Annotated in this window: 101 protein-coding genes, 7 pseudogenes, 2 CRISPR repeat arrays and 2 riboswitches (1 of these 112 cut by a window edge); of the genes and pseudogenes, 61 read left to right on the top strand and 47 right to left on the bottom strand. The window is 67.4% G+C overall.

The window, feature by feature from the left end:
* Both nifJ and BS74_RS05715 read left to right on the top strand, forming a co-directional pair.
* A protein-coding gene (gene nifJ, locus BS74_RS05720; RefSeq protein WP_038056851.1) for a pyruvate:ferredoxin (flavodoxin) oxidoreductase crosses the window boundary here: on the top strand, nucleotides 1-1,554 show its 3' portion. The gene continues 1,950 nt to the left of window position 1, outside the view; the window shows 1,554 of its 3,504 coding nt (coding positions 1,951-3,504); its start codon lies off the left edge, out of view; the stop codon is at nucleotides 1,552-1,554.
* Between the two features lie 33 nt (nucleotides 1,555-1,587).
* Nucleotides 1,588-2,586, top strand: coding sequence for a dihydroorotate dehydrogenase-like protein (locus BS74_RS05715; protein WP_038056850.1), 999 nt, complete (start codon nucleotides 1,588-1,590; stop codon nucleotides 2,584-2,586).
* Here BS74_RS05715 and BS74_RS13130 read toward each other — a convergent pair.
* A pseudogene (locus tag BS74_RS13130) lies at nucleotides 2,552-2,799 on the bottom strand (hypothetical protein). The gene BS74_RS05715 and the pseudogene BS74_RS13130 overlap by 35 nt on opposite strands.
* A 32-nt stretch (nucleotides 2,800-2,831) precedes the next feature.
* Here BS74_RS13130 and polX point away from each other — a divergent pair.
* A complete protein-coding gene (gene polX / locus BS74_RS05710) occupies nucleotides 2,832-4,559 on the top strand; it encodes a DNA polymerase/3'-5' exonuclease PolX (RefSeq protein ID WP_038056847.1) in 1,728 nt (575 codons plus the stop codon).
* Here polX and BS74_RS05705 read toward each other — a convergent pair.
* Both BS74_RS05705 and BS74_RS05700 read right to left on the bottom strand, forming a co-directional pair.
* Nucleotides 4,537-5,208 (bottom strand): type-5 uracil-DNA glycosylase, encoded by a 672-nt coding sequence (locus tag BS74_RS05705; protein WP_038056845.1) that lies wholly within the window; start codon nucleotides 5,206-5,208, stop codon nucleotides 4,537-4,539. The genes polX and BS74_RS05705 overlap by 23 nt on opposite strands.
* A gap of 171 nt (nucleotides 5,209-5,379) precedes the next feature.
* Nucleotides 5,380-6,945 (bottom strand): acyl-CoA carboxylase subunit beta, encoded by a 1,566-nt coding sequence (locus tag BS74_RS05700; RefSeq protein ID WP_038056842.1) that lies wholly within the window; start codon nucleotides 6,943-6,945, stop codon nucleotides 5,380-5,382.
* A 73-nt stretch (nucleotides 6,946-7,018) separates the two neighbouring features.
* Here BS74_RS05700 and BS74_RS05695 point away from each other — a divergent pair, with 73 nt between their 5' ends.
* Nucleotides 7,019-7,426 carry a hypothetical protein gene (locus BS74_RS05695; RefSeq protein ID WP_038058922.1) on the top strand — a complete coding sequence of 136 codons (408 nt, stop codon included), beginning with the start codon at nucleotides 7,019-7,021 and terminating at the stop codon, nucleotides 7,424-7,426.
* 64 nt (nucleotides 7,427-7,490) lie between these two features.
* Here the strand turns inward: BS74_RS05695 and BS74_RS05690 are convergent, their stop codons facing one another.
* From BS74_RS05690 to BS74_RS05680, 3 genes are read right to left on the bottom strand one after another with little or no spacing between them, the layout of a single operon-like run.
* On the bottom strand, nucleotides 7,491-8,432 hold the full coding sequence (locus BS74_RS05690; protein ID WP_038056840.1) for an electron transfer flavoprotein subunit alpha/FixB family protein: 942 nt from the start codon (nucleotides 8,430-8,432) through the stop codon (nucleotides 7,491-7,493).
* A 10-nt stretch (nucleotides 8,433-8,442) separates the two neighbouring features.
* A complete protein-coding gene (locus BS74_RS05685; protein ID WP_038056837.1) occupies nucleotides 8,443-9,186 on the bottom strand; it encodes an electron transfer flavoprotein subunit beta/FixA family protein in 744 nt (247 codons plus the stop codon).
* Nucleotides 9,187-9,196: 10 nt separating this feature from the next.
* The gene (locus BS74_RS05680; protein WP_038056835.1) at nucleotides 9,197-10,342 is read right to left on the bottom strand and encodes an acyl-CoA dehydrogenase family protein; all 1,146 of its coding nucleotides are present in this window, start codon (nucleotides 10,340-10,342) and stop codon (nucleotides 9,197-9,199) included.
* Nucleotides 10,343-10,444: 102 nt separating this feature from the next.
* On the opposite strand from BS74_RS05680, the gene BS74_RS05675 reads away from it, so the two are divergent.
* From BS74_RS05675 to BS74_RS05665, 3 genes are all read left to right on the top strand, one after another.
* Entirely contained in the window at nucleotides 10,445-13,384 is a 2,940-nt protein-coding gene (locus BS74_RS05675; RefSeq protein ID WP_038056833.1) for an ATP-binding protein, read from the top strand.
* On the top strand, nucleotides 13,362-13,724 hold the full coding sequence (locus tag BS74_RS05670) for a response regulator transcription factor (protein ID WP_038056831.1): 363 nt from the start codon (nucleotides 13,362-13,364) through the stop codon (nucleotides 13,722-13,724). Before BS74_RS05675 ends, BS74_RS05670 begins: the two co-directional genes overlap by 23 nt.
* Nucleotides 13,725-13,788: 64 nt before the next feature.
* Nucleotides 13,789-14,865, top strand: coding sequence for a TRAP transporter substrate-binding protein (locus BS74_RS05665; RefSeq protein WP_038056827.1), 1,077 nt, complete (start codon nucleotides 13,789-13,791; stop codon nucleotides 14,863-14,865).
* An 8-nt stretch (nucleotides 14,866-14,873) separates the two neighbouring features.
* Here the strand turns inward: BS74_RS05665 and fdhF are convergent, their stop codons facing one another.
* From fdhF to BS74_RS05640, 5 genes are read right to left on the bottom strand one after another with little or no spacing between them, the layout of a single operon-like run.
* A complete protein-coding gene (fdhF, locus tag BS74_RS05660) occupies nucleotides 14,874-16,913 on the bottom strand; it encodes a formate dehydrogenase subunit alpha (protein ID WP_038056825.1) in 2,040 nt (679 codons plus the stop codon).
* 1 nt (nucleotide 16,914) lies between these two features.
* On the bottom strand, nucleotides 16,915-17,517 hold the full coding sequence (locus BS74_RS05655; RefSeq protein ID WP_038056823.1) for a 2Fe-2S iron-sulfur cluster-binding protein: 603 nt from the start codon (nucleotides 17,515-17,517) through the stop codon (nucleotides 16,915-16,917).
* On the bottom strand, nucleotides 17,507-18,979 hold the full coding sequence (locus tag BS74_RS05650; RefSeq protein ID WP_038056821.1) for an NADH-ubiquinone oxidoreductase-F iron-sulfur binding region domain-containing protein: 1,473 nt from the start codon (nucleotides 18,977-18,979) through the stop codon (nucleotides 17,507-17,509). Before BS74_RS05650 ends, BS74_RS05655 begins: the two co-directional genes overlap by 11 nt.
* A 37-nt stretch (nucleotides 18,980-19,016) precedes the next feature.
* Nucleotides 19,017-20,060: a galactokinase gene (gene galK, locus BS74_RS05645; protein ID WP_038056819.1), complete on the bottom strand. Its 1,044-nt coding sequence runs from the start codon at nucleotides 20,058-20,060 to the stop codon at nucleotides 19,017-19,019.
* A gap of 7 nt (nucleotides 20,061-20,067) precedes the next feature.
* Nucleotides 20,068-20,922 (bottom strand): metal ABC transporter substrate-binding protein, encoded by an 855-nt coding sequence (locus BS74_RS05640; protein ID WP_038056817.1) that lies wholly within the window; start codon nucleotides 20,920-20,922, stop codon nucleotides 20,068-20,070.
* A gap of 89 nt (nucleotides 20,923-21,011) precedes the next feature.
* Between BS74_RS05640 and BS74_RS05635 the strand changes: the two genes are divergently transcribed.
* The 3 genes from BS74_RS05635 to BS74_RS05625 are packed head-to-tail and all read left to right on the top strand — an operon-like array spanning nucleotide 21,012 to nucleotide 25,779.
* On the top strand, nucleotides 21,012-22,334 hold the full coding sequence (locus tag BS74_RS05635; RefSeq protein WP_038056815.1) for an aminotransferase class III-fold pyridoxal phosphate-dependent enzyme: 1,323 nt from the start codon (nucleotides 21,012-21,014) through the stop codon (nucleotides 22,332-22,334).
* Nucleotides 22,335-22,343: 9 nt separating this feature from the next.
* Complete coding sequence (locus tag BS74_RS05630) at nucleotides 22,344-24,014, top strand: ABC-ATPase domain-containing protein (protein ID WP_038056813.1); 1,671 nt, start codon at nucleotides 22,344-22,346, stop codon at nucleotides 24,012-24,014.
* A gap of 52 nt (nucleotides 24,015-24,066) precedes the next feature.
* Nucleotides 24,067-25,779, top strand: a complete 1,713-nt coding sequence (locus tag BS74_RS05625; protein ID WP_038056808.1) for an aldehyde ferredoxin oxidoreductase C-terminal domain-containing protein — start codon at nucleotides 24,067-24,069, stop codon at nucleotides 25,777-25,779.
* Here BS74_RS05625 and BS74_RS05620 read toward each other — a convergent pair.
* On the bottom strand, nucleotides 25,752-27,299 hold the full coding sequence (locus tag BS74_RS05620) for an acyl-CoA dehydrogenase family protein (RefSeq protein WP_038056806.1): 1,548 nt from the start codon (nucleotides 27,297-27,299) through the stop codon (nucleotides 25,752-25,754). The genes BS74_RS05625 and BS74_RS05620 overlap by 28 nt on opposite strands.
* Nucleotides 27,300-27,590: 291 nt before the next feature.
* Between BS74_RS05620 and BS74_RS05615 the strand changes: the two genes are divergently transcribed.
* A complete protein-coding gene (locus BS74_RS05615; RefSeq protein ID WP_038056804.1) occupies nucleotides 27,591-29,135 on the top strand; it encodes a 5-oxoprolinase subunit B/C family protein in 1,545 nt (514 codons plus the stop codon).
* Between the two features lie 14 nt (nucleotides 29,136-29,149).
* On the opposite strand, the gene BS74_RS05610 is transcribed toward BS74_RS05615, so the two are convergent.
* Nucleotides 29,150-30,352, bottom strand: a complete 1,203-nt coding sequence (locus BS74_RS05610) for a thiolase family protein (protein WP_038056802.1) — start codon at nucleotides 30,350-30,352, stop codon at nucleotides 29,150-29,152.
* A 105-nt stretch (nucleotides 30,353-30,457) separates the two neighbouring features.
* A complete protein-coding gene (locus BS74_RS05605; protein ID WP_038056800.1) occupies nucleotides 30,458-32,446 on the bottom strand; it encodes a thioredoxin domain-containing protein in 1,989 nt (662 codons plus the stop codon).
* Between the two features lie 72 nt (nucleotides 32,447-32,518).
* Here BS74_RS05605 and nadC point away from each other — a divergent pair, with 72 nt between their 5' ends.
* From nadC to bfr, 5 genes are read left to right on the top strand one after another with little or no spacing between them, the layout of a single operon-like run.
* On the top strand, nucleotides 32,519-33,346 hold the full coding sequence (nadC, locus tag BS74_RS05600) for a carboxylating nicotinate-nucleotide diphosphorylase (protein WP_185747703.1): 828 nt from the start codon (nucleotides 32,519-32,521) through the stop codon (nucleotides 33,344-33,346).
* Between the two features lie 4 nt (nucleotides 33,347-33,350).
* Entirely contained in the window at nucleotides 33,351-33,695 is a 345-nt protein-coding gene (locus BS74_RS12410; RefSeq protein WP_245606083.1) for a ribbon-helix-helix protein, CopG family, read from the top strand.
* A gap of 3 nt (nucleotides 33,696-33,698) precedes the next feature.
* Entirely contained in the window at nucleotides 33,699-34,622 is a 924-nt protein-coding gene (gene nadA / locus BS74_RS05585; RefSeq protein WP_038056798.1) for a quinolinate synthase NadA, read from the top strand.
* A gap of 16 nt (nucleotides 34,623-34,638) precedes the next feature.
* Nucleotides 34,639-36,129: an L-aspartate oxidase gene (gene nadB, locus BS74_RS05580; protein ID WP_038056796.1), complete on the top strand. Its 1,491-nt coding sequence runs from the start codon at nucleotides 34,639-34,641 to the stop codon at nucleotides 36,127-36,129.
* 18 nt (nucleotides 36,130-36,147) lie between these two features.
* A complete protein-coding gene (bfr, locus tag BS74_RS05575) occupies nucleotides 36,148-36,624 on the top strand; it encodes a bacterioferritin (protein WP_038056794.1) in 477 nt (158 codons plus the stop codon).
* A gap of 4 nt (nucleotides 36,625-36,628) precedes the next feature.
* On the opposite strand, the gene BS74_RS05570 is transcribed toward bfr, so the two are convergent.
* From BS74_RS05570 to BS74_RS05540, 7 genes and pseudogenes are all read right to left on the bottom strand, one after another.
* Complete coding sequence (locus tag BS74_RS05570; protein WP_038056792.1) at nucleotides 36,629-36,952, bottom strand: winged helix-turn-helix transcriptional regulator; 324 nt, start codon at nucleotides 36,950-36,952, stop codon at nucleotides 36,629-36,631.
* 41 nt (nucleotides 36,953-36,993) lie between these two features.
* Nucleotides 36,994-38,996, bottom strand: a pseudogene (gene paaZ, locus BS74_RS05565) (phenylacetic acid degradation bifunctional protein PaaZ).
* 66 nt (nucleotides 38,997-39,062) lie between these two features.
* Entirely contained in the window at nucleotides 39,063-39,518 is a 456-nt protein-coding gene (paaD, locus tag BS74_RS05560; protein WP_038056790.1) for a 1,2-phenylacetyl-CoA epoxidase subunit PaaD, read from the bottom strand.
* Entirely contained in the window at nucleotides 39,512-40,270 is a 759-nt protein-coding gene (gene paaC / locus BS74_RS05555) for a 1,2-phenylacetyl-CoA epoxidase subunit PaaC (protein ID WP_038056788.1), read from the bottom strand. The genes paaD and paaC overlap by 7 nt, the downstream gene beginning before the upstream one ends.
* Nucleotides 40,263-40,784: a phenylacetic acid degradation protein gene (locus BS74_RS05550; protein ID WP_038056786.1), complete on the bottom strand. Its 522-nt coding sequence runs from the start codon at nucleotides 40,782-40,784 to the stop codon at nucleotides 40,263-40,265. The genes paaC and BS74_RS05550 overlap by 8 nt, the downstream gene beginning before the upstream one ends.
* A gap of 10 nt (nucleotides 40,785-40,794) precedes the next feature.
* Entirely contained in the window at nucleotides 40,795-41,766 is a 972-nt protein-coding gene (gene paaA, locus BS74_RS05545) for a 1,2-phenylacetyl-CoA epoxidase subunit PaaA (protein WP_038056783.1), read from the bottom strand.
* A complete protein-coding gene (locus BS74_RS05540) occupies nucleotides 41,759-42,346 on the bottom strand; it encodes a TetR/AcrR family transcriptional regulator (RefSeq protein ID WP_038056781.1) in 588 nt (195 codons plus the stop codon). Before BS74_RS05540 ends, paaA begins: the two co-directional genes overlap by 8 nt.
* 103 nt (nucleotides 42,347-42,449) lie before the next feature.
* Here BS74_RS05540 and BS74_RS05535 point away from each other — a divergent pair, with 103 nt between their 5' ends.
* Both BS74_RS05535 and BS74_RS05530 read left to right on the top strand, forming a co-directional pair.
* A complete protein-coding gene (locus BS74_RS05535; RefSeq protein ID WP_038056779.1) occupies nucleotides 42,450-42,692 on the top strand; it encodes an AbrB/MazE/SpoVT family DNA-binding domain-containing protein in 243 nt (80 codons plus the stop codon).
* Nucleotides 42,674-43,093: a type II toxin-antitoxin system VapC family toxin gene (locus BS74_RS05530; protein ID WP_038056777.1), complete on the top strand. Its 420-nt coding sequence runs from the start codon at nucleotides 42,674-42,676 to the stop codon at nucleotides 43,091-43,093. The genes BS74_RS05535 and BS74_RS05530 overlap by 19 nt, the downstream gene beginning before the upstream one ends.
* Before the next feature lie 9 nt (nucleotides 43,094-43,102).
* On the opposite strand, the gene BS74_RS05525 is transcribed toward BS74_RS05530, so the two are convergent.
* Nucleotides 43,103-44,044 (bottom strand): tyrosine-type recombinase/integrase, encoded by a 942-nt coding sequence (locus BS74_RS05525; protein WP_038056775.1) that lies wholly within the window; start codon nucleotides 44,042-44,044, stop codon nucleotides 43,103-43,105.
* 292 nt (nucleotides 44,045-44,336) lie between these two features.
* Nucleotides 44,337-44,819, bottom strand: coding sequence for a hypothetical protein (locus BS74_RS05520; RefSeq protein ID WP_038056772.1), 483 nt, complete (start codon nucleotides 44,817-44,819; stop codon nucleotides 44,337-44,339).
* A 159-nt stretch (nucleotides 44,820-44,978) separates the two neighbouring features.
* Between BS74_RS05520 and BS74_RS13125 the strand changes: the two are divergent.
* Nucleotides 44,979-45,314, top strand: a pseudogene (locus BS74_RS13125) (transposase); the annotation flags it as partial.
* 306 nt (nucleotides 45,315-45,620) lie between these two features.
* On the opposite strand, the gene BS74_RS05510 reads toward BS74_RS13125, so the two are convergent.
* The 4 genes and pseudogenes from BS74_RS05510 to BS74_RS12405 form a co-directional block, all read right to left on the bottom strand.
* The gene (locus BS74_RS05510) at nucleotides 45,621-46,223 is read right to left on the bottom strand and encodes a hypothetical protein (protein WP_038056770.1); all 603 of its coding nucleotides are present in this window, start codon (nucleotides 46,221-46,223) and stop codon (nucleotides 45,621-45,623) included.
* Between the two features lie 70 nt (nucleotides 46,224-46,293).
* Nucleotides 46,294-47,880 carry a gamma-glutamyltransferase family protein gene (locus BS74_RS05505; protein ID WP_038056768.1) on the bottom strand — a complete coding sequence of 529 codons (1,587 nt, stop codon included), beginning with the start codon at nucleotides 47,878-47,880 and terminating at the stop codon, nucleotides 46,294-46,296.
* Between the two features lie 96 nt (nucleotides 47,881-47,976).
* Nucleotides 47,977-49,068 (bottom strand): fructose-1,6-bisphosphate aldolase/phosphatase, encoded by a 1,092-nt coding sequence (fbp, locus tag BS74_RS05500; RefSeq protein WP_038056765.1) that lies wholly within the window; start codon nucleotides 49,066-49,068, stop codon nucleotides 47,977-47,979.
* A 119-nt stretch (nucleotides 49,069-49,187) separates the two neighbouring features.
* Nucleotides 49,188-49,755, bottom strand: a pseudogene (locus BS74_RS12405) (transposase); the annotation flags it as partial.
* Between the two features lie 387 nt (nucleotides 49,756-50,142).
* On the opposite strand from BS74_RS12405, the gene BS74_RS05485 reads away from it, so the two are divergent.
* The 6 genes from BS74_RS05485 (at nucleotide 50,143) to BS74_RS05460 (ending at nucleotide 55,138) form a co-directional block, all read left to right on the top strand.
* A complete protein-coding gene (locus tag BS74_RS05485; protein WP_038056760.1) occupies nucleotides 50,143-50,718 on the top strand; it encodes a TetR/AcrR family transcriptional regulator in 576 nt (191 codons plus the stop codon).
* Nucleotides 50,705-51,847 (top strand): acyl-CoA dehydrogenase family protein, encoded by a 1,143-nt coding sequence (locus tag BS74_RS05480; RefSeq protein WP_038056758.1) that lies wholly within the window; start codon nucleotides 50,705-50,707, stop codon nucleotides 51,845-51,847. Before BS74_RS05485 ends, BS74_RS05480 begins: the two co-directional genes overlap by 14 nt.
* 13 nt (nucleotides 51,848-51,860) lie before the next feature.
* Nucleotides 51,861-52,310 carry a MaoC family dehydratase gene (locus tag BS74_RS05475; protein ID WP_038056756.1) on the top strand — a complete coding sequence of 150 codons (450 nt, stop codon included), beginning with the start codon at nucleotides 51,861-51,863 and terminating at the stop codon, nucleotides 52,308-52,310.
* Nucleotides 52,311-52,315: 5 nt separating this feature from the next.
* Nucleotides 52,316-52,672: a PaaI family thioesterase gene (locus tag BS74_RS05470; RefSeq protein ID WP_038056754.1), complete on the top strand. Its 357-nt coding sequence runs from the start codon at nucleotides 52,316-52,318 to the stop codon at nucleotides 52,670-52,672.
* Between the two features lie 100 nt (nucleotides 52,673-52,772).
* Nucleotides 52,773-54,380, top strand: coding sequence for a long-chain fatty acid--CoA ligase (locus BS74_RS05465; protein WP_038056752.1), 1,608 nt, complete (start codon nucleotides 52,773-52,775; stop codon nucleotides 54,378-54,380).
* Entirely contained in the window at nucleotides 54,380-55,138 is a 759-nt protein-coding gene (locus tag BS74_RS05460; protein ID WP_038056750.1) for an SDR family oxidoreductase, read from the top strand. The genes BS74_RS05465 and BS74_RS05460 overlap by 1 nt, the downstream gene beginning before the upstream one ends.
* Before the next feature lie 23 nt (nucleotides 55,139-55,161).
* Here BS74_RS05460 and BS74_RS05455 read toward each other — a convergent pair.
* Both BS74_RS05455 and thiD read right to left on the bottom strand, forming a co-directional pair.
* Nucleotides 55,162-55,677 (bottom strand): annotated as a pseudogene (locus BS74_RS05455) (alkaline phosphatase); the annotation flags it as partial.
* Nucleotide 55,678: 1 nt separating this feature from the next.
* Nucleotides 55,679-56,455, bottom strand: a complete 777-nt coding sequence (gene thiD / locus BS74_RS05450; RefSeq protein ID WP_038056749.1) for a bifunctional hydroxymethylpyrimidine kinase/phosphomethylpyrimidine kinase — start codon at nucleotides 56,453-56,455, stop codon at nucleotides 55,679-55,681.
* Nucleotides 56,456-56,480: 25 nt separating this feature from the next.
* Between thiD and BS74_RS05445 the strand changes: the two genes are divergently transcribed.
* Nucleotides 56,481-56,702, top strand: coding sequence for a hypothetical protein (locus BS74_RS05445; RefSeq protein WP_038056747.1), 222 nt, complete (start codon nucleotides 56,481-56,483; stop codon nucleotides 56,700-56,702).
* A complete protein-coding gene (locus BS74_RS05440; RefSeq protein WP_038056745.1) occupies nucleotides 56,695-57,081 on the top strand; it encodes a type II toxin-antitoxin system death-on-curing family toxin in 387 nt (128 codons plus the stop codon). Before BS74_RS05445 ends, BS74_RS05440 begins: the two co-directional genes overlap by 8 nt.
* Here BS74_RS05440 and thiC read toward each other — a convergent pair.
* The 7 genes and pseudogenes from thiC to BS74_RS05405 form a co-directional block, all read right to left on the bottom strand.
* The gene (thiC, locus tag BS74_RS05435) at nucleotides 57,078-58,409 is read right to left on the bottom strand and encodes a phosphomethylpyrimidine synthase ThiC (protein WP_038056744.1); all 1,332 of its coding nucleotides are present in this window, start codon (nucleotides 58,407-58,409) and stop codon (nucleotides 57,078-57,080) included. The genes BS74_RS05440 and thiC overlap by 4 nt on opposite strands.
* A pseudogene (locus BS74_RS05430) lies at nucleotides 58,406-59,358 on the bottom strand (NAD(P)/FAD-dependent oxidoreductase). Before BS74_RS05430 ends, thiC begins: the two are co-directional and overlap by 4 nt.
* Nucleotides 59,355-60,140, bottom strand: coding sequence for a thiazole synthase (locus BS74_RS05425; RefSeq protein WP_038056743.1), 786 nt, complete (start codon nucleotides 60,138-60,140; stop codon nucleotides 59,355-59,357). The pseudogene BS74_RS05430 and the gene BS74_RS05425 overlap by 4 nt, the downstream one beginning before the upstream one ends.
* Nucleotides 60,141-60,335, bottom strand: a complete 195-nt coding sequence (gene thiS / locus BS74_RS05420) for a sulfur carrier protein ThiS (protein WP_038056741.1) — start codon at nucleotides 60,333-60,335, stop codon at nucleotides 60,141-60,143.
* A complete protein-coding gene (gene thiE / locus BS74_RS05415; RefSeq protein ID WP_038056739.1) occupies nucleotides 60,322-60,942 on the bottom strand; it encodes a thiamine phosphate synthase in 621 nt (206 codons plus the stop codon). Before thiE ends, thiS begins: the two co-directional genes overlap by 14 nt.
* Nucleotides 60,943-61,011: 69 nt before the next feature.
* Nucleotides 61,012-61,121, bottom strand: a riboswitch (TPP riboswitch).
* Nucleotides 61,122-61,279: 158 nt separating this feature from the next.
* Complete coding sequence (locus tag BS74_RS05410; protein WP_185747702.1) at nucleotides 61,280-62,596, bottom strand: cobyrinic acid a,c-diamide synthase CobB; 1,317 nt, start codon at nucleotides 62,594-62,596, stop codon at nucleotides 61,280-61,282.
* Nucleotides 62,597-62,600: 4 nt separating this feature from the next.
* Nucleotides 62,601-63,197, bottom strand: coding sequence for a protoglobin domain-containing protein (locus tag BS74_RS05405; protein ID WP_038058906.1), 597 nt, complete (start codon nucleotides 63,195-63,197; stop codon nucleotides 62,601-62,603).
* Between the two features lie 254 nt (nucleotides 63,198-63,451).
* A riboswitch (cobalamin riboswitch) is annotated at nucleotides 63,452-63,604 on the top strand.
* 169 nt (nucleotides 63,605-63,773) lie between these two features.
* On the opposite strand from BS74_RS05405, the gene BS74_RS05400 reads away from it, so the two are divergent.
* The 11 genes and pseudogenes from BS74_RS05400 (at nucleotide 63,774) to sat (ending at nucleotide 74,540) form a co-directional block, all read left to right on the top strand.
* Complete coding sequence (locus BS74_RS05400; RefSeq protein WP_038056738.1) at nucleotides 63,774-64,148, top strand: acyl-CoA thioesterase; 375 nt, start codon at nucleotides 63,774-63,776, stop codon at nucleotides 64,146-64,148.
* A complete protein-coding gene (locus BS74_RS05395; RefSeq protein WP_038056734.1) occupies nucleotides 64,148-65,116 on the top strand; it encodes a ribonucleotide-diphosphate reductase subunit beta in 969 nt (322 codons plus the stop codon). Before BS74_RS05400 ends, BS74_RS05395 begins: the two co-directional genes overlap by 1 nt.
* Before the next feature lie 12 nt (nucleotides 65,117-65,128).
* Nucleotides 65,129-66,799, top strand: coding sequence for a ribonucleoside-diphosphate reductase subunit alpha (locus tag BS74_RS05390; RefSeq protein ID WP_038056732.1), 1,671 nt, complete (start codon nucleotides 65,129-65,131; stop codon nucleotides 66,797-66,799).
* A gap of 195 nt (nucleotides 66,800-66,994) precedes the next feature.
* Nucleotides 66,995-67,888: pseudogene (locus BS74_RS12395) on the top strand (transposase); the annotation flags it as partial.
* A 330-nt stretch (nucleotides 67,889-68,218) separates the two neighbouring features.
* Nucleotides 68,219-69,949 (top strand): nitrite/sulfite reductase, encoded by a 1,731-nt coding sequence (locus BS74_RS12390; protein WP_038058903.1) that lies wholly within the window; start codon nucleotides 68,219-68,221, stop codon nucleotides 69,947-69,949.
* A gap of 12 nt (nucleotides 69,950-69,961) precedes the next feature.
* Complete coding sequence (locus tag BS74_RS05380; protein ID WP_038056731.1) at nucleotides 69,962-70,720, top strand: uroporphyrinogen-III synthase; 759 nt, start codon at nucleotides 69,962-69,964, stop codon at nucleotides 70,718-70,720.
* Nucleotides 70,717-71,376 (top strand): precorrin-2 dehydrogenase/sirohydrochlorin ferrochelatase family protein, encoded by a 660-nt coding sequence (locus tag BS74_RS05375; protein ID WP_038056729.1) that lies wholly within the window; start codon nucleotides 70,717-70,719, stop codon nucleotides 71,374-71,376. The genes BS74_RS05380 and BS74_RS05375 overlap by 4 nt, the downstream gene beginning before the upstream one ends.
* On the top strand, nucleotides 71,364-72,032 hold the full coding sequence (locus BS74_RS05370; protein ID WP_038056727.1) for a phosphoadenylyl-sulfate reductase: 669 nt from the start codon (nucleotides 71,364-71,366) through the stop codon (nucleotides 72,030-72,032). Before BS74_RS05375 ends, BS74_RS05370 begins: the two co-directional genes overlap by 13 nt.
* Complete coding sequence (locus tag BS74_RS05365; RefSeq protein ID WP_038056726.1) at nucleotides 72,033-72,773, top strand: sulfite exporter TauE/SafE family protein; 741 nt, start codon at nucleotides 72,033-72,035, stop codon at nucleotides 72,771-72,773. It abuts the gene before it with no gap.
* Nucleotides 72,766-73,494, top strand: a complete 729-nt coding sequence (gene cobA / locus BS74_RS05360) for a uroporphyrinogen-III C-methyltransferase (protein WP_038056724.1) — start codon at nucleotides 72,766-72,768, stop codon at nucleotides 73,492-73,494. Before BS74_RS05365 ends, cobA begins: the two co-directional genes overlap by 8 nt.
* Nucleotides 73,491-74,540, top strand: coding sequence for a sulfate adenylyltransferase (gene sat, locus BS74_RS05355; RefSeq protein WP_038056723.1), 1,050 nt, complete (start codon nucleotides 73,491-73,493; stop codon nucleotides 74,538-74,540). Before cobA ends, sat begins: the two co-directional genes overlap by 4 nt.
* A 136-nt stretch (nucleotides 74,541-74,676) precedes the next feature.
* On the opposite strand, the gene BS74_RS05350 is transcribed toward sat, so the two are convergent.
* Nucleotides 74,677-75,990 carry a pyruvate kinase gene (locus BS74_RS05350; RefSeq protein WP_081914562.1) on the bottom strand — a complete coding sequence of 438 codons (1,314 nt, stop codon included), beginning with the start codon at nucleotides 75,988-75,990 and terminating at the stop codon, nucleotides 74,677-74,679.
* 83 nt (nucleotides 75,991-76,073) lie between these two features.
* On the opposite strand from BS74_RS05350, the gene surE reads away from it, so the two are divergent.
* Together surE and BS74_RS05340 are read left to right on the top strand one after the other, a co-directional pair.
* Nucleotides 76,074-76,808, top strand: coding sequence for a 5'/3'-nucleotidase SurE (surE, locus tag BS74_RS05345; RefSeq protein WP_038056721.1), 735 nt, complete (start codon nucleotides 76,074-76,076; stop codon nucleotides 76,806-76,808).
* On the top strand, nucleotides 76,801-77,517 hold the full coding sequence (locus BS74_RS05340) for a glycosyltransferase family 2 protein (RefSeq protein ID WP_038056719.1): 717 nt from the start codon (nucleotides 76,801-76,803) through the stop codon (nucleotides 77,515-77,517). The genes surE and BS74_RS05340 overlap by 8 nt, the downstream gene beginning before the upstream one ends.
* Nucleotides 77,518-77,599: 82 nt before the next feature.
* Here the strand turns inward: BS74_RS05340 and BS74_RS05335 are convergent, their stop codons facing one another.
* From BS74_RS05335 to cas6, 6 genes are all read right to left on the bottom strand, one after another.
* On the bottom strand, nucleotides 77,600-78,316 hold the full coding sequence (locus tag BS74_RS05335) for a CHAD domain-containing protein (protein WP_038056717.1): 717 nt from the start codon (nucleotides 78,314-78,316) through the stop codon (nucleotides 77,600-77,602).
* Nucleotides 78,313-78,810 (bottom strand): SixA phosphatase family protein, encoded by a 498-nt coding sequence (locus BS74_RS05330; protein ID WP_038056715.1) that lies wholly within the window; start codon nucleotides 78,808-78,810, stop codon nucleotides 78,313-78,315. The genes BS74_RS05335 and BS74_RS05330 overlap by 4 nt, the downstream gene beginning before the upstream one ends.
* A 59-nt stretch (nucleotides 78,811-78,869) precedes the next feature.
* Nucleotides 78,870-79,139 (bottom strand): CRISPR-associated endonuclease Cas2, encoded by a 270-nt coding sequence (cas2, locus tag BS74_RS05325; RefSeq protein WP_038056713.1) that lies wholly within the window; start codon nucleotides 79,137-79,139, stop codon nucleotides 78,870-78,872.
* A 30-nt stretch (nucleotides 79,140-79,169) separates the two neighbouring features.
* A CRISPR array of direct repeats spans nucleotides 79,170-79,884; the repeat unit is 36 nt; unit sequence GTCGCAATCCCCTTACGGGGAAGCATCTCGTGCAAC.
* A 372-nt stretch (nucleotides 79,885-80,256) separates the two neighbouring features.
* Nucleotides 80,257-80,433 (bottom strand): hypothetical protein, encoded by a 177-nt coding sequence (locus BS74_RS11895; RefSeq protein WP_185747700.1) that lies wholly within the window; start codon nucleotides 80,431-80,433, stop codon nucleotides 80,257-80,259.
* Nucleotides 80,434-81,639: a TIGR02710 family CRISPR-associated CARF protein gene (locus BS74_RS05320; protein ID WP_038056710.1), complete on the bottom strand. Its 1,206-nt coding sequence runs from the start codon at nucleotides 81,637-81,639 to the stop codon at nucleotides 80,434-80,436.
* A gap of 7 nt (nucleotides 81,640-81,646) precedes the next feature.
* Nucleotides 81,647-82,384 (bottom strand): CRISPR-associated endoribonuclease Cas6, encoded by a 738-nt coding sequence (gene cas6, locus BS74_RS05315; protein WP_038056708.1) that lies wholly within the window; start codon nucleotides 82,382-82,384, stop codon nucleotides 81,647-81,649.
* A 104-nt stretch (nucleotides 82,385-82,488) separates the two neighbouring features.
* Between cas6 and cas10 the strand changes: the two genes are divergently transcribed.
* The 6 genes from cas10 to BS74_RS05285 are packed head-to-tail and all read left to right on the top strand — an operon-like array spanning nucleotide 82,489 to nucleotide 89,259.
* Nucleotides 82,489-84,918 (top strand): type III-A CRISPR-associated protein Cas10/Csm1, encoded by a 2,430-nt coding sequence (gene cas10 / locus BS74_RS05310; RefSeq protein ID WP_038056706.1) that lies wholly within the window; start codon nucleotides 82,489-82,491, stop codon nucleotides 84,916-84,918.
* Nucleotides 84,918-85,322 (top strand): type III-A CRISPR-associated protein Csm2, encoded by a 405-nt coding sequence (gene csm2 / locus BS74_RS05305; RefSeq protein WP_038056705.1) that lies wholly within the window; start codon nucleotides 84,918-84,920, stop codon nucleotides 85,320-85,322. Before cas10 ends, csm2 begins: the two co-directional genes overlap by 1 nt.
* Before the next feature lie 10 nt (nucleotides 85,323-85,332).
* Complete coding sequence (csm3, locus tag BS74_RS05300) at nucleotides 85,333-86,064, top strand: type III-A CRISPR-associated RAMP protein Csm3 (protein WP_038058899.1); 732 nt, start codon at nucleotides 85,333-85,335, stop codon at nucleotides 86,062-86,064.
* Nucleotides 86,065-86,068: 4 nt separating this feature from the next.
* Nucleotides 86,069-86,947: a type III-A CRISPR-associated RAMP protein Csm4 gene (gene csm4, locus BS74_RS05295; protein WP_038056697.1), complete on the top strand. Its 879-nt coding sequence runs from the start codon at nucleotides 86,069-86,071 to the stop codon at nucleotides 86,945-86,947.
* Complete coding sequence (gene csm5, locus BS74_RS05290; RefSeq protein ID WP_038056695.1) at nucleotides 86,944-88,074, top strand: type III-A CRISPR-associated RAMP protein Csm5; 1,131 nt, start codon at nucleotides 86,944-86,946, stop codon at nucleotides 88,072-88,074. Before csm4 ends, csm5 begins: the two co-directional genes overlap by 4 nt.
* A 12-nt stretch (nucleotides 88,075-88,086) precedes the next feature.
* A complete protein-coding gene (locus BS74_RS05285) occupies nucleotides 88,087-89,259 on the top strand; it encodes a TM1812 family CRISPR-associated protein (protein ID WP_038056693.1) in 1,173 nt (390 codons plus the stop codon).
* A gap of 325 nt (nucleotides 89,260-89,584) precedes the next feature.
* On the opposite strand, the gene BS74_RS05280 is transcribed toward BS74_RS05285, so the two are convergent.
* Entirely contained in the window at nucleotides 89,585-90,010 is a 426-nt protein-coding gene (locus BS74_RS05280) for a type II toxin-antitoxin system VapC family toxin (protein WP_081914561.1), read from the bottom strand.
* Nucleotides 90,007-90,273: a type II toxin-antitoxin system Phd/YefM family antitoxin gene (locus BS74_RS05275; protein ID WP_038056690.1), complete on the bottom strand. Its 267-nt coding sequence runs from the start codon at nucleotides 90,271-90,273 to the stop codon at nucleotides 90,007-90,009. The genes BS74_RS05280 and BS74_RS05275 overlap by 4 nt, the downstream gene beginning before the upstream one ends.
* A 146-nt stretch (nucleotides 90,274-90,419) precedes the next feature.
* Between BS74_RS05275 and BS74_RS05270 the strand changes: the two genes are divergently transcribed.
* From BS74_RS05270 to BS74_RS05220, 11 genes are all read left to right on the top strand, one after another.
* Complete coding sequence (locus tag BS74_RS05270) at nucleotides 90,420-91,106, top strand: gamma-glutamyl-gamma-aminobutyrate hydrolase family protein (RefSeq protein ID WP_038056688.1); 687 nt, start codon at nucleotides 90,420-90,422, stop codon at nucleotides 91,104-91,106.
* A 189-nt stretch (nucleotides 91,107-91,295) separates the two neighbouring features.
* A complete protein-coding gene (locus BS74_RS11480; RefSeq protein ID WP_185747699.1) occupies nucleotides 91,296-91,850 on the top strand; it encodes a hypothetical protein in 555 nt (184 codons plus the stop codon).
* 55 nt (nucleotides 91,851-91,905) lie between these two features.
* Entirely contained in the window at nucleotides 91,906-92,577 is a 672-nt protein-coding gene (locus BS74_RS05260; protein ID WP_038056686.1) for a response regulator transcription factor, read from the top strand.
* Nucleotides 92,574-93,677: a HAMP domain-containing sensor histidine kinase gene (locus tag BS74_RS05255; protein ID WP_051946757.1), complete on the top strand. Its 1,104-nt coding sequence runs from the start codon at nucleotides 92,574-92,576 to the stop codon at nucleotides 93,675-93,677. Before BS74_RS05260 ends, BS74_RS05255 begins: the two co-directional genes overlap by 4 nt.
* Before the next feature lie 22 nt (nucleotides 93,678-93,699).
* A complete protein-coding gene (locus tag BS74_RS05250; RefSeq protein WP_038056684.1) occupies nucleotides 93,700-95,112 on the top strand; it encodes a DUF5666 domain-containing protein in 1,413 nt (470 codons plus the stop codon).
* A 95-nt stretch (nucleotides 95,113-95,207) separates the two neighbouring features.
* Nucleotides 95,208-95,723, top strand: a complete 516-nt coding sequence (locus BS74_RS05245; RefSeq protein WP_038056682.1) for a YceI family protein — start codon at nucleotides 95,208-95,210, stop codon at nucleotides 95,721-95,723.
* A complete protein-coding gene (locus BS74_RS05240) occupies nucleotides 95,720-96,511 on the top strand; it encodes a cytochrome c3 family protein (protein ID WP_038056680.1) in 792 nt (263 codons plus the stop codon). The genes BS74_RS05245 and BS74_RS05240 overlap by 4 nt, the downstream gene beginning before the upstream one ends.
* Before the next feature lie 11 nt (nucleotides 96,512-96,522).
* Nucleotides 96,523-96,963 carry a hypothetical protein gene (locus BS74_RS05235; protein ID WP_038056678.1) on the top strand — a complete coding sequence of 147 codons (441 nt, stop codon included), beginning with the start codon at nucleotides 96,523-96,525 and terminating at the stop codon, nucleotides 96,961-96,963.
* Nucleotides 96,960-97,616: a response regulator transcription factor gene (locus BS74_RS05230; RefSeq protein ID WP_038056675.1), complete on the top strand. Its 657-nt coding sequence runs from the start codon at nucleotides 96,960-96,962 to the stop codon at nucleotides 97,614-97,616. Before BS74_RS05235 ends, BS74_RS05230 begins: the two co-directional genes overlap by 4 nt.
* Nucleotides 97,613-98,914, top strand: a complete 1,302-nt coding sequence (locus BS74_RS05225) for a HAMP domain-containing sensor histidine kinase (RefSeq protein WP_038056673.1) — start codon at nucleotides 97,613-97,615, stop codon at nucleotides 98,912-98,914. Before BS74_RS05230 ends, BS74_RS05225 begins: the two co-directional genes overlap by 4 nt.
* Nucleotides 98,889-99,458: a hypothetical protein gene (locus BS74_RS05220; RefSeq protein WP_038056671.1), complete on the top strand. Its 570-nt coding sequence runs from the start codon at nucleotides 98,889-98,891 to the stop codon at nucleotides 99,456-99,458. The genes BS74_RS05225 and BS74_RS05220 overlap by 26 nt, the downstream gene beginning before the upstream one ends.
* A gap of 526 nt (nucleotides 99,459-99,984) precedes the next feature.
* Here BS74_RS05220 and BS74_RS05215 read toward each other — a convergent pair.
* Entirely contained in the window at nucleotides 99,985-100,467 is a 483-nt protein-coding gene (locus BS74_RS05215) for an RES family NAD+ phosphorylase (protein WP_081914560.1), read from the bottom strand.
* A gap of 3 nt (nucleotides 100,468-100,470) precedes the next feature.
* Complete coding sequence (locus tag BS74_RS05210; RefSeq protein ID WP_051946754.1) at nucleotides 100,471-100,848, bottom strand: antitoxin Xre/MbcA/ParS toxin-binding domain-containing protein; 378 nt, start codon at nucleotides 100,846-100,848, stop codon at nucleotides 100,471-100,473.
* Between the two features lie 331 nt (nucleotides 100,849-101,179).
* Between BS74_RS05210 and BS74_RS05205 the strand changes: the two genes are divergently transcribed.
* The 4 genes from BS74_RS05205 (at nucleotide 101,180) to BS74_RS05190 (ending at nucleotide 109,148) form a co-directional block, all read left to right on the top strand.
* Complete coding sequence (locus tag BS74_RS05205) at nucleotides 101,180-106,183, top strand: RecQ family ATP-dependent DNA helicase (protein WP_038056669.1); 5,004 nt, start codon at nucleotides 101,180-101,182, stop codon at nucleotides 106,181-106,183.
* 505 nt (nucleotides 106,184-106,688) lie between these two features.
* Complete coding sequence (locus BS74_RS12385; protein WP_245606081.1) at nucleotides 106,689-107,120, top strand: hypothetical protein; 432 nt, start codon at nucleotides 106,689-106,691, stop codon at nucleotides 107,118-107,120.
* Between the two features lie 92 nt (nucleotides 107,121-107,212).
* Nucleotides 107,213-107,587, top strand: coding sequence for a hypothetical protein (locus BS74_RS05195; RefSeq protein WP_245606080.1), 375 nt, complete (start codon nucleotides 107,213-107,215; stop codon nucleotides 107,585-107,587).
* Complete coding sequence (locus BS74_RS05190; protein WP_038056667.1) at nucleotides 107,580-109,148, top strand: hypothetical protein; 1,569 nt, start codon at nucleotides 107,580-107,582, stop codon at nucleotides 109,146-109,148. The genes BS74_RS05195 and BS74_RS05190 overlap by 8 nt, the downstream gene beginning before the upstream one ends.
* 201 nt (nucleotides 109,149-109,349) lie before the next feature.
* A CRISPR array of direct repeats spans nucleotides 109,350-109,762; the repeat unit is 36 nt; unit sequence GTCGCAATCCCCTTACGGGGAAGCATCTCGTGCAAC.
* Nucleotides 109,763-110,323: the final 561 nt, after the last annotated feature.

Genomic DNA, 110,323 nt, shown 5'->3' with positions numbered 1-110,323 from the left:
TTGCCGGTTTCCGCCTTTCCCCCGGATGGCACCTACCCCACGGGGACGGCCCGGTACGAGAAGCGGGGCATTGCCGAGTTCATCCCCACCTGGGACCCCCAGGTGTGCGTGCAGTGCGGCAAGTGCGTCTTAGTCTGCCCCCATGCGGTGATCCGCGCCAAGGTGGTGCCGGAGGCGGCCTTGGCCGAGGCCCCCGAGGGTTTTCCCCACCGCAAGGCCATGTGGAAGGAGCTTGCCGGCGAGTTTGTCTTGGCCATCAGCCCAGACGACTGCACGGGGTGCTCCCTTTGCGTGGAGGTCTGCCCCGCCAAGGACAAGCAAAACCCCAGCCGCAAGGCGCTCAACATGGCCCCGCGCCTCGAGGTGCGGGAGGCCATGAACCGCCACTGGGATTTCTTCCTCTCGCTACCCGAAACCCCGAGGGCGGGGCTTAAGCTGCATGCGGTCAAGGACGTGCAGCTTCTGGAGCCCCTCTTTGAGTTCCCGGGCGCCTGCGCGGGGTGTGGGGAAACGCCTTACCTGAGGCTCCTCTCCCAGCTCTTCGGGGACCGCCTCATCGTGGCCAACGCCACCGGGTGTAGCTCCATCTACGGGGGGAACCTTCCCACCACCCCTTGGAGCAAAAACCGGGAGGGCCGGGGCCCGGCCTGGGCCAACTCCCTCTTTGAGGACAACGCGGAGTTTGGCCTGGGGATGCGCCTGGCCTTGGACAAAAAGGCGGAGTATGCCCGGGAGCTGGTGAGGGACTTCCGGCAGGTCCTGGGTGAGGAGCTGGTGGAGAGGCTACTGGCGCAAGCGGGCCTCGAGGGGGTGGAGGCCAGGCGCCAGGATGTGGCGATGCTTCGGGAAAAGCTGAGGGGCCTGGACGATCCTAAGGCCAAGGACCTCTTGGCGGTGGCGGAGGCCCTGATCCCCCATTCCGTGTGGATTGTGGGCGGGGATGGCTGGGCCTACGACATCGGTTACGGGGGGCTGGACCACGTGCTGGCCAGCGGGGCCAACGTGAAGGTCCTGGTTCTGGACACCGAGGTCTACTCCAACACCGGGGGGCAGGCCTCCAAGGCCACGGGGCTAGGGGCGGTGGCCAAGTTCGCTGCGGCGGGCAAGCCCACCCCCAAGAAGGACCTGGCCTTCATGGCCATGAGCTATGGGCACGTGTACGTGGCCCAGATCGCCATGGGGGCAAGCGATGCCCACACCCTGCGGGCCTTTTTGGAGGCCGAGGCCCACCGGGGTCCGGCCCTCCTCATCGCCTACAGCCACTGCATCGCCCACGGCATCGACATGGCCAAGGGCATGGAGCACCAGCGGCTGGCGGAGCGCACGGGGTACTGGCCCCTCTTCCGCTACATTCCGGGCCAAGGCCTCATCCTGGATTCCAAACCCCCCACGCTGCCGCTTAGGGAATACCTCTTTGCGGAAAACCGCTACCGGCTCCTCCTCCAGACCCACCCCGAGGGGGCCGAGGCCTTCTTAAGGCTGGCGGAGGAGGCGGTGCGGGAAAGGTGGGAAAGGCTCTCCCGCATGGCCCAAAGGGAAAGCGTGCCCAGCTAGGGGATGGGCCTTCCCGTTAGGAAAGGAGGAGCTATGGACCTCAGCACCACCTACCTGGGTTTGAAGTTGGAGCACCCCTTGGTGGCTTCGGCCTCGCCCCTCACGGAGAGGCTGGACGGGTTCCTCCGCCTGGAGGATGGGGGTGCGGCGGCCATCGTGATGCATTCCCTCTTTGAGGAGCAGGTGACCCTCGAGGAGGAAATGCTGGACCATTACCTCCACTACGGCCACGAGAGCTACGCCGAGGCCCTTTCCTACTTTCCCCGGGCCCACGAGTACCGCCTCACCCCCGAGCGCCACCTGGATCTCCTCGCCCGGGCCAAGGAGCGGGTGGCCATCCCCATCATCGCCAGCCTGAACGGCATCAGCCGGGGGGGATGGGTGGAGTACGCCAGGCTCCTGGAGGAGGCCGGCGCGGACGCCATTGAGCTCAACCTCTACTACATCCCCACGGACCCCAACCTCTCCGGGGCGGAGGTGGAGGCCATGTGCCTGGACACCATCCGCGCCGTGGTGGAAAGCGTGCGGGTCCCGGTGGCGGTGAAGGTGGGGCACGCCTTCACCGCCTTCGCCCACTTTGCCAAGAGGGTGGAGGCCACGGGGGCCCGGGCCCTGGTCCTTTTCAACCGCTTCTACCAGCCCGACTTGGACCTGGAAACCCTTTCCGTGGTGCCCACCTTAAGCCTTTCCCGTCCCTACGAGGCCCTTTTGCGCATCCACTGGATCGCCCTCCTCTACGGGAGGGTTGGCCTGGAGCTGGCCTTGACGGGGGGCGTGCACTCGGGGAAGGAGGCGGTGAAGGGGCTTTTGGCCGGGGCCCAGGTGGTGATGATGACCTCGGCCGTCTTGGAAAAGGGGCCCGGGCACTTTCGCACCGTGCTGGAGGAGCTCAAGGCCTTTATGGAGGAAAAGGAATACGGGAGCGTGGAGGAGATGCGGGGGGTGATGAGCTACCTGAAGGTGGCGGAACCCGCTGCCCTGGAAAGGGCCAACTACCTTAAGGTTCTGGGCTCGTATCGCCTTCTTCCCTAAGGGCGTACAAGCCCTTTCCCAAGGCCACCACCGGGCTTCTGGACCAGCGGGCCAGGGCGGAAAGCGGATCTTGGCGATCTTCTCCGGTTCCTTCACCTCGGCCCAGAGCCCCGATTCCTTGAGGCGGCGGCCCACCTCGGTGTAGTGGAGGGGCCGGCCCTCCTGTTTCAGCATCTCCAGCACCGCCTTGCGGAACCGGTCCGGTGGGGGCATGGGTAGCCCCAGTATACCCGTATAGTGAGGGCATGAGGAACCAGGAGCTGGCCCGCCTCTTGGAGGAGATCGGGCTCATGAGCGAGTTTCTGGGGGACAACCCCTTCCGGGTGCGGGCCTATTACCAGGCGGCCCGAACCCTCCAAGACCTGGACACCCCCATTGAGGAGGTGGCCAAGGGGGGAAAGGAGGCCCTCATGGCCCTTCCCGGCATCGGGCCGGACCTGGCGGAGAAGGTCTTGGAGTTCCTGAAGACGGGCAGGATCATTAAGCACGGGGAGCTGGCCGCCAAGGTCCCCCGGGGGATCCTGGAGGTGATGGCGGTGCCCGGGGTGGGGCCCAAGACCGCCCGGCAGCTTTATGACCAGCTGGGCATTGATTCCCTGGAAAAACTAAAGGAAGCCCTGGATCGGGGAGACCTGCTTCGCCTTAAGGGCTTTGGTCCCAAAAAGGCGGAAAGGATCCGGGAGGGGCTGGCCTTGGTGCAGGTGGCGGGTAAGCGCAGGCCCTTGGGGGCGGTGCTCTCCCTGGCGCGGAACCTCCTGGCCGCCATCCGCGCCCTGCCCGGGGTGGAGAGGGCGGAGCTGTGCGGGTCCGCCCGCAGGTACAAGGACACCGTGGGGGACCTGGACTACCTGGTGGCGAGCGCGAGGAGCGAGGAGGTGGTGAAGGCCTTCGTGAAGCTTCCCCATGTGAGGGAGGTTTACGCCCAGGGCAAGGAGCGGGCCACCGTGTTCCTTAAAAATGGCCTCCAGGTGGACCTCCGGGTGGTGCCGCCCGAGAGCTATGGGGCTGGGCTCCAGTACCTCACGGGGAGCAAGGAGCACTCCATCAAGCTCCGGGCCCTTGCCCAGGAGAAGGGGCTAAAGCTTTCCGAGTACGGGGTCTTCCGCGGGGAAAAGCGCCTGGCGGGGGAGACGGAGGAAGGGGTGTACGAGGCCTTGGGCCTGCCCTTCATCCCCCCACCCCTCCGGGAGGACCACGGGGAGGTGGAGGCGGCCCTCGAGGGGAGGTTGCCGAGGCTTCTGGAGCTTTCGGAGATCCAGGGGGATCTGCAGGTGCACTCCACCTACTCCGACGGGCAGAACAGCCTGGAGGAACTCTGGGAGGCGGCCAAGGCCTTGGGCTACCAGTACCTGGGGGTCACCGACCACTCCCCAGCGGTGCGGGTGGCGGGGGGGCCTTCCCCGGAGGAGGCCCTGAGGCGCATTGAGGCCATCCGCCGCTTCAACGAGAGCCACGGCCCCCCCTACCTCCTGGCGGGGGCGGAGGTGGACATCAGGCCCGACGGCTCCCTGGACTACCCCGACTGGGTGTTGCGGGAGCTGGATTTGGTCCTGGTGTCCATCCACTCCCAGTTCAAGCTCCCCAAGGCCGACCAGACCCGGCGCATCCTAAGGGCCCTGGAAAACCCCTTCGTCCACATCCTGGCCCACCCCACGGCCCGGCTCCTGGGTCGGCGGGCCCCCATCGAGGCCGACTGGGAGGCCATCTTGCGAAAGGCCAAGGAGAGGGGGGTGGCGGTGGAGATCGACGGCTACTACGACCGCATGGACCTCCCCGACGACCTGGCCCGGATGGGCTACGGGATGGGGCTTTGGATCAGCCTCTCCACCGACGCCCACCAGGTGGAGCACCTGCGCTTCATGGAGCTGGCGGTGGGCACGGCGCAAAGGGCCTGGATTGGACCCGAAAGGGTGCTGAACACCCTCTCCTACGAGGACCTCATGGCCCGGCTCAAAGCCCGGCGAGGGTTTTAGCCCTTAGCAAAACTTCCAGGAACATTTCCCGGGTGAGCCGCCCCGTCTGGGTGTTCTGCCGGGACACGTGGTAGCTGGCCAAAAGGTGCCGCCCTCCGGGCAAGGGGTAGTGGGCCCCGTGGAAGAAGGGATGGGCGCTCTTTTTCAGGCGGAAGTGGTCCAGGAGGGCCTCGAGGGCCACCCGGCCCAGGGCCAGGTAGACCCTGGCTTCCCGGAGGAGCCCAAGCTCCACCCGGGTCCAGGCGCCACAGGCCAGGAGCTCCTCCCGGGTGGGTTTGTTCTCCGGCGGGGCGCAGCGCACCGCGGCGGTGAGGTAGACGCCAAAGAGCCTGAGGTCGTCCCCAGGCTCACTGGTGGGCTTGCTGGCGAGCCCCGCCTCGTGGAGGAGGGGATAGAGGAAGGCCCCGGAGGCGTCCCCGGTGAAGGGGCGGCCCGTGCGGTTGGAACCGTGGGCCCCGGGGGCGAGGCCGAAGAGGACGAGCCGCGCCCCGGGGTCTCCGAAGCCGGGGACCGGCTTGGCCCAGTAGTCCCACTCCCGGTAGGCCCGGCGCCTCCTTTGCCCCACCTCCTCCCGCCAGGCCACCAGCCGGGGGCAGAGGCGGCAGGCGGTGAGCTCCTTATGGAAGGTATCCCAGGAGAAGGTGTCCATCGGCCTATAAGCATAACCCCCGCCCGAAGGCGGGGGTTATGGGGAGGCCATGAGGCCTACTCGCTACAGTGTCCGGGTCCGATCAGGCCCTCGTTGTACTGGCCCAGGAGGCCGGCGTTAGTTATTCCCTAGCTATTGCAACCCCCACGCATGGGGTTTAACCCCTGGAGCCTAAAGAGGGATGTTGTCGTGCTTCTTGAAGGGCCGCTCCTCCTTTTTGTTCCAGAGCATCCTTAGGTGCTGGTAGAGGAGGCGCCGGGTGTGGGCGGGGTCGATCACGTCGTCGATGTAGCCCCGGCCCGCCGCCACCCAAGGGTTGTCAAAGGCCCGGCGGTACTCCTCGATCTTGCGGCGGCGGGTCTCCTCGGGGTTGGGGGAGGATTGGATCTCCTTGCGGTAGATGATGTTGGCCGCCCCTTCGGCCCCCATCACCGCCACCGCCGCCGTGGGCCAGGCCAGGACCACGTCCGCCCCCATGTCCTTGGAGTTCATGGCCAGGTAGGCCCCCCCGTAGGCCTTGCGGGCGATGAGGGTGATCTTGGGCACCGTGGCCTCGGCGTAGGCGAAGAGCATCTTGGCCCCGTGGCGGATGATCCCCCCGTGCTCCTGGGCCACCCCGGGCAGGAAGCCGGTTACGTCCACCAGGGTGAGGATGGGGATGTTGAAGGCGTCCATGGTGCGGATGAACCGGGCGGCCTTGTCGGAGGCGTTGATGTCCAGGGCCCCGGCCATGAAGCGGGGGTTGTTGGCCACTACCCCCACGGGGTAACCGCCGAGCCGGCCTAAACCCACGATGATGTTCCGGGCGAAGCCGGGCTGGATCTCCAAGAATTCCCCGTCATCCAGGAGGGTTTTGATCACCTGGTGCATGTTGTAAGGCCGCTTGGCGTCCGGATGGACGATCTCCAGGAGCTCCGGGGTGGGGCGGTGGGGGTCGTCCTGGGGCTCCACCACCGGGGGCTTCTCCCGGCTGTTTTGGGGAAGGTAGGAAAGGAGCTTTTTGATGAGGTCCAGCACCTCCTGGTCGTTTTGGCCCTCCAGGTGGGCCACCCCGCTCCTTTCCATGTGCACGTCCGCCCCCCCCAGCTCCTCAAAGCTCACCTCCTCCCGGGTGACGCTCTTGATCACCTCGGGGCCGGTGATGAACATGTAGCTGGTGCCGCGGCTCATGAGGATGAAATCGGTCATGGCGGGGCTGTAGACGGCTCCCCCGGCGCAAGGCCCCAGAATGGCGGAGATCTGGGGCACCACCCCGGAGTAGATGGCGTTGCGGTAGAAGACCTCCCCGTAGCCGGAGAGGCTGTCCACCCCTTCCTGGATGCGGGCGCCGGCGGAGTCGTTGAGGCCGATGATGGGCGCGCCCACCTTGGCCGCCAGGTCCATGAGGCTGGCGATCTTGCGCCCGTGCATCTTGCCCAAGGACCCTCCCAAGACGGTGAAGTCCTGGCTGAAGACGAAGACCAGGCGGCCCCCGATGGTGCCGTAGCCGGTCACCACCCCGTCCGCCGGGGCCTCGAGGCCCTCCATGAGCCCGGTTTCCAGGTGCTCGGCGAAGGGCATGAGCTCCACGAAGCTTCCTGGGTCCAGGAGGTATTCTATTCGCTCGCGGGCGGTGAGCTTACCCTGCTGGTGCTGTTTGCGGATGCGCTCTTCACCCCCGCCAAGGAAGACCTTTTTTCGCCTTTCCTCCAGCTCGGCCAGTAGCTCGTCCAGGATGAGCTTGGCGTTATCGGCCATACTGGCTGCATGATATACTAAGAAGCCGGGTTTGCTGCCAAAGTACGGGGGCCCGGCAAGGGAGGTGCTAAGGATGAAGCGCTGGTTAGGCCTGGTCTTGTTGCTGGTGGCGGTTCTCCTTCTGGCCTGGGCTGGGTACCAGGGCTATGCCCGCCTCCTGGTCCTCGAGGGCCAGGTGGCCGCCTTGGAAACCCGGGTCCAGGCCCAGGAGGAGGTCCTCAAGGCCTTGGCGGAGCGGGTGGGCAAGCTGGAGGGTGAGGTCTTTAAGGCTCCGGCTCCCCCTCTTTCCCTGCCCGAGGTGCCCGCTACCCCTGGCGCCCCCACTTGGCCCTATGTGGTGGGCGTGGTGGTGGCCGCGGTCCTCCTTTTCTTCCTGTTGCAGCTTTTCAGGGGTAACCGGGAGAAGGGGGTTCAGGAGGTGTCCCAGGAGAACCCAGAGGTCTCCCGCATGGAAGACGAAGGGGCTCCCCCTCTTAGGTAAGCCAGGTAGGCCAAACCTTGGACGGGCAGGGATGTCCCTGCCCGTCCCTTTGGTGTGGCTTGGCCTAGTCCTTCAGTTTCTTCACCGCATGGATCAGGGCGGGAAGCACCTGGTGCACATCCCCCACGATGCCGTAGTCCGCATGCTTGAAGATGGGGGCCTCGGGGTCCTTGTTCACCGCCACGATGTACTTGCTCTTGTTCATCCCCGCCAGGTGCTGCACCGCCCCAGAAACCCCCAGGGCGATGTAGAGGGAGGGTTGCACGGTCTTTCCGGTCTGGCCCACCTGTTCGCTGTAGGGCCGCCAGCCGGCATCCACCACCGCCCGGGTGGCCCCCACGGCCCCGCCCAGGAGGGCGGCCAGCTCCTCCACCTTTTGGAAGGCCTCCGGACTCCCCAGGCCGCGGCCGCCCGTGACCACCACGTCCGCCTCGGTGAGGGAGACGCCCTTTTTCTCCTCCTGCACCCTCTCCAGCACCTCCACCGTGGCCACGGGGGGCAGGCTCAGGGCCACCACCTCGCCCTGAGCGCCCAGGGGTTCGGCCAAGGGGGTGGTGTTGGGCTTTACCGTGAGCACCACGGGGAGGGCGCTTCGCACCTTCTGCGTCACCCGGTTCAGGTAGGCGTAGCGGGTGGCGTAGACCTGGCCCCCTTCCGCCCAGGAGTCCAGGGTGTCCTCCAGTAGCCCCGCCTTCAAGGCGTAGGCCACCCGGCCCAAATAGGTGCGGCTTTGCCGGGAGGAGGGGGCCACGATGGCCTTCACCCCCGCCTTGGCGGCCTCCAGGATGCCCGCCGCCCACTTCTCCGCGGTGTAGGGGCCGAGCTCGGCCACGTAAAGGGTCTCCACGTGGCCTCGGGCCTCCTCCACAGGGGCTTGGCCCTCAGCCAAAAGCACCCCGGCAACCCGTTCCCCTAGGGCCTCCGCCAGCCTTCGGGCCCGGGTGAGGGCCTCGAGGCTCGCCTTCCTCAACCTGCTTCCATCGTGGTCCAAAACCACCAGGATCATGGTCGCCTCCTCAAATCACCTTGGCTTCCTCGTGCAAAAGCCGCACCAGCTCCTCGGCCGCGGCCACGGGATCCTTGCCATCCAGAACCTTCTGAAGCCGGGTTTTCTCCTGGATGCTCTCCTGCAGGATCTCCACCCGGCTTCCGCCGCCAAAGGGGACCTTTTTGATCTCCTTCTTCTTGGCCTTCATGATGCCGGGCAGGGTGGGGTAGCGGGGCTCGTTCAAGCCCTGTTGCGTGGTGAAGACCGCAGGAAGCCGCACCCGGACCCACTCGGCCCCCTCGTCCAGGTCGTGCTTGGCCTTGGCGGTTTCCCCTTCCAGCTCGAGGGCGGTGGTCCAGGCCACCACCGGGACGCCCAGGGCCTCCGCCAGGGCCCCGCCCAGGGCCTGGCTATCCCAGTCCGCCTGCTGCCCCCCCGTCAGGATAAGGGTGGGGGACTCCTCCTTCAGGATGGGGGCCAGGGCCTCGGCCACGGTCACGGGATCCGCATAGCCCTCGTAAACCACGTGGATGCCCCGATCCATCCCCATGGCCAAGGCGGTGCGGATGGCCTCCTCGGTGCGCTCCGGGCCGAAGCCCACCACCACTGCCTCCCCCCCGTGCTTCTCCTTGAGGCGAAGGGCCTCCTCCACCCCGTACTCGTCCATCTGGTCTAGGATCAGGGTGGCCCCGGAAAGGTCCACCCGGTCCCCTTGGATCCTAAGCCTGCTTTCCCCGTCCGGTACCTGCCTGATGACCGCTATGAACTTCATCCCCTACCTCCTATTCCGCCAGGATGTGCCTGGCGATGATGAGCCTCTGGATCTCGTTGGTGCCCTCGTAGATCTGGTTGAGCTTCACGTCCCGCAGCAGTTTCTCCACCGGGAACTCCCGCACGTAGCCATAACCCCCGTGGATCTGGATGGCCTGGTTGGCGGCCTCAAAGGCGATCTCCGAGGCGTAGGCCTTGGCGATGGCGCTGGCGTGGGCGTGGGGAAGGCCCTGGTCCGCCAGCCAGGCGGCGTAGTAGGTGTACATGCGGGCGGTTTCAATGCCGATGAGCATATCCGCCAGCTTGAACTGGATGGCCTGGAAGTTCGCGATGGGCTGGCCGAAGGCTTCCCGCTCCTTGGCGTACTTCTTGGCCTCGTCCAGGGCCCGCCGGGCCACCCCCACGCTGCCCGCCGCCACGGGGATGCGGGTTTTGTTAAGGGTGTTCATGGCGATCTTGAACCCCTCGCCCTCCTCCCCGAGGCGGTTTTCCACGGGCACCTTCACGTTCTCAAACACCAGCTCATAGGTCCCCGAGGCCCTTTGCCCCATCTTTCCGTGGATCTTCACGGCGCTAAAGCCCGGGGTGCCCTTCTCCACCACCAGGGCCACCACCCCCTTGTGGCGGAGCTCGGGGTTCAGGGTGGCGAAGACCACCACCCATTCCGCCTCCCCGCCGTTGGAGATCCACATCTTCGTGCCGTTCAGCAGGTAATGGTCCCCTTGGCGCACCGCCCGGGTCTTGAGGGCGGCGGCGTCGGAGCCGTTGCCGGGCTCGCTGAGGGCAAAGGCCGCCAGGGCGGGCTTGTGCGTGAGGGGGGTAAGGAAGCGGCGCTTTTGTTCCTCGGTCCCCGCCAGGAGCACGGGGGTGATGCCCAGGTCGCTGGCCATGGGGATGGTGTAGATACCCATGCAGGCGTAGGCCAGCTCCTCCCCCACGATGACCTCGTCCAGCATTTTGAGGCCCATCCCCCCGTATTCCTCGGGGATGATGGCGTTCAGGAGGCCTACCTCGTGGAGTTTTTCAATGATGGGCCAGGGCACCTCTTCCTTCTCGTCGTATTCCTGGGCCACGGGCAGGATCACCTCTTTGGCGAACCGCCGGGCCAGGGCCTGGAGCTGGCGTTGTTCCTCGGTGAGGCTGAAGTCTATGGGCATGGCTTTCCTCCCCCTAGGGGCCAGGGGCCCTACTCTTTGACCCAGTCTAAGATTTTGCCTAACCCCTTGCAACCCCGCTCCCCATGCTACCATTGGAAGCAGATGCGATCTGTGGGTCAGTGGGAGATTCTTGGGCGATTCCAGCGGGCGCTGCTAAAGGATTTGGAGCCCATTCAGATTTTGCGCAACCTCCTGGAGGTGGCCACGGAGGAAGGGGTGGAACGGGCGGCCCTGTTCCTCTACCACAAGGGCACCCGGGAACTGGTGGGGGAGGTGGCCTCGGGCCGAGGGCGGCACTACACGGTTTCCTCCATCGCCCTGCCCCTCCACGCCAGGGGGCCTGTGCAGGAGGCTTTTTTCGCCGAGGGCCCCGTAAAGGTGGGGGAGGAGTGGCTGTTGCCCGTGGTGGGGGAGGAGACCTCGTACTGCTGGGCGGACCCCGAATCCCGGTGCACGGAGCGCCCCCGGGCGAGCCGGGAAACCCGGGCCCTGGTCTGCCCCAGTTGCCCCCGGTTTGCCCCTAAGGGGGTGCTCAGCCTGGAAGGGGTTCCCCAGGCCCTAAGGCCCCTTCTTCCCCTTCTCGCCCAGCTCACCGCCCTGGCCCTGAAAAACGGCGAGCTTTGGGCGGAGCGCAACCGGGCCTTTGCCCAGCTGTTCCGCCACGTGGAGGCGCTTTCCCACGTGACCGCCCTGGCCAGGGAGGTGGGGCGGGTCCTCGAGCCCAATGCGGTGCTGGAAACCCTGGCCCGCTCCCTCTCGGAGCGGTTTGGCTTTTTCCGGGTGACGGTGGCCTTGATCAAGGGGGAGGGCTCGGGTCGCCTTGGTGCCTACCTGGAGGGGTACCTGACCCTCAAGGGGGAAGCCCTTTACTGGACGGAAGGGCGTAGCCGCATCCACCTTCCCCTCGGGGCCTCCTCCGATCCCTTGGCCCGGGCGGTGCGGGAGGGAAGGACCCTCTTGGTGGATAGGCACCAGCTTCCTCCCCACGTGGCCCCGGAGGTGGGGGCCCGGGTGGCCTTCGTGCCCATCCTGGCGGAGGGTGAGCCCTTGGGGGCGGTGGCCGTGGACCACGGGCCCGGGGGGCCCGCGGTGAGCGAGGAGGAGGTGCGCTATGTGGAGCTCCTTGCGGGGGTGGCAGGGGTGGCCCTCAGGAACTCCCAGCTTTACCGGGAAAAGACGCAGCTCTCCCTGGCCCTGGCCGCGGAAAGGAAGCGGCTTTCGGAGATTTTGGAGGAGCTTCCCGATGGGGTGGTGGTGCTCTTTGGGGAGCAGGGTTACGCCAACAGCCGGGCGCGGGAGGCCTTGGGTCTGAGGCGGGAGATGGCCCTGGAGGACCTGCCCGCAAGCCTGGGGCCTGCCCTGGAAGGGGGGCGGGTGGAGGTTAGCCTGGGCGGGGCCACCTACAGCGTCCGGGGCAAACAGGTGGAGGGGATGCGCATCCTGGTCCTCCACGACATCACCGAGCGCACCCGCATGGAGCGGGCCCTCCGGGACCAGGTGGCCTTCACCCAGGCCCTGGTGGACCTGGCCCAGGAGGCCCTGCGGGAGCGGGACCTCGCCGCCTTGGGCCGCGGGGTGGTGGAGCGCCTGAGGGGCCTCTTTGCCGCGGATGAGGGGCTCTTTTTCCTCGAGGTGGAGGGGGTGCCCAGGGTGCTCTACGCCACCTGCCCCCTTCCCGAGGGCCCCCCTCAGCCCAACCTTCTGCGGAGGGCCCTGGACCGGGTGGCGGTTGGGCAGGAGGGAGGGTTTGCCCCCTTGGGGGCCGAAACCCTCGGCCCGGAGGACTGCGCCCTGGCCGAGGCCCTGGGGCTCAAAAGCGCCCTGGTGGTGCCCTTTGGGGCAGGGGAGGCGCGGGGTGCGGTGCTGGTGGGCTACCGGAAGGAGCGGCGCTTTTCCGAAAGGCTTCTTGCCCGGCTGGCCCAGGTGGGGACCCTCTTGGCCCTCTCGGTGCAGAAGGCCCGCTTCCTGGAGCTTCTGGAGCTGGAGGAGGAGCGCCTCAAGGCTCTTTTGGAGCATTCCCAGGATGTCATCTACGTTCTTGACGGGGAGGGGATGATCCGCTTTGTGAGCGCCAGCGTACGCCACGTGCTGGGCTACGATCCCGAGGGGTATAAGCGGGCAAGGGTTAACGGTCTGGAGTTCGTCCATCCCGATGACCGCCCCGTGGCGGAGGCCTTATTCCGGGAGCTTCTTTCCTCCCCCTCGGAGGTGCGCACGGGCGAGTTTCGCGTCCTCCATGCGGACGGCACCCCCATCCCCATGGAGGCCTGGGGGCAAAACCTCCTGGAGGACCCCCGGGTGCGGGGGGTGGTGGTGGACCTTCACGACCTCAGGCCCCGGTTGGAGGCGGAGCGGCTTAAGGGGGAGTTCATCGCCGCGGTGAGCCATGAGCTCAGGACCCCTCTGGCGGTGATCATGGGCCTGGCGGAGCTCCTGCGGGAGGAGGGCCTTTCCGAAACCGCCCGGGAATCCGTGGACCTGATCCTAGAGAGTTCCTTTCGCCTCAAGACCATGGTGGACAACCTCCTGGACACCAGCCGCCTCGAGGCGGGGCGGTTTGAGGTTTCCAAAAGGCCGGTCAACCTGAAGCCCCTCTTGCTGGACCTGGCCCGAAGCTTCCAGGGGGTGGCCCGGCTTTCCGGGGTGGCTTTTGAGGTGGAGGTGGCGGACCTGCCCCTTCTGGAAGCCGACCCTGACCGCGTGCTCCAGGTGGTGGGGAATCTGCTCTCCAATGCCTTCAAGTTCACCCCGCCAGGGGGAAGGGTACGCCTTCGGGCCTGGGAGGAGGCGGGAAGCGTGAGGGTGGAGGTGGAGGACACCGGCCCGGGCATTCCCAAGGAGGAGCTTCCCAGGCTTTTCCAGCGCTACGCCAGGGCCAAGAACGCCAGCGCCCGGGGGGTGTCGGGCACGGGGCTTGGCCTTTTCATCTCCAAGCACATCGTGGAGGCCCACGGGGGCCGGATTGAGGTGGAAAGCGAGGAGGGGAAGGGAAGCCTCTTTAGGGTTATCCTGCCTGTGTATGGCCCGCATCCTTCTGGTTGAGGACGAGCCCTTGGTGGCCCACCTGGTGCGCCGGATCCTGGAGCGGGCGGGGCACCAGGTGGACTGGGCCGCTTCCGGCCAGGCGGCCTTGGAGAGGCTATCCGAGCCCTACGACCTTTTGGTGTGCGATCTGGTGATGCCGGGGGTTTCGGGCCTGGAGGTGATCCAAAAGGTACGGGCGCTTGGCCTTTCCAGCCCCATTCTGGCCCTTTCCGCCAGCGTTTCCGAAAGAAGCCGGCAGGAGGCCTTGGAGGCGGGGGCGCAGGCCTTTTTGGGCAAGCCCTTTGAGTCCCAGGCGCTTCTGGCCCAGGTGGAGGCGCTTTTAGCGGCGAGGGGTTAAGCCTTGCGCATGCCCTTTCCCGGCCACCCCCTCCTGTATACTGGTCCACCGAAAGGAGGCAGGGATGAGGCGGCGGCAGTTCCTTCTAAAGGCAGGGGTGGGCCTGGCGGCAAGCCTTTCCTTTAGGGCCTTCGCCCAGGCCACCCCCCAGGTGCGCTGGCGGCTTGTCTCCAGCTACCCCAGGAGCCTGGATACCCTCTACGGGGGCGCCGAGGACCTGGCCAAGCGGGTGGCGGAGCTCACCGGGGAGCGCTTTCAGATCCGGGTCTACCAGGCGGGGGAGATCGTGCCCGGGGGCCAGGTGCTGGATGCGGTCCAGCAGGGGACCGTGGAGGCGGGCCACACCTACGGCCCCTTCTACGTGGGAAAGAACCCGACCCTGGCCTTTGACGGGGGCGTGCCCTTCGGCATGACCTACCGGCAACACAACGCCTGGATGCGCCATGGCGGGGGCTTGGAGCTCCTGCGCCAGGTCTATGCCGACTTTGGCGTGCTCCAGTTCCCCGGGGGCAACACCGGGGCCCAGATGGGGGGATGGTTCCGCAAGGAGATCCGGACCTTGGCCGACCTCAAGGGCCTGCGCATGCGCATTCCTGGCCTTGGCGGCCTGGTGATAGGGCGGCTTGGGGTGGTGCCCCAGACCCTGGCCGCGGGGGACATCTACCCGGCCCTGGAGCGGGGCACCATAGACGCCACCGAGTTTTCCGGCCCCTATGACGACGAGAAGCTGGGCTTTTACAAGGTGGCCCGCTACTACTACTACCCCTCCTTCTGGGAGCCCAGCGCCCAGCTCTCCTTCCTGGTTTCCCAAAGGGAGTGGCAACGGCTTCCCAAGGAGTTCCAGGAGGCCTTCCAGGTGGCGGCCGCGGAGGTCAACCTCACCATGATGGCCAAGTACGACGCCCAGAACCCCCCGGCCCTGAACCGCCTCCTCAAGGCGGGGGTGCGCCTGCGCCGCTGGCCCGCGGAGATCATGAAGAAGGCCCTCGAGGAGGCCCGGGCCCTCTACGAGGAGCAGGCAGCCAAGGACGCCACCTACCGCAAGGTGTACGCCGCCTACTGGGCCTTCCGCAACGAGCAGTACCGCTGGTTCTCCGTGGCGGAGCTGGGCTACGAAAGCTTCGCCTTCCCCACCGTCTAGGGGGCTTGTCAGTCCAGTTTCTCCAGGCGTACCGCCGCCACCTTGTACTCGGGGATGCGGCTTATGGGGTCCAGGGCGTCTTGGGTGAGGCGGTTGGCGGGGGCCTCGGCGAAGTGGAAGGGGGCGTAGACCACCCCTTCGGGGGTGCGGTCCGTGACCCAGGCCCGGGCCCGGATCCGGCCCCGGCGGCTCACCACCTGGATGGGCTCCCCGTCCCCGATCCCTAACCTTTGGGCGTCCTTCGGGTTCACCTCCACCTTGAGCTCCGGGTAGGCCTCCTGGAGCCGGCTGTTGCGGCTTAGGGTGCCCCCGTGCCAGTGGTAGAGCACCCGGCCGGTGGAGAGGACCAGGGGGTACTCCTCCGAGGGGGTTTCCGCCGGCGGGGTGAAGTGGACTGGGATAAAGCGGGCCTTCCCCGAGGGGGTGTTGAAGCGCTGGCGGAAAAGCACCGCCTCGCCGGGGTGGTCCTCCTGGGGGCAGGGCCAACGCACGCCTTGCTCCTCCAGGCGCCGATAGGTGATCCCGCCCATCATTTCCGGAACCGCCCGGCGGATCTCCTCCCAGATGGCCTCGGGGCCCGGGTGGAGGGTCCAGGGGCGGCCCAGGGCCTGGGCCAGGCGTTTTCCCAGTTCCCGGGTGATCCACCAGTCGGGACGGGCCTCGCCTGGGGGGTCCAGGATTTTTCGCACCCGCTGGACCCGGCGGTCGGTGTTGGTGAAGGTGCCGTCCTTTTCCAGGAAGCTGGCCGCGGGCAGGACCACGTGGGCGAAGGGGGTGGTCTCGTTTTCCAGGATGTCCTGGACGATGAGGAAGGGAAGGGCTTCCAGCTTGGCCTTCAGGTGGTCCTGGTAAGGCTCGCTGGTCACCGGGTCCTCCCCGATGAGGTAGAGGGCTTCCACCTCGGGGATGGCGGCAAACACCTCGGTCATGCGCAGGCCGGGCTCGGGGTTTAGGCTCACCCCCCAGAGGGCTTCAAAGCGCCGCCTGGCCGTTACATCCGACACCTTCAGGTACCCCGGGAAGACGTCGGGCAGGCCCCCCATGTCCCCCGCCCCCTGCACGTTGTTCTGGCCCCGCAAGGGGTTTAGGCCCGCCCCTTCCCGGCCCACCTTGCCCGTGAGGAGGGCCAGGTTCACCAGGGCCTGGACGGTGGCCGTTCCCTTGGTGTGCTGGGTGAGGCCCATGGCCCAGTAGGCCCCAGCCCTTTCCGTGGTGGCGTAGAGCCTCGCGGCCAGGGCGATCTTCTCCTTTTCCACCCCCGTGAGGCGCTCGGCCTCCTCGAGGGTATAGGGGTCCAGGGAGGCCTGCCACTCGGCAAAGCCCTCCGTGCGCTCCTTGACGTATTCCTGGTCCCAAAGGCCCTCCTCCAGGATGTACCGGGCCATGGCGTTGAAGAGGAAGAGGTCCGTGCCTGGGCGGGGGCGGAGCCAAAGGGTGGCCGCCTCGGCCATGCCCGTGTACCGGGGGTCCACCACGAGGAGCCTTGCCCCCTGCCGGACCCTTTTCTTGATCATGGCCCCGATCACCGGGTGGGTTTCCGTGGTGTTGGAGCCCACCACCAGGAAGAGATCGGTTTTCCAGATGTCCTCTATGGGGTTGGTCATGCTGGCCCCGCCCAGGGAGCGGGAAAGGGCGGCGGTGGAGGAGGAGTGGCAGAGGCGGGAGCAGTGGTCCACGTGGTTGGTCCCAAGAAGGGCCCGGGCCAGCTTCTGGGCCAGGTAGACCTCCTCGTTGGTGGTCTTGGCGGAGGGGAAGACGGCCAGGGCCTTGGGACCCTTTCGCTGGAGGACTTCCAGAAGCTTTCGGGCCGCATGGTCCAGGGCTTCCTCCCAGCTCACCCGGCGGAAGGGCTCTTGGCGGCTTTCCCGCACCATGGGGTAGAGGAGGCGCTTTTTGGAGAAGGGGAAGTCCAGGCCAAAGCGGCCCTTCACGCAGAGGGCCCCGTGGTTGGGGGGGATCTCGGCGCCCCGCACCTCCACGATGCGGCCCTCCCTCAGCCTGGGTTCCACCTGGCAGCCCACGCCGCAATAGGGACAGGTGGTGCGCACGCTACACCTCCATGCTCAGGGGCCTGAGGGCCCCCGTGGGGCATACCTGGATGCAGTTGCCGCAGAAGACGCAGGGGGTTTCGGGAAGGGGCCGGTCCAGGGGGGTGGTGGGGTGGGCCAGCAGGCCCCGGTCCTCGAGGGTCAAGGCGTAGACCCCCATGATCCCATCCCCACAGGCGTCCACGCAACGGCGGCAGTTCACGCATTTGGCGTAGTCCCGGAGGAAGAAGGGGTTGTCCCGGATGGGCTCCCGTTCCTTTCGGGTCAGGCCGAGGCCTCCCCAGCGCTGGGGTTGGCCCTGGTGGGCCTCTAGGAGCTCTAGGAGGGAGGGGGCCTGGCTCAGGTCTGTGGCCAGGGCCAGCCACTCCAGGAGGGTCCGGCGGAGGGCTCGGAGGCCCTCCGTGTCCGTCCTCACCTCCATGCCCTCCTGGGCCTCGGTGGCGCAGGCGGGCACGAGGCGCCCCCCCACCTCCACCAGGCAGAGCCGGCAGAGGCCCTTGGTCTCGGTGTGGGGATGGTGGCAGAGGGTGGGAACCTCCACCAGATCCAGCAGCAGGGTGCCCTCCTGGGCCTCCCGTTCCTGTCCGTTCACCTTAAGCCGCACCCTCCACCTCCAGTAGGCTTTGGTAGGCCCAATAGGCGGACTGCCCCAGCCCGCAAAGGCTTCCCCTTAGGGTTTGGCCCAGGTGCTGGACCAGGCTCCTGTCCCGCTCCCGCCTCCTCACCATTTCCACCTGCACCGCCGTGCCCAGGGGGCAGGGGAAGCACTTGCCGCAGGACTCCTCCCGGAAAAACTCGGTGAGGCCCAGGAGGACTTCCCATAGGTCCACCCCCTTGCCGAAGGCCACGATGGCGCCAGCCCCCAGGGGGAGTCTATCCCTATAGCGCAAGGGGAAGGAGAGGTCGCGGGTGAACACCCCCGCGGCCCCGCCCAGGAGCACGGCCCTGAGTTCCCCTGGCTCGCCTCCCGCCTTGCGCAGGGCGTCCTCCAGGGGCGTGCCCAGGGGGAGCTCATAGAGGCCAGGCCTTTCCACGTCCCCGCTTATGGAGAAAAGCTTGGGCTCCCGGGCCCGCCAGGCCCCGGGGCCTTCCCGCAGGAGGAGGGGGAGGCTCGCCAGGGTCTCCACGTTCTGCACCAGGGTTGGCCTTCCCCAAAGGCCCTTCTCCACGGGGAAAGGGGGCTTGAGGCGGGGTTCGGCCCTTTTCCCCTCCATGGATTCCAAAAGGGCGGTTTCCTCGCCGCAGATGTAAAGGCCCCCGCTGCGGAAGACCTCGGTGGGGACGGGAAGGCGACCGGCTTCCTCCAGCTCGGCGATGGCCTTTTCCAGGCCCCGCATGGCGGCCTCAAACTCGTCCCGCACGTACAGGAAGATCCGGCTGGCCCCTATGGCCAAGGCGGCCAGAAGGGCCCCCTCCAGGACCAGGAAGGGATGGTGCTCCAGGAGGAAGCGGTCCTTGAAGTTGCCGGGTTCCGACTCGTCGGCGTTCACCACCAGGTACCTGGGGGGTTCTCCCTGGGCCACGGCCCGCATCTTGATGTGGGTGGGGAAGGCGGCCCCGCCCCGGCCCAATAGCCCTGCCTCCTCCACCGCCTGGATCAGCCCATCCGGGGACAGCCTGCCCTTTAGGAGGCCTTCCAGCCCCGCAAGCCCCCCCATCCTTTGGTATGCCTCCAGGTCCAGGATGGGTTCGGGGGGAAGAAGCCTTTCCCCGTGGCCCAGGGAAAAGGGGAGGCGGAAGCGGTGGAAGGGCACCAGGCTCCCCCCGTGTTCCACGTGGCGCTCCCCTCCCTCCAGGCGCACGTACACGGGGGAGAGGGCCTCGAGGCCCAAGGGGGGATGGGTCCCGTCGGCCTCCTCCAGGAGGCGGGCGAATCCCCGGGCCCGGGCCACGGGATCGTCCACCAGAAGCCTCCCCTGGGGCAGGCCCCGGTACCGGGGGTAGTAGCGCACCACCCCCCAGGCCTGGGCCAGGGGCACCCCGGCAAGCCGGGCGGCCTCCGCCACCTTTTCCTCGTTTAGGGGAAGGCGGGCGTCCAGGAGGGGGAGGAGGCTTGGCTTTTCCATACCCCTAGCTTACCCCGAGGCGGGAGGGCTACCCCCTTCAGAGGAGGCGGAGCTGGGGGAAGCGGGCAAGGAGGGCCTTTTGGAACTCCTCCCTAAGGCCTTCGGGCACCAGGGCCACCACCGCCCCGCCGAACCCCGCCCCCGTGAGCTTGGCCCCGTAGGCCCCGGCCCTAAGGGCTTCCTCCACCAGGGCATCCAGCTCCGGCAGGCTCACCTCGTAGTCTTGGGAAAGGGAGCGGTGGCTTTGCACCATGAGCTCGCCGAAGGCCTTGGCGTCCCCTCTTCGGAGCGCCTCTACCCCCCTTAGCACCCGGAGGTTTTCCCCCACGATGTGCCGGGCCCTTTTGTCCAAGGGGGAGGGCAGGCTCTCCACCAGGCAAAGGTCCCCGAGGTCGCGAAGGCTTCGTACCCCAAGCCGCCTGGCCGCCTCCTCCGCCTCCCCCCGCCTTTGGTTGTACCCGGCCTCGGCCAGGCGCCGGCCTAGCCCCAAATCCAGCACCACCACCCTCGCCCCTGGGGGCAGGGGCAGGCTCTCGTGCTCCAGGGTGCGGGTGTCCAGGAAGAGGGCCTTGCCCACCTCGCCCAGGCTGGCGGCCATCTGGTCCATGATGCCGCAGCGCACCCCCACGTACCCCACCTCAGCCCGCTGGCCCAAAACCGCGATCTCCTTGTCGGAAAGGGGCAGCCGGTAAAGGGTGCGCAGGGCCTTGAGCGCCGCCACCTCGAGGGCCGCCGAGCTGGAAAGCCCGGCCCCCATGGGTATCCTGCTCCGCACGTAAAACCGGGCCCCATGGACCCTATACCCCACCTCCCGCAAGGCCCAGACCACCCCGAGGAGGTAGTCCAGGAAATCCCCCTGGGGGGGGCTTTCCAGGGGGCGGGCCCTAAGCTCCTTGAGCTCCTCGCTGTAGGCCTCCACCCGCCCCTCGGCCTTGGCCGCCTCCACCTGGGTGAAGTAGGGGAGAGGGGTGGGGAGGACGTAGCCCTCCTGGTAATCCGTGTGTTCCCCAAGCAGGTTCACCCGGCCCGGGGCCTGGGCGCTGGCCTCGGGGAGGGTGCCGAAGACTTCCCTGAATCCCATGCCCCCATTATGGGCATAAGGCCTTGCGGTTGTGGTCCAAAAGGGCCAGGTAATGCGGCACCTTGCGGTCCAGGGTGTCCGTGTAGAGCACGGCGATGCGGGCGCCCAAGGCTTCGGCCAGGGCTCGGAGGGCCGTGCCCTGGAACTGGGGCTCGGCCAGGACCAGCTTCACCCCTTCCCGGCGTGCCCGCTCCAGGAGCGAGAGGAAGGCCCGGCTCCCCGCCTCCTGCACCCCGGAGGCGGTGAGGCTTCCCACCACCTGGAGGCCATAGCGGCGGGCAAAGTAGGCGAAGGCATCGTGCTGGGTCACCACCTTGAGGCCCTTCAGGTTGCAAGCCTGGAAGGCTTTGTCCCGCTTTTCCACCTCCGCTTTAAAGCGCTGGAGGTTGGCCTGGTAAAGGGCCTGCCCTTTGGGGTCCAGCCGGGAGAGTTCCTGAGCGATCCTTTCGGCATAGCGCACGGCGTAGGTGGGGTCCAGCCACAGGTGGGGGTTGCAAGGGCCATGGGCGTGGGCTTCCTCCTGCTCCCCAGGGTGCTTTTCCTCGCAGAGGAGCCCGGGCTGGCCTTCCCCTAGCTTCACCACCCGGGCCCCCGGGGGGAGGAGGTTTTGCAACCTGGGCAAAAAGGGCTCGAGGCCAAGCCCATTGGCGAAGAGAAGCCGGCTTTTGGCCAGGGCCTTGGCGGTGCTGGGGGTGGGTTCAAAGGTGTGGGGGTCTGCCCCCGGGGGGACCACGCTTTCCACGCTGACCCGGTTGCCTCCCACTTCCCGCACCAGGTCGGCCAGGATGGGGGTGGTGGCCGCCACGGGGACTTGCGCCAAGGCGGGGCTAAAGACCAGGAGCCAAAGGGATAGCCGCAGCATATGGGTAATGATAGTCCATTATCACTATGCGCGCAAGCCCCCTTAAACCGCGCCCCGGCTTATGGCGGCCGGGGTATACTCGGGGCACCATGGACCTTAGAAGCCTCCACAAAAAGCACGTCCTCACGCCTTGGGTAGCCCAGGCTTCCCTGAACCCGCCCCTGGTGGTGCGGGGGGAAGGGGTTTGGCTTTACGACCAGGAGGGGCGGCGCTACCTGGACCTGTCCAGCGGCCTCGTGGCCCTGAACCTGGGCCATGGCCACCCCAGGTTGGTGCGGGCCATCGCCGAGCAGGCGGCCACCTTGGCCTATGCGGCCCCAAGCCTCTTCCACGATAAAAGGGCCCTTCTCGCCAAGGCGCTTTCCGACTTGGCTCCTTGGCCGGAAGGCGCCCGGGTGTTCTTTACCCCCTCCGGCACCGAGGCCAACGAGGATGCCCTAAAGTTCGTGCGCCACCTTACGGGCCGCTTCAAGGTCCTGGCCGCTTACCGCTCCTTCCACGGGGCCACCCATGCCTCCGCCAGCCTCACCGGGGAAAACCGCCGCTGGCCTGCGGAGCCGGGGACCGCACCGGGGGTGGTTCACTTCTTCGCCCCGTATCCCTACCGGAGCCCCTTTTTTACGGACGATCCCCAGGAGGAGGCCGCCCGGGCCCTGGAGCACCTGGAAAGGGTCCTCCTCCACGAGGACCCCAAGCGGGTGGCGGCCATCTTCCTGGAGCCGGTGGTGGGCTCCAACGGGGTGATCGTGTACCCGGAGGGGTACCTGGAGGGGGTGCGGGCCCTTTGCGACCGGCACGGGATCCTCCTGGTCTTTGACGAGGTGATGACCGGGTTTGGCCGCGTGGGGGCTGCCTTCGCCGCGGAGCGCTTCGGGGTGGTTCCCGACCTCATCACCTTCGCCAAGGGGGTGACCTCGGCCTACGTGCCCTTGGGAGGGGTGCTTTTGCGGGAGAGCCTGGCCCGCTACTTTGACGAACACCCCTTGCCCACCGGCCACACGTATTCGGGCCACCCCCTGGCGGTGGCGGCGGGGCTGGCCGCCCTTCAGGCCTACCAAGAGGAGGGGGTCTTTGCCCGCGTCCGCGCCTTGGAGGGGTTTTTCCGGGAGGCCCTTCAGTCCTTGGCGGCCCAGCATCCCCTGGTGGGGGAGGTGCGGGGGCTTGGGGCCTTCTACGCCTTGGAGCTGGTGCGGGACCGAGAGAGCAAGGAGCCCCTTTCCCCCTGGCATGCGCCCTTCAGCCCTCCCATGCAGGCCCTCCTCCAGGGGCTTTGGCAAGAGGGGGTCTACCTCCTGGCCAAGCACAATGTCCTCCTGGTGGCCCCACCTCTCACCATCAAGGAGGAGGAGTTCCTGGAGGGTCTGGACCGGCTTTCCCGGGCGCTTAGACGGGTGGAGGTGGAGGTCTTGTAGCCTAGAGGGGTGCGGCGCCTAGAGGAGCTTTTCCCCTTTCTGGCCTCTTTGGAGGGGAAGCCATACCCTTTTTACAAGGATCTAAAGGGCACCTGGCGAGGGGATGGCTTTGACCTCCGCTTCGTCCACGTCCAGGGCGACCCCTTCGCCTCCCCCAGCGTGGTGGAGGTGCGCTATCCGGCCGCGGCCGCGGCGCGGCTTCGGGTCTTCTCCCACCCCCTGGGAAAGGCGGCGGTGGAGGACTTTTTGCTGCGGGCCCTCAAGGCCCGTTTCCGCCATCTGCCCCAGGTGGGGGGTAGCGGCCACTCGGGTAGGGTCTTGGTGGAGGTGGAAAGCCCCAAGGTCTTGCGGCGGGCCGGGGCCCACCTCTCGCCCCAGGGCCTTTACCTCCGTTTCCGGGTGGGTCTGCCGGCCTCGGGCCGGAGGATCCTGGGCAAGGAGGCGGCGAGGCTTTTCCGGGCCATGGCGGAAGCGCTGAGGGGCTTCCTGGGGGAGCTGGAGGAGAGGGCGCTCCTCGCCCACGTCCACCAGGCGGAGGATTTCGCCCACATCCAGGAAGGCCTTTCCCAAAGGGGTTTGGTGGCCTTCGTGGGGGATGGGGCCATCCTTCCCCGGGAGAGCGGGGTGAGCCAAAGGCCCCTGAAGGGGGCGGTGCCCTTCCAGAGCCCCCCTTCCTTGCGGGTAGCCTTCCGGGTGCCCCATGCGGGCGAGGTCTTGGGCATGGGCATCCCCCAGGGGCTCACCCTCATCACCGGGGGAGGGTTCCATGGGAAGACCACCCTCCTCGAGGCCCTGGTGCACGGGGTCTACCCCCACATCCCGGGGGATGGGCGGGAGTGGGTGGTGACCCATGCCCTGGCCCAGAGGGTCCAGTCCGAGGATGGCCGAAGCGTGAAGGGGGTGGACCTCAGGCCCTTCGTGCACGACCTTCCCCTGGGCCAGGACACCTCCTTCTTCTCCACGGAGGACGCCTCGGGCTCCACCAGCCTGGCCGCCGCCATCCTGGAGGCCCTGGAGCTGGGCGCCCGGGTGCTTCTCCTGGACGAGGACACCTCCGCCACCAACCTCCTGGTGCGGGACGCCCGCATGCAGGCCCTGGTGCGGCGGGAAACCCTTACCCCTCTTTTGGACCGGGTGGGGGATTTCCGGGCCAAGGGGGTGAGCCTCCTTCTGGTGGTGGGCGGGGTGGGGGATTACCTGGACCTGGCGGACACCGTCTTGCTCCTGGAGGAGTACCGGCCAAGGGAGGTGACCCTGGAGGCCAAAACCATCGCCCAAGCCCACCCTACAGGCCGCCTCTTCGGCGAACCCCGGTATCCCCTTGCCGTGGCTTCCCGGGCCCCCCTGCCCGAAAGCTTTGATCCCCGGCGGGGCCGGAAGGCCCGGGTGAAGGGCCGGGGGCTCAGAGAGCTGGTTTACGGGGAGGAGGTGGTGGACCTTTCCGCCTTGGACCTGTTTGAAAACGCTCAGGTGCGGGCCCTGGGGGCCTGGTTCCAGAGGCTTTGGCGGCTGGCGGATGGCCGGCTTTCTCTAAGGGCCCTGGTGGAAACCGCCTTGGAGGGGGTGGAGGACCTCTTCGCCCTCGAGGAGGCCCCCGAGGTGGCGGAGGTGCGCTCCTTGGAACTGGGGGCGGCGGTGAACCGGCTCCGGGGCCTGGAGGTGAGGCGGGTGGGGGACTGAACCTTTTCTCCTGGGCCTCGGGATTATCCTGGGGGTCAAGGGGTGGTGGACGGTGTGGCGGTCTTTGAGGCTTGACCTGGCGGCGCAAGAGGCCTATTGGCAAGCGGTGCCCCCGGAGGAGGTGGTGCGGGGCGGGCGTTACCGCACCGCAAGCCTCCTTTTGGAGCGGGAGGCTTGGCGCTTTGACCCGCTTTCCCCGGAAAACCCCCTGGTCTTCGCCATCGGCCCCTTGGCGGGTACCGGGTTTTCCAACGCCAACCGCACCAGCGTGGGCACGCGAAGCCCCTTGACCTTGGGCATCAAGGAGGCCAATGGGGGCGGCACCTTCGGCTACGCCTTGGGGCAGATGAGGCTGGCCTACCTGGTCCTCGAGGGGGCAAGCCCGGACTGGGTGGTCTTGCGCATCACCCGGGAGGGCCAGGTCTTCTTTGACCCGGCAAGGGACCTCTTGGGCCTGGGGAACTTTGAGGCCGCCCGGAGGCTTTTCGCCGCTTACGGCCGGAAGATCGCCTTCGCCCTCCTGGGCCCCGTGGGGGAGTACTTGGGCCTCCTTTCCGGCATCGCCTTTTCCGACATTGACGGCCGTCCCTCCCGCTTGGCCGCCCGTGGGGGCGTGGGGGCGGTGATGGGGAGCAAGCGGGTGAAGGCCATCGTGGTGGAGGTGCCGGGGAAGGCGGAGGTCTGGGACAAGCCCAAGGTGGTGGAGAGCATCCGCCGCTATGCGGGGCTTCTTCGGCAAGACCCCCTGGTCATGCAGTTTTACAACGCCATCGGGACCATGGGCATGGCCGATTTCCAAAACGCCTTCGGCGGGCTTCCCGTGCGGAACTTCCGCGAAGGGAGGCTTGCCCCTCCGGAGGCCTTCCGCATGGGGGGGCAGTACATCGCCCCCCTCAACAAGGCCCGGGGTGGGAAGCACACCCACGCCTGCATGCCGGGGTGCGTGATCCAGTGCTCCAACGTCATCGTGGACGAAAGGGGAGAGGAGGTGGTTTCCCCCCTGGAGTACGAGACCATCGGCCTTTTGGGCACCAACTGCGGCCTCAGCGATCCCGATGAACTTGCCCGCTTGAACCGGTTGGCCAACGACCTGGGGGTGGACACCATAGAGACCGGGGCCACCTTGGCCCTCCTGATGGAGAAGGGGGAGGCCCCTTGGGGGGATTACGCCTTCATGGAGGCCAAGCTCAAGGCCCTCTACGCCCCGGGCGAGGAGGCCCGCTTCCTGGCCCAGGGTACGGCCCGGGTGGGGGAGGCCTTGGGCCTACGGCGGGTGCCCGTGATCAAGCGCCAGGCCATCAGCGCCTACGACCCACGGGTGGTGGAGGCCACGGGCATCACCATGATGGTCACCGCCCAAGGGGCAGACCACACCGCGGGGAACGCCCCAAGGCTGGAAACCCGGGCCATGCCCGTGGCGGAGATCCTCGAGGCCAGCTACCAGGCCCAGGTGAACGCCGCCGCCAACGACAGCCTGGGCCTTTGCGTCTTCGGGGGGAGCGTCACCAACAAGCAGGCGGCCTTCGTGGCCGAGAGCGTGAACGCCGCCTTGGGCACCCGCCTCACCCCCGCCTTCTGGCAGGAGCTGGGGGAGGGCGTCCTTCGCCTGGAGCACCGGTTCAACCACCTGGCGGGCTTCACCCACGAGGAGGACCGCCTGCCCAGCTTTTTCTACGAGGAGCCCCTGCCCCCCAAGGGCTACACCGCCCGCTTCCGTCCCGAGGACCTCCTTCCCCTTTACGAGAGGCTCCACCAGGGATCGTAAAGCTCCGGACGCCGGGCGGAAGGGGGCAGGGCCTCCCCCTCCAAGAAGGCCCGGGCGTAGAGGCGGGATAGCTCAGGGAAGGGCTCCGCCTCCACCCGCTCCAGGGCGTAAAGGGCGGCGGCGTCCGCCAGGCGCCTCAGGGCCTCCTTGGCGTACCAGGGGCCTTCCTCCGCCAGGCGCTTCAGGGCCCTTTCCGCGTGGGCCAGGGCCTCGGGGCTTTCCTTGAGGAGCTCCAGGAAGGGCAGGTGGGCCTGCTTCTTGGCGATGGCCTCGGCCATGTCCAGGGCCTGGATGTTGGCGGGGCCCTCCCAGATGGGGGTGATGAGGGCCTCCCGGTGCCAGCGGGCCACCCCGTACTCCTCCAGGAACCCCAGGCCCCCGAAGAGCTCCATGGCCAGCTGGGTGGCGGCGCTGGCGTGTTCCGCGGTGCGCCCCTTGGCCAGGTGGGAAAGGAGGCGGGCCAGGTGGTAGGCGGGGGAGTAAGGGGGGCGCTCCTCCCAGACCCGGTCGAAGGCGGCCACCGCCAAAAAGGCCAGGGCCGTGCCCCCCACCTGCCGCAGGCGCAGGGTCAGGAGGTCGTGCTGGACCAGGTCGTGGTCCAGGAGGCGCTTGCCAAAGGCGGTGCGGCGACGGACGCGGAAGAGGGCCTCGAGGTGGGCCTTCTTGGCGATGCCCATGGCGGCCGCCGCGTTGGCCAGCCGGCTCACCGTGAGGTTCTCCAGGGTGTAGTAGATGCCTTCCTCCAGCCGGCCGATGGGGTAGGCCAGGCTTCCTTCCAGCTCCACCTCCCCCGAGGGCACGGCCCGGGTGGCCAGCTTCTCCTTGAAGCGGCGCACGGTGAAGTTGAGCCGCCCCTCCACCTCCCGGGGCAGGAGGAAGAGGCCGAGCCCCTTGGGGCCAGGGGGAGCCCCTTCCGGCCTTGCGGTGACCAGGGCATAGTCCGCCAGGCCCGCCCCGGAGGCGAAGTACTTGTCCCCCTGGTACAGGCGGTAGGCGGCTCCTTCCCGCCGGGCCAGGGTGCGGTTGGCCCCTAGGTCGCTTCCCCCCTGGATCTCCGTCATCCAGGTGGCGCCGAAGGCCTGCCCGTAAAGGAGCTCCCGCTTCACCCCCTCGTGTTCCGGGGCGTATTTGTGAAGGGCGTAGGCCACCTGGTGGGTGATGGTGAGGATGCAGTAAAGCCCGCCGTCCGCCAGCAGGTAGCCGAAGGCGTAGTGGAGGGGCCAGCCCCGGCCCTCGTAGGCGGGGCGGATCATGGGGCGGAGGCTCTCCAAAAGCCTCTTCTGCGCTGGGGAGAGGAGGGCCCGGTCGATGCGGTTGCCGTCCAGGTCGTGCATCTGCAGGCGGGGGTGGGCGTCTTGGTCCACGTGGTGGGCCACCTCCAAGACCTCCTCCCCCACCAGCTTGCCGAAGGCGGAAAGCTCCTCCTGGGGGAGGCCGGGGGCAAAGGTGTCCAGGATCGCTTTCAGATCGGGGTCTAGGACGTAGTGATCCTCGCCCTGGCTATAAAAGCGGCTTCTCATCTGGACCTCCACCACGAGGCTACCCCCGGAGGCGCTTGGGGGTCAAGGTGGCATGGTTGGCCATCCCATGGCGTGGTGATCCCCCGGGGTCCTGATGGTCCATACCTTCCTGCCTAAGGCCCTGGGGGCCAACCCCGGGGGTTTCCCCCGGATATTGGGTTCAGGCCCTATGGGGCCAGGAAGTGGCTCAGTTGGAGGCCCTGAAGGCCGAGCCGGTGGTCCGGGCCGGAGCCTCCCCGGGGGCATCTTGCGGGCTTTGGAGCGCATCTTCTCTTCCGCTAGAGTGAGGGGGTGGAGGGGTTTTACCTGGTCTTCGGGGAGGGGCTTTCCGAGGAGGCCAACCGGCGGGCCCAGGCCCTGGCCCGGGCCCTTCTGAAGGCCCCTCCCAAGGGGCTCTTGGAGGCGGTGCCCGCCTACGGCACCCTCTACCTGGAGTACGATCCCCGCCACCTTTCCCGGGGGCATCTATTCCGCCTTTTGCGCCTGCCCGAGGAGGGTGGGGAAGGGGAACGGGTGGTGGAGGTGCCCCTTCGCTACGACGGGGAGGACCTGCCCGTGGTGGCGGCCCGCACCGGCCTTCCCCTCGAGGCGGTGAAGCGCCGCCACCAGGCCCCCCTCTATCGGGTCTACGCCCTGGGCTTCACCCCTGGCTTCCCCTTCATGGCCCCAGTGGACGAGGCCCTGCGCCTCCCCCGAAGGCCCCACCCCAGGCCCCGGGTGCCGGCCCATGCGGTGGCCATGGCGGGGCCCCAGACGGGCATCTACCCCCTACCCTCCCCCGGGGGCTGGCACCTTTTGGGCACCGCCCTGGTGGCGGTCTACGACCCCCACCGGGAGGAGCCCTTTTTCCTGAGGCCGGGGGACCGGGTGCGTTTCCGGGAGGCGGAGGGGCCCACGCCGCCCGAGCCCCCTCCCCTGGACCTTTTTCCCCTGGAGCCCAGGCACCCGGCCTTCCGCGTGGAGGCCCCGGGCCTCTTGGACCTGGTGGTGGACGGGGGGAGGTTCTTGGCGGGGCATCTGGGGATGGCCCGCTCCGGCCCCTTAGACCCCTATTCCGCCGCCCTGGCCAACCGGCTCGTGGGCAACCCTCCGGGGGCGGCCCTTTTGGAGATCGCCTACCGGGGGCCGGTCCTCACCGCCCTTAGGGATCTGGTGGTGGGCTTGGCGGGGTACGGCCTTGTGGCCCTTCTGGATGGGGAGGAGATCGCCCCAGGCCAGAGCTTTCTGTGGCCCAGGGGCAAGACCCTTTCCTTCCGGCCTCGAGGCCGGGGGGTGAGGGTTTACCTGGCGGTGGCGGGGGGCCTCGAGGTGCGGCGCTTTTTGGGCTCCGCCTCCCCGGACCTAAGGGGAAGGATCGGCCGCCCCTTGGCGGCGGGGGACGTGCTGGGGCTAAAGGAAGAGAAGGCGGTGCGGCCGGGAAGGGCCTTCCCCCAGAGGCCCCTGCCAGAGACCTTTCGCCTGCGCCTGCGGGCTGGGCCCGAGTTCACCGAGGAGGCCTGGGCCGCCTTCCTGTCCGGGTCTTTCCGCGTGGTGCGGGCCGACCGGATGGGGCTTGAGCTTTCGGGGCCGGAGGTTCCCGGCGGGGAGGGGCTTTCCGAGGCCACGCCCTTAGGGGGCATCCAGGTGCCTCCCTCGGGCCGCCCCTTGGTTCTCCTGGCGGACAAGGGAAGCCTTGGGGGTTACGCCAAGCCCGTGCGGGTGGAGCCCCGGGATCTGTGGTGCCTGGGGCAGGTGGCACCTGGGGCAGAGCTGAGATTCACAAGCAGCTATAATCGTGAAAGTCCTCACTTACGTGCAAACCTGCTCCCCTGGGACGCCATAGGGGAGAGCCCCTAGCCCCCCATCCCCAACTAAAGCCTCTCCACCACCGCGGCGATGCCCTGCCCCACGCCGATGCACATGGTGGCCAGGCCAAACTGCACGTTCCGCCGCCTCATCTCGTGGACCAGGGTGGTGAGGATCCGGGCGCCGGAGGCCCCCAGGGGGTGGCCCAGGGCGATGGCCCCGCCGTTGGGGTTCAGGCGGGGGTCCTCCATGTCCAAGCCCCACTCCCGGAGGACCGCCAGGCTTTGGGCGGCAAAGGCCTCGTTGAGCTCAATGAGGCCGATCTCCCCCAAGGTGAGCCCCGCCCGCGCCAAGGCCTTCTTGGTGGCGGGAACCGGCCCGATGCCCATGATCCTGGGGGGCACCCCGGCCACGGCCAGGGCCCGGATGCGGGCCAGGGGCCTTAGGCCGTGGGCCTTGGCGTAGCTGTCGGAAACCAGAAGCACCGCCGCCGCCCCGTCGTTTAGGGGGCTGGAGTTCCCCGCGGTCACCGTCCCCCCTTCCCGGAAGACGGGCCTGAGCTGGGCCAGCCTTTCCAGGGAGGTGTCCCTCCTCGGCCCCTCGTCCACCTCCACCAGGGCTTCCTCCTTGCCCCGCCTCACGGGCACGGGGACCACCTCCTCCTGGAAGCGGCCCTCGTCCCAGGCCCGGATGGCCTTCTGGTGGGAGAGGAGGGCGAAGCGGTCCTGCTCCTCCCTGGGGATCCGGTACATCTCCGCCAGGTTCTCCGCGGTTTCCCCCATGCTCTCCGTGCCGTAGAGGGCCTGCATCCTGGGGTTGACCAGGCGCCAGCCCAGGGTGGTGTCGTACATGACCTGGTTGCCGGTGGGGAAGGGCCTCTCCGCCTTGGGCACCACGAAGGGGGCCCGGGACATGGACTCCACCCCGGCGCCGATGTAGACCTGGCCTTCCCCCGCCCAAATGGCGCGGGCCGCCTGGGCCACGGCCTCCAGGCCGGAGCCGCAGAGGCGGTTCACCGTACAGCCCGCCACCTCCACGGGAAAGCCCGCCAGGAGGAGGGCCATGCGGGCCACGTTGCGGTTGTCCTCCCCCGCTTGGTTGGCGCAACCCGCGTAGACATCCTCCACCTCCTCCTTGGGGACCCCAGTGCGCTCCATGAGGGCGGCGAGGGTATGGGCCAGGAGGTCGTCGGGGCGCACGGAGGCCAGGGCTCCCCCGTGCTTGCCGATGGGGGTTCTTAGGGCTTGGACGATCCAGGCTTCGGGCATGGGGCCTCCTTACCGAATGGTCGGTAACAGCTTAAGGGGGTCGGGGGTGGATGTCAACGCCGAGTGGGTGAGAGGTAGCGCACGAGCCTATGGCATCGTGAAAGATTACACAAGATTTGCTCCCCGGTAAACCTCCCGGATCTCCCCCCGCAAGGCCTCCACATCCCCCACGGGCATGCGGCAACTCCCCTCCCGGCAGAGGTAGGCCCTTCCGGGCTCCCGTCCCGCAAGCCCCGGAAGGGCATCGGCAGGGCCCGCGACCAGTTGGGTAAGGGGAAGGTAGAGCCCCTTCGCCTCCTCCCAAAGGGAAGAGGGCAGGGGAAGGGCGAGGGCGGTGCCCTCCTCCAGCAGGCGGTGGACCAGGAGGAAGCCGGGCAGGGCCTGGGGGTGGCGCCCAAGCCACAGGGCCATGCCCTCCATAAGCGCCTGGGCCCGTTTCCGGTAGTCCCCTCCAAAGGCGGCGTCAAGGCGCCAAAAAGCTTCCGCCAGGGCGCTTGCGCCGGAGGGAACGGTGGTCTCCTCCACCTCCTTGGCAGGTAGAGGTAGGGGCTTTGCGCCAGTTGGGCTACCCTCGAGGCCCCCTCCCCGGAAAACCTCCCAAGCCGCCTCCGCCAAGGACCTTGCCCGCTCCAGATAGGGCCACTCCCCCGTGGCGGCGTAAAGCTCCAGCAGGGCCAAGGCGGTGAAGCTCTGGTCCTGGAGAAAGGCTTCCTCCCCCAAGGCCCCCGCGCGCCAGGTGTGGCGGACCAGGCCGTCCCTGCCCATGGTTCTGAGGAGGAAGCGGACCCCCTTGTGGGCGGCCGCCAGGTAGCCCTGGTGCCCAAGGAGCCTCCCCGCCTCCGCCAGGGCCCGCACCGCCAAGGCGGACCCATCCGCCAACACCTTGTCGTCCAGGTCGGGGGGAGTCCGGCGGCGCCGCCGGGCCAGGAGGCGGGAGCGCACCCCCGCCCGCCATGGGGCAAAGGCCTCCCCCAGCTCCTTCCGGAGCTCCTCCTCGCCCCAGGCGGTGAGCACCCTCCTCCCCCCTTCCCCCACCAGGGGGGCGGTCTCCAGGCGGAAGTACCGGCGGGCCAAGGGGAAGTCCTCACCCAGGGCCTCCTCCAACTCCTCCGCGCCCCAGGTGTAGTAGCGCCCTTCCTCCCCCTCGCTTTCGGCGCTTAAGGCGGTGTAAAAACCCCCCTCGCGCCCCTGCATGCCACGAAGCCAGTCCAGGGTCTCTTGGGCCACCCGCAGGAAGAGCTCCTCCCCGAAGACCCGGTAGGCCCCCAGGTACACCCGGGCGAGAAGGGCGTTGTCGTAGAGCATCTTCTCAAAATGGGGAAGGTACCAAAACCGGTCCACGGCGTAACGGTGAAACCCCCCGCCCACCTGGTCGTAGATCCCGCCTAGGGCCATGGCCCTTAGGGTTTTCTTGAGGATCCTCCCTGCCTCCCCTTCCCCCCGCCAGGCCAGGGCCAGGAGGTAAAGGAGCAGGTTGCCTTGGGGAAACTTGGGCGCGGGGAGAAACCCGCCCCACTCCGGGTCAAAGGAGCGGGCCAGATGCCGCAAGGCCTTTTCCTCCGCGTCCTGGGGCACGGGTCCAGGAGGGGGGGTTAGGCTCCGCCAAAGGGCCTCGGAGAGCCCTTCCGCCTCCTTAAGGAGGGCCTCCCGCTCCTCCCGCCAGGCCTGGGCCACCGCCAGGAGGACCCGTTTAAAGGAGGGGAGGTGGGCGCGGTCCTCCTTGGGGAAGTACGTGCCCCCAAAGAAGGGTTTGCCCTCCGGGGTGAGAAATAGGCTCATGGGCCAGCCCCCCTGTCCGGTGAGGCTCACCAGGGCCCGCATGTAGGCGGTGTCCACATCGGGCCTTTCCTCCCGGTCCACCTTCACCGGGACGAAGTGGGCGTTGAGCAGGGATGCGGTCTCGGGGTCCTGGAAGGACTCCCGGTGCATCACGTGGCACCAGTGGCAGGCGCTGTAGCCCACGGAGAGGAAGATGGGCTTATCCTCCCGCCTCGCCACCGCAAAGGCTTCCTCCCCAAAGGGGTACCAGTCCACGGGATCCTCCGCATGCTGGAGGAGGTACGGGCTTCGGGAACCCGAGAGGCGGTTGGCCATGGCCTTAGCCTAGACCTGGAGGCGGTTCGGTGGGTACCCGAACCCCACAAAGTCTTTTTTACAATGGGGGCCATGGTGCCCTTGGACACCCTAAAGGCCTGGCTCCTCGAGGACCTGGGCCACGGGGACCTCACCACGCGCCTCACGGTTCCTGAGGATCTGGTGGGCCAGGCGGTTATCCTGGCCAAGGAGAGGGGGGTCATGGCCGGGCTTCCCGTGGCCCGGGAGGTGTTCGCCCTGGCGGACGCCCGCATCACCTTCACCCCCTTGGTGGAGGAGGGGATGAGGGTGGAGCCCGGGCAAGAGGTGGCCCGCCTCGAGGGGCCCCTAAGGGGCATCCTGGCGGGGGAGAGGCTTGCCCTCAACCTCCTCCAGCGCCTATCCGGCATCGCCACCCTCACCCGGGCCTACGTGGAGGCCCTAAAGGGGACCAAGACCCAGGTGCTGGACACCCGCAAGACCACCCCGGGCCTTAGGGCCTTGGAGAAGTACGCGGTGCGGGTGGGCGGCGGCAGGAACCACCGCTTTGGCCTCTTTGACGGGATCCTCCTCAAGGAGAACCACATCCGGGCGGCGGGGGGCGTGGCCGAGGCGGTGCGCCGGGCCAAGGCCGGGGCGCCCCACCACCTGAAGGTGGAGGTGGAGGTGACGAACCTGGCGGAGCTGGCGGAGGCTTTGGAGGCGGGGGCGGACCTGATCCTCCTGGACAACTTCCCCCTCGAGGACCTCCGCGAGGCGGTGCGCCGCGTGGGGGGACGGGTGCCCCTGGAGGCGAGCGGCAACATGACCCTTGAGCGCGCCCGAAAGGCGGCGGAGGCCGGGGTGGACTACGTGAGCGTGGGGGCCCTCACCCACTCCGCCAAGGCCCTGGACCTCTCCCTCCTGGTGGTGAAGCCATGAGGGCATGCTGCGCTACCATGAAGGCATGGTGCGGACCCAGGTGCAGCTTCCCGAGGAGCAGGCCCAGCGCCTAAGGGCCCTGGCCCAGGAGGAAGGGGTATCCCTGGCGGAGCTGGTGCGCCGGGCGGCTGGTGACCCAGGGCTATGGGGTGGTGGAGAGCGTGGCCTTGGTCCAGACTCGAGGCGGTGCGCGCCTGCGGTCCTGACCGCCCTTTCGGCCTCCGGGCGGAGGGAGATTAGCCTGGTGGACTGGACCAGCTTTTTCTTCATGCAACGAAGGGGCTTGCGGAAGGCTTTGGCCTTTGACGAAGGCTTTTGGGAACAGGGCTTCAGCCCGGTGGACGTTTAGACCATGGAAAAGGAACGCCTTACCCAAGAGGTGCTCCGCCTGAAGGCGGAGCGGCAGGCGGTGATCCTGGCCCATTCCTACCAGCTTCCCGAGGTGCAGGAGGTGGCGGATTTCGTGGGGGACTCCCTGGGCCTCGCCCGGGAGGCCCAGAGAACCCGGGCGAAGGTGATCGTCTTCGCTGGGGTGCACTTCATGGCGGAGACCGCCGCCATCCTCAACCCCGACAAGACCGTGCTCCTGCCAGACCTGGAGGCGGGCTGCTCCCTGGCGGACAGCATCCGCCCCGAGGACGTGCGGGCCTGGAAGGAGGCCCACCCCGAGGGGATCGTGGTGGCCTACGTGAACACCAAGGCGGAGGTGAAGGCCCTGGCGGACGTGTGCGTCACCAGCGCCAACGCGGTGGAGGTGGTCTCCCGCCTCCCCCAGGACCGGCCCATCTTCTTCGTTCCGGACATGTTCCTGGGGGCCCACGTGGCCCGGGTCACGGGCAGGCGGATGGACCTCTTCCCGGGGGAGTGCCACGTGCACGCGGGCATCCGGGAGGAGCACCTAAAGGCCCTCCTGGAGGCGCACCCGGGGGCGGAGTTCCTGATCCACCCCGAGTGCGGCTGCGGCTCAAGCTGCCTCTACCTGAAGCCCGACGCCAAGATGCTCTCCACGGAGGGCATGGTGCGCCACGCCAAACGCTCGGAGGCCCAGGAGTTCGTGGTGGCCACGGAGGTGGGGATCCTCCACCGCCTCAAGAAGGAGGCCCCGGGGAAGACCTTCATCCCGGTGAAGCCCGAGGCGGTGTGCGAGTACATGAAAAGGATCACCCTGGAAAAGGTCTACCTCTCCCTGAAGGAGATGCGCCACGAGGTGCGCGTGCCCGAGGAGGTGGCCCAGCGAGCCCGGCGGGCCCTCGAGGCCATGGTGGCCGTGGGCTAAGGCCTAGGCTTTGGCCATGCGCACCCAGACCGTGGACCTCCTGATCCTGGGGGCGGGGGTGGCGGGGGTGTACGCCGCCCTAGCCGCGGAGGCCGAGGGGGCCAGGGTGCTCCTCCTCAGCAAGGACCCCCTGCCCTCCGGCGCCACCTCCTGGGCCCAGGGCGGGGTGGCCTTCCCCTTGGGCGAGGAGGACCTGGAGGCCCACCTCCAGGACACCCTGAGGGCCGGGCGGGGCCTGGTGGAGGAAGGGGTGGCCCGCTCCCTCCTGGAGGAGGCGCCCAAGCACCTAAAGCGCCTCCTCGCCTGGGGGCTTCCCTTCCACCCCGAGCCCACCCGGGAGGGCGGGCACTCCCGGGCCCGGGTGCGCCACCTGGGCGGGGACAGGAGCGGCCTCTTCCTCCTCCAGGGGCTCCTTGCCCGCCTTAGGAGCCCGGTGCTGGAGAGGCACCTGGCGGCAAGCCTCCTGGTGGCGGGAAACCGGGTGGCCGGGGCCTGGGTCCTGGGCCCCGAGGGCCCCCTGGAGGTGCGGGCGGGGGCGGTGCTCCTGGCCACCGGGGGGCTTGGGCAGCTTTTCCCCGTGACCACCAACCCCCCTGGGGCCACGGGGGACGGCATGGCCCTGGCCCACCGGGCGGGGGCGGTCCTCCGGGACCTGGAGTTCGTCCAGTTCCACCCCACGGCCCTTCCGGACGGTTCCCTGGTGAGCGAGGCCTGCCGGGGCGAGGGGGCCCTTTTGCTGAATGCCCTGGGGGAGCGCTTCATGCCCCGCTACGACCCCCTAGGGGAGCTGGCCCCCCGGGACGTGGTGGCCCGGGCGGTCTTCCGGGAGAGGGAGCGCACGGGCGGGGTCTTCCTGGACCTAAGGCCCATCCCCCAGCTGGAGGAGCGCTTTCCCACGGTGGTGGCCTCGGCCCGGGCCTTGGGCTTGGAACCCCTTAGGGAACCCATCCCCGTGGCCCCCGCCGCCCACTACGCCATGGGCGGGGTGAAGACGGACCCCTGGGGCTTCACCGGGGTTCCGGGGCTCTACGCGGCGGGGGAGGTGGCCTCCACCGGCTTCCACGGGGCGAACCGCCTGGCCTCCAACAGCCTCCTGGAGGGCCTGGTCATGGGGGAGCGGGCCGCCCGGGCGGCGCTGGCTGACCTGGCCTTCCCCAAGGCCCTCGAGGCCCTTCCGGCCCTCACCCTGGACCCCCGCCACCTCCCTGAGCTCCGGAGGCGGATGGGCGCCGGGGCTGGAGTGGTTCGCCGGAGGGAGGGCCTGGAGGAGGCCCTGGCCTTCGCCGAGGGGCTTCCCCTGGAGGAAGGCCCCCCGGACCTGGCCGCAAGGCCCCACCTGGAGGCGGGGAACCTGGCCCTTTTGGCCCGCCTTCTCCTCCGCATGGCCCTCCTCAGGGAGGAAAGCCGCGGGGCCCACTTCCGGGAGGACTTCCCCCAGGAGGCCCAGGAGGCCTACCACCTGGAGGCCCAGGGCCTCACCCTGCGCCGGGTGCCCCTGGGGGTATAATGGCCCTGGAGGTTCCCTATGAAAGGGCATCCGGACGTGATCCAAAGCCTTCAGGAAAGGCTTTCCGAGGAGCTCGCCGCCATCTTGCAGTACATGGTGCACGCGGAGATGGCGGAGAACTGGGGCTTTAGGGCCCTGGCCCGCCACCTCAAGGCCCACGCCATCACCGAGATGCGCCATGCGGAGCGGCACATTGAGCGCATCCTCTTCCTGGAGGGCTTCCCCGAGGTGAGCCGCATCGGGGAGATCAGGATCGGCAAGAACGTGGAGGAGATCCTCTTCAAGGACTATGAGGGGGAACTCCAAGCGGTGCGGGGCTACAACGAGACCATGAACCTGGCCCAGTCCTTGGGGGATAACGGCACCCGGGACCTGGTGGCAGAGATCCTCAAGGACGAGGAGGCCCACGTGGACTGGCTGGAAACCCAGCGGGAACTCCTCCACCAGATGGGCCTACAGAACTACCTGCAGTACCTGGCGGGGGAGGCCGGGTAGGGCCCTAGCCCACGGGGGCCTTGAGGTGCTTGCGCGCCCAGCGGTCGACGGCGGCGATCACCGCCTCCAGCTCCCGGCCGGCCTCGGTGAGGCTGTACCGGGTGCGGGGGGGCATGAAGGACTCCACCCTCTTCTCCACCACCCCCAGGTTCACCAGGTGTTCCAGGCGCTGGGATAGGGTGGCGGGGTTCACCCCCCCGATGGCCCGGGAGAGCTCGTTGAACCCCTTGGGGCCTTCCAGGAGGGCCCTGATGATGTGCAGGGTCCACTTTTCCTGGAGGAGGTTGAGGGCCTCGTAGACCGGGCAGAAGGCCTCCGGCTCGGCCATACCCCCATGGTAGCACAGGGGAAGCCGGCTTCGGCTTCCCCTTAGGCTTGGCCTTCCTGGGGCCTCCGCGCCACCAGGGTGAGGACGGTATAGCTGGCCACGGTCTTGCCCTCCTGGTTCACCACCTCCACCGCCCACTCCACCACCCCGGTCCTCTCGTCCCGGGGCCGCTTGGCCTTCACGGTGAGCCGGGCCTGCAGGGTGTCGCCGATGCCCACGGGCTCGGTGAAGCGAAGGCCCTCGAGGCCGTAGTTGGCCAGGACCGGGCCTGGGGCCGGGTCCACGAAGAGGCCCGCGGCGGCGGCGAGGACGAAGTAGCCGTGGGCCACCCGCTTTCCGAAAAGGCTCTCCCTGGCGGCCAACTCGTCGGTGTGGGCGTAGAAGTGGTCCCAGGAGAGGTGGGCGAAGAGGGCGATGTCCGCCTCGGTGACGGTGCGGCGGTGGGTGAGGAGGGTTTCCCCGATCTCCAGCGCCTCGTAGGGCTTGCGGAAGGGGTGCACCTGGGCGGGGCGCTCCGCCCCCTTGGCGTACTCCCCGGTGAGGGCCTGGAGGGTCTCGGGGTCGGCCTGGAGGGCCAGGCGGGCCAGGTGGCGCCGCACGGAGAAAAGCCCCCCCAGCTCCTCCCCGCCCCCCGCCCGCCCCGGCCCCCGTGGAGGAGGCGGGGCAAGGGGGAGCCGTGGCCCGTGGAGCTATGGGCGTCCCTGCGGTTCAGGATGTGGAGCCGGCCCACCTCCCCGGAAAGCCCCAGGAGGTAGAAGCGGGCCTCCTCGGGGTCGGGGGTGGCCAGGGTGGCCGCCAGCATCCCCCCGGCCCGCCGCACCAGATCCAGGGCCTCCTCCCGGCTTCCGTAGGGGAAGAAGGTGGCCACGGGGCCAAAGGGCTCCACCCGGTGGAGGGCCTCCCCCAAGGGGTCCTCCGCCAGGAGCAGGGTGGGGGGAAAGAAGGCCCCGTCCCGCCTTCCCGGGTGCTGCCAGTAGACCCGGGCCCCTCCCGCCAGGAGGGTTTCCACGGCCCTTTCCACTTCCTCCCTCTGCTCCAGGGAGGCCAGGGGGCCTAGGCTTACCCCCTCCTCCCTGGGGTCCCCCAGCCGGAGGTCCTCCAGGTGCTTGCGGGTGGCCGCCAGGAGGGCCTCGAGGCGGTCCCTGGGGGCGAAGACCCGGCGGATGGCGGTGCAGCGCTGCCCCGTTTTGATGGTAAGCTCCTGGGCGATCTCCTGGGCAAGCCGCAAAAGCTCCTCCTCCCCCGCCGCCTCCCCCAGGAGGGCGGCATTCAGGGAGTCGGTTTCGGCGTTGAAGAGGGCCCCCCGTTCCAGGAAGGCCGGGTGGCGGCGGAGGCGGTCGGCGGTGGCCTTGGAGCCCGTGAAGTAGACGCTGTCCCTATGGTCCAGGGCCTCCAGGGCCTCCCCCAGGCCCCCCGCCACGAACTGGAGGCTTCCCTCGGGCAAAAGCCCGGACTCCAGCATGAGCCGCACCAACCCCTCGGCCACGTGGGCGGTGGGGGTGGCGGCCTTGGCCAGGGTGGGCACCCCCGCCAAGAAGGCGGGGGCGAACTTCTCCAGCAGGCCCCAGACGGGGAAGTTGAAGGCGTTGATCTGCACCGTGATCCCCCCCTTGGGGCCCAGAAGATGCCTTCCCTGGAAGGAGTAGTCCTTGCTCAGGGGGAGGTTTTCCTCCTCGGGGAGGAGGTTGCCCTCGGGAAGCTGCCGGGCCAGGGAGCTGTAGGCGAAGAGGACCCCGATCCCCCCGTCCACGTCGTACCAGGCGTCTTGCCGGGTCCCGCCGGTGGTGGCGTAGAGGCAGTAAAGCTCCTCCTTGCGCTCAGATAGGTACTGCGCCAGGCCCCTAAGCCGCCTTCCCCGCTCCCTGAAGTCCAGGGCCAAAAGGGCCTTCCCCCCCACCTCCCGGCCCCAGGCCACGGCCTCCCGCAGGGGCAAGCCCTCGGAGGTGACGAAACCCAGCACCTCCCCCGTGGCGGCATCCCGCACCGCCACGCCCTCGCCCATGCCCTCGCGCCACTCTCCCAATAGGTAGCTCTTGATCTTCATCAGCCTTCCCTCCCGTAGCGGCGTTTCGGGCCCCGGTCCCTCCGGGGCCCTTCCCCAGGGCTTGGCCTAGACCGCCTTGAAGGCCTCAAACACCTCCCCGCAGGCCTGGCACTGGTAGAGGGACTTGCACAAGGTGGCCCCGAAGGCGTTTTTCAGGGCCACCTCCTGGCTCCCGCACCGGGGGCAGGGGGGGTCCCCGCTCGCCATGGGGAGAGGCAGGGGTGGGGCGATGCCGTAGGCGCGCAGCTTCTCCTTGGCCTCCGCCGCCATGGCCTCCGTGGTCCAGGGGGTGCGGGCCTCCACCACCTCCACCGCCTTGGCCCCCGCGGCCTCCAGGGCCTTTTGGATCTCCTCCCGGATGAGGCGCAGGGCGGGGCAGCCCGAGAAGGTGGGGCGGAAGGTGACCCGTACCCTTTCCCCCTCCTCCTCCACGGAGAGGACCATGCCCATCTCCACGATGTCCAGCACCGGGATCTCCGGGTCCTTAACCCCCCTTAGGGCTTCCCAGTACCGCTCTACCATGCCTTGGCCTCCGGGTCCCAGCGGGCCACGGACTGCATCTCCGCCAGGAGGGACCAGAGGTATTCCGTGTGCTCCTGGCGGCTTTTGGGCACGTACCCCCCCTTGGGGGGCGTGAGCCCGGAGCGCTCCAGATGGGCGGTTACCTCCTCCAGGTAGGGCCCCTCGAGGGCCTTCGGGGCCGGCACCACCCCCGCCTCCACCAGGGCCTCCTCCTCGGGGAGGGGCTGGAAGAGCTGGCGGGCGTAGGGGAAGAGGGTCTCCAGGGCCGCCTGCGCCCGGCGGTGGCTCTCCTCGGTTCCCTGGCCCAGGCGCTCCACCCAGAGGGCGCTGTGCCTGAGGTGGAACCGCTCCTCCTTGAGGATGCGGGCCGCGGCCTCGGCCAGGGGGGGATAGGCGCTTTGGGTGGCCTCCTTGAGCCAGAGGTTCTCGTAGGCGTCAAAGAGGTACTGCCGCACCATGGTGAAGGCCCAGTCCCCCTTGGGAAGCTCCACCAGAACGGCGTTTTGGAACTCAAGGGGGTCGCGGAAGTAGACCAGGCGGTCGGGATCCGCGCCGTCCAGCTCCTGCCGAAGCTCCAGCCAGATCTTGGCGTGGCCCAGCTCGTCCTGGGCCAGGTTGGCGATGGCGATGTCCTCCTCGAGGATGGGGGCGTGCCCCACCCACTCGGAAAGCCGCTGGGCCAGGATCACCTCGTCGTCGGCCAAGGCGGTGAGCCGGGCCACCAGGGCGTCCTTAAGGTAGGCCTCAAGCATCCTCCACCCCCTTGGCGGTGATGAGCCCGTAGTAGCTCTGCAGGCGGTAGGTCTTCTCCTTGGCCGGGGCGAACCAGCTTTCCACCACCTCCTCCGTGGACTCGGTGCCCACCACCAGCCGCTCGGGCACCGCCCAGAAGGCTACCCCTTGCCCCTGGAGGAGGGCTTGGGCGATGGCGTCCGCCGGGCCCTTGGCCAGGAACCGGCCCAGGAGGTCCCCGTAGACCATGCTCCGGCGGTGGCTCCGTTTGGCGAAGACCCAGTAGGCCTCCTCGGGTCCCTCCTCGGGGCTCAGCCCCCCGGGGTCCTTGAGGGCCTCCTGGGTGATGTGGAAGAAGGCCTCCGCCGGGGCCACGAAGAGGGCGTAGGCGGCGGGGCGGCGGACGAAGACGTGCCGGGCTACGAGGAGGGCGTGCTCGGGGTCTGCGGCGTGCACCGAGCCCACCATTTGCACGGGGGACCTGGGGGTGTCCTGCTTCATCACCTCATACCGGGGCCATTCGGTTCCCCACATGGCCTACCTCCTAATCCGCGGCCTGGGCCAGGCGGCGCCTTCCGTGGGCCTCCAGGGCTTCCCGCACCCAGCGCCCTTCCTCGTGGGCCCTCCGCCGGGCCTCGAGGCGGTGCCGGTTCATGGGGCCTTCGCCCTGGATCACCTTCCAGAACTCGTCCCAGGGGATGGGGCCGTGGATCCAGTTGCCCGTCTTCTCGTCGTAGCGGAGGTCGGGGTCTGGAGGGATGAGGCCCGCGTCTAAAAGCTCCGGCACGTGCTCGTTTAAAAACTCTTGGCGCACCTGGTCGTTGGTCTTGGTCTTGATGCCCCAGCGGAGGAGAAGGGGGGTGTGGGGGGAGTCGGTGTCGTGGGGGCCGGCCATCATCAGGGTGGGCCACCACCAACGGTTCAGGGCGTCTTGCACCATCTGGCGTTGCTTCCTGGAGCCCTTGGCGTAGAGGAGGACCGCCTCCTTGCCCTGCTTGTGGTGGAAGGTCTCCTCGGCGCAGATGCGCACCATGGCCCTGGAGTAGGGCCCGTAGGAGCACTGGGCCAGCATGGTCTGGTTCTTGATGGCCATCCCGTCCACCAGCCAGCCGATGATGCCCACGTCCGCCCAGGTGAGGGTGGGGTAGTTGAAGATGTTGGAGTACTTGGCCCGCCCCGAGAGGAGGGCCTCCACCATCTCCTCCCGGGTCACCCCTAAGGTCTCGGCGGCGTGGTAGAGGTACTGGCCGTGGCCCGCCTCGTCCTGGACCTTGGCCAGCAGGATGAGCTTCCGCCTGATGGAGGGGGCCCGGGGGATCCAGGCCCCTTCGGGCAGCATGCCCACCCACTCGCTATGGGCGTGCTGGGAGATCATCCGGATGAGCTGGCGCCGGTACTCGGCGGGCATCCAGTCCCCGGGCTCGAGCTTCTCGCCCCGGGCGATGCGGGCCTCAAACTCCGCAAGCCTTTCCCCGTAGTCGGGGTCCTCAGGGTAGCCGATCCTAAGCCTAACCATTGCCGCCTCCTTCCTCCTCTTTGGCCTCCACGCCGAGCGCCCTCAGGATGAGGGTGGCGTAGGCTTCCGAAAGTTCTTCCAGGGAAAGGGGCCCATCCGCCCGGTACCACTGGTAGGTCCAGTTCAGGGCGGAAAGGACGAAGAGGGTGGCCAGGCGCAGGTTTTCCACGCGGAAGACCCCTTGTTCCATCCCTTCTTGGATCACCGCCTGCACCCCCTCCTCGTAGCGGCGCCTCAGGGCCTTGGCCTCCTCCAGAAGGGGAGGGGAGAGGTGTTTCCACTCGTGGAAGAAGACCGTGGCCCGGGGGAGCTCCTGGGCGATGACCTCCAGGTGGCCCCGCACCAGGCCCTTCAGCTTGGACACGGGATCGCCCTCCAGTCCCTCCAGGACCCCAAGGAAGCGCTTGGCCGCCTGCCGCACCACCTCCAGGAGGAGCTCCTCCTTGGAGGCGATGTGGGCGTAGAGGCTTCCCCCCTGGAGGTTAAGGTGCTTGGCCAGCTCCCGCATGCTGGTGGCGTGGTAGCCCCGCTGGCTGAAGAGGTGGCCAGCCACGGTGAGGATCTGTTCCCGGCGCTCCATGGCTAACGGTCGTTTGTTAGTCTAGCACACCTTGGGGGAAGGGACAAGTGTCCCGGGTTACCTTATGGCTTGGGTATGGTCCTCGGGGTAAACTAAACATGTCATGGTAAAGAGCAAAATCAGCAGTAAAGGACAGATCACCCTGCCAAAGCGGGTGCGGGAAGCCCTGGGGGTGGGCCCAGGGGATGAGGTGGCCTTTGAGGTAAGGGAGGGAGAGGTGGTGCTACGGCTGCGCAAACGGGTTTCCCTGCGGGACCTCTTGGGGCGCTTCCGGGGCCGGGTGGCCTACCCTGGGGAGGAAGGGGAGCGGAAGGCGCGGGAGGAGGCGTGGGCGCAGGAGCCGTGAAGCGTTACTGGGTGGACACGAGCCTTATTTTGCGGCTCCTCACCGGGGAACCCCCGGAGCTGGCGGAGAGGGCCTTGCAGGTTTTCGCTGGGGCCGAGGGGGGAGGCTACCGCCTAAGGGTGCACCCCCTGGTGGTGGCGGAGGCCTTTTACACCTTGGTTTCCTTCTATCGGGTGCCGAAGGAGGAGGCGGCTCGGGCGCTTGGGGAGCTTCTGGAAAGGGACGGGGTGGAGGTGGAGGAGGCGGAGGTGTGCCGCTTGGCCCTCGAGGAGGCGGGGCGCGGCCCCTTGAGCTTCGTGGACGCCTTTCTGCTTCACCGGGCGCGCCTAGGGGGCCTGGCCACCTTGGACCGGGCCCTGGCCCGTAGGGCGCGGGAGGTGCTGCCCCAGGAGCCCTCCTGAGGGGCCGCGTCAGAGCTCGGGGAGCCTCGAGGCCGCCTCCTTGAGCCTTTCCCGGGAGGCGTGCAGGTAGATCTGGGTGGTGGCGATGGACTCGTGGCCGAGAAGGTCCTTCACCGCGTCCAGTTCCACGCCCCTTTCCACCAGCAGGGTGGCGTAGGCATGCCGGAGCTTATGGGGGGTAAAGCGGCGGGGGTCCAGGCCCGCCCTGAGGGCCGCCTCCCGGAACTGGGCCTCCACGTAGCGGGCGGAAGGTACCCGCCCCTTCCGCTTCCCCTGGGAGAAAGTGAAAATCGGCACATTGCCCTGGGGCGGCCCCAGCTCCTGCAGGGCCTCCCGGGCCGTCTTGGAAAGGGGCACCAGGCGCTCCTTGTTGCCCTTGCCCACCACCCGCACCGCCACGGGAACCCCTTTTTCCAGGACCAGGTTGCGGCCCTTTAGGGAGAGGGCCTCGGAGATGCGTAGGCCGGTGCCGTACAGGAAGCGGGCCAAGGCGGCGAGGAGCCTGGCTTCCTTGGCCTCCTGAAAAGCCTCGAGGAAGCGCCTGAGTTCCTCGGGGCTTGGGTGCAAGGGCAGTCGGCGCCCCGCCTTGGGCCGGCCGATGCCCTCCGTGGGGTCCGGCACCGGCTCGCCCCGCACCTGGGCCAGGTAGCGGTAGTAGCTCCTGAGGGCCGCCAGGAAGCCTTGCACCCGCCTGGGTGCCCAGCGCTCCTGGAGCAGGAGGGTTCGCACCGCCTCGGGGCCTGGGGGAAGGGCTTGGGCCTCGAGGAAGCGGAACCAGAAGGCCAGGTCCTGCAGGTACCGGCGCACCCCCCGGGGGGAGTAGCCCCGCTCCAGGAGCAGGTACTCCGCGTAGGGGGCTAGCTCTGCAAGGGCCTTATCGGGCTTTCTAATGCCGAGGGTTTTCCAAACAACGGGCTGGGGGTGGTCTGCGGCCATGGGGGCATTATACATGCGCGAAATGTACCTTTCGCGAACACACACGCATCGGCTGGAAAGCCCCTAGGCCCCCGAGGCCTCCGCCGGCAGGGGAAGCCCGGTGCCTAGGGCCTGGGCGTAGAGCACCAGGGGGTCCAGGTCTAGCCCCCCGGGCCAGACCGGGGCCCCGAGACCCCCTCCTTCCCGTCCGAGAAGCGAAGCCGGAGCTTGAGGCCCTCCAGGGGCCTGGCCTCCACCACCTCCGCCGTAGGGAGAGCGGAGCTGGGCACCCTGTCAGAACCACCGCCTCGGAGCTGAAGGCCTTTATTCATTCGAGGTACGCCCAGTACCAGCGCAGGTACCCGGGCTGGCCGACGTCCTCCACCACCACGAGGACGGGGATCTTATCTTTGACGACGAAGTAGTCCCGTGGCGGCCAGCGGGGGCCGGGGGTGGTCAGGTGGCGGCCCTCCCCGGCGTTGCAGTAGAAGGTCAGGTCGTACTTCTCTGCGCTGTCGCCCATGTAGAAAGGTAGCCCCGTGACGGGCCCAATATCAGCCGGAAAAGGAATGATCTCCCCCGGTCCCGGGGGCGTGGGAGGGGAGGTGGTGGGCTTCAGGGGCAGGCTGTAGAACCTTGGGTTGTTGGTGCTCACCGCTCCCGCTCCTCCGGGGCAGAGGCTGGGATTCTGGGGGTAGTACAACACGGGAAGCTCTGTGGGATAACCAGGATAATCAAAGACCAATTTACCACAGGCCGAAAACAGCACCGCCAGCGACACCAGCAGGCCAAGGCCGACGAGCTTACGCATCCTTCACCACCCCCTATCGGCTGATGCGCCACACCCCGTTGGAGAAATCGTAGTAGTCGCCGAGGAAAATTTCAACGGGACCAGAAGGAAGAGAGGAAAAACCCTCCTTCCCGTTGTCCACCGCGGCGAAGTTGGCGGACCAGTCCCAGTACTCCACCACCCGGTAGCGGTGCCCGGGAAACCTGGGCCAGGGGGCTTCTGGAGGGGCTGGAGCACGTTCTGGGGGACCGAGGCTTTCGCTGGGTGGAGGGCGTTCTCACCCCACCTTATCGCCTGCGGGGGGGACAGGTGGTGGAGACGGGATGGCGGAAGTGGATGGGGAGGGTGAGAAACTGGATCGAGACGCGTTTCAGTGTGATGGTGCGTTCCCTGGGGCTTGGGCGGGTTGAGGCTCGCTCTTACTGGGGGCTCGTGGCGAGGGTGAACCTCGTCCTCTTAGCCCACAACCTCATCCGGAGTCGGGTTCTCCTGAAGATGGCAGGGGTGGAGCTTTGAAGTAGCAAACGAAGGAATCTCTTTTGGTTGAGCAATAGGTGTATCAATGCCGAAGGGTATTTCCGAGATAATCCCGTCATCGATCCTCAAACGGAACTGGGCATACCAGAGAGTAACCGACTCTGGGTAGTCCAGGAAGAGGCTGAGCCGGTGAAAGGGCGCAGCAATGTAAAGGCTTATGACATCCTGGGGGGTATAAAGAAGAAGGGAGTTCTCATGAGCGAAAACTAGGTTGCTGGTCCGGGCACACCGGTCCGCTTCCGGGGTGTAAAAGGGACGGGTGGGGTTTGCAGTGTGGGGAGGGTCTTAACCAATGACATCCCGGTTCAGCACGGCGTAGCGCCCGTACTGCCAACACTCGAAGGACCTTTCGGCGTCCTCCCGGGCAAAGGGGCGGAGGCCCGCCCATGCCCGCCAGCGGTTCATGACCTCCAGGGGAGGTTCGTCCTGGGACTGGCGGATCCTGAGGTACACAGGGAAGGTCCACTCCTTCCCCGCCCCATCCACCGCCACCACCTCCCACTTGAAGGGCCCCTGGGGTAGGGCATCCCCGCTCACGGTGAAGGTGAAGGTGGCCTGGGGCTCGGTGGCGGAGAGGACGAAGCGCTCCCGGGTGTGCTCCACCCCGGGGTAGCGGCTGGCATCCCAGCCGGGGCAGGAGGCGGTGCCCTTGGCGCAGGGGTCCGCCAGGCGCAGGAAGACCTCCGCCCCCTCTGCTCCCTGGGCCAGGCGGACGGCCACCTGCCGGGAGTCCCCGGGGAGGGCCTCGAGGAGAACCCCCGCCCCCTGGACCTCCACGGGGGGCTTGGGAACCTGGAAGAGGCTCTGGCAGGCCGAAAGGAGAAGGGCCAGGGTGAGGAAGCCTAAGGGGCCCAAACGCTGGAAGGAAAACATGGTCTTCCTTTCCATGGAACCATTATCCCCTCCCCGCGCGAAAAGGGGAAGCCATCCCTGGGAGGGGATGGGGCTTAAACCCCCTTCACCAGACCAAAGCCAACCCCTCCGCCCTTGGATCCGAGCCCGCCACCAGCACCTCCCCATGCCGCAGCACCACCTGTCCCCGCCCAAAAAGGCCGTACTCCGCCTCGTAGCGCACCCGGTGCCCCAGGTCCTTGAGGAGGAGGGCCGTGGCCGGGGGGATGCCCGGTTCCAGGAGCACCTCGTCCCCTCCCCTACCCGGCACCACCTGCCACCTCGGCCGGTCCAGGGCCGCCTGGGGGTTTAGGCGGAAGTCCGTGAGCGCCAGCACCACCTGCACATGCCCCTGGGGCTGCATGTAGCCCCCCATCACCCCAAAAGGCCCCAAGGGCTTCCCCTCCCGGGTGAGGAAGCCCGGGATGATGGTGTGGTAAGGCCGCTTGCCTGGCCCCACCCGGTTGGGGTGGCCCTCCTCGAGGGAGAAGCCCAGGCCCCGGTTGTGCAGGGCGATGCCCGTCCCGGGGACGAGGATCCCGGACCCAAACCCCTGGTAGTTGGACTGGATCAGGGAGACCATGACCTCCCCGTCCGCCGCCGCCAGGTACACCGTCCCCTCGGGCCGGAACCCCGGAAGGGCTTGGGGCAGGGCCCTCTCGCCGATGAGCTGCCGGCGCTGGGCCACGTACCCGGGGGCGAGGAGGGCCTGGGAAGGCACCTCCAGCCACCGGGGGTCGGCCACGTGGCGAAAGGCGTCCGCCAGGGCCAGGCGCATGGCCTCAATCTGCAGGTGGTAGCTGAAGGCGTCCTCCGGCTTCAGGTCAAAACCCTCCAAAATGGCCAGGGCCAAGAGGGCGGCGATGCCCTGGCCGTTGGGGGGAAGCTCGTGCACCGTAAGCCCTTTGTAGGTGTAGGCCAGGGGCTCCACCCACTCGGGGCGGTGGGCCGCCAGGTCCTCCAAGGCCAGGAGCCCCCCGGTGGCCTCGCTGAACTGGGCCACGGCCTCCGCCAGAAAGCCGCGGTAAAGGCTCTCCCCGTAGCTCTCGGCGAGCTCCCTCAGGGTCTTGGCGTGCCAGGGGCTTGCCCACACCTCCCCTGCCCCAGGCGCCCGGCCCCCGGGGAAGAAGACCTCCTTGAAAGCCTGGAACTCGGGGCCCTCGAGGGGGAGGTAGATCCCCTCCGCCCGCCGCCAGGCCCGGGCCGTTTCCGGCCCCACGGGAAACCCCTCCTCCGCGTAGCGGATGGCCGGGGCCAGCACCTCGGCAAAGGGCAACCGGCCCCAGCGCTGGTGGAGGGCCTGCCAGCCCGAGACCGCCCCCGGCACGGTCACCGGAAGCCAGCCTCGAGCCGGCATCCCCTCCTCCGGCACCCTTTCCGGGGTAAGGGCCATGGGGCTCCTCCCGGAGGCGTTCAGGCCGTGGAGCTTTCCATCCCACACCTGGGCGAAGAGGTCCCCGCCAAGCCCGTTGGAGGTGGGTTCCACCACCGTGAGGCAGGCGGCCATGGCGATGGCCGCATCCACAGCGCTTCCCCCCTTAAGGAGCATCTCCATCCCCGCCAGGGCCGCTAAGGGTTGGCTGGTGGCCACCGCCCCCCGCCGGCCCATGACCACGTGCCGGCGGGAGGGGTGGGGGTAGTGGGTGAGGTCCATGGGGTTTACTGTACAGCGGTCTTAGGCCTGCGGGCTCATGGTTATGTGCTGACTTTCACGATTACACTGCTTGTGCTTTTTGTCTTCCCTTCGCCCCTACGAAAACTCCCGCTCCAACTCCCTAAGCCGCTCGGCGATCCCCGTGTACTCCAGCTCCTCCATGGGCAGCATGGCGGGGCCGTAGAAGCCCTGGCGGCGCATCTCCTGGGCCTTCTCCACCACCCTGGCCCGCACCGCATCCCAGACGGGGTCCGCAAAGAGATCCACGGGCTCGGAGAGCCTCCCCTCCCTGAGGGAAAAGGCAAGCCCGCACACCATGGGCACGCAGAAGAAGCTGGAGGCGGGGGTGTTGGCCCTGACCGGCATCAGGGGCAGGTGATGGCTTCCCCGGGTGTCCCCCGCCACAAAGGGGGCCAGGGCAAAGGGGGGGCCGAACTCCTCCGTGGCGGGGAAGATCTTCTGGGTGCGAACAATGGCCACGGGATCGTCCTTGCCCACGTAGCGCCCGGCGATGTTGCGCAAGCGGGTGGTGCTCACCACCGCGGCGATCTCCCCATAGCGCCGGGACCAGATGGACTCTATCCCAAAGCGGTGGGAATCCCGGAGCAAGGCCGCGATGTCGTAGAGCCTTTCCGGGGCCTCCAGCTCAATGTAGCTATCCCTCTCCGTCTGGGCCAGGTCCATGATGCGGAAGCGGAAACCCGGGCGCAACTCCGAGGAGAGAAGGAGGCCCGAGGAGTACATGGGATCGGCAAAGGCCAGGTAAAGGGGTAGGTTGAAGGCCCCGGGCTCCGTCTTATCGGCGGCCAGGACCATGAAGGGCTCGGCGGGGCGTTCCTCAAACTCCATCTCCGCCACCTGGGGCCCCAGGCCGTGGAGGTTACCGGTGAAGGCGTCCTTCAAAAGGTCCTGTCCCGCCCCATAAAGCCCCTCCTCCTTGGCCACCTGGGTACCTTCCCGGAAGGCCTTCCACGCCAGCTCGTGGATGGAGGGGTTCCGAACCCCATGGGTGTGCGCGAGGAGGAGGACGATATCGTCCCCGATGTGAAACACATGGGCATCCCGCAGGAGGCGGCCCACTTCCCCCCGCACCACCTCCTCTACCCTGGCCAGGACCCTGCGGCTCGGCAGGGTATGGCCCCCCACGGAACCGATGTCGGCCTTGAGGACGCTGAGCGTGACCTTCATAAGTCCCTCCTTCCGTTTCCATCCTTCCACGCTAATGGGTGCTTTGGCAAGCCTGCTTCCTCCATAAGGCGGGAAAAGCGTGGAAACATGGATGGAAGCCGCCGGGGACCTGGGCTTGCCTAGTAAATCGCCTTGTACCCCCCCTGAGGGGGAAGCAGGGTGAGCAGGATGCGCAGGCCGTAGGCAAGGAACTCCATAAAGGCCCGCCACATGGCCGTATGCGGTTTCCGCTCCTGCAAATAACCCCTCCGCAAACGCGTCTTCATCCCCCCAAACACCCCCTCCACCACCCCTCGCCTCCGATACACCTCCCCGTCCCACCTCGCCGCTACCTCCCGCCGCACCTCATCCCGCACCTCTCCCCCTCCCCGCAGCCGGATCAGGGGCCACACCCCAAGCCCTCGCACCACCTCCCACACCTCCCTCCCGTCAAAGCCCGCGTCCCCCAAAAGCACCCCGCCCCCCCAAGGGGCCAAAAGCTTCTGCCCCCTCCTCCACCGCACCAGGGCCAAAAGCCGGCTGTGCCCCCGCATCCGCCGCTCCTCCTGCCCCCTGCGCCAGCGCAGCACCGTGTCTTTGCTACGGTAGGCCAGCCCCGTGCTGTCCATCAAGAAAAGGGGGGTTCCCCTTCCTCTTGGGGAAGCCGGGCTTCCACTTCCTGTACCAGCCGTTCCAGCAGCGCCTGCAGCACCTCTTCGTTCAGGTGTTTCTGTGCATAGGCGGCCAGGGCCTGGTGGGAGGGGAAGGGGCCCTCTAGGAGGTCCTGGAGATGGGCCTCTGTGGCTCGGTAGGTGAGACCGTAGAAGGCGCGGAAGAGGAGGAGGGCCAGGTACAGGGCATGGGTGTAGCGCCAGGGTCTGCCGCGGTGGCCTTTGGGGGTGGGTGGGGCCACCTCTTGGGCCAGGTACAGGCAGAGCTCCAGGACTTCCTTGGGCCTCGGTTCCCTTCGGACGAAGCCGCGCTTGCCCATCTCGGGAAAGGCATAACTCAAGAGGGCTTGCAAGGCAAGCCCCGGGGACCTTGACGCCCTGCCCGCCCGGGGGTAGAGTGAACTTACCGACCGGTCGGTGAGATATGGGAACCACCACCCGCCACCGCATCCTGGAGGAAGCCGCAAGGCTCTTCACGGAAAGAGGCTACGAGGCCACCAGCGTCCAGGACCTGGCCGAGGCCTTGGGGCTTTCCAAGGCGGCGCTCTACCACCACTTTAGGAGTAAGGAGGAGGTCCTCTACGAGATCAGCCGCCAGGCCCTGGAGGGGCTCCTCGAGGAGGCGAAAAAGGCCTTGGCCGTCTCCGATCCCCGGGAAGCCCTCCTCCGCTTTATGGAGGGGCACGCCCGCTTCTTTGAGGAAAACCGACCCTTCTTCGTCACCATGCTCCAGGGCCTCCAAAGCCTCTCTCCGGAAAAGCAGGCTCCCATCCTGGCCCTGAGGGACCAGTACGAGGAGGCCCTCCGCACCCTCCTAAGGCGGGGCATGGAGGCTGGGGTTTTCCGCCAGCTGGACGTGGCCTTGACCGGGCGGGCCATCCTCTCCATGCTCAACTGGATGATCCGCTGGTTCCGCCCAGGGGGGCCTTTACGGGCGGAGGAGGTGGCCCGGTGGTACTACCACCTCCTCCTCAGGGGGTTAGAAGATGGAGATACCTGAACACCGGGAGATCCGACACCTGGCCAGGCGTTTCCTGGAAGAAGCTCGCTCCGCCTTGGGGGAATACGAGGCTCAGGAAGCCTTTCCCTGGCCCTTGGTGAAGCGCATGGGGGAGCTGGGTTTCCTCGGGGTCTTCGTGCCTGAGGAGCTGGGGGGCGCCGGCCTGGACTTCTGGGCCTACGTGGCCCTTTTGGAAGAGCTTGGGGGGTATGCCTCCTTGCGCTCCATCCTCTCCGTGCAACAAAGCCTGGTCCTCACGCCCCTCCTTGCCTTCGGGACCGAGGCGCAAAAGCGCCGCTACGTCCCCCGCCTGGCCCGGGGGGAGATCCTGGGGGCCTATGGCCTCACCGAACCCGAGGCGGGTTCGGATGCGGCAAGCCTCCGCACCCGGGCCTACCGGGATGGGGACCATTACGTCCTGGAGGGGCAGAAGACCTTCATCTCCCACGCGGACGTGGCCCAGGTCTTCCTGATCTTCGCCAAGTCCGATCCGGAAAAGGGAAGCCGGGGCATCACCGCCTTCTTGGTGGAGCGGGAGGACGGGGTGCGCACCACGCCCCTAAAGGGCAAGCTGGGGCTTCGGGCCGCGGACACGGGGATGGTCTTCCTCGAGGGGGTGCGCGTCCCCAAGGATAGGGTCTTGGGGAGGGAGGGGGAAGGCTTCAAGATCGCCCTCGCCACCTTGGACACCGGCCGGGTCTCCCTGGCGGCGGGAGCCGTGGGGCTCATGCAGAGGGCTTTGGACCTATCCCTGCGCTATGCCCAGGAGAGGCGGCAGTTCGGCCGGCCCATCGCCGGCTTCCAGCTGGTCCAGGCCCACCTGGCCCAGATGAAGCTGGACCTCGAGGCCAGCCGCCTCCTCACCTACCAGGCGGTGGCCAAAAAGCTCAAGGGGGAAAGGTATACCCTCGAGGCCAGCATGGCCAAGCTCTTCGCCTCGGAGGCCGCCAACCGCGTGGCCTACCGGGCCATCCAGATCCACGGGGGCTACGGCTTCTTTGAGGAGTACGAGGTGGCCAGGCTCTACCGGGACGCCCGCATCCTCACCCTTTACGAGGGGACGAGCGAGATCCAGACCCTGGTGATCGGGGCCCACCTCACGGGGATCAAGGCCTTTGCGGAAGGCTAGGGAGGTGATGGGGATGCCCATGTACTTTGAGGACTTTGAGGTAGGCCAGCGCTTTACCACCCCGGCCCGCACGGTCACCGAGGCGGACGTGGTGAACTTCGCCGGGGTCTCGGGGGACTACAACCCCATCCACACGGACGCGGAGTTCGCCAAGTCCACCCCCTTCGGCCAGCGCATCGCCCATGGGCTCCTGGTCCTTTCCATGCTCACGGGCCTGCGGCAGCGAAGCGGGCATTTTGAGGGGACCATCCTCGCCTGGATGGAGATCCGGAACTACAAGTTCCTGAAGCCCGTGTTCATCGGGGACACGGTGAGGGGGGAGAGCGAGATCCTGGAGAAGCACGAAACCAGCAAGCCCGACCGGGGGGTGGTGGTCCAGCGGGTCCGGGTCCTCAACCAGCGGGACGAGGTGGTGCAGGAGGGGGAGTTCGTCACCCTGATCCGCAGGCGGCCCCGGGAGTAGCGGGTATGGCCAGCCCCTTTGCCCGTTGGTTCGGAGCCGAGGTGGTGAGGCGGGAAGGCGGGGAGGCCGAGCTGAGGCTTGCCGTGCGGGAGGAGTTCCTCCAGGGGCAGAGCCTGGTGCACGGGGGGATCCTGGCCACCCTCCTGGACAGCGCCCTTGGCCAGGCGGTGGAGAGCCTGGGGGTGCGGGTGGTCACGGCGGAGCTTTCCGTGAGCTACCTCCGCCCCGTGCGGGAAGGGGTGCTTTCCGCCCGCGGCTGGGTGATCCACCGGGGAGGGAGGCTTTTCCATGCGGTGGGGGAAGCGTTTTTGGGGGAGGAGCGGGTGGCCTTCGCCAAGGGCACCTTTTACCGCAGGGACTAGAGGACGGCGCTGGCCCCAGGCCGCCATGGGGTGGCCGGCCATCCCCACCCTAACCATCCGCGGGCAAACCGGGTTATCCTGGCGGCAAAGGAGGTAAGCCATGTTCCCAAGCACCATGATGGAGGAGGACCTGAACCTTTGGGACTTCCTGGAGCGGGCAGCAGAGCTTTTCCCCAGGAAGGAGATCGTCTCCCGCCTCCACACCGGGGAGGTCCACCGCACGGACTACGCCCAGGTCCACCGCCGCGCCCGGCAGCTCATGGGGGGCCTGAGGCGGCTCGGGGTGCAGGTGGGCGACCGGGTGGCCACCTTGGGGTTCAACCACTTCCGCCACCTGGAGGCCTACTTCGCCGTTCCCGGGATGGGTGCGGTGCTCCACACCGCCAACCCCCGGCTTTCCCCCAAGGAGATCGCCTACATCCTGAACCATGCGGAGGACAAGGTCCTCCTCTTTGACCCCCAGCTCCTCCCCTTGGTGGAGGCCCTAAGGCCCGAGCTCACCACGGTGCGCCACTTCGTGGCCATGGACGAAGGGGCCCCCGAGGGCTACCTGGCCTACGAGGATCTCCTGGGCGAGGAGGCGGACCCGGTCAGGGTCCCCGAGCGGGCCGCCTGCGGCATGGCCTACACCACCGGCACCACCGGCCTCCCCAAGGGGGTGGTCTACAGCCACCGGGCCTTGGTGCTCCACGCCCTGGCCGCCAGCCTCGAGGACGGCACCGCCCTTTCGGAAAAGGACGTGGTCCTTCCTGTGGTGCCCATGTTCCACGTGAACGCCTGGTGCCTGCCCTACGCCGCCACCCTGGTGGGGGCCAAGCAGGTCCTACCGGGCCCCAGGCTGGAGCCCGCCTCCCTGGTGGAGCTTTTTGACGGGGAGGGGGTTACCTTCACCGCCGGGGTGCCCACGGTCTGGCTGGCCCTGGCCGACCACCTGGAAAGCACCGGCCATCGCCTGAAAAGCCTCAAGCGCCTGGTGGTGGGGGGTAGCGCCGCCCCAAGAAGCCTGGTGGAACGGTTGGAGCGCATGGGCATCGAGGTGCGGCAGGGCTATGGCCTCACGGAAACCTCCCCCGTGGTGGTGCAGAACTTCATCAAGAGCCACCTGGAGGGCCTCCCTTGGGATGAGAAGATCACCCTCAAGGCCAAGACCGGCCTGCCCATCCCCCTGGTGCGCCTGCGGGTGGCGGACGAGGAGGGCCGCCCGGTGGCCAAAGACGGCAGAACCCTGGGGGAGATCCAGCTGAAGGGGCCTTGGATCACCGGGGGGTACCACCGGAACGAGGAGGCTAGCCAAAACGCCCTGACCCCGGACGGATGGTTCCGCACGGGAGATATCGCCGTTTGGGACGAGGAGGGTTACCTGGAGATCAAGGACCGGCTCAAGGACCTCATCAAGTCGGGCGGGGAGTGGATCTCCAGCGTGGACCTGGAAAACGCCCTCATGGGCCACCCCAAGGTGAAGGAGGCGGCGGTGGTGGCCATCCCCCACCCCAGGTGGCAGGAAAGGCCCTTGGCGGTGGTGGTGCCGAGGGGCGAGCGGCCCAGCGAGGAGGAGCTTAAGGACCACCTCCTGCGGGCCGGGTTCGCCAAGTGGCAGCTTCCCGACGCCTTCGTCTTCGTGGAGGAGATCCCCCGCACCAGCGCCGGGAAGTTCCTGAAGCGGGCCCTGAGGGAAAAGTACAAGGACCTCTTCCAAGGGGGTGGCTGATGTTCCTGGAACAGTTTCGTCTGGACGGCAAGGTGGCCTTGGTCACGGGGGGGTCCCGAGGGCTGGGCCTCGAGGCGGCCTTGGCCCTGAAGGAGGCCGGGGCCAAGGTGGCGGTCCTGGCCCGCAGGGCGGCCTTTTTTGCGGAGGCCAGGAAGCACCTGGGGGAGGCCCTTTACCTGGAAGGGGACGTGCGGGACGAGGCCCGGCTGGAGGAGGTGGTGGGGGAGGTGGAAAAGGAGCTCGGCCCCCTCACCATCCTGGTGAACGCCGCCGGCATCAGCTGGGGCGCCCCTTCCCTGGAGATGCCCGTGGAGAAGGTGCGGGAGGTCCTGGAGGTGAACCTGGTGGGGGCCTTCCTGGCCAGCCGGGCCGCCGCCCGGCGCATGCGGGAACGGGGCTACGGCAAGATCCTCCACATCGCCTCCGTGGCCGGGCTTAAGGGGGAGCCCCCGGAGGTCCTGGACGCGGTGGGCTACGCCGCCTCCAAGGGCGGGGTCATCGCCCTCACCCGGGACCTGGCGGTGAAGTGGGGCCGCTTCGGCATCCGGGTCAACGCCCTGGCCCCGGGCTTCTTCCCCACCCGCATGACGGAAAAGGTCCTCCCCCGGGTGGAGGCCCACCTGCGGGCCACCCTGCCCCTGGGCCGCCCGGGGAGGCCGGGGGAGTTGGGCGGGGCGGTCCTCTTCCTGGCCAGCCCCGCCTCGGACTACATCACCGGGGCGGTCCTCCCCGTGGACGGAGGGGCCACGGCCCTCTAAGGGCCAAAGGAGGCCCCCCTACCTCAGGCCCAGATGTCCTCGGGGTGGCGCACGCCCGTGGGGCGGGCCTTGAGGATCTCCAGGGCCTCCTCCTCGCTCATCACCGGGTTCTGGTAGCGGATCCCCAAGGCCTCGCCCATCAGCCGGAACACGTGGGTGTTGTCCAGAAGGCCCAGGTTCAGGAGGCGCAGGCCCTGGCCGTAAAGGGCCAACAGCACCGGGCTGGCCGTGTGCTGGCCGGAGCTCCAACCGATGTTGGGGCGGTCGGGCCGCTGGGCGTTCCTCTGGACCATGGCCCAGGATAGGGTGTTGTCGGGCTGGATGCCGAAGCTTCCGTCCGGGCGATAGACCCTTTTCGTGATGGCCTCCACCACCATCTGGGCCTCCTCGTCCGAGAGGGCCACCCCCTTCATGGCCCGGTAGGCCTCCTTCACCTGGGCGGCGTCGGGGTTGTTCCCCAGAACCCGGCGCATCTATTCAAAGCTGGCCTTCTGGGGCTCGAGGAGGTCAATGCCCGCCGAGCTTTCCAGGTAGCTCCGCCTAGGCGAAGTGGTTCACCGGCCCGTGCCCGTGCCCCAGGCCGGGGGCGGTCTCCAGGGCCCGGGTGAGGTAGGCCTTGGCCTCGGCCACGGCCTCCTCCAGGGGCCTCCCCAGGGCCAGGAGGGCGGCGATGGCCGCGGAGAGGGTGCAGCCCGTGCCGTGGGTGTGCCGGGTGGGGATGCGGGGGGCGCGGAAGGCCAGGACCCCCTTGGGGGTGGCGAGGAGGTCCACCGCCTCCTCCCCCTCCAGGTGCCCCCCCTTGAGCAGGACCGCCCCGGGGCCCAGGGCCAGGAGTTCCCGGGCCGCCTCCTCCGCCTCCTGGAGGGTGCGGATGGGCCTGCCCAGGAGGGCTTCCGCCTCGAGGCGGTTCGGGGTGATCAGGGTGGCCAGGGGAAAGAGCCTTTCCCTCAGGGCCTGGACCGCCTCAGGGGCCAGGAGGGGCTCCCCGCCCTTCGCCACCATCACCGGGTCCACTACTAAGGGGCGGATCCCGTGGCGGGCCACCGCCTCGGCCACGGCCTCCACGATCTCCCCGCTCCCCAAGGCCCCCGTCTTGGCGGCGTGGATGGGAAGGTCCTCGGCCACGCTCTGGATCTGGCGCCCCACGAAGGCAGCAGGAAGGAGCTCCACCCCTTGCACCCCCAGGGTGTTCTGGGCGGTGACCAGGGTGAGGGCGCTCGCCCCGTAGACCCCGAAGCGGAAGAAGGTTTTGAGGTCCGCCTGCACCCCGGCCCCGCCCCCGGAGTCGGAGCCGGCGATGGTGAGGGCTACCCGCATGCCTCACCTCGGGCATAATGGGGATATGCGCGCCAAGGTGATGGAGCTGGAGGGGCGCTTGGCTTTGGTCCTCGAGGGGCATGCCCCCGGCCTAAAGCCGGGCCAGGAGGTGGAGGTGCTGGGGTGGGAAGGAACCTTGCTGGTGGCAGAGCCGGGGGCGGGCGTAAAAACCTTGAAGGCCTTGATGGCCTACCTCCAGTCCCTAGAGGAGCGCGAAGCGCTTTACCGGCGCCTGGCGGATGCCTAAGCTTCCCCTCTCCTTGGTCCTGGCCATCCACGAGGACCTTCTCCGCCGCTATGGGGGAAGCCCCGGGATATTGGATCTGGGCAGGCTTGAGGCTGCCTTGGAACGCCCTTGGACGGGTTTCGCCGGGCGGGAACGCTTCCCAACCCCTTGGGAAAAGGCCGCAGCTTACCTCACCGGCATAGCCAAAGGCCACCCTTTCGTGGATGGCAACAAGCGGACGGCCTTCGCCGTGGCCGATATCCACCTGCGCCTTTACGGTTTCCGGCTTACCCTTAGCGACGAGGAAGCCTTCACCCTGGTGCTGGGGGTCGCCCAGTGCCATCTGGAGGTGGGGGACGTGGCCGAAGCTTTCCGTCGGCATCTTGACCCCCCGCCCTAGCCCACAGGGTTGTGGACGAAAGGCGCACCCTGAGGTTTCATCCCGGCCTTGCCCCGTAAGACCGCCTCCACCAGGTTCATGGGGCAGAAGGGGCCGCACATGCTGCAGGCCTTGGTCTTGGAGCCCCGCTCCTCCTTGAGCCGGCGGGCCTCCTCGGGGTAGAGGCAAAGGGCGAACTGCCCCTCCCAGTCCAGGCGGTAGCGGGCCTCGGACATGCGCCGGTTCCTCTCCAGGGCCCTGGGGTTCCCCCGGGCCACGTCCGCGGCGTGGGCGGCGATCTTGAAGGCGATGACCCCTTGCCGCACGTGCTCGGGGGTGGGCAGGCCCAGGTGCTCCGCTGGGGTCAGGTAGCAGAGCATGTCCGCCCCCATCCAGCCCGCCAAGGCCCCGCCGATGGCCCCGGCGATGTGGTCAAAGCCCGCGGCGGTGTCCACGGGGAGCATGCCCAGGATGTAGAAGGGGGCATGCCCCGTGAGCTTCTTCTGGATCTGGACGTTGGTGGCCACCTCGTTCAGGGGGATGTGGCCCGGCCCCTCCACCATGGCCTGCACCCCGGCCCGCCTCGCCCTTTCCACCAGCTCCCCGATGGTGAGGAGCTCGGCGATCTGGGCCCGGTCGGTGCTGTCCGCCAAGGACCCCGGCCTCAGGCCATCCCCCAGGGAGAGGGTCATGTCGTAGGTGCGGGCGATCTCCAGGAGGTCGTCAAAGCGGGCGTAGAGGGGGTTTTCCTCCCCCCGGTGGAGCATCCAGGCGGCGAGAAGCCCCCCGCCCCGGCTCACGATCCCCGTGGTGCGGGAGGTGTTCCGGTAGACCTCCAGGTTCTTCAGGGTGACCCCCACGTGCACGGTGATGTAGTCCACCCCCTGCCTTCCGTGCTCCTCGATGACCTCAAAGAGCTCGTCCGCGCTCAGGTCAAAGAAGCTCTTCCTCTTGGCGGCCCGGAACTCCGCCTCGTAGATGGGCACGGTGCCCAGGGGAACCGTGGCCACCTCGAGGATCCGCTCCCGTATCGCCCTAAGATCCCCCCCGGTGGAGAGGTCCATGATGGTGTCCGCCCCGTACCGGATGGCCACCCGGGCCTTCTCCACCTCCTCCTCGGGGTCCACGTAGTCGTAGGAGGTGCCCAGGTTGGCGTTCACCTTCACGGAAAGCCCCTCCCCGATCCCCTTGAAGTCCTTAAGGGTGCGGTGGTTGGGGTTCCGGGGGATCACGATCCGCCCCGCGGCCACCCCCTCCCGCACGAACTCGGGGGAAACCCCCTCCCTTTCCGCCACATAGGCCATTTCCTCGGTGAGGATACCCTTTCTTGCTGCCTCCAGCTGGGTCATGCCGTTACCCCCATGAGTTCCAGAATCCTTGCCGCCGTCCAAGGGGCCAGGAGGACCCCGTTCCTCCCGTGCCCCACCGCCGCATAGACGCCCTTCTGCACCTCCCCCACGAAAAGCTCCCCCACCGGCCGATAGCCCCAAAGGACCCCCCGGAACCGGGCTCCCTCCAGCCCGGGAAAGCGCTCGTGGGCGTAGTCCGCAAGCCACCTGAGCCCATGGAGGTCCACCCCCGGGGCCCAGCCCTCCCGCCCCGTGGCCCCACGTACACCCCGCCCTCCCGGGGAAGCAGATACCCGTCCCCGGCGAAGAGGGGCATGGGGGGCGGCGTCCCCTCCAGGAGCAAGGCCTCCCCCTTCAAGGGGCGCACCCCAAGGCCGAACCGGCCGCCCCAGGCGCCCACAGCCAGGAGAAGGTGACGGGCCCGGGCGGCGAAGGGCTCCCCGGGGGGAGCACCCCGCCACCTTCCCCGCACCTCCCCTTCCCTCACCTCCTCCACCTCCGCGTGGAGGAGGGGGGTTTCCATGGCCTCCAAAGCCCGCAGCAGGGCCTGCCGTAGGGCCCCAGGGTGGACGTACCCCCCGGGGAAGGTGCGCGCCCCCCTTCCCCCCCGCACGGGGTAGGGCAGGGCCTCCTGGGCGTGCCAGGCCTCCGCCTCCCCTTGGGAAAGGGCCACCACCTGGGTGCCGGCAAAGCCCGCCTCCACCTCGAGGCCCAGGCCCCGGAGCTCCTGCAGAAGGCCCGGGTAGTACCTCAGGCCGAAGAGGGCCGCCTCCAGGACCTCCCCGGTGAGCCCCTCCGGGTAGGGGGCCAGCATCCCGGCGCTGGCGGGGGTGGCCGCCCCCTCCTTGCCCGCGTCCAGGAGGAGGAGGGAAAGGCCCCGCTTCCTGAGCTCGTAGGCCGCCAGGGCCCCCACGATCCCCGCCCCCACCACGATGGCCTCCGCCCTCATCCCCTCCCCCCTCCCAAGGGCACCCCCTCGGTGGGGCTGCTGGGGCTCGCCCCCTCCCGGGGCCGCATGGGGCCGGCCAGATGAGCCTTCCGCCCCGCCTCCACCGCCAGGCGGAAGGCCTCCGCCATGGCCACGGGATCCTCCGCCTCGGCGATGGCGGTGTTCACCAAAACGGCATCCAGGCCCATCTCCATCACCTCCGCCGCATGGGAGGGAAGGCCGAGCCCCGCGTCCACCACCACCGGGGGCAAGGAGGCCCTCTCCCGGGCGAAGAGCTCCAGGAGGGCCCGGGTCTTCACCCCCCAGCCGGAACCGATGGGGGCGGCCAGGGGCATCACCGTGGCCGTGCCCAAGGCGGCAAGCCGCCGGGCCAGGACCAGGTCGGGGCCGATGTAGGGGAGGACCACGAAGCCTTCCTGCAAAAGCCTCTCCGCCGCCCTCAGGGTCTCCACCGGGTCGGGGAGCAGGTAGGTGGGGTCGGGGATCACCTCCAGCTTCACCCAGCGCTCCCCGGTGAGGGCCCGGCCCAGCCGGGCAATCCTTAGGGCCTCCTCCGCGGTCCTGGCCCCGGCGGTGTTGGGGAGAAGCCTCACCCCCTCCAAAGCCTCCAGAAGCCCCACGTGCCCGGGCATCCTGGCCTCCACCCGGCGGATGGCCACGGTGACCACCTCCGCCCCCGCGGCCTGGATGGCCTCCCGCATCACCCCGAAGTCCCGGAACTTGCCCGAGCCCAGGATGAGGCGGCTTCTAAGCTCTATGTCCCCTACCTTCCAGGTGTCCATCTAGCCTCCTTGCATGAGGGTGACCACCTCCACCACGTCCCCCTCCCTCAGGACGCGGTGGGGGAGCTCCCGCCCCGGGTAGGCCTCCTCGTTGAGGAGGACGGCCACCCGGGAAAGGTCCACCCCCAGCTCCTCCAGAACCTCCCTAAGCGTCCTCCCCTCCAGGGGCTTGGCCTCGCCGTTAAGCCACACCATAAAGCCTCTCCCGAAAGGCCCGGGCCGCCTTCTCGGGGTCGGGGGCGTCCAGGATGGCCCGCACCACCACGATCCGCCGGGCCCCGGCTTCCAAGACCACGTCCAGGTTCTCCAGGGTGATCCCGCCGATGGCGTACCAGGGCTTCTCCCCCAGGTTTTCCCCGGCCCAGCGCACGTAGCCCAGCCCCGCCGCCGGCCTGCCCGGCTTGGTGGGGGTCTCCCACACCGGGCCTATGGAAAGGTAGTCCGCCCCCTCCCCCAGGGCCCTCAGGGCCTGCTCCGGGGCATGGGTGGAACGGCCCACCATCCCCCCGAAGAAGCGCCGGGCCTCCTCCGGGGTGAGGTCGTTCTGGCCCAGGTGTACCCCGTCCGCCCCCAGAAGGGCCGCCAGGTCGGGCCGGTCGTTGAGGAAAAAGGGCACCCCGTGGCGCCGGGCCAGGGAAAGCATCCTCTCCCCCAGGGCCAGGGTGGGCCTCGCCTCCCAGTCCTTGGCCCGAAGCTGCAACACCTCCACCCCGCCCGCCAGGGCCCTCTCCGTGCGGTCCAGGACCTCATGGGTGGACCAACCGGGCCTGGGGGTCACCACCAGATAGAGCCTTCCCCGCAAGGTCTCACCTCCTCAGGCCGGCAAGGCAAAGCCCTGCGGCCCGAGGAAGGTTGGGTTTTGGGGGTTTGGGCGCTTCCGCATAGGCTTCCCTCCGCCGGCATTACCCGGATCAGGTTCCAAGGGTTGCTGGGAGGTACCCAGCTCTCAGCCCCTCGCTTGGGGCACCCCTAGCCTGCCCCCTCAGCATAGCAGATCAGGGGGGAAGAATAGGGCGCAGAACACCTTCCCCCAGGGCCCCACCGGGGGGCGCTGGGGTCCAGGGGGAGCGGGGGAAAGCCCGGGGTCCCGGCCCGCACCGAAACCCCCCTTTGGGAAAATCCGCCGCAAAGAACCCCAGCTAAGGGAGGCCCTCCCAGGCGAGGAGCCGCCTGGCCCCCTCCGGCCGGGCGGGCAGGTAGAGGTGGACGAAGCTGCCCAGGACGCGGCCATCCGTGTAGCCCTCCACCTCCCCTCCCCCCACCCGCCGCCAGGCGGGGCTTTGGGAAGGCTCCATTTGGGCGTAGTGGAACTCGTGCCCCTTGAAGACCTCGCCCCTTTGGGCCACCGGGTTATCCCTCAAGGCCTCCACCTCCCGGTAGCCCAGGATGGGCCTCTCCCCCATGCGGGCCTCCGCGGGAACCAGGCCCACCATGGGGAAGAAGTCCTCCCCCACCCAAAGCCCCCTTGCCAGGTACATGTACCCCCCGCACTCGGCCACGATGGGGCCGGGGAAGCGGCGGATGGCCTCCCTCATGGCCCGGTTTTCCGCAAGCTCCCGGGCGAAGAGCTCCGGATACCCCCCTCCCAGGAGGAGGGCCTGGGAGGGGGGCAGGACCGCGTCCTCAAGGGGGCTGAAGGGGACGAGCTCGGCCCCCAGGGCCTCGAGGAGCTCCAGCCCCTCGGGGTAGTAGAAGCGGAAGGCCCTATCCCAGGCGTAGGCCACCCGCACCCGGGGAGGCTCCCTTGGGGGGAGGAAGGGGGGAGCCTGAGGCAGGGAGGGGGCCACCGCCGCCAGGCGCAACACCCCCTCCAGGTCCACCCGGAAGGCCCGGAGGAGGGCCTGAAGGGGCGGGCGCACCTCCCCCGCCAGCACCAGGCCCAGGTGGCGCTCGGGAATCCCCAGGGCGGGGTCCTGGGGCAGCCAGCCCAAGAGGGGCAGGCCCACGTGGGAGAGGGCCTCCCGCAGGAGCTCCGCATGCCTTTCCGAAGCCACCCGGTTGGCCAAGACCCCCACCACCTGGACCCTGGGGTCAAAGGCGCGGAAGCCCTGCACCAGGGGAGCGATGGAACCCGCCATGGCGGAGGCATCCACCACCAGGAGCACCGGGGCCTTCAGGAGCCTCGCCACCTGGGCGGTGGAACCCACCTGGCCCAGGGGGTCCTTGCCGTCAAAAAGGCCCATCACCCCTTCCACCAGGGCCAGGTCCACCCCGCGGGCCCCGTGCTGGAAGAGGGAGAGAAGGCGGGTTTCCTCCAAGAAAAAGCCGTCCAGATTGTAGACCCTACGCCCCGAGGCCGCCTCCAAATGGGTGGGGTCCACATAGTCCGGACCCACCTTGAAGGCCTGGACCCTGAGGCCCCGCTCCCGCAAGGCCAGGAGCAGGGCCAGGGCCAAGGTGGTCTTCCCCGCTCCCGAGTGGGGGGCGGCCAGGACCAGCCGGGAGAGCCGCACCATGCCCCTAGCCTGGGGAGAGGCTTCTGAGGAGGCGGGCCGCCTCCTCTTGGGCCCTTTGCAGGAAGGCCCCCACCTCCACCCCTTCCGCCTGGGCCAGGGCCTCGAGGTAGGCGTGGAGGTAGCCCTCGGAGATCAAGGCCATCACGGTGAAGCCAAGCCGGCGCCAGGCGTCGGCCAGGGCCTGGGCCTCCTCCCCGGGAAGGCGCTCCCGGGCTAGGCGGGAGACGCTCTCCACCAGCCAGTTCCACATGGCGGCCATCATGGCGTTGGTCACCCCCCGGCGCACGTGCACCAGGCCCACCAGGGTCTGCCAGGCGAAGTACTGGCCGTTGAAGGGGCCCTCCACCGTGCGCAGGTACCAGTCCCTCAGGGTCTTCTCCCTTTGGGGCCTTTCCCCTTCCCGGAAGACGGCCCGGGTGGCGGGGTGGGCGAAGAGGGTGTCGTAGAAGCCCGGCACCAGCTCCGTCACCCATCCCTTCATGAGCTCCTTGTGGCGGGCAAAGACCTTGGCGTCCTCGAGGGGACGGAAGCGGGCCTGGGGGGGAAGCTGGGACCAGAACTCCTGGGCCAGGGCATAGAAGCGGCCGAGGTTCTTCTCCATCCCGGGGACCATACTACCCCATGCCCCAAGGGCCGGGGCTTGGGCGTTGCCCCGAGAAGACCCCACCCACCGGGAAGGAAAAGCGATGTCCAAGGCCTTTCTGGGGCCCCCTCGTGGCGCAAGCCGCCGTGGGGCGCTTGGGCCTATACCCAAACCCCGGGGGAGGGGTTCCCCGTGCGTCCCCTTGGGGCCCCGGGGGGCAACCGGCATTGACTTGGGGAAGCAAGATATGGTAGCCTTGCGGCCAGGATGCCCAATACTTAGGGTGTCCTGGCCGCGATGCCAGGCCGACAGGCCTGGACGCCCCTGGGGCGGTGGGGGAAGTCCGGTGAAAGTCCGGCGCTGTCCCGCAACGGTAACCGGCCCTGTCCGGAAGCCCGAGTACCCGCTTCGCGGTCCTGCCCCGTAGCCCTCGAGGCAAGGGTGAAGGTGGTGATGCCTGTGGGACCCTAGAGCCTTAATCCCCCTAAAACGCAAAGGCCTGCGAAGGCCTTGAGGTGAGGCGGCTGGAGGAATCCGCCCCTACTGGGTGGAAGGTAGGTTTCTTCCCTCCAAAGAGGGATCTGGGAGGTTTTCATGCGGGAAACGCGCATGGTGTATACGGTCTTCCCCGGGGAGACCAACCACTACGGAACCCTATTCGGTGGAACTGCTTTGGCCTGGATGGACCAGGCAGCCTTCGTAGCGGCTACCCGCCACGCCAAGCGCAAGGTGGTCACGGTGCACTCCGACGCGGTGGACTTCAAACGCCCAGTGCCCCTGGGGGCCATCGTGGAGCTCAAGGCCTGGGTGGTGGAGGTGGGCCGCACCTCCATGCGGGTGGCGGTGGAGATGTGGGTGGAGCCCCTGGAGCCGGGTAAGGAGCCCTACCTGGCGGCCAAGGGGGGCTTCGTCCTGGTGGCGGTGGACGAGGACGGGCGGCCCGTGCCCGTGCCCCCTTTGGAGGGATGATGCTCACGCACCCCAGGCCCCACTACCGCCCCTACGAGTACCCAAACCTCTTGCGGTTTCGCGACGCCATCCGCCACAGCTACTGGCTCCACACGGAGTTCAGCTTTGCCTCCGACCTGCAGGACTACGCCCTGGTGGGGGAGGAGGAACGCTCCCTAGTGCGCCGGGCCCTGGTGGCCATCGCCCAGGTGGAGCTTTCCGTGAAGCTCTTCTGGGCCCGGGCCTACGAGGTTTTCCCCAAGCCCGAGGTGGCGGAGGTGGGCATGACCTTCGCCGAGAGCGAGGTGCGCCACGCCAACGCCTACGCCCACCTTCTGGACCTCCTAGGCCTGAACCCCCTCTTCGCCCAGGCCCTGGAGGAACCTCCCTTAAGGGAGCGGCACCGCCAGCTGGCCTCGGTGTTGGAGGTTTCCCGGGGGGGAACCCTTAGGGACTACGCCCTAGCCCTCCTCCTTTTCTCCACCTTTACCGAGCACGCCTCCTTGTTCTCCCAGTTCTACACCCTTATGGCCCTGAACAAGCGCCTTGGGCGCTTCAAGGGCATCTCCAACGCCATCGAGGCCACCAGCAAGGAGGAAAACGTGCACGGGCTTTTCGGGGTGGAGCTCCTCCGGATCCTTAAGGAGGAAAGGCCCGACCTCTTTGACGCCTCCTTTTCCGAGGAGGTTTTGCAAAGGGTGCACGCCTTCTTCCGCTCGGAAGAAGCCCTCCTGGACTGGATCTTTGCCCAGGGGGATGCGGAGGCGGTGCGGGGGGAAGAGGTCCTGGAGTTCCTAAAAAGGCGCTACAACCAGGTGCTCTCCCTCCACGACCTCCCCACCCCCTTTTCCGTTCGGGAGGAGTTCTTAGGGGACACGGAGTGGTTTGACCTGGAGCTTTTGGCCGACAAGGAGGTGGACTTCTTCAACAAGCGGAGCGTGGCCTACGCCCGCAGGGTGCAGGGTTACGACCCGGAAAGCCTTTTTTGAGAGAGGAAGGAGATGACGCGCACGAAGCGAGAATACCGGCCCTGGTACTGGGCCAACGAGTGGACCCGGCGCTACATGAGCCGGGGCTACCTCCTCCCTGGGGTAACGGTGGAGGAGCGGGTGAAAGAGATCGCCGACCACGCGGAAAGGCTCACGGGTATCCCGGGCTTCTCCCAGAAGTTCCAGGAGTACATGGCCCGGGGTTGGTACTCCCTGGCCACCCCCATCTGGGCCAACTACGGCCTCAGGCGGGGGCTTCCCATCTCCTGCTACGGCACCTACGTGGAGGACGACACCGCCTCCATCCTGAGGGCGGTGGCGGAGATCGGCATGATGAGCAAGCAGGGCGGGGGCACCTCCGTCTACCTGGGTACCCTCCGCCCCAGGGGAGCCCCCATACGGGACAACGGGGAGAGCAACGGCTCCTATGCCTTCGCCTCCCTCTTTGACCGGGTGATCGAGGTCTTTAACCAGGGCTCCACCCGGCGGGGCCAGTGCGCCGCCTACCTCCCCATCGAGCACCCCGACCTGGAGGAGTGGCTCAGGATCCAGCGGGAAGGAAGCGAGATCCAGTCCCTGTTCTGGGGGGTAACGGTGGGGGACGCCTGGCTGGAGGCCATGATCGCTGGGGACCGGGAAAAGCGGGAGCGGTGGGCCAAAGTGCTCAAGAGCCGGGCCGAGGTGGGGATCCCCTACCTCTTCTTCCGGGACAACGCCAACCGCCAGGCCCCCGAGATCTTCAAAAAGCTCGGCAAGACCATCCACGCCTCCAACCTGTGCACCGAGATCATGCTCCCTTCGGATCCGGAGGAAAGCTTCGTCTGCTGCCTCTCCTCCCTGAACCTCCTCCACTTCGACGAGTGGAAGGACACGGATGCAGTGGAGACCCTAACTGTCTTTTTGGACTCGGTGCTGGACGACTTCCTCCTGAAGGCGGAGGGCATCCCCTACATGGAGCGGGCGGTGCGCTTCACCCGGCGCTACCGGGCCATCGGCATCGGCGTCCTGGGCTGGCACAGCTACCTCCAGTCCAAGGGGATCCCCCTGGAGAGCCCGGAGGCCATCCACCTCAACAACCTTATCTTCAAGACCATCCGGGAAAAGGCGGAGGAGGCCAGCCGCTGGCTCCGGGCCCGCCACCCCGAGGACGAGCTGGCGGAGGTTATGGAGCGCCGGAACGCCACCCTTTTGGCCATCGCCCCCACCAAGAGTAGCTCCTTCATCCTGGGCCAGGTCTCCCCTTCCATCGAGCCCTACACCAGCAACTACTACCTGAAGGACCTACAAAAGGCCAGGGTGCCCTTCAAGAACCCCTTCCTGGAGGAGCTCCTGAGGGAAAAGGGTAAGGATGAGGAAAAGGTTTGGCGAAGCATCTTGGAGCACAACGGCTCCGTGCAACACCTGGACTTCCTCACAGACGAAGAGAAGGACGTATTTAAGACCTTCGCCGAAGTGTCCCAGAAAACCCTGGTGAACCTTGCGGCGGGGAGGCAGAAGCACATCGATCAAGGCCAGTCCCTTAACCTGGTGATCCACCCCGAGGCCCCGCCCAAGGATGTGAACGAGCTCTACCTGCACGCCTGGCGGAGCGGCCTGAAGGCCCTTTACTACCAGTTCAGCACCAGCGCCGCCCAGGCCTACAGCCGGGACCTCCTCCTCTCCTGCCGGGCCTGCGAGAGCTAAGCACCCCGCCGTGGCTTGGGCCACGAGGGGGACCAGAAAAAGGCCCTAAGCATCGCTTTTTCTCCTACCCATAGGGGTTAATCCCTGGGCATCGCCGCCCAAACCTGCCCCTGGGGCGTAAGGGGCACGGGGCGGCCCTTTGGGCGGGTCCGTATACTGAGCTCCCCCTTTGAGTTCAGACAGAATGGGGTTGGTATGAGGAGCTTACCCTTTGGACCGGAGGCTCTACGGCCCTTTGTGAGCCCTTTGCTGGACGCCTGGCTGGAGCGCCACGAGGAGAAGATAGCCCGCCTGCTCTGGGCCATCCTGGCCTCAGGCTCTGCCCGCAAGAGCGATTGGGCCAGGGCCTACCGCCAGGAGGCCACGGAGGAGGCCAACTACAAGGCCATTGACCGACTCCTTCCCCTCCTGGAACCCCAGCGCTACCTCCTGCGCCTGCTGGACCCCAAGACCCCCTTCCTCCTGGTGGACCCCACGGAGGTGCCCCGTCCCCAGGCGAGAAGGACCCCCTACGTGGGCCGGCTTTCCGACGGCAAGACCTTGGGCTTTTGGGCGGTGGTGGTAGCCCAACCCCACGAGGGCCGGGCGGTGCCGGTGTACGTGGGGAGCTACTGGGAGGGGAAGCCGGAGGGGAGGAACCGGACCTGGGAGGATTTGGTGGAGGCGGTGCGGGGGTACGTGGAGGAGGGGACGGTGTGGGTGTTTGACCGGGAGTTTTCCTTTGCGGGGTGGCTGGAGGTGCTGGGGCGGGCGGGGGTGAGGTATGCGGTGCGGCTGAACCTGGGGACGAGGCCGAGGCTGGAGTGGAGAGGGGAGCGGTTGGTGCCCTGGGTGGACCGCGGGCGGGAGGTGAGGTACGAGGGGGTGAGGTACCGGGGGGAGGTGGAGGTGAACCTGGTGGGGGTGTGGCGGGAGGGGATGCGGGAGGCGCTTTGGGTGATGGGGAACCTGCCTCCTGAGGAGCTTCTCCGGGTATACGAGGAGCGGATGAAGATTGAGGAGGGGTTCAGGGACCTGAAGGGGCACATGGGGTTTTCTGGGGTGATGAGCAAGGGGTGGGAGGCGATGGAGAAGACCCTGGCCCTGGTGGCTTTGGCCTACGCGGTGGGGCTTTTGGTGGGGGAGGAGGCGCGGAGGCGCCTGAAAGGGGGGGCCGAGGGGAAGGCGGAAGTGGGGGGTATACTCGGGGCTCTTTATCCTCTTGAGGGGTCCTGTGCGTTTCTCCCGTGGGGAATGGGAGGAGATCCTGCGCCGGGCCTTGGAGCTATGGTGGCACAGGCTGTTCCCCCTTCCCCCTCTTCCCCAGGAGGCAGGGGATGTCCGAACTTAGAGGGAGAGCTCAGTCCGTATACCCTTGACTTTCATAGGCTAAATGGTATATCGTACCGGGTAACCCCGGGAGGGGGGAAAGGAGGCCAAATGGCAGGGCTTAGCGCGGAGGCCACGGCGGAAATCCAGCATCTGGAGGCCATGATCGCCCGCCTCGAGGCGGGGGAGGCGGACCTCGAGGACTTCCGGATCTACCGCCTAAAAAACGGCATCTACGGCATCCGGGGCAGGCCAGAGCACCACATGGTCCGCATCAAGCTTCCCGTGGGGCGGGTCAGCCCCGAGGCGCTAAGGGTCCTGGCGGACGTGGCCGAACGGTACGCGGAAAACCGGCTGGCCCACGTGACCACCCGCCAGGCGGTCCAGCTCCACCACGTCCACCGTCGGCACCTGCCCGAGGTCCTGCGGGCGGTGAACCAAGTGGGCCTCACCACCCGCGAGGCCTGCGGCCACTCCATCCGGGCCATCACCTGCTGCCCCTACGCCGGCGTCTCCCCTGAGGAGCCCTTTGACGTGACCCCTTACGCCGAGGCCACCTACCGCTACTTCCTCCGCCACCCGGTGGGGCAAAACCTGCCCCGCAAGTTCAAGATCGCCTTTGAGGGGTGCGCCACCGACCACGCCCGCACCCCCATCCACGACATCGGAGCGGTGGCGGCCCTGGAAGGGGGCCAAAGGGGCTTCCGCATCTATGTGGGCGGCGGCCTAGGGGCCGCTCCCATGAGCGCCGAACTCCTGGAACCCTTCACCCCCGAGGAAGACCTCCTCCCCACCATCCTGGCGGTCCTCCGCCTCTTTGACCGCTACGGCAACCGCAAGGTGCTCACCCAGGCCCGGCTCAAGTTCCTGGTAAGGAAGTGGGGGATCGCCGCCTTCCGCGAGGCGGTGCGGGAGGAAAGGCGCATCGTGAAGCTCACCGCCAGCGGGGAGGACCTAAGGGCCTGGCAACCTCCCCAGGACCCCCCTCCCCCACGCCTCCCCTCCCCTCCGAGGAAACCCTTCTCCTTCGCCCCGGGGTTTGACGAGTGGCGCCGGACCAATCTCTTCCGCCAGAAGCAGGCGGGGTACTTCACCGTGACGGTGCGCCTGCCCCTGGGGGACATCACCCCGGAAGGGCTTAGGGCCCTGGCAGAGATCGCCGAGGCCTACGCTGGGGAGGTGAGGAGCGCCATCAGCCAAAACCTCCTCCTTCGCTTCGTGCCCGAGGAGGCCTTGGGCGGGCTTTACGAGGCCCTGCTCCAGGCGGGCCTGGCCCATCCCCAGGCCCACACCCTCCTGGACATCACCCGTTGCCCGGGGGCCGACACCTGCAACCTGGCCATCACCCACTCCCGAGGGTTGGCCCGGGCCCTGGAGGCGCACCTCCAAGCTCTTCCCCTGGTCCAAGACCCCAGGGTGCGGCCCATCAGCCTCAAGATCTCCGGTTGCCCCAACTCCTGCGGCCAACATCACATCGCGGACATTGGCTTCTACGGGGCGAGCCGCAAGGTGGGGGAACGGGAGGTGCCCCACTACACCCTGCTCCTGGGTGGGGGGACACGGGAGGGGGAGGCCCGCTTCGGCCAAGTGGTGGCCCGGATCCCCGCCCGGCGCGTCCCCGAGGCGGTGGAGAGGATCCTAAGGCGCTACCAGGAAGAACGGCAAAACGGGGAAGGCTTCCAAACCTTTTTGGAACGGGTGGGGGTTACCTCCTTCAAGCCCCTTCTTGAGGATCTCCAAACCGTTCCTCCCTACGAGGAGGCCCCGGAGTACTACCAGGACCTGGGGGCGGAAGGGGAGGCCTTCCAAGTGCGGCTGGGCCGGGGAGAGTGCGCGGGGTAAGGGGGGTTAGGAATGCGCATCGCCTATGCCGGGCTCAGGAGGAAGGAGGCGTTCAAAGCCCTGGCGGAAAAACTGGGCTTTACTCCCCTTCTCTACCCGGTCCAGGCCACGGAAAAGGTGCCCGTCCCCGAATACCAGGACCACCTGCGGCGGCTAGGGGAAGGGGTAGACCTCTTCGTGGCCACCACAGGGGTAGGGGTCAAGGAGCTGATGGAGGGGGGGCGGGCCCTGGAAATGGACCTGAGGGAGGGACTCGGGAAGGCCCTGCGCCTGGCCCGAGGGGCCAAGGCCGCCCGGGCCCTGAGGGAGTTCGGCCTGCCTCCCCATGGGGTGGGGGACGGCACCACGCCAAGCCTCCTGCCCCTCCTGCCCCAAGGGCCAGGGGTGGCGGCCCTCCAGCTTTACGGCAAACCCCTGCCCCTTCTCCAGCAGGCCTTGGAGGCAAGGGGGTACGAGGTCCTTCCCCTGATGCCCTACCGGCACCTGCCGGATCCCGGCGGCATCCGCCTCCTGGAGGAGGCCATCCTTTGCGGCCAGGTGGAGGCGGTGGCCTTTGTGGCCGCCATCCAGGTGGAGTTCCTGTTTGAAGGGGCCCAGGACCCCGCGGAGCTGAGGCGGGCCTTCCAGAACGGGGTCAAAGCCCTGGCCGTGGGCCGGGTTACCGCCGATGCCCTCAGGGAGTGGGGGGTGAGGCCCTTTTACGTGGACGAAGGGGAGCGGTTGGGAAGCATGCTCCAGGGGTTCTTACGCCTGTGCCGGGAGGAGGTATGACCTACTTTCCCCTCATGCTGGACCTACGGGATAGGCCCGTCCTGCTCATCGCCGGCGGGCCGGAAACGGGGGCCAAACTCGGGGCCCTCCTCGAGGCCCAGGCCAAGGTGACGGTCCTGGCGGAAGCAAGGGACGCGGACCGCTGGCGCCTGGCGGACCTTGCCGCGGAGGGCCGGATCCGCCTCATTCCCCGGGGCTACCGGGAAGGGGACCTGGAGGGCTTTTACCTGGTGGTGAGCCACCCCCGGGACAAGGCCATCCATCCCCAGGTGAGGGCGGAGGCGGAGAGGCGAAGGGTGTTTCTGGTGGCCGTGGACGACCCGGAAAACGCCACCGCCATCCTCCCCGCGGTGGTGCGCAGGGGAGAGCTGGTGCTGGCCCTTTCCACCTCTGGCGCCGCCCCCGCCTTGGCGGTGCGGCTGAAGGAGCGTTTGCAACACCTCCTGGGCCCAGAGTACGGGGAGCTGGTGGCCTATCTGCGCGCCTTAAGGCCCAAGGTGGCGGCGATCCCTAGCTTTGAGGAGCGCAGGCGGCTTTGGTACCGGCTGGTGGATCTGGCCTTGGAGGAACTGGACCGGGATCCAGAAGGAGGTCTGGCCAAAGCCCAAGAACGGGTAGAGGAAGCGCTGAGGGAGGTTGCGCCATGGATAAGGTGAAAAGCGCCAAGGCCCTCATCCGGGAAGCGTTGGCGGGGAGCCAAAAGCCATGCTTCACGTGCAGTTTCCAGGCGGAGGACGTGGCGGTGCTCCACCTCCTCCTGGAGGAGAGGCCCGATATCCCCGTCCTCTTCCTGGACACCGGCTACCACTTCCCCGAGGTCTACGCCTACCGGGACGCCCTGAGGGAAAGACTGGGCTTCCAGCTCCTCAACCTCACCCCAAGCCTTTCCAAGGAGGACCAGGAACGCCTTTACGGGAAGCTCTACGAGACCGACCCCACCCGCTGTTGCCAGATGCGAAAGGTGGAGCCCCTCTTCCGGGCGCTGGAGGGCTACGACACCTGGTTCACCGGGCTCAGGCGGGAACAGTCCCCCACCCGGGCCAACCTGAAGCCCGTGGAGGAGGCCATCCTGCAAAGCGGCCACCGGCTGCGAAAGGTGAACCCCCTTTACGACTGGAGCCTCAAGGAGGTCTTCGCCTACTTGGCCGTGGCCGACCTTCCCTACCTGCCCCTATATGATCAGGGTTACCTCTCCATCGGCTGCGCGCCCTGCACCGCCAAGCCCCTGGACCCCAAGGACCCCCGTTCTGGCCGCTGGGCGGGCAAGGGCAAGCTGGAGTGCGGCATCCACCTGCACGAAAAGGGGGAGTAGATGGCCTTTCTTTTGGGCTTTCTCATCGCCTTTGCCATCGGCGTCACCGGGGTGGGGGCCGGCACCGTGACCGCCCCCCTCCTCATCCTGGCCCTGGGCCTGCCCCCGGAGGCGGCCGTGGGCACCGCCCTCCTCTTTGGCTTTTTGGTGAAGCTCCCCGCCGCCACGGTCTACCTTCTCCGGGGACAGGTGGCCTGGACCCCCTTGGGCCGCCTGCTCCTTGGGGGGATACCCGGGGTCTTGTTGGGAAGCCTCATCCTGGCCCACCTCAAGGGGGCAAAGGACCTGGTCCTCCTCCTGGTGGGGTGCACCGTGGTCCTGTCGGCGGGGCTCGGCCTCTGCCGGAGCCTAAAGGGGGCTCCCCAGGGCCAGGACCGGCCCCAGGTGCTGCCGCCCGCCGCCTTCGGGATTGGCCTCGAGGTGGGGTTCTCCTCCGCCGGGGCCGGGGCCTTGGGCACCCTGCTCCTCCTCCACGCCACCCGCCTCTCCCCGCAACGGGTGGTGGGGACGGACATCCTCTTCGGCCTAGCCCTGGCCCTCCTGGGGGGTGGGGTGCACCTCTATTTTGGCCAGGTGGAGCCCGACCTGCTCATCCCTCTGAGCACCGGGGGGGTGCTGGGCGCCGCCCTGGGGGCCCTTTTGGCCACCCGGATGCCCAAGAAGCCCCTGCGGCTGGCCCTGCTCCTTTGGCTCCTCTTCCTCGGGGCACAGCTGGTCTACCGGGGGGTGGCCCATGGGTAGGGTCTTCCTGGTGGGGGCAGGGCCCGGGGACCCCGACCTCCTCACCCTTAGGGCCCACCGGCTCCTGAGGGAGGCCCCCGTGGTCCTCCACGACCGGCTGGTGGACGAACGGGTCCTCTCCCTCATAAGGGGGAAAAGGGTGGACGTGGGCAAGGAAGAAGGGGAAAGCGGGAAGCAGGAGGCGATCCACCGCCTGTTGCTCCGCTACGCCCGGGCCTACCCCTTCGTGGTCCGGCTCAAGGGTGGGGATCCCTGCGTCTTCGGCAGAGGGGGCGAGGAGGCCCTCTTTCTGGCCGCCCACGGGGTGGAGGTGGAGGTGGTACCCGGGGTGAGCAGCTTCCTGGCCACGGGGCTCCCCCTCACCCACCGCGGCCTAAGCTCCGGCTTCGCCGTGGTGGCTGGGGTCCTGGAAAACGGGGGCTACCCAGACCTCAGCCCTTACGCCAAGGCGCCCACCCTGGTGGTCCTCATGGGGGTGAAGCGCAGGGCCTGGATCGCTCAGGAGCTCCTGCGCCTTGGGAGGCACCCCGAGGAACCCAGCCTGTTCGTGGAAAGGGCCACCTCCCCCGAGGAGCGCCGGGTGAAGGCCCGCCTGGGGGAGGTGGCGGAAGGAAGGGTGGAGGTGGCCGCCCCCGCGGTCTGGGTGATCGGGAAGGTGGTGGAGGTCCTTTCGGAGGCAAGAAGCGCAAGGGCTTGGACCCTCGAGGAGGTCCTGCGATGAGGGAAACCCTACGCCAGATCCCCATTGGTGAGGACGAGAGGCTAGACCTGGAGAACCTGGCCACGGGGGCCTTCCATCCCCTAAGGGGGTTTATGACCCGGGAGGAAGCCCTATCCGTGGCCTACGAGATGCGGCTCCCCACGGGAGAGGTCTGGACCCTGCCCATCCTGCTTCAGCTCCGGGAAAGGCCCCGGGTGGGCAAGGGGGACCAGGTGGCCTTGACCTATGGGGGCGAGGCGGTGGCCGTCCTCCAGGTGGAGGACGCCTACGAGCTAGACCTTAGGGACTTGGCCCGCCAGGTCTTTGGCACGGAAAGCGAGGCGCACCCGGGGGTTAGGCGGTTCTACGCCAAGGGGACCTACGCCCTAGGGGGGAGGGTGGAGGTCCTGAGGTGGAGGCCTCGAGGGGCCTTGGAAAAGACCCCCGAGGAGGTGCGGGCCCTCTTCCGGCAAAGGGGGTGGCGGAGGGTGGTGGCCTTCCAGACCCGCAACGCCCCCCACCGGGCCCACGAGTACCTGATCCGGCTAGGGTTGGAGCTGGCGGACGGGGTCCTGGTCCACCCCATCCTGGGGGCCAAAAAGGAGGACGATTTCCCCACGGAGGTCATCGTGAAGGCCTACCGGGCCCTCATTGAAGGGTTTTTGCCCCAAGACCGGGTGGCCCTCCTGGGCTTGGCCACCCCCATGCGCTACGCCGGGCCCCGGGAGGCGGTCTTCCACGCCCTGGTGCGCAAGAACTTCGGGGCCACCCACTTCCTGGTGGGCCGGGACCACGCGGGCGTGGGGGAGTTCTACGACCCTTACGCCGCCCACCGCATCTTTGACGCCCTTCCACCCCTGGGCATAGAGATTGTGAAGGTGGGGGCGGTCTTCCACTGCGCCCTCTGCGGCGGCATCGCCTCGGAAAGGACCTGCCCTCCCCACCACCAAGGGGGGCGGACCTCCATCAGCATGACCAAGGTGCGCTCCCTCCTGCGGGAGGGCAAGGCGCCGCCCCCCGAGCTGGTGCGCCCCGAGCTGATTCCCCTGCTCCTCGAGGGCGCCTGAGGGCCGGCGCCTGGGGGCACCCCGCTGGGGGGCCAAGTACCCCCGCGTAGACCTTGCCCCACCCCCCTCCCCAAACGCTTCCCACCTCTCGCAGCGCTCCCGTAGCCCCGCCCCCTCCACCAGGCGCAAGGGGCGCTTAATCCCCCTCCCCCGGCAAGGGCCAGGAGTGCAGGGCCCGCAGCCGGGGAGTCTTCTTGTGCTGGTGGGCCTCCATGCGGCGCAGGATGCCGTCCAGGAGGCCCACCGCTTGCTGGAGGAAGGGGCCTTGGTTGAGCATCACCACCTCCGCCCGGGCCCCCATCACCGCATCCGCCAGCTCCGCCCGGCTGGGGGTGCCCTTCCGCACCAGGCGGTCCAGCACGTGGGTGGCCCAGACCGCGGGGGTGTGGGCCGCCTCCAGGAGCCAAAGGAGCTCCTCCCCCACCTCCGCCGCCCGCTCGGGGCCGAGCTCCACCCCCAGGTCCCCCCGGGCGATCATGGCCGCGGTGGGGAAGCGGAAGGCGGCGGCCAGGAGGGCGGGGAGGTTGGCCACAGCCTCCCGGGCCTCCAGCTTCAGCACCACCCCCGCAAGCCCTTGGGGGAGGGAGGCCAGGTCCTCCTGGGTACGCACGAAGGAGAGGCCCACCAGGGCCCCCACCTCCTGGGCCAGGGCCAGCACCCGCAGGTCCCGCACCCCCAGGTAGGGGGTCCCGGGAGCCAGGGGGGCGTTCAGGGCCCGGCCCGTCTTCAGCTTGAAGCCCTTGGGCGGGGCGTAGGCCGCCCGCAGGAGGAAGCCGAAAGGGGCTGCCTCCAGGACCTCCGCCACCAGCCGCCCCTCGTCCAGGGAAAGGCGGTCCCCCTCCCGGAGGGCAAGCAGCCCGGGGCGGTCGGGGGCGAGGGCAGGTAGCCCGGGAGGGGCCTCGCCCCCGAGCTCCAGGGCCAGGAGGTCCCCCGTCCGCACCCGGGCCGGCTCCCGGACCACGGCCCGGAGCCTGGGCCCCTCGAGGTCCAGGAGGAGGGGCAGGGGGCGGCCCAGGGCCTCCCCGGCCTCCCGCAGGGCCCCCAGAAGGGAGGGCCAGGCCTCCCCGGGGAGCTTGCCCAGGTTGAGCCGCACCGCGTCCATCCCCGCCCGGTGGAGGGCCAGGATGCCCTCGGGAGAGGCCATCTCCACCGGCAGGGTGACCAGGACCCGCACCGTGCGCCCGGGGCGGGAAGGGCCGAAGAGGGCCTCGGTCCGCACCTCCAGAAGCCTCTCCCCCGCGAAGAAGGCCTCCGGGTCCTGCCCCCCGGGGTAGGGTGCCTCCCCCACCAGGGAGGCCAGGGCGTGCTCCAGGGCCTGGAGGGTCTCCGCCACCCGGCTCTCCAGCCGCCCCAAGGAGGAGAGGCCATGGGCCATCAGGGCCCGCTGCAGGGGCCTGAGTTCCCGCCGCCGCAGGGCCCGAACCTCCGCCAAGAGGCCAAGGGCATCCATCAGGTCCAGCTTCCCGCCCCTAGGTCAGAATCCTGTCAAGGGCCCCTGACCCTCCCCTGACAACCAGGCCTTACGCTCAAGCCATGAGGATCCTGGTGACCAACGACGACGGCATCTATAGCCCTGGCCTTTGGGCCCTGGCGGAGGCGGCCAGCCACTTTGGGGAGGTGTTCGTGGCCGCCCCGGAGGCGGAGCAGAGCGCCACCGGCCACGCCATCACCATCGCCCACCCCGTGCGGGCCTACCCCCACCCCTCCCCCCTGCCCGGCCCCCACTTCCCCGCCTACCGGGTGCGGGGCACCCCCGCGGACTGCGTGGCCCTGGGCCTCCACCTCTTCGGGCCCGTGGACCTGGTCCTCTCCGGGGTGAACCTGGGGAGCAACCTGGGCCACGAGATCTGGCACTCGGGCACCGTGGCCGCGGCCAAGCAGGGAAGGCTTTTCGGCCTCCCCGCCGCCGCCTTCAGCGTGCCCCTGAACGGGGCCACCCCCGACTTTGGCCACCTCAAGCCCTGGCTGGTGCGCACCCTGGAAACCCTCCTGCGCCTGGAAAGGCCCTTTTTGGTGAACGTAAACCTGCCCCACAGGCCCAAGGGCTTCCTCTGGACCCGGCAGTCCGTGCGCGCCTACGAGGGGCTGGTGGTGCCGGGAGAGGACCCCATGGGCCGGCCCCTCTTCTGGTTCGCCGCCAAGCCGGTCCGGGAGGCGGAGGAGGGTACGGACCGCTGGGCGGTGGAGCACGGCTTCATCGCCGCCACCCCCTTGCGCCTGGACCTGACCGACGAGGCCAGGCTCCAACCCGCCCTGGCCCATGATTAGCGTCCTCATCCCCACCAAGGGCCGCCCGGGGATGCTGCGGGAGGCCCTTTTGTCCCTCCAGGCCCAGACCTTCCGCCACTGGGAGGCGGTGGTGGTGGAGGATGGCGAGGGCGAGGGGCTGGAGGTGGTGCGGGCCCTGGCGGAACCCCGGGTGCGGGGCCTATGGAACGGGGGCCGGGGGCAGGTGGAGGCCCGGCTCACCGCCCTGGGGGTGGCCCAGGGGGAGGCGGTCCTCTTCCTGGACGACGACGACCTCCTCCTGGACCCCGCCTACCTGCACCGGGCCTGGCGGGCCCTGGCCCAAGGGGCAGGGGTAGCCTACGGGGAGGGGGTCCTCCTCCTGGAGGCCGGGGAGATCCCCTTTGCCCCAGGGGAGGTGGGGCCTTGGCTTCTAAAGGACAACCGCCTCCTGGCCTCGGGGACGGCCCTCCGGAAGAAGGCCCTTTGGGAGCTGGGCGGGCTGGACCCCGCCATGGGGGACTACTGGGACTGGGACCTCTGGCTTCGGGTCTACCGGGCAGGGCTCCCCTTCCGCTACCTGAAGGGCCGGGGGGTGGGGGTGCGGGTGCACGGGAAAAACGCCAGCCACGGGAACAGGCGGGAGGAACGGGCCCTATACCTGGAGCGCCTGCGGGCCAAGCACGGCTTAGGGCCCATACCCCTCAAGGACCACCTCCAGCTGGCCCTACAAGGTGGCCCCCTCCCCTAACCCTGGCCCAAGGCCAAGACCCCGTCCTGGCATGCGCCACGAGGGGGGCCCAAAAGGGCTTGGGATCTGGCTTTTTTCCCAGCTATTGAGGCCACCCCCAGGCACCGGCCCTTAGGCCAAGGCGGGGAAGCGCCTCGGCCAGGCCCCTTCCCCGCTCGGCCAGGAGGACCTCCCGGAAGGCCAGGGCCTCCCCGTCCGTGGCCTGGAGGAGGTAGGCCGCAAGAAGCCCCAGGAGGACCTCCAGGTCTTGCAGCCCCCCCAAGACCTCCTGCAAGGCCTTCTCCCGCTTGCTGGAAAGCCCCAGGAACTCCTTGGCGTAGCGCACCCGCCTGAGGGCCCGGCGGTAGGCGTGGAGGGCCTCGAGGGAAGGATGGCGGGCCAGGGCCTCAAAGCGGCGCTCGGCCTTAGCCGTAAGCCTTCCCAAGGCCTGGCGGGCCCGCCCCTCCTCCAGGGGCGGGAGGACCGCCAGGGCGCGAAGGAGGGCCCCCGTCCAAGGGGAGGCCAAAAGGGAGGGAAGGGCCTCCCGGGCCAGGCGGAGCTCCCCTTCCAGGAAGCGGCGGAAGCCCGGGGGAAGGGCCCAGGGACCCGCCAAGGCCACCTCCAGGTCCCGCACCCGCCCCGCCCCCCGCACCAGGCGGCGGAGGTCGTCCCGCAGCACCCGCCAGCCCAGGAGGTCCAGGTAGACCCTAAGCCGCCTCCCCGCCACCCGCACCTGGTGGACCCCCTCGAGGTCCTCCCCGGAGAGGGCCAGGGGGATGTGGGCCCGGAGGTGCTCCACCCAGGCCGCGGGGCCTTTCATATCCGGAAGACCCGGGGGGGCAGGAGGGCCAGGAGGACCATGCCCCCGGGCCGGGGCTCCCCTTCCAGCCAGGCCACCCCGCCCTTCTTGAGGAGGAAGCGCCCCTCGAGGCCCCCCCGGGCCGAGGCCCCCAGGAAGTCCCCAAGGAGGAGCCAGGCCAGGAGCTCCGTGAGGTAAGGCTCATGCCCCACCAGGGCCACCCGGCCCTCCCGGGGGATCTCCGCCAGCAGGGCCTCGGAGGGAGGGGCCGCCAGGTGGGGGGTCACCCGGGTCTCCCCCTCCAGGAGGTCCGCCAAAAGCTCGGCGGTCTCCAAGGCCCGCCTCTTGGGGCTGGTGAGGATGAGGTCCAGGGCCACCCCAAGGCTCTCCAGGCCCCGCACCACCTTGCGGAACCACCGGACCCCCTTGGGGGCCAAGGGGCGCCGGTCGTCCGCCTCCTCCCCTTCCCCCTCCGGGGGGAGGGCCAGGGCATGGCGCACCAGGAATAGCTCCATGGACACATTATAGGCCCCGGGTGCCCTAAACCCCCCATGCCGCAACCCTTTGGCCCGCACTAGAGCACCGCAAACCCCTCCACCTCCGAAACCCGCCCCACGCCCAGGACGTGCACCTCACCCCCCACGGGGTAGATGCGCAGGGCATCTTGGGTTAGGTCCAGAACCCTTCTGGCCCGGGCCCGGAGATCGTTGAGGAGGTCTTCGTCCAAATAGCACTCAAACACGGAAAGCTGCACCCGCTCCCCATAACTCTTGAGGAGATTGGCCACCTTCACCCGACGGTTATCGTCCGGTATATCGTAGGCAATCGCATAAAGGCGCTTCATAAAAACAAAATACCCAGGCCAACGGCCTGGGCTGCAATCCCCTTACGGGGAAGCATCTCGTGCAACAAAAAGCCAGGGAGCTGGAAATCTGGGCATGGCTGGACAGGTCGCAATCCCCTTACGGGGAAGCATCTCGTGCAACTGGCGGCGGACTGGGAGGGCTAATATTTACCGCATAAAGTCGCAATCCCCTTACGGGGAAGCATCTCGTGCAACGCTCGGGGGCGGTGATCCCAAAATGGGCCTACTATATGGCGTCGCAATCCCCTTACGGGGAAGCATCTCGTGCAACCGGGGGCGCCACAAATACCGGCTGGGCGTTTGTGTACGCGTCGCAATCCCCTTACGGGGAAGCATCTCGTGCAACACGGGGGGCGCAAGTGGGCGCAAGCGACAAACCACGCCCTCAAGTCGCAATCCCCTTACGGGGAAGCATCTCGTGCAACTGGGTGCATGGGGGTAGGGTTATGGATAAGGAAGACCTGTCGCAATCCCCTTACGGGGAAGCATCTCGTGCAACTGGAGGTGATAGACCCTTGACGCCTTTCGGCGTGAGGTACTGTCGCAATCCCCTTACGGGGAAGCATCTCGTGCAACCCCTTGATAAGGCCGCGGCCCCAGAAGTGGAAAAACTGTCGCAATCCCCTTACGGGGAAGCATCTCGTGCAACTTGTGCGAGTCGTGCTACGACGAATACTACACGACATGTGTCGCAATCCCCTTACGGGGAAGCATCTCGTGCAACTGTACCCCCTCTAGAGCAGCGTCCTGGACGCGGCTCCCAGAGGGGGGGTTTGTGAGAAACATGAAACTTGGAATATGCATGGGGCGAATAAAGGGGGTTTTGTGGCGTTTAGCCCGATGAAAAGCCGCAGGAGAAAGGGCCGATGAAAAGGTGAGAACGCATATTGCCCTTGCCTAAGGGAAAAACTAGCTTTCAAGATCCCCGTCCGGCCCTTCGGACACCCCCATTTTAGCACCTTACTGCGGTGGTAGACTGGGTCAAAGAAAAACGGCGCGGAAATCGCTCCACACAACACTCCCCCGTACTTTCACATTTTGCAGTATCCTTAGCAGCGCAAAAACGCAGATAAGTATAGCATTGGACCCTGCCCACCTAGCCCCTCAGGAAGAAGGGCGTGTAGGGCTCCCCTTTGACGATGGCCGCCTTCAGCCTTGCGGCCTGCACCTGTAGGAGCTCCCCATAGGATTTGCGGAACCCCAGAGGATGGGTAACCTGCCTGCCCTGGCGCAGGCGCAGGGTGGCCCCTTGGGTGAGCAGGTGGAGGACCATTCAGAACTTGGGCCAAGGAGGAAGGGGCACCAGGCGGTCGTCCAGGTGGCGGATGAAGTCCCAAAGCTTCCGGTAGTCCTCCTCCCCCACGGGCCGGGTACCGTGGGCCAGAATGCTCTCGTGCCGCCCCGCGAGAAGGGCCTGAAGGCGGTTCTTCTCCCCAAAAAGCCTTTGGGCCAGGGAGCCCCGCTGGCCAAAGGCCAGGTCCAGCTCAAAGGCCGCCTCCAAGAGCTCCATGAGGCCCCGGGGCTTCAGGATGCGCTCCCGCAAGGCCTCTGGGAAGCCCTCGGGCCAGGTCTTGGGGTCCTTGAGGAGGAAGCCCAGGCGCTCGTGGACGTCCGCCTCCGCCGCCAGCTCCAGGGCCCGGTAGAGCCGGGCCAGGGCATCATCAAAGCGCCCCAGCTCCGCCCGCCTTTCCGCATTGGCCAGAAGGTCCTGGAGAAGGGTAAAGGTGGGCTTTCCCCGGGCCTCCACGATGCGGTCTAGGGCCTTTAGCCCCTCCTCCAACCCCTTCAGCACCCGCACCTTGGACCCATGCCCCCAGGACTCCGCCACCGCCAGGGCCACGGGCAGGTGCTCCCGGAGGAGGCGGCGGGCTTCCCCATGCCGGAAGCGGTCCCATTCCATGAGCCCCTGGGTCACCCCCTTCAGGGCCCGGTAAAAGCGCTCCTCGGAGGGGGAGAGGGGCCTTTGCAGCAGGGCCTCCAGCTCGGCCAAGGCCGCCCCCAGGTTCAGGCCGTTCCACGCCCGCACGAAGCCCCCCCACTCCCTAAGCCCCAGGCGGCTGGTGGGGTCCTCCAGGAGGCGAAGCCTCTCGGCCCCCGGGAGGACCCGGCCCGTGTCCGGGTCCCGCCTTTCCCCGCCCACATAGCTGAAGACCACCCCCCGCCCGCTCAGGGCCAGCACCAGGCCCGCGGTCATGGGCTTGGTGCCCCCGGTCAGGTCGGCCACGATGGCGCTGGCCTCCCACTCCAGGGCCTTCTTCAGGGCCTTGAGGGCCACCTGGTAGGCCTCGAGGAGGTTTTCCGCATCCTCCAGGAGAAGGGTGTGGTAGCGAAAGGACCCGGCGTAGTCCCGGATGAGCTCCGCCGCCACGGGCAAGGTGGCCTGGCTGGCCAGGAAGACCACCCCTTCCGGGGCGTGGTGGGCCAAGGCCTCCTCCAAGGGCGCCCGGGTGGTACCCACCGTGAGGAGAAGGACCTTCATGCCCCCATTATCCCCCGCCCGCCCCGGAGGGGAGAATGACCCTCGCCCGGCCATACCCCAAGGAGGTTTTGGCCCCCACCCCGGCATAAAAGGCGAACCGTCCCAGGGCCCAAAGCCAGGCCAATTCCTCCTCCGTGGCCCTGGGCAGGTGGTAGACCACCCGCCCCACAAACCCCACCGTCTCCACCTCCGCCTCCGCCCGCACCGTCTTCCCCTCAAACCAGCGCACCGTGGTCCTATCCAAAAGGGCCTCCCGCACCCCCGGGGGAGGGGGCAAGGAGGCGGAACCCTCCAGGCGCCGCAGGAGGCTCTCCAGCACCAGCCGGGGTTCGGGAAGGGGGTAGTGCACCCCTTTGCGCCGGAAGAAGGTGGGGCTGAAGAACCTAAGGGGCAGGTCAGGGCCCGGTGGGGCCTGGAACAGCCGGGGGTAGGTGGTGAGGCCCGCCCAGGGGTGGCCCTCCTGCAACACCGCCTTCACCCGGAAGGGCTTGCCCAGGCGGACCCCTTGGCCCTCCAGGGCAAAAAGCCTGGGGGAAAGCCTCCCGTAAAGCTCCTCCCTGAGGAGGGCGATGCGGGCCCAATACTCCCCCTCCTTACCCCCAAAGCCCAGGCTGAAGGGGTTCTCCCCCTGGTCGTGCACCTCCGGGGCCACCTCCTTCAGGAGGCCATAGAAGAAACCCCTAAGGCCCAAGGGCTCCGGGGGAGCCTCCCCCTCCAGCAGCAACACCAAGGAGGCCAGGACCATGCCGCCTTTCTACCATGCCCCTGGGGGCTTGGGTAACGGGGTTAGCGGGCCGTGTTCATACATCACACCAGGCCCACGGGATCCTGTTACCCTGGGATTGCGCCATGGCGGACGGAACCCATCTCGCCCTAGCCTGCCTCCTTCACGACATCGGCAAGCTCCTCCAGCGGGCCTCGTGGGGCGGGGAGGCCCTCAAGGGCAAGGGCAGCCCACGCCACCCCTCCTACAGCGCCGAGTTCGTGGAGCTTTACCGGCACGTCTTCCAACAGGCGGGGGTAGACCCCGGCTGGCTGAAAACCACGGTGAAACGCCACCACGAAGGGTGGAAACTGGAAGAGTTCCAACCCCAAACCCCCGAGGAGTGGTGTGTGGCCCTGGCGGACACCTTTGCCTCCAAGGAGCGGGAGGAGGCCACCCAGGGCCAACCTGGAGGGGTTACCGAAACTCCCCTTCTCTCCATCTTCCACCCCCTGCGGCTCCAGGGCCAAGAGGGCGAGCGCCTGGGCCTGAGCCCGGTGCACGGGAGGGGCGAGGGCCTGAAGCCCGGGGCCCCTTACCCGGAAAGCTGCCCCAACATCCGCAAGGAGGTTTACCACCGCCTCTTTGAAAGGGTGAAGGAGGGCATGGAGGACCTGGCCCGCCGGCCCCCAAAAGACCCCCAGGTCCTCCTCCTCTCCTTGGCGGCCCTCTTCCAGGAGTCCCTGGCCCTGGTGCCCGCCGACACCCAGTCGGAGCCCGACGTAAGCCTTTACGACCACCTGCGCCTCACCGCGGCCATCGCCCACGCCCTTTGGGCCTACCACGGGGGGAAGGCCTCCGTGGCCGACCTGCGCCAGGACGGGGAGAAGTTCCTCCTGGTGGTGGGGGATTTCGGGGGCATCCAGGGGCACATCTACCGCATCGCCGGGGCGGAGACCGGGGTGGGGGGCATCGCCAAGCGCCTGCGGGCGAGGAGCCTCGAGGTGAGCCTGGCCGCGGAGGCCATGGCCTTGGGCCTCCTGCGCCGGATCGGCCTCACCCCCTTAAACCGCCTCATGGGGGCAGGGGGGAAGTTCTACCTCCTCCTCCCCAACACCGAGGAGGCCCGCCGGGCCCTGGAGGAGGCCCAAAGGGCCTGGGGCGAGTGGGCCCTGCGGGGCGGGGCAAGCCTGCTGCCCCACCTGGCCCTTCTGCCCTTCCGGGGCCAGGACTTCCGGGACTTCGCCGCCCTCCTCCGGCGGGCCCACCGGGAGCTGGCCCTGGCCAAGCTTCGGCCCTTCCCCCACCTCCAACGGACGGAGGACACCCTCCGCCAAGCCCTCCGCCCCTGCGCCGCCTGCGGCCTAAGGCCCGCCCGCAAGGACGAGCCCGGAAGCCTCTGCCCGGAGTGCGAGCGGGAGGCAGCCATCGGCAGGCTCCTGCCGCAAAGGGACCGGGTGGGCTTCTTCGTGGAAGAGGCTTTCCCTCCCTTCTTCGGCTTCCCCGGGCTCAAGGCCGCCTTGGGGAAAGGCCCCTTGCCCCAAGCCTGGCACACCTACCGGGCCCAGCCCGACTTCACCCCCGACGGCACCTCCTTTGAGGTGAAGCCCCTCCTGGGCCACCTGCCCACGGTGGCCCACGCCCTTAGGGCCAAGGACATGGACCTCGAGAAATATCGCACCTGGGCTCTGGAGGAGGGGCTTTGGGAGGAGGAAGAGGGCTTAGAAGAGGACCGGCCCCTCACCTTTGGGGAGCTGGCCGCCCTTTCGGAAGGGGTCCCCTACCTGGGCGGGCTCATGCTGGATGCCGACCGCATGGGGGAGGCCTTCGCCACGGGGTTCCGCCGGGAGGACCGGGACCTGGCCACCCCAAGCCGCATCGCCGCCCTTTCCCGGGCCCTGGAGTGGTTCTTCAGCGTGGAGGTGCTGGAGCTCATCCGCAACCCCACCACGTACGCCAAGCGCCTGGGCTGGAACGACCTGGAGGCCAAAGTAAAGGCCCGGCGCTACCCCCTCCTCTACAGCGTCTACTCGGGAGGGGACGACCTCTTCCTCCTGGGCCCTTGGGACGCCCTTCTGGAGTTCGCCCTGGACCTGGAAAGGCTCTACCGGCTCTACACCCGCCACCCCGCCCTCACCCTCTCGGGGGCCTTCCTCCTCTTCGGGCCCAAGACCCCGGTGCCCCAGATGGCCGAGGCCCTCAGGGAGGGGGAAAAGCGGGCCAAGGATGCGGGGCGGGGACGGCTTTACCTCTTCGGGCGGGCGGTGGCCTGGGAGGAACTTAGGGCCCTGAAGCCCTGGCAGGAGGACCTCCGCCGCCACCTGAGGGAAGAAGCGGTGAGCAAGGCCCAGGCTTACCGCTGGCTAACCCTGTGGAAGCAGTTCTGGGCCAAGGACCTGGACGAGGGAGAGCGCATGCGCTACAAGCCCCTTCTGGCCTATGCCCTCCGCCGGGTGCGGGAGAAGGACCAGGGGGCTTGGAAGCGGTATCTGGAGCTTTTAGACCACACGCAACCCGCCTGGACCCACCTGCCGGTCTGGGTCCAGTGGGCCCTATATGGGGAAAGGAGGGGTTGATGCCGGTGTTGGAGTTTTACAAGGACAAGGAAAAGGGGCTTCTGGACCCGGAAATCTTTGCCAGGGCCAAGAGGGTGGCCGAGGAGCTGGTGCGAGAGGGCAAGCTCAGGTCCAGCCAGTTCCGCAACTACTTCGCGGAGCTCAGGGCCCTGGAAAACCGCTTCCAGAAGGAGCGGAAGACGGACGAGGCCACGGCCTTCGCCCGGCTTGTGCCCGAGCTGGAACTCCTGAAGGCCAAGCTGGCCTACAACACCCGCAGCCAGGGGCCTCTGAAGGACGCCAGGGCCTTCGTGAACTTCATGAACGAGGCCCTGGACTCGGGGAAGCGCAGCCCCAAGGACTTTGAAGCCATGATGAAGTACGTGGAGGCGGTGCTGGCCTACTTTTACGCCTCGGGGAAGTGAGGTGGTGAAGATGCAGCTTAGGAAGGTGATCCGCATCCGCGCCCTGCTCCTGGCCAAGACCGGGCTCCGCATCGGCATGAGCCGGGACCAGATGGCCATCGGCGACCTGGACAACCCCGTGATCCGCAACCCCCTCACGGACGAGCCCTACATCCCAGGCTCCAGCCTGAAGGGGAAGCTCCGCTACCTCCTGGAGTGGAGCCTGGGCGGGGACTACATCCTGAAGGCCAAGGACAAGCACGTCTTCGCCTCCGATAACCCCAAGGACCCCGTGGCCCGCATCTTTGGCCTAGCCCCAGAGAATGACACCAAGGCCCTGGAGGTGGCCCGCGAACGCGGGCCCACCCGGCTTCTGGTGCGGGACGCCTACCTCACCCCGGATTCCAAGCAGGAGCTGGAGCGCACCGTGGCCCGGGGCGGGTACCTCACGGAGATCAAGCAGGAGGTCTTCATCCCCCGCCTGGGGGGGAACGCCAACCCCCGCACCACGGAAAGGGTGCCCGCTGGGGCCCGCTTCCAGGTGGAGATGGTCTACCGGGTACTGGACGACCTGGACGAGAAGTACTTCAAGGAATACCTCATGCGGGCCCTCAGGCTCCTGGAGCTGGACGGCCTGGGAGGGCACATCTCCCGCGGATACGGCCAGGTCTACTTCCTGCATCCCTCTAGGCCCCCCGAGGAGCAGGAAGGCCTGGACCTGGCGGAGCGCCTGGACATCCAAGAGGTATCCCTGGCAGGGTAGCGCCATGCGGGCCACCGCCTACTACCTCCGCTTCCGGGGCCCGGTGCGGGCCCTGCCCCGGGCCACCACCCTGCTTGGGCACCTCTTTTGGTGGTACCGCTACACCCACGGCAAGGAGGCCCTGGAAGGGCTACTGGAAAGGCTTCAAGAGACGGACTTCCGCCTCTCCAGCGCCTTCCCGGAGGGCTGGCTCCCAAGGCCCAAGCTCCCGCCCCTTCAGGTGGAGGACACCGACTTGCGCAAGCGGCTGAAGAACCTCTCCCTCCTCTCCTTCGCCACCTTCCAGCAAGTGGCCGAGCGGGGGGAGGAGGCGCTCCTCGAGGCCCCCGAGGCGAAAGAGGAGGAAGGAAGACTCACCCCGCCCATCCCCCGCCGCCTGCGCCGGACGCGGGTGGGCATTGACCGGGGTACGGGCGGGGCCCGCCAGGGGATCCTCTTTGCCCAAGACCTCCTCTTCCCCTCGGGGCGGTATGCGGTGTACGCCCTGGGAGAACCCCCCTTTGACCTAAAGGAGGGCCTGGAGTTTGTGGGGGCCATGGGCTACGGGGGTCTGGCCAGCGTGGGGGCCGGGTGGTTCCTGGTGGAGGAGGTGCGCCCAGTGGACCTGCCCGAAGCCAGGGAGCCCAACGCCTACGTCACCCTCTCCCCTGGGCCCTTGGAGGGGGCCCTCTACTACGAACCCGAGCCCTACTGGGGCCGCCTGGGCGGGGGGTACGTGGGGGCTAGGCCCTTCAAGGCCCCCCATCTGCGGGCCAAGGAGGGTAGCGTGTACCGAAAGCGGGACGGGTTTTTGCTCCTGGACGTGACCCCTTCCGAGCCCCCAGAAATGGGGGTGCGGGTGTGGGAAGCCTTGCAGGTCTTTCCCTTGGGGGTGCGGGTATGAGCTTCCTGGAGGCCTACGCCCTGGAGCTGGAGCTCCTCTCCCCCGTCCACGTGGGCACGGGGGAGGCCTACCCCGCCTACGCCTACGTGCCCGACTTTGAGAACAAGGTCGTCCACCTCCTGGACCCCTCCACCCTCCTCCAGGCCTTCTCCCCAGAGCGGCGGGCAGCCTTCCTGCACAAGGTGGCCGAGGGCCCCAAGGGGGCCCAGGAGGTCTTGCAAAGCCTCTTCCGGGAGGGCCAGGTGCCCAAGGAGGCGGTGGTGCGCACCCTCCCGGCCAGCAGCGCCTTTTTTCATTCCATCCAGGAGGCCACGGAGGAGGCCCATCTGGAGTACCGCCCCCTCCCCTACTCCCCCCTGGGCCCCTACCTGCCGGGCTCCAGCGTCAAAGGTGCCCTTCGCACCGCCTGGCTTTTCTGGCGCCTGATGCAGAGGGGGGAGAACCTGGTGTTTCAAAAACCCATATGGCAGTTCGAAAAGGCCAGGGATGAGGTCCGCATAAGGCCGCCCAGAGACCCCAGTATTTCCCAGAACCAGGAGTTTGAAGGGGTGACCCTTGGGTATGCCTCTTGGGATGAGAAGAGGCGAAGGTACCGCCTGGACCTCTACCGCGACCCCTTCCGCGCGGTGCGGCTCACGGACTCGGGGCCCGGGGAAAGCTTCCTGAACCGCATCGGGGTGTTCCACCCCAAGGGCCAGATGGCGGGCATCCCCATCCTGGCGGAGACCTTCCGCAAGGGGAGCCGCTTCCGCTTCCTCTTCCGGTACCAGGGGGGCTTGGCCCGGCAAGGGGGAGTGGCGGGGGCGGTGCCGCCCTCGGAGCTTAAGAAGGCCCTTAGGGAGTACTACGCCAGGGTGGCGGAGTGGGAACAAGGCTATGCGGAGGATTACGGGCTGGAGAAGGCCCTCGAGGTTTACCGGGAGCTGAAGCAGAGGCTCGAGGACCCCGAGGTCTTTCCCCTCCGGGTGGGCTTCGGCTCGGGAAGGCTGAGCCTCCGCCTGGCCCTCCTCCTCCCCGAGGACCACCCCGAAGGCCAGGAGCCCAAGACCCGCAAGACCATAGGGGCCAAAGACCCCAAGGACGGCTACCCCTTGGGGTGGGCGGTGGGGCGGCTTGTACCCCTCTGAAGGAAGGGAGTCATGGAGAAGCTGATCCTTTCCTTTCTCGGTGTCGGCAACTACCAGGAGGTGCCCTACAGGCTGGACGGGAAGGACTACGCCACCCCCTACACCCAAGAGGCCCTGGCCAAGCACTACCCGGACCACACCCTAAAAGTCCTGCTCACGCAAAAGGCCCGGGAAAAGCATGGGGAGGCCCTGCGGGCCCGGGTACCTTACCAGGAGGTGCCCATCCCCGATGGCCGTACGGAGGAAGAGCTCTGGCGCATCTTCAACGCCATGGCGGAGGCGGTGCCCGGGGAGGCCCGCCTGGTGCTGGACATTTCCCACGGCTTCCGCTCCCAGCCCATCCTGGGCCTGGCGGTGGCCCACTTTCTCCGGGTAGCCAAGGGGGTGGAGGTGGAGCGCATCGTGTACGGGCTCCTCTTGGAGGAGGAAGGTCGCGGAGAGTTTTTGGACCTCACCCCCTTTCTGGAACTCCTCTCTTGGACCGAGGCTGCCCGGGACCTATTCCGCCACGGGTTTGGCCGACCATTGGGAGAACTCCTAAAAGGCCTTCATCGCCAAAGCTGGCTCAGAAGTGAGGCCCAGGTGCGGGCCCTGGGCACCCTGGGCAACACCCTGGACCGGCTGAGCCTTTCCCTGGAACTCCTGCGGGTGCAGGAGGCGGGGGAGCACGCTCGCGGCCTGCTCGAGGCCCTAGAGCGGGTGAAGGAAGACCTCGTCAGCCTGCCCCGCTCCCAACCCCTAGGCCTTCTCCTGGACCTCTTGGAAGGACAGTACCGACCCCTGGCCGTGGAAAACCCCTTCACCCCGGAGGGCCTGCGGGCCCAGGCAGCCATGGTGGACCTCCTGCTCAGGACGGGAAGCCTAGCCCAGGCGGTGGCCCTCATGCGGGAGCTGGTGGTGAGCGTGGTGTGCCTAAAGCGGGGTTTTGACCCCGTGGAGGAACGGGAGGCCGCGGAGAGGCTTTTAGGGGCCTGGAGCAAAAGGGTCCAGACAGGCGCCGAGGACCACCGAAACGCGCTGGGGGAGCTTTGGGGTGAGCTCAGCGAGATCCGGAACGACACCCTGCACGCCAGCATGCGCAAAGGGCCCACGCCAGCGGAAACCCTGGAGAACCGCATCCAAAAGGTATGGCCTAAGGTGCGGGCCCTGGTAGAGGAAACCAGCGCCCCCAACGAGGGTGCCTGAACCCAGGCCGCCGACCGCTGCCACCTCCTTCCCCTGGAGTCTTGGTGCGGCGTCTCCCGGCAAGCGCCGCCACCCTAGGCGCCCACGCATAGACTTTTCCCTTTCTAAACGCTCCCCCACCTCCCGTAGCTCCGCCGCGGCAAGGGCCACCCCTTCACCCGCCGCCACACCGTCCCCAACGGGTTCCAATGCAGACTATTCCGCGGGCCTTCTCTTCTTGCAGCTGGGTGTCCTCCTCAGGGGTCAGGTGGAGGCCAAAAGGGGCTGTCTTGGGGCGAGGATAAGAGGAGGGCACTTAGAAATCCATGTGGATGGGGGCAAAAAGTCAGCCATCGGCTTCCTCCCACGGGCTAAACACCCGCACCGGTACCCCCTCAAAACGCCTCAGGTTGCGGGTGACCAGCACCAACCCGTGCCGCAAGGCCGTAGCCGCCAACATGGCGTCCAGGGGGGAGAGGCTCCTTCCCTCTGCCATGGCCCGCCCGGTGAGCTCCCCCCAGACCTCCATCACCCCCGCGTCCAGGGGGAGGATCCGCCCCGCGAAGCGGCGCTTGAGCCCCTCCAGCCAGGCCTCCAACCGTGGGCGCCGCTCCAAAGGAGCCCGCACCACCCCCTGTGCCAACTCCCCCAGGGTCAGGGCGGAGAGGTAGGCTTCCCCCAGGGGTACAGCCTCCAGCCAAGCCGCCACCTTGGGGTGGGGATCCCGCTTGGCCGCCTCGGAGACCACGTTGGTATCCAAGAGGTAGCTCAAAGCTCCACCTTCCTGAAGGCTATTCCCTCCCTTGTCCCAGGAAAGAGGGCTTCCACCTCCTCGTTGGGGAGGGGCTCTTGGGGGCGGAGGGCCTCCAGAAGGCTGATCTCCTCTCCCGCCAGGCGGGCGTAGACCTCCCAGGAGAGGACCACCACCGCCCTTTTGCCCCGGCGGGTCACCACCTGGGGACCGGAGCGGAGGGCCTCCTCCACCAGCTCGGAGAAGCGGGCCTTGGCCTCTTGCAGCTGCCAGGTCTTGCCCACGGCCTCAGTCTAGCATAACTGGTCAGACCAGTCATGGAGGAGTTCGGTCTTGGACACCCCCTGCGGGAGCATTGGGGCTTTTTGTGGAAGCGTGGGGCTCTATGCGGTGTAGCGGCCAAGCTTGGCCCCTGGTATAGGATGGCCCCATGCGCCTCATCGGCATCGCCACCCAGTACCGCCAAAGCGAGGGCCTCATGAGCCGGAGGTTTTGGGGCCTATTGGAGTTCTACCTGGAGGCCCTTGCCACCCAGGGGTTGGCCCACGTCCTCCTGCCCCCGCAGGAGCCAGAGGCCCTGGAGCGCATCCTCCCGCATCTGGACGGCCTTCTCCTTCCTGGGGGTGGGGATGTGGACCCCGCCCGCTACGGGGAGGAGCCCCACCCACGCTTGGGAGAAGTGAGCCCGGAAAGGGATGCCCACGAGATTTTCCTGGCCCGCTACGCCGCGGAGCGGGGCCTCCCTATCCTCGGGGTTTGCCGAGGTGTTCAGGTGATGAACGTGGCGCTGGGGGGGACGCTTTACCAGGACCTCGAGGCCCAAGGTTTCAAGGAAGTCCAGCACTACCAGAAAAGCCCCCCACCCGCCCTTGCCCACACCGCGCGTCAGGTGGCGGCAAGTCCCCTCTCCCGGCTCTTTCCCCAGGCCTTCCGCGTCAACTCCTACCACCACCAGGGGCTGAAGGACTTGGGCAAAGGCCTGAAACCCGTGGCGGTGGCCCCCGATGGCCTGGTGGAGGCGGTGGTCCTGGAGGGCCATCCCCTCTTCCTGGGCGTGCAGTGGCACCCGGAGCTCCTTAGGGAACACTGGGATCTTTTCGCCCTCCTCAAGGGTTAACTGCCCTGCACAAAGCTTGCTCTATCGGCCAACACCAAGGCGGCTCGCCCGTGATCTTTCTGTAGCCCCGCCCAAGCCAGGGCGGGGCCGCTGGCCGTTCACCTCCGGTTCACGCGGAAGTCCTTCTCCCTTCACCCTTCCCCGCCTACCCTAGGGGCGACCCTGGGAAGGGTCAGAAAGGAGAAGGCCATGAAAGGCAAGGCAGGGTTGGTGCTGGCAGGACTGGTGGCGATTGGGTTGGCGCTCGCGTACGGACCTCGGGCTGGCTTCGGTGTGGGCACGCCGCAGGCAGGCGTTACGGTGGGCCTGGCGGGCACCCTTCACGACGAGGCGGCTTCGCTCCTGGGCCTCACCCCCGAGGAGCTCATCGCCTTGCACCAGCAGGGCAAGACCCTGGCCCAGATCGCCCAGGAGCTGGGGGTAGACCCGGCCAAGCTGGAGGCGCAGCTGGTGGAGGCCCGCAATGCCGCCATTGACCAGGCGGTGCAGGCCGGCGCCCTAAACGAGGCCCAGGCCACCTTGATGAAGGCCCGCACCCAGGCGGTGGTCAAGGCCATGCTCCAGCGGGAAGTAGGGCCGGTTGGGGGCTTCGCCTACGGCCCCGCCTTCGGCGCCCAGGCTTACGGCCAGCGCACCGGGCAACCCGTGGCCCCGGGCGCGCCCCAGGGACCCGGCTACCCCACGTGCCCCTACTTCCCACAGGGCGGTAGCTTTGGACCCTTCGGCCCTTGGTGGGGTAGGTGAGCCCCGGTAAGGGGCCTCCCCCTGAAGGGGAGGCCCCTTGCTCTAGGCTAAGGGTATGCCGGGGGAGCTGGTGTTGGTGGTGGAGGACGAACCCCAGATTGCGGACACCCTAGAGCGCTACCTTCGGGCCAACGGTTTCCGCACGGAGCGGGCAGGGGACGGGGAAAGGGCCCTGGAGCTCTGGCGGAGGGCGCGCCCCGACTTGATCCTTTTGGACCTTATGCTCCCCAAGCTGGAGGGCCTCGAGGTCCTGAAGCGCATTCGCCAGGCGGACAAAACCCCCATCATCGTCCTCACCGCCAAGGCGGAGGAGGTGGACCGGCTTCTGGGGCTGGAGCTGGGGGCGGACGACTACGTGGTGAAGCCCTTCAGCCCCCGGGAGGTGGTGGCCCGGGTGAAGGCGGTGCTGAGGCGGGCCCAAGGCCTGGTGCGCCCTCCAAGCCACGTGCGGGCCGGTCCCTTGGAGGTGGACATGGAAGCCCTGCGCGCCCGCTGCGGGGGAAAGGAACTTTCCCTCACCCCCTTTCAGGTGCGCCTTCTCTACCTGCTGGTGGCGCAGGCGGGAAGGGCCGTGACCCGGGAAGAGCTCCTGGCAGGGCTCGGGAGCGAAGCCGATGAGCGCACCGTGGACGCCCACGTGAAAAACCTCCGGGCCCGCTTGGGCCCCTGCGCCGGGCTTTTGGAAACCGTACGCGGCTACGGCTACCGCCTGAAGGAGGACGCATGAGCCTCACCGCCCGCCTTGCCTTGGCCATGGCCCTGGTAGCCCTTTTGGTGGCGGGGCTCTCCGGGTTCCTGGCCTACCGGGCCGCCTCCAGCCACCTAGAACGGGCCATGGCCCTGGGGCTGGGTCCAGCCGCTCCTGCCCCCCGGCTGGGCCTCCGGGAACGCCGCATCCTGCAGGAGCTACGCGGAGCTGTGGCGGTATCCTCCGGCGCCGCCCTGCTTATGGGCCTAGGGGCCGGGCTCCTCCTGGCCTTGGGGCTGGTGCGTCCCGTGCGAGAGCTTGCCCAAACCGCTGAGGCCTACCGCCGGGGGGACCGCACCCGCCGGGCCCAGGTGCAGGGGCAAGACGAGGTGGCAGGGCTGGCCCAAAGCTTTAACCAGCTTTTGGATGAGCTTGCCCGGAAGGAGGCAGAGGAAAAGCGGCTCCTCGCCGACATCGCCCACGACCTGCGTACCCCCCTCACCGTGCTCCAGGGAGACCTCGAGGCCCTGGAGGACGGCCTCCTCCCCTGCACCCCGGAGCACCTCCGCCGCCTTCAGGAGGAGGTACGGCTCCTGGGGCGGTTGGTGGAGGACCTGCGCCTCCTCACCCTGGCGGAAAGCGGTGGCCTGCGGCTTACCCCCGAGCGCCTGGACGCCCAGAGCCTGGTGCGAGGGGTTCTGGAGGCCCATGCCGCCAAAGCCGCGGCCAAGGGGGTGGACCTCCAGCTCCGCGGCAAAGCCCCTCCCCTGCTTGCGGACCGGGAAGCCCTCCAGCGGGTGCTCCACAACCTCCTGGACAACGCTATCCGGCACACCCCGGCAGGGGGACGGGTGGAGGTGTCCTTGGAGGAGGAGGGGTCAGGGGTGCGCCTAGCGGTGTGGGACACCGGACCCGGCCTGAAACCGGGGGAGGAAGAAAGGGTCTTCCAGCGTTTTTACCGGGGCGACCCCGCCCGCGGCCGCGGCGGCAGCGGGCTTGGCCTTTCCATCGCCAAGAGCCTGGTGGAAGCCATGGGGGGCCGCATCCAGGCGGGCAACCACCCCGAGGGCGGAGCCTTGTTTGTCCTCTGGCTTCCCCGGGGGGACGATGTTTACGCCCCGTTTACGCCGGGAGGGTAGCCTGGGCCTCGGGGGGTGAAACATGGGCAAGAGGCTCATCCTTTTCTGGAGCATGGTTCTCCTCGCCGCATGCCAGCTCGGGCCCCAGGCGGGGCAGGAGTACCAGGCCGTGGGGGTGCTGGGGGGCACGCCGGAGCGGCCCACCCTGATGGGTAAGGCCCTGGATACCTCCGGGGCCAGCCTGACCAAGGAAGGGGAGGCCTTCACTGGAACCCTGCTCCCTGGCATGGTGGTCCAGGTGTCCGGCCAGGACCTGGGCTCCACGGTGCGCGTAGCCAGCCTGGACGTTCGTGTGGAGCTAAAGGGTCCCATCACCGCCCTGGACCCGATGGCCGGGACCCTCGAGGTCCTAGGGCAAGGGGTACAGACCGACGCCAACACCCGGATCTACGAGAAGGCAGGGGGTGTGTACCGCACCCTGTTGCTCAGCGACCTAAGGGTGGGGGACGTGGTGGAGGTGCACGGAACGGCCACGGCCTCCGGCGTCCTGGCCTCCTACATTGAGCGCTACCCCGCCGCTACCCAGGGGGTGGAGCTGGAAGGCCAGGCCACCGGGCTGGACCCTGCGGCCATGACCTTCCTCCTGAACGGGTACGTGGTGGACTACTCCGGAGCCCGCGTGACGGGCACACCTAAAGAAGGCGCATGGGTAGAGGTCAAGGGCATTCTCTCCGGAACCACCATCCAAGCCAGCAAGGTGGAGTTTAAGACCTCGGGGCATAACGGATACGGGGCCTCGAGGCGCCTGGAGCTGGAAGGCCCCATCCAGGCCCTGGACGAGACGGCCAAGACCTTCCAGCTTCTTGGGTACCTGGTGGACTACCGTGGGGCCACCGTGGTGGGCACCCTCTCCGAGGGTGTCTACGTGGAGGCGAAGGGGCAGCTGGATCCCGCCAATCCCAGCCTTCTCCACGCCCAGTTGGTGAAGGTGAAATACCCCGGCTCCCGTCCCCCCAAGGCCGAGGCAAAGGGGCAGGTCACCGCCATTGACCCCGCGGCCTACACCTTTGAGCTGGGCTCCCTCCGCTTCTATGTGGACAGCCGCACGGTCCTCAAGCGGGACGACCCTGACGGACCCATCGCCTTTGCGGATATAAGGGTGGGCGACCACGCCGAGGTCCGCTACGACCCCTCCACCCTTGACGCCGATGGCCGCTTCTATGCGGTGAAGGTGGAGATCAAAGGCACCGGCGGGGAAAATGGAACTTCTGAGTGGGAAGGCCCGGCTTCGGCGGTGGACCGCACCGCTTATACCTTCCAGCTCCTGGGTTATCTGGTGACCACAAGCCCCACCACCCGCTTTGAAGCCCAGGACCGCTACCTGAGCCAAGGGGAGTTCTTCTCCCTCCTGCAGGAGGGGGACCGCGTGGAGGTCAAGGGTACCCTGTCTGGGGGGGTGATCTCCGCAGAAAAAGTGGAGCTCAAGCGGCGCTAGGAGGGGGCTTGTGGGGGCGGGGCCATTAGCCCCGCCCCCCCGCTTACGGGGCATTTACGAAGGGCCTCTAACCTCAAGGCGAGGAGGTGGAAGGAATGCGCTGGTTGACGCTCCTTTTCACCCTGGGATGGGCCTTGGCCGCGGGATACCAGGTGCAAGGGGAAGCCGTGTACGAAGCCCGTGCCCCCCTCGGAGCCTTCCAAGGGGTCAATCCCACCCTGAGGGGGAAGGTGGTCTTTGACCTCACCACGGGCCAGCTCCAGGGAAGGGTGTGCCTGGACCTCACCGCCTGGGACTCCAAGGAGCCCCTGCGGGACCGGCACACCCGCGACATGTTCCAGGTGGACCGCTACCGGGAAGCCTGTCTGGAGATCACCGGCTACGATGCGCAGAAGGGGCTGGTGCTGGGCACCCTGAGCCTGCACGGGGTGGAAAGAAAGGTGGCCTGGCCCCTCCGCTACGAGCTGGAGGAGGGAGGGAAACGGGCCCGCTTTGCTGGGGAGTTTGAGCTCCTGCTGAGCGACTTCGGGCTCAAGGCCCCAAGCTTCATGGGGATGCGGGTCCAGGACCGGGTGGTGGTGCGGGTCAAGGGCCAGGGGGTGGCCCAGTGAAGCGCTTTTGGTGGCTTCTCCTGGCGGGGCTCGCCCTGGCTGGGGAAGGCGAGCGCTACCTTTACGTCCGATGGGACGCGGAGAAGGGCCAGGCCCTCCTTTCCAACGGCACGCCCCTGCCCCCGGGGGTCTCCCTCCTCCCGGGGCAGTACGTGGAGTGGGAAGGGGGGCGGCTTAAGCCCAAAGGGCAGTGGCAACCCCCGCAGGACCTGGTGCGGGTGTACACCCCCCGGGAGGCAAGCCGGGTGGTCTTCAGCCACGAGCGGCACTTCGCGGCCCTAGGGGCCAAGGGGAGCACCTGCGAGACCTGCCACACGGCCTTAGACAAGAACAAGACCTGGAAAAGCCTGGCCCCAAGCCCGGCCCTCGAGGCCCACAGCCCTACCTCGCTGGGACGTTTCTGCGCCACCTGCCACGACGGCAGGACCCGCCCCGCCTCCTTGGAGGGAGGCCGAAGCCCCCTAAAAGACCCCATTTTTACCGCCTTTGGGCGGAGGGGGGACGCCTTCTGCTCGCAGTGCCACGCCCCCAAGGACCATGGGCTAGACTTTACCCAGGGCCATGGGGACAAGGTGGAACATGGCGGCGCCAGGGAGTGCGCCGCCTGCCACCGGGGGGTGTACGCCTTCCCTTCTCAGGAGGCCCAGCAGGTGCGGGCCTTCCAGAAGGCCCAGCTGGACCTCATCCGCAACCCCGAGGACGAAAAGGCCTTTAATGTGGTCCTCCCCGCCAACTTCTGCGCCTACTGCCACGGGCTGGACGGAAAGGCTTGGAATAGGAAAGACTGAAGGAGGTACCCATGCGTGAGGTTTTGGTGAAGCGGTTTCCCGACCTTGTGGCCCTCTTCACCGCCATGGGTTTCCTAACCCTCCTAGCGGAGCTTCTTCTTACCGGGCACACCGAAGGCATCCAGGCCCTGGCGCCCCTGGCGGCGGGCATGGGAGCAGGAGCAGTCCTCCTAGGCCTTTGGGTGCGGGGAGGGTGGCTTTGGGCCGTGGGCCTACTCCTCCTCGTGGGCGGCACAGGGCTTGTGGGCCTTGTCCAGCATGTGGAAGAGGCCCTGGAAGCCCTGGCGCCGGCCACGGTCCAACTGGTTGACGAGGAAGGGAGGGAATACCCCGCCTACCCTGGGCTAGGGGAACAAGGGGAAAAGGAGACCCCTCCCCCACCCCTGGCCCCCCTAGCCCTAAGCGGCCTCGGGCTTCTCGGGGCCATGGCCCTTTACGTGCGCCGGCCATGAGGGTATTGGTGGTGGAAGACGAACCCGGGATTCTGGAACCCATCCTGGCCCTCCTGCGGCGGGAGCGGTACGAGGGCCTCGGGGCCAGGAACCTGGAGGAAGCCTGGGATCTCCTGGCCGAGGGGGAGCCCGACGTGCTCATCCTGGACATCATGCTGCCCGAGGGGGAGGACGCGGGTTTCCGCTTCGCCGAGGCCCTGCGCCAGGGGGGCTTCCGCGGGGGCATCCTCTTCCTCACCGCCAGGGATGCCCTCCAGGACCGCATCCATGGCCTGGAGCTCGGCGGGGACGACTACCTGGTGAAACCCTTCCACCTGGAGGAGCTCCTGGCACGGGTCAAGGCCCTGGCCCGTAGGAATGCCGATTTCAAGGGGCGCCTCCTGCGGAGGGGTCCTCTGGAGGTGGACCTGGTGGCCAGACGGGTAACCCTGGGCGGAAAGGAGGTGGCCCTCTCCCCCAAGGCCTTTGCCCTGCTGGAGCTTTTGGCGCAAAACCCTGACAGGACCTATAGCCGTGAGGAACTCCTCCAGCGGCTCTTTCCGGGAGCGGAAACGGATGCGGTGCTCCGGGTGTACGTGCAAAAGCTCCGCCAGACCCTTGCTCCTTGGGTGGTGGAACGGGTACCCGGGGGGTACCGGCTGGGAAAACCATGAGCCTCAGGGCCCGCTTAGCCTATGCCTTCTTCCTCCTGGCCGCCGCCGTGGGCCTCCTTTCCCTCCTCCTGGGGTACGTGGTCTTCCGCAACCTGGTGGAACGGGACATCGCCTTGGACCTCTCGGAGGTGACGGGGCGGGTCCTGAAAGCCTTGGAGCTCACCGAAACAGGCCCCAGGCTCCGGCAGGGGGATGTCTTCCTGGGTACCCACTATGCCTTCGGCTTCCGTCTGTCCCGGGATGGGGTGCCCATCCTGGAGGGGGGTTTTTCCCCCGAGGAAGGGGAGGCCTGGCGCACGGCCAAGGTCCCCTGGAAGGAGTACACCCTGGAGGTCTACCTCCGGGTTGAGGAGTACCAGCGAGCCCTTGGCACCTACCTCAGGGCAAGCCTGAGCCTCCTCTTGCCCCTTCTGCTCCTTGCGGCCCTCCTCGGGTCCTACTTCGCCAGCGTTCTTTCCAAGCCGCTCCAGGAGCTGGCCCAGGCGGTGGAAAACCTCTCTGCCCTGCGCTTTCCCAACCCCCTGGCCCCAGTCGGGGAGCGGGAACTCGCCCAGGTTATCCACAGCTTCAACCGCCTGGTGGAGGCGGTCCGGGGAGCGCTGGAACGGGAAAGGCTCCTCACCCGCTACGCATCCCACGAACTCCGAAGCCCCCTGGCGGTGCTACGGAGCCAGGTGGAGGCGCTCAAGGGAGGCCTTCTCCCCCTGGAAGAGGTCCTCCCCCACCTGGAAAGCGCCCTGGCCCGCATGGAGAGGACCCTCGAGGGGCTTCTGGCCCTCAGCCGGGCAGAGGGGGACCTGGAAGTGGACCTGATCCCCCTGGAGCTTACGAGCTTCCTGAGGGACTATCTAAAGGGTCAGGAGGGAGTGCGGTTTCAGCGCCTTCCCTCCCCCGAAGTCAGCGCGGGACCCGGCCAAGAGGAGCCGGGACTTGCGCAGGAACTCTGGGTCCTGGCTCACCCCCTCTTGCTGGAGCGCATCCTGGACAACCTCTTGGAAAACGCCCTCCGCCACGGGGCACCCCCGATGGAGATCGGGCTTGGCGCTGGGAGGGAGGAGGTGGTGTTGGAGGTCAGGGACCATGGGCCCGGGGTTAGGGAGGAGGCCCTACCCCACCTGACACGGCCCTTTTTCCGGGAGCACAAAGGAGGAGAAGGGCTGGGCCTGGGCTTGGCCTTGGTGGAGCAAGGGGTGAAGCGCCTGGGCGGGAAACTGGAAGCGGAAAACGCCCGCCCGGGCTTACGGATACGCATTAGGCTTCCGAGGTGGCGCGGTGAGGCGGCGGACCTTTCTCGCTAAGCTCCTCCCCCTGGCCGTGATCTTCTTGGCCCCGGCGTGGGGAGAAGAGGAGAAGAAGGGAAGCAAGGAGAAAAAAAAGGGTGAGGAGGAGAAAAAGGGCAGGGACGAGGTTAAGGCGGAAAACCGGCCCGCCCCCCGCTACTACGGCCGGGTAGAGGGGGTTGAGGCGGACACCCTCTGGGTTGGTGGCCGGGCCCTGCGGGTGCACACCCCCCTTCTCCCCTACCTGGCCCCCGGCATGGTGGTGGAGGTGGGCCCAGAAGGCCTTGTCGTGCTGAACCCGGCCGCCTGGGCCTACTACCAGGGTCCCGGAAGCCTGGTGGGCCTGGGGGAGGGACCCGTGCGGGTCTGGTGGGGGGAGGACGGAGCCCCCTGGCGGGTCCTACCCGGGTACGGCGAACAGGCCTCCTTGGTGGCGAGGTACCAACGAGGCACGTGGCAAGCGGTGCCCAAGGGCCTCAACCTCCCCCGCCCGCCTCAGGACGGATGGTGGCTTTTGGCCCTGGTGGGCAAAACCGCGAGGCTTATCCAGCGGCTTGAGTAAAGGGGCTAAGTGCCCACGCATAAACCTTGCCCCACCCCCCTCTCCAAACGCTCCCCCAACTCCCGCAACTCCGCCACACTCCCATAGCTCCGCCACGGCAAGGACCACCTCCTCCCATGGCTTCCCCACGGGCACGTACCGCGTCCGCTTCCACCGGCACCCCAGGACCAGGAGCTTCCGCCTCACCGTCTCTGGGTGGAAGCGCATCCGCAAGCGCCTCTCCAGGGCCTCCAGGAGCAGGAAGAGACCAGGCCTGCCCTGGGACAAAAGCTCCTGCAGGTCTTGGACCTGGGGGCCTTGCCGTCCGCCAGCCCATGGACCCCTCCCACCTCAGGTCCCGCCGGGCCGTGGTCCGGTCCAAGCCCAGGTGGTGGGCGATGCGGGGGGCGGTCCAGCCCTGGGCCCGGCGGCGCACCTTGTGGGGCATTAGGGGGTTGGTCTTCGGTTCCCCCAGTTGGGCATCCTCCTCGGGAGTCGGGTGGAGGCCAAAAGGTGCTGGCATGAGGCGAGGACAAGGCGGGAGCACTTAGCCCCCCACCCCCCGCGCCCGGGCCCAAAGGCCCTCGAGGCGCGCATCGGGAACAAAGGGGAAAGGCCCTTCCACATTTACCTCCCCAAAGGCGGGATGCCGGGGATTGAGCACCAGGTTCCACCCCTCGGGCACCACGACAGAAGGCACCCGCAGGGCCAGCCCCTCGCCCGCTTCCAGGAAAGCCCGCCCCAACGCCTGGGTGGAAGCCGGGTAGGGCAGGTTCCGCCAGTCCTCAGGCAGGGCCTTTGGCTCCCGGATTAGGGCCTCGGGCACCTCCAGCCGGAAGTAGACGTAGCCCCGCAGGGAGGGGAACTCCAGGGCGTAGGCCAGCCACTCCAGGACCGCCAGGGCCAGGTGCTCGCTGGCGTAGACCGCGGGCAAGCCCTTGGGGTTCCAGCGCCCGCCCCTCAAGGCCGCACCCCTCCCGGTGAGGGCCTCTGGAGCGTGGGCCTCCTTCACCAAACGGTAGGCCCGCATGGGCTAGAGGTAGACCCCTTCCTCCAGGTTGTCCACGAGGTCCAACACTGCCTCCAGACCCGCCTCGTTGCCCACCAGGTCCAAGGGCCTTCTGCCCCCTAGGGCCGGATTGGGGGTCTTGAGGAAGCGGCGGGCCCGGGCCTCGTCCCCGTGGAAGAGGAGGGCCCGCTCCCAAAGGCGGTAGAGGCGGTAGAGGCGGTCGGAAAGCTCGGGGGTGAGCCTGGGGCCTTGGCGTTGCAGGGTCCTCGGGGTGGTGCGCAAGGCCTGGGCCAGTTCCCCTTGGGTGAGCTCCAGGCTCTTGCGGATCTCCTCCAGGGCTTCCCGCGGGAGCCCTTGGGCCACCAGCTCCGCCCGGTCCAGGGGGTTGGCGGGTAGGGTCATGAGCTTATTGTCGTATTTGTGGCGACAAAATGCAACTCCAGGGAGGTTCAGACTGGACCGCTATGCTGCATAGAGCCCCAGGAACCGCACGGAGCCCGCCCGGCGGTTTGTGGCGCGGGGGTCGGGGTCCTGGGATAGGGTCTCGCGCAAGATCGTGGAGAGCAAACTACCCCAAAAGGGGGTACACAGGTCAAGCCTGAGGCAAAGGGGATACATTCCCAGAAGGCAAGGTCGCCAAGGTATAATGGGCCTGTCGCCTGCGACCTTCTGGCATGTAGAACCTGTGCGGTAGCCCCCCAGAGGCCCAGGTATCAAGAAACCCTCGCAGACCATGAAACCTTATGTAGCCTTGGACCTTGAAACCACCTCCCCCAACCCGGAGGAGGCGGAGATCCTGGAGATCGCCGCCCAGGACGCGGAGGGCCGGACCCGTCATTGGTACGTAGCCACCTCCACACCCCTCGAGGCCAGTCACGAAGCCTTCCGGATCACCGGCATCCCCTTTGAGGAATACGAGCGGGAAAAGGTGCCGTTAGAAAAGGCGCTCAAGGAGTTCCTGGATTTTGTTGGGGATCGCCCTCTGCTTGGCCACAACCTACTACGCTACGACCTGCCCATTCTGGAACGGGTCCTGGGGCAGATTGGTCTGAAACTCCCTCCCACAGCAAAACCCGCTTTGGATACCCTGCGCTTAGCGCATTTGGTTTTTCCCAAACCACCCGACGGGCTTCCCAGTTACCGCCTAGGGGATCTCTACGCCCACCTCACCGGATCACCCTTGGAAGGGGCCCACCGGGCCCAGACCGACGTGGAGGCTACTTGGAGCGTCCTGACCGGGCTGGTGCTGCAAAAGCTGCCCGAGGGGGTGACCCGGGCCTGGCGGGAGCTCAGGCTCCCCGAGGGGGAACTTTTTGCGGAAACCCCGGTCCTGGTCAAGGAGCTCCTGGCCACACCCGCTTCGGTGGAGCCAGTTTTGTACGAGGGTCAGCGCCTGCCCCATCCCTCCCTCTTGGGAAAAGACCTCCTCCCCCAGAGGAGGCCAGCCCAGGAGCTGATGTTCGCGAAGGTAAACGAGGCCCTGCAGGATGGACGCCAGGTGCTCCTGGAGGCCCCCACCGGAACGGGCAAGACCAAAGGATACCTCTATCCCGCTTTGCACCGGGGTGAGAAGACCTGGGTAGCCACCCATACCAAGGTGCTCCAAGCTCAGGTTCTGGACGAACTCGCGAACCTGGGCAAAATGGGCTATGAGGTCAAGGCAGCCCTGGTCAAGAGCCCACGAGACACCCTGTGCCCGGAGGCCCTCTTCGAGCTCTTCCTGGACCTTAGGACGGAAGAGGACGAAGAGCTCAGGACCGCGGTGGGGCTCCTCCTGCACTACGCAGCCCTTGGGGAGCACGACCTCGAGGCCCTTCCCGGTTACTGGCACTTCTCCCGAGGCTTCCGCGAGGTGAGAAACCGGGTAGGCACCAATCCCCAACGCTGCCGGGCAGACTGCCCCTTTTTCCACTCCTGCGCGTTCCAACGCCAGCTAAACCATCGCAAAGCGGCTCAGATCCTGGTTGCCAACCAGGCTTACCTCCTGGCCAACTTCCTGCGGGCCGAAGAGGAGCAAGGAGAGCCAGTAAAAGAGGCTCACCTGGTGCTTGACGAGGCCCACCACCTCGAGGACACCGCCACCGAAGCCCTCACCTTGGTCCTGGACCACGAGGAACTCACCCACGTGATCAACCGCCTGGCCCATCCCCAAAAGGACCGGGGCCTTCTCAGGGATGACCGTCGGCTGGCCGAGCTGTCCGAGGAAAAGCAGGCCAAGGCTAAAGAGGTCGTCCAAAAGTTGCTTCCCAGACTTCGTGAGACCTTGAACAACTATTCCCGCCATCTGGTGGCCCTCATCAAGAAGCGTGGTTCTGGAGACCAGCGCTACGGCCTTAGCCTGGGGCTGGGCAGCACCTGGCGTAGGTTCGAGGAGTGGCCCCTCATCGATCGGGAGGAGCAGTCTCTCATTGATGGGCTTCGTCAGCTTAAGGAGGCGCTCAAGCTCATAGGCCAGGACCCGAGAAGCCTCATGGGGCGGGACCTGGCACCCATTCAGGAGTATATCCAGGACGCGCTGGATCTACTCTTTGAGCGGCGCAAGGTGCTCGGGCTGGCCCAGGGGAATCCCGACCCCAACAGGCTCCACCTTTCAGAATGGGACCCCATAACCGAGAGCTGGCGCCACCTGGCTCAGCCGGTGGACATCTCACTCGCCCTCAAGGCAAAGCTGTGGCCCCGCTTCAAGAGCGTCATCCTCACCAGCGCCACCTTAAGCGTGCCCACCCAGAGCGACCCTGAGGGGTTTGCTTTCTTCAAACGGCTCTTGGGCCTTGAGGAAGCCATACACCAGCGGTTACCCCCCTCTCTCCCCTACGAAAAAGCACACCTGGTGGTGCCCCGCCACCTCCCCGAAGCCCGCGAGAGCACCCTGCCCCGCTTCCAGCGCATGCTCCACCAGGAACTTAGGGTCCTCCTACCCGAAGCCCACCGCAGCCTCTCCCTCTTCACCAGCTTGCGGCGGCTAGAAGATGCCAAGGAGGCCCTGAAGGACCTCCCCCACCTTCTTGCCCCCCTTACCCGCAAGGAGCGGGAGGACATAGCGAGCCGGATCAAGCAAGACCCCAAGGCCCCGGTGGCCGCCCTGGGCTCGCGGAGCTACATGGAAGGGGTGGACTTCCCGGCGTTGAAACTGGTGAACCTGGAGCGAATCCCCTTCCCCCTGCCCTCCCTACTCCTGACCAAGCGCATGGAGCAGGCCTATGAGCAGGGGCTGGACCGATGGTGGGACTATTACCTGCCCAAGGCCGCCCTTTCCTTTGCGCAGGCCTTCGGTCGGCTGATCCGGGATCAACGAGAAGTGGGGGACGGAGCCTTCGTCCTTTGGGACAAAAAGCTCCTCAACGCCGCCTACCAGGGGGTCTTTTACCGTGCCCTACCGCCGGGCGTTCACCGACACTTCCCCGAGGATCGGAAGGAGCTTTACGACCTGCTGGCGGAGATCCTGGGGGTAGACCGGGCCCGGTTCCCCCAAGAGGAACTGGAAGAAGAAGCCCAGCGCCGCCTGAAGGAAATTCTGCAATCGAGCCTCGAGCCCCGAGAAAAAGCCCGGCGGATCGCACAGGAGGTGTACGGGCTTTTGCTGGATGGCGAGCGCTGGACCAAGCAAGCCCAGGCCGTCCAGGCGGCCCTCGAGGGAAAAGACCTGGTGGCCCTGCTACCCACCGGCTTTGGCAAGAGCCTTGCTTTTCAGCTTCCCGCGTTTATGCAACCGGGCCTCACCCTGGTGATCTCCCCGTTGGTGGCCCTGATGAAGGACCAAGCGGACCGGCTCATGGAGCTGGGTTTGCCGGTGGGTGCGGTGCACTCGCTGATGGGCTCAGGCGAGCAAAGGAGCGTGCTGGATGAGGTCAGGACTGGTCGGGTGCAACTTCTCTACGTAAGCCCCGAGCGTCTCAACCGGAGCGAGGAACTTTGGAAGCTGCTCCAGGAGAGGCACGCGGCGGGGGAACTTCGGCGGGTGGTTTTCGACGAAGCCCACTGTTTGGTGGAGTGGGGCTTTGACTTCCGACCGGACTACCTCAAAGCCCTGGAGAAGCTGAAGCCCCTGGAGGGGGTTCCAAAGAGCTTTTTCACCGCCACCCTAAGCCCGAAGGACTTGGAGCTGTTGAAGAAGGCGGCGAAACTGAGCACTTACGAGCTGATCAAGCCCACAAGCTTCCACCGCCCCAACCTTCACTTTGTGGTGAGGAAGGCGCAGGGGGAGGTGGGCAAGTTCCAGATCCTGGCCAAAGCCCTTCATTGGCTCGTGGAGCAAGGCGAAGGTGGCAGCGCCATCGTGTACACCGCTACCCGCGCCGAGGCAGAGCGGCTGGCTTGGGCCCTGGGCCGCCTCTTCCCTGACCTGCAGGTGGAGGCGTACCACGCGGGCCTGGGCCCGGTCCCCCGCCGCGAAGCCCAGGAGCGCTTCGCCTCCGGCGAAACCCGGGTCATGGTGGCCACCACCGCCTTCGGCATGGGCATCGACAAGGCGAACATCCGCCTGGTAATCCACTGGCAGCCCCCCCGCAGCCTGGAGGAGTACATCCAGCAGTCAGGGCGTGCGGGGCGGGATGGAAAGGATGCCTACTGCCTGCTCCTATGCACCAAGAGGGACTGGGCGCTTCTTCGCTGGTCTGTCGGGGCGGGAAAAGCCCGCGATGCCGAGGCGGACTTTGTCAACCAGCTCATCGAACTGCTGCAAGAGGAAGTTGTCTTAACGGATTACCGAGAAAACCTGTACCGAGAGATTTACGCCAGCGAACCCGAAGAAGGCGAAGCCGAGGATGTCCTCCGGGAAGAGGACGATGAGGAAGAAGAAGACGAGGAAGAGACCACCGCCCCCGTTCGGCGGGAGTTAGGCCTCGAGAACCTTGAGCGCACCCTCTCCAGCCTTGAGCGGGCTGGGGTGTTACGCTACGAGTACTTGCCGGGAAAGGTCCTGCTCCAGGAGTCCGAGGAGACTCTCCGCAAGTACCTCACGGCCGAAGAAATGGCCCTTCTGCGTCAGGCTGGCTACCGGGGTAGCGAACGGGGCGATGAGCTTGACTTCTCCCGCATCCTAGAAGATGCCCAAAACCTGGACCAAAAGCTTTACCAGCTCTTCCGGGAGCGGAAAATAGGGCTTTACCAGTACCGGGAACCCCTGCTCCGCGTGGAAGCGGGCGAGCGCCTCGAGGGGGGCTACCGCCAATGGGACAAGGAGCGGCGAAACCTTAAGAACGAGGCCGAAAAGCGGTTAAATCAGGTGGAACGCTACGCCGAGTACAACCGCTGCCGTCCCCAGGCTCTGCTCAAGCATCTGGGCGAGACCCTGGCCCCCTGCGGCACCTGCGACGTTTGCACGCGCGAGAACGGCCCTTGGGAAGCCCTAGAGGCCTTGGAGGCGGAGGAGCTTGAGCGGGCTTACCGCCCCCTGGACACGCTGTTAGCCTTTTTCGCTTGGGCCGAGGACAATGCTTGGTCACAGGAAGAAGGCCACATGTATCTAGGCAAAGAAAGCACCATAAGTGCTCTGCGGGGCAAGGACCGCGTCGGGAACAGCCTCCTGGGTCGCAAGTACACGGATAACCGCTACTTCGGCCACCTCTCCTTCATCCGACGCAAGGAACTGGAACGCGCCTTTGAGGAGGCGGTAAAGCAGAAGTATCTTGAGAAAAAGGGCGAGTACAACGGCAGCCCGCTTTACGGGCTTACCGAGCGGGGCCGTGCCCGCTACGAGCGCCGACTGAGGAAGGAGGAGGTGCATGGCGGAGCCTGAGGAGGTCTTGAGGGAAGTGACGCGGATTGTCCTCGGCCTTCCACCCGAGGCCAAGGGCTCCTTGTCCTCCCTGAAGAAGGACCTCGAGGCCCTGCCGCTAAACCTCAAGGAAAGGCCCGCCACCCCCTCCATCCTGGACAAGCAACCCCTTAGAGGCCCGCTCCAGGAAAAAATGCCTCGTAAGGTCGCTGTGGGCGAGCCAGCCCCTAACCAGGAAGACCTCCCGCGCAGGTTGCGAGAGTACCAAAACAGGTTCAAGAAAAAAGCGGACGAGGCTGAAAAGCTCAAGGTGAAGCTTCAGCAGGCGGAAAGAGCTTTAAAGGAAGCGGAGAGCGCTAAAGCAAAAGCTTTGCAGGAGGCAGCACATTGGCGCAAGGAGCTTTCGCAGGTTAAGGAGGAAAGGGATCGCCTCAGTAAGGAACTGGCAACGGTAGGGGAAGAAAAGCGAAGGCTCCAGACAGAAAAAGAGGCGCTGAAAGAGCAGCTTGAGACCCTTGTAGGGCGCGTGGCGGAGCTGGAGGCCAGGCTGGGTGAGCTGGAGGGCATTGCGGAGCAAAAGGAGGACCTCGAGGCCCAGCTTGCCAGGCTCAGCAGCTTTAAGGAGACCCTGCCCGAGCCCTTCCCCCAGGAGGCCTTGCTTCGGGTGCTGGTGCTGGAGTACCCCAGCTTTGGGGGCAAAGCAGAAGAGCGGGTAATGGCCCTTATTGAGGGATACCAGGCCCTTCTCAAAGGAGAAGACCACCCTGCCCTCCGCCACAGCAACCGTGAGTTCCTTAGGGGCGAAGCGGAGGGAATTGTGCTGGTGGGGCTGGAGAAGTTGCTGGAAGACCTGGTCAACCTTCCCCTCGCCCGCTGGCTAAGAGTGCACGCCTTCCGCCTAGAGGCGTTATTGCAGGAGGGCCAGCGGCTTTCCTCACCCCGCTTGACGGAGGAGTGATGGACTGCACAGAGGCGCTGAGGTGGTACGAGCGAAGGTGGGAGGAAGATAGAAAACGTTGGGAAGAGCAAAAGAAAAACCTGGAAGAGCGATTGGGGGAGCAAAGTAAGGAGATCCTGCAGCTCAAAAGGCAGCTCGAGATCCTCAGCCAGCAATGCGAGGAGCACAAACAGGCCTTGCAACAGGCCCAGAAGCAGTTGGAGGTGCTGTCTCGGCCTGCGTTGAACGAGGGCTTCTTCCGCCACCTGGCGCAGGCACTGGAGCTTTGGGACCAGGCGCTGATTGAGGAGGCCCGTGAACTGGGCGGACGCAGACTGGAGCCCTGGCTCAAAGCCATCTGGGAAGAACGGGAGGCGGCCCTTTCTCGGGCCCTCGCCGGTGAGATACCCGACTGGCGGCGGGTGCGCACGAGTCTCGTGCTGGAATGGGCCCTCCTCACCTGGCTGGAGGGGATACGGGATGGTTGACTCTTGGACCCACGCAGCCAACCTGGACAAGGCCGTGGAACAGGGCGGGGTGGCCCAGGCCCGCGTGGCCCAGGAGGACTACGAAGGGGTAAAACCCCTCATGCGCCTGGTGTGGCAGGGTAAGCGGTGGGAAAATCTTCTGGAAACCGTCCGCTCGCGAGGGAAAGAACTGGTTCCCGCCCGCGTACTCCTCGGTTATCTGAGAGGGTATTTCCTCTATAGGGAGGTACCAGAAAACGACCAGACCTTCTGGCGCAATTTTCTGAGGGACCTGGGAGTGGAAAACACGCATCCTACCCAGGCCGAGTACAACCGCTTATGGGAGGTTCTGAGGTGGCATGAAGAGACGGCGCGTTGCCTCAAGTTCCATGAAAACGGCGATCGGGACTTCATAGGTACTCTGGATGCAATCTTCCACTTCAAGGCCCTGCGCCTCGCCGTGCTTAAGGAGTACTTCCTACATTATTACCGCACTGGGGAGCTCCCCGCGAGGGCCCAGGCATACGAGCAGGTGTTCCGCAGGCTTGAGGAAGCCTTGCAACTCCTGCTGGAGCTTGAGGAGAATGCGCTTCCCGACTTGGGCAACGAGCAGGCGGTTTTGGATCTTTTTCAAGAGGCCGGCCTCTATTTGGGGGAGCCCAACCCCGTGCGGCTCCTCTTTAACCGCTCGGATCAAGCCTTGAAAGACCTCTACTGGAAACTGAGGGATGATAAACCGCCTATTGAGCGCGCACACAAACGCACCCATTTGCGGCACAAACAGGTGAAGAAGGTCGAACCCTTAGAGTTCCCTCCTAGTCTGGAGAAAATACAGCCGGCGCTAAACCAGGAGCCCCTCGTGGAGGGGTGGAAGGTTTATGGGAAGGTCACGCTGGAAGATGGGCGCTTTAAGCGCTTTGCCTGGGTACCCCGATTCACCCCCGAGGGAGACCCCATCCCCGAGGAGGTTGTGGTTGCGTTTGAGGATGGCGAGGTGGTGCGCTTTCGCCTACACCACCAGGCCTTCGCTGTTCGCTTCTCCGAGCCGGTGTGGAAGCCTGGGGAACCCCTCGAGGTACGCCCCATCGGCTTTGACCCTGCTCACCATCCCCTACGCTTCCTTCTGGCCTCCGGGGGAGAGGCCAAGGAAAACCTTGAGGAGTTGGTTCAAGCGATGGATGAGGAGGCCGGCCAAGAGGAGCAACTCGTCGTGGAGGTGAGGACCAACGGCAAGACGGACGAGTGGCGGCGGATCGCTGTGTTGCCTGTGGAGGTAAGGCCACGCCTGGATGCCTGGGTTGACCTCCAGGGGGCTTTCGTCCGCACCCACCCCCCGGGCTGTGCCGTGCGGGTACAAGTATTCGCTGGGGAGCGTCTGGTACAGGAGAAAATATTGAAGCCTGAAGTCCAAGGCACTCTGGCGGTACGGGCCGCACTGGTTCCCTTACAAGTCCACGTGCAACTAGGGAGTGAAGCGCGATCTTTTACCGTAGCCCCCAAGGGGTGGCCCCAGCACTGGTGGAGGCTTGGCCTTGGCCTGGGGATTATCGCCAACGCAAACCGCAATGCGCAAACCGGTTAGTAGAACCTGGGCTTTACCCACATCTTCAATACCAGCAGGCGTTTGCCCGCTTTTCCCAGTGGATCCGGAGAGGACTTAAGCACATGAAGGCGAGGCTCCCCTCAAGAGATGGGCCAGCCTCACCCAACGGTTATCTCCCAGGGCATCGTAAACCATGACCTAAAGCACCTCAACAAAACAAAACCCAGGCCCATGGCCTGGGTCGCAATCCCCTTACGGGGAAGCATCTCGTGCAACCCTTCAGCGGCTGGTAATAGGCAGGGTTTTTAGTGATGTCGCAATCCCCTTACGGGGAAGCATCTCGTGCAACTTGGTCTACGGCCCACCCCTCTGGGCGGTGTGCTACGCGTCGCAATCCCCTTACGGGGAAGCATCTCGTGCAACTTGAGCATGCCCTAGCCGTTTTGGATGGTTGGGGCGGCGGTGTCGCAATCCCCTTACGGGGAAGCATCTCGTGCAACGTATGAACATCGGCGAGCGCTTGAGGCGGCTACGGGAGCAGTCGCAATCCCCTTACGGGGAAGCATCTCGTGCAACCGTGGTGACTGGCCCTGAGGACGACCTGCGGACCTTCCGACGTCGCAATCCCCTTACGGGGAAGCATCTCGTGCAACTGTACCCCCTCAAGAACACCGTCCTGGACATGGCTCCCGGAGGGGGGGTTTGTGAGAATCATGAAGGCTGGAATATGCACATGGCGTATACCGGGGGTTTTGCGGGGTTTGGGCCGATGAAAAGCCACAGGAGAAAGGGCCGATGAAAAGGTGAAAGCGCATATTGCCCTTGCCCAAGAGGAAAACCGCCTTTCAAGATCCCCGTCCGGTGGTCCGGACATACCCATTGTAGCATCTCTCTGCGCCGTTTTACTGGGTTCAACACAGATGGGGTTTTCAGCGTTTTGGAGGCACGTACCAATACTTACGGGGTGGATACTTTGGCTTTGCAGCGCGTCAAGTGGAGGGATAACTGTGGGATAGACCACTTTGGGCGAAAGGACTCGCAAGGCCTTTTCCCGACAAGGGCTTCCCCCAAGCTTGCCGCCAGGACCGCCAAAAGCCCGGCGTAAGGCTTGCGAAAGCCTCGAGGCTCCCCCTGCCCCTTACCCGCCGCCCCGGGCGCAAATGGAAGCTGTACCGCGGGTCTTCTCCTCGAGGGCCAGTTAGAGGCGCAAAGAA

The sequence above is a fragment of the Thermus amyloliquefaciens genome (assembly GCF_000744885.1).
Classification (GTDB): Bacteria; Deinococcota; Deinococci; order Deinococcales; family Thermaceae; genus Thermus; species Thermus amyloliquefaciens.
This window is presented reverse-complemented; position numbering and strand designations above follow the sequence as displayed.

Coding starts and splice junctions, on each gene's coding strand:
- BS74_RS05715 (WP_038056850.1), top strand. CDS start 1,588: ATGGACCTCAGCACCACCTACCTGGGTTTGAAGTTGGAGCACCCCTTG.
- polX (WP_038056847.1), top strand. CDS start 2,832: ATGAGGAACCAGGAGCTGGCCCGCCTCTTGGAGGAGATCGGGCTCATG.
- BS74_RS05705 (WP_038056845.1), bottom strand. CDS start 5,208: ATGGACACCTTCTCCTGGGATACCTTCCATAAGGAGCTCACCGCCTGC.
- BS74_RS05700 (WP_038056842.1), bottom strand. CDS start 6,945: ATGGCCGATAACGCCAAGCTCATCCTGGACGAGCTACTGGCCGAGCTG.
- BS74_RS05695 (WP_038058922.1), top strand. CDS start 7,019: ATGAAGCGCTGGTTAGGCCTGGTCTTGTTGCTGGTGGCGGTTCTCCTT.
- BS74_RS05690 (WP_038056840.1), bottom strand. CDS start 8,432: ATGATCCTGGTGGTTTTGGACCACGATGGAAGCAGGTTGAGGAAGGCG.
- BS74_RS05685 (WP_038056837.1), bottom strand. CDS start 9,186: ATGAAGTTCATAGCGGTCATCAGGCAGGTACCGGACGGGGAAAGCAGG.
- BS74_RS05680 (WP_038056835.1), bottom strand. CDS start 10,342: ATGCCCATAGACTTCAGCCTCACCGAGGAACAACGCCAGCTCCAGGCC.
- BS74_RS05675 (WP_038056833.1), top strand. CDS start 10,445: ATGCGATCTGTGGGTCAGTGGGAGATTCTTGGGCGATTCCAGCGGGCG.
- BS74_RS05670 (WP_038056831.1), top strand. CDS start 13,362: ATGGCCCGCATCCTTCTGGTTGAGGACGAGCCCTTGGTGGCCCACCTG.
- BS74_RS05665 (WP_038056827.1), top strand. CDS start 13,789: ATGAGGCGGCGGCAGTTCCTTCTAAAGGCAGGGGTGGGCCTGGCGGCA.
- BS74_RS05650 (WP_038056821.1), bottom strand. CDS start 18,979: ATGGAAAAGCCAAGCCTCCTCCCCCTCCTGGACGCCCGCCTTCCCCTA.
- galK (WP_038056819.1), bottom strand. CDS start 20,060: ATGGGATTCAGGGAAGTCTTCGGCACCCTCCCCGAGGCCAGCGCCCAG.
- BS74_RS05640 (WP_038056817.1), bottom strand. CDS start 20,922: ATGCTGCGGCTATCCCTTTGGCTCCTGGTCTTTAGCCCCGCCTTGGCG.
- BS74_RS05635 (WP_038056815.1), top strand. CDS start 21,012: ATGGACCTTAGAAGCCTCCACAAAAAGCACGTCCTCACGCCTTGGGTA.
- BS74_RS05620 (WP_038056806.1), bottom strand. CDS start 27,299: ATGAGAAGCCGCTTTTATAGCCAGGGCGAGGATCACTACGTCCTAGAC.
- BS74_RS05610 (WP_038056802.1), bottom strand. CDS start 30,352: ATGCCCGAAGCCTGGATCGTCCAAGCCCTAAGAACCCCCATCGGCAAG.
- BS74_RS05605 (WP_038056800.1), bottom strand. CDS start 32,446: ATGGCCAACCGCCTCTCGGGTTCCCGAAGCCCGTACCTCCTCCAGCAT.
- nadC (WP_185747703.1), top strand. CDS start 32,519: ATGGTGCCCTTGGACACCCTAAAGGCCTGGCTCCTCGAGGACCTGGGC.
- BS74_RS12410 (WP_245606083.1), top strand. CDS start 33,351: ATGCTGCGCTACCATGAAGGCATGGTGCGGACCCAGGTGCAGCTTCCC.
- nadA (WP_038056798.1), top strand. CDS start 33,699: ATGGAAAAGGAACGCCTTACCCAAGAGGTGCTCCGCCTGAAGGCGGAG.
- nadB (WP_038056796.1), top strand. CDS start 34,639: ATGCGCACCCAGACCGTGGACCTCCTGATCCTGGGGGCGGGGGTGGCG.
- bfr (WP_038056794.1), top strand. CDS start 36,148: ATGAAAGGGCATCCGGACGTGATCCAAAGCCTTCAGGAAAGGCTTTCC.
- BS74_RS05570 (WP_038056792.1), bottom strand. CDS start 36,952: ATGGCCGAGCCGGAGGCCTTCTGCCCGGTCTACGAGGCCCTCAACCTC.
- paaD (WP_038056790.1), bottom strand. CDS start 39,518: ATGGTAGAGCGGTACTGGGAAGCCCTAAGGGGGGTTAAGGACCCGGAG.
- paaC (WP_038056788.1), bottom strand. CDS start 40,270: ATGCTTGAGGCCTACCTTAAGGACGCCCTGGTGGCCCGGCTCACCGCC.
- BS74_RS05550 (WP_038056786.1), bottom strand. CDS start 40,784: ATGTGGGGAACCGAATGGCCCCGGTATGAGGTGATGAAGCAGGACACC.
- paaA (WP_038056783.1), bottom strand. CDS start 41,766: ATGGTTAGGCTTAGGATCGGCTACCCTGAGGACCCCGACTACGGGGAA.
- BS74_RS05540 (WP_038056781.1), bottom strand. CDS start 42,346: ATGGAGCGCCGGGAACAGATCCTCACCGTGGCTGGCCACCTCTTCAGC.
- BS74_RS05535 (WP_038056779.1), top strand. CDS start 42,450: ATGGTAAAGAGCAAAATCAGCAGTAAAGGACAGATCACCCTGCCAAAG.
- BS74_RS05525 (WP_038056775.1), bottom strand. CDS start 44,044: ATGTATAATGCCCCCATGGCCGCAGACCACCCCCAGCCCGTTGTTTGG.
- BS74_RS05520 (WP_038056772.1), bottom strand. CDS start 44,819: ATGCGTAAGCTCGTCGGCCTTGGCCTGCTGGTGTCGCTGGCGGTGCTG.
- BS74_RS05510 (WP_038056770.1), bottom strand. CDS start 46,223: ATGGAAAGGAAGACCATGTTTTCCTTCCAGCGTTTGGGCCCCTTAGGC.
- BS74_RS05505 (WP_038056768.1), bottom strand. CDS start 47,880: ATGGACCTCACCCACTACCCCCACCCCTCCCGCCGGCACGTGGTCATG.
- fbp (WP_038056765.1), bottom strand. CDS start 49,068: ATGAAGGTCACGCTCAGCGTCCTCAAGGCCGACATCGGTTCCGTGGGG.
- BS74_RS05485 (WP_038056760.1), top strand. CDS start 50,143: ATGGGAACCACCACCCGCCACCGCATCCTGGAGGAAGCCGCAAGGCTC.
- BS74_RS05480 (WP_038056758.1), top strand. CDS start 50,705: ATGGAGATACCTGAACACCGGGAGATCCGACACCTGGCCAGGCGTTTC.
- BS74_RS05475 (WP_038056756.1), top strand. CDS start 51,861: ATGCCCATGTACTTTGAGGACTTTGAGGTAGGCCAGCGCTTTACCACC.
- BS74_RS05470 (WP_038056754.1), top strand. CDS start 52,316: ATGGCCAGCCCCTTTGCCCGTTGGTTCGGAGCCGAGGTGGTGAGGCGG.
- BS74_RS05465 (WP_038056752.1), top strand. CDS start 52,773: ATGTTCCCAAGCACCATGATGGAGGAGGACCTGAACCTTTGGGACTTC.
- BS74_RS05460 (WP_038056750.1), top strand. CDS start 54,380: ATGTTCCTGGAACAGTTTCGTCTGGACGGCAAGGTGGCCTTGGTCACG.
- thiD (WP_038056749.1), bottom strand. CDS start 56,455: ATGCGGGTAGCCCTCACCATCGCCGGCTCCGACTCCGGGGGCGGGGCC.
- BS74_RS05445 (WP_038056747.1), top strand. CDS start 56,481: ATGCGCGCCAAGGTGATGGAGCTGGAGGGGCGCTTGGCTTTGGTCCTC.
- BS74_RS05440 (WP_038056745.1), top strand. CDS start 56,695: ATGCCTAAGCTTCCCCTCTCCTTGGTCCTGGCCATCCACGAGGACCTT.
- thiC (WP_038056744.1), bottom strand. CDS start 58,409: ATGACCCAGCTGGAGGCAGCAAGAAAGGGTATCCTCACCGAGGAAATG.
- BS74_RS05425 (WP_038056743.1), bottom strand. CDS start 60,140: ATGGACACCTGGAAGGTAGGGGACATAGAGCTTAGAAGCCGCCTCATC.
- thiS (WP_038056741.1), bottom strand. CDS start 60,335: ATGGTGTGGCTTAACGGCGAGGCCAAGCCCCTGGAGGGGAGGACGCTT.
- BS74_RS05410 (WP_185747702.1), bottom strand. CDS start 62,596: ATGGTGCGGCTCTCCCGGCTGGTCCTGGCCGCCCCCCACTCGGGAGCG.
- BS74_RS05405 (WP_038058906.1), bottom strand. CDS start 63,197: ATGGAGAAGAACCTCGGCCGCTTCTATGCCCTGGCCCAGGAGTTCTGG.
- BS74_RS05400 (WP_038056738.1), top strand. CDS start 63,774: ATGCGGGAAACGCGCATGGTGTATACGGTCTTCCCCGGGGAGACCAAC.
- BS74_RS05395 (WP_038056734.1), top strand. CDS start 64,148: ATGCTCACGCACCCCAGGCCCCACTACCGCCCCTACGAGTACCCAAAC.
- BS74_RS05390 (WP_038056732.1), top strand. CDS start 65,129: ATGACGCGCACGAAGCGAGAATACCGGCCCTGGTACTGGGCCAACGAG.
- BS74_RS12390 (WP_038058903.1), top strand. CDS start 68,219: ATGGCAGGGCTTAGCGCGGAGGCCACGGCGGAAATCCAGCATCTGGAG.
- BS74_RS05380 (WP_038056731.1), top strand. CDS start 69,962: ATGCGCATCGCCTATGCCGGGCTCAGGAGGAAGGAGGCGTTCAAAGCC.
- BS74_RS05375 (WP_038056729.1), top strand. CDS start 70,717: ATGACCTACTTTCCCCTCATGCTGGACCTACGGGATAGGCCCGTCCTG.
- BS74_RS05370 (WP_038056727.1), top strand. CDS start 71,364: ATGGATAAGGTGAAAAGCGCCAAGGCCCTCATCCGGGAAGCGTTGGCG.
- BS74_RS05365 (WP_038056726.1), top strand. CDS start 72,033: ATGGCCTTTCTTTTGGGCTTTCTCATCGCCTTTGCCATCGGCGTCACC.
- cobA (WP_038056724.1), top strand. CDS start 72,766: ATGGGTAGGGTCTTCCTGGTGGGGGCAGGGCCCGGGGACCCCGACCTC.
- sat (WP_038056723.1), top strand. CDS start 73,491: ATGAGGGAAACCCTACGCCAGATCCCCATTGGTGAGGACGAGAGGCTA.
- BS74_RS05350 (WP_081914562.1), bottom strand. CDS start 75,990: ATGGATGCCCTTGGCCTCTTGGCGGAGGTTCGGGCCCTGCGGCGGCGG.
- surE (WP_038056721.1), top strand. CDS start 76,074: ATGAGGATCCTGGTGACCAACGACGACGGCATCTATAGCCCTGGCCTT.
- BS74_RS05340 (WP_038056719.1), top strand. CDS start 76,801: ATGATTAGCGTCCTCATCCCCACCAAGGGCCGCCCGGGGATGCTGCGG.
- BS74_RS05335 (WP_038056717.1), bottom strand. CDS start 78,316: ATGAAAGGCCCCGCGGCCTGGGTGGAGCACCTCCGGGCCCACATCCCC.
- BS74_RS05330 (WP_038056715.1), bottom strand. CDS start 78,810: ATGGAGCTATTCCTGGTGCGCCATGCCCTGGCCCTCCCCCCGGAGGGG.
- cas2 (WP_038056713.1), bottom strand. CDS start 79,139: ATGAAGCGCCTTTATGCGATTGCCTACGATATACCGGACGATAACCGT.
- BS74_RS11895 (WP_185747700.1), bottom strand. CDS start 80,433: ATGGTCCTCCACCTGCTCACCCAAGGGGCCACCCTGCGCCTGCGCCAG.
- BS74_RS05320 (WP_038056710.1), bottom strand. CDS start 81,639: ATGAAGGTCCTTCTCCTCACGGTGGGTACCACCCGGGCGCCCTTGGAG.
- cas6 (WP_038056708.1), bottom strand. CDS start 82,384: ATGGTCCTGGCCTCCTTGGTGTTGCTGCTGGAGGGGGAGGCTCCCCCG.
- cas10 (WP_038056706.1), top strand. CDS start 82,489: ATGGCGGACGGAACCCATCTCGCCCTAGCCTGCCTCCTTCACGACATC.
- csm2 (WP_038056705.1), top strand. CDS start 84,918: ATGCCGGTGTTGGAGTTTTACAAGGACAAGGAAAAGGGGCTTCTGGAC.
- csm3 (WP_038058899.1), top strand. CDS start 85,333: ATGCAGCTTAGGAAGGTGATCCGCATCCGCGCCCTGCTCCTGGCCAAG.
- csm4 (WP_038056697.1), top strand. CDS start 86,069: ATGCGGGCCACCGCCTACTACCTCCGCTTCCGGGGCCCGGTGCGGGCC.
- csm5 (WP_038056695.1), top strand. CDS start 86,944: ATGAGCTTCCTGGAGGCCTACGCCCTGGAGCTGGAGCTCCTCTCCCCC.
- BS74_RS05285 (WP_038056693.1), top strand. CDS start 88,087: ATGGAGAAGCTGATCCTTTCCTTTCTCGGTGTCGGCAACTACCAGGAG.
- BS74_RS05270 (WP_038056688.1), top strand. CDS start 90,420: ATGCGCCTCATCGGCATCGCCACCCAGTACCGCCAAAGCGAGGGCCTC.
- BS74_RS11480 (WP_185747699.1), top strand. CDS start 91,296: ATGAAAGGCAAGGCAGGGTTGGTGCTGGCAGGACTGGTGGCGATTGGG.
- BS74_RS05260 (WP_038056686.1), top strand. CDS start 91,906: ATGCCGGGGGAGCTGGTGTTGGTGGTGGAGGACGAACCCCAGATTGCG.
- BS74_RS05255 (WP_051946757.1), top strand. CDS start 92,574: ATGAGCCTCACCGCCCGCCTTGCCTTGGCCATGGCCCTGGTAGCCCTT.
- BS74_RS05250 (WP_038056684.1), top strand. CDS start 93,700: ATGGGCAAGAGGCTCATCCTTTTCTGGAGCATGGTTCTCCTCGCCGCA.
- BS74_RS05245 (WP_038056682.1), top strand. CDS start 95,208: ATGCGCTGGTTGACGCTCCTTTTCACCCTGGGATGGGCCTTGGCCGCG.
- BS74_RS05235 (WP_038056678.1), top strand. CDS start 96,523: ATGCGTGAGGTTTTGGTGAAGCGGTTTCCCGACCTTGTGGCCCTCTTC.
- BS74_RS05230 (WP_038056675.1), top strand. CDS start 96,960: ATGAGGGTATTGGTGGTGGAAGACGAACCCGGGATTCTGGAACCCATC.
- BS74_RS05225 (WP_038056673.1), top strand. CDS start 97,613: ATGAGCCTCAGGGCCCGCTTAGCCTATGCCTTCTTCCTCCTGGCCGCC.
- BS74_RS05215 (WP_081914560.1), bottom strand. CDS start 100,467: ATGCGGGCCTACCGTTTGGTGAAGGAGGCCCACGCTCCAGAGGCCCTC.
- BS74_RS05210 (WP_051946754.1), bottom strand. CDS start 100,848: ATGACCCTACCCGCCAACCCCCTGGACCGGGCGGAGCTGGTGGCCCAA.
- BS74_RS05205 (WP_038056669.1), top strand. CDS start 101,180: ATGAAACCTTATGTAGCCTTGGACCTTGAAACCACCTCCCCCAACCCG.
- BS74_RS05190 (WP_038056667.1), top strand. CDS start 107,580: ATGGTTGACTCTTGGACCCACGCAGCCAACCTGGACAAGGCCGTGGAA.